Source organism: Peterkaempfera bronchialis, from assembly GCF_003258605.2.
GTDB lineage: Bacteria > Actinomycetota > Actinomycetes > Streptomycetales > Streptomycetaceae > Peterkaempfera > Peterkaempfera bronchialis.
Window position 1 is genome coordinate 3,815,914 of sequence record NZ_CP031264.1, and the last position, 115,343, is coordinate 3,931,256.

At 73.2% G+C, this 115,343-nt stretch carries 94 protein-coding genes and 6 pseudogenes (2 of these 100 only partly in view); 64 read left to right on the top strand and 36 right to left on the bottom strand.

The window, feature by feature from the left end; all coding sequences use genetic code 11:
- Positions 1–203: the 5' portion of a non-ribosomal peptide synthetase gene (locus tag C7M71_RS16930; protein WP_111489536.1), read on the bottom strand. It extends 4,321 nt beyond the left edge of the window; 203 of the gene's 4,524 nt are visible here — the first part of the coding sequence; its start codon is at positions 201–203; its stop codon lies beyond the left edge, outside the window.
- A gap of 158 nt (positions 204–361) precedes the next feature.
- Between C7M71_RS16930 and C7M71_RS16935 the strand changes: the two genes are divergently transcribed.
- Positions 362–877, top strand: a complete 516-nt coding sequence (locus C7M71_RS16935; protein ID WP_175607699.1) for a GNAT family N-acetyltransferase — start codon at positions 362–364, stop codon at positions 875–877.
- 3 nt (positions 878–880) lie between these two features.
- Here the strand turns inward: C7M71_RS16935 and C7M71_RS16940 are convergent, their stop codons facing one another.
- Entirely contained in the window at positions 881–1,453 is a 573-nt protein-coding gene (locus tag C7M71_RS16940; protein ID WP_162824281.1) for a GNAT family N-acetyltransferase, read from the bottom strand.
- Between the two features lie 137 nt (positions 1,454–1,590).
- Complete coding sequence (locus C7M71_RS16945) at positions 1,591–2,526, bottom strand: helix-turn-helix transcriptional regulator (protein ID WP_111489534.1); 936 nt, start codon at positions 2,524–2,526, stop codon at positions 1,591–1,593.
- Between the two features lie 447 nt (positions 2,527–2,973).
- Here C7M71_RS16945 and C7M71_RS16950 point away from each other — a divergent pair, with 447 nt between their 5' ends.
- The 11 genes from C7M71_RS16950 (at position 2,974) to C7M71_RS17005 (ending at position 20,130) form a co-directional block, all read left to right on the top strand.
- Positions 2,974–4,392 (top strand): 3-phosphoshikimate 1-carboxyvinyltransferase, encoded by a 1,419-nt coding sequence (locus C7M71_RS16950; protein WP_229758772.1) that lies wholly within the window; start codon positions 2,974–2,976, stop codon positions 4,390–4,392.
- Positions 4,389–5,660, top strand: coding sequence for an aspartate aminotransferase family protein (locus C7M71_RS16955; protein ID WP_111489532.1), 1,272 nt, complete (start codon positions 4,389–4,391; stop codon positions 5,658–5,660). Before C7M71_RS16950 ends, C7M71_RS16955 begins: the two co-directional genes overlap by 4 nt.
- On the top strand, positions 5,657–6,892 hold the full coding sequence (locus C7M71_RS16960) for a Coenzyme F420 hydrogenase/dehydrogenase, beta subunit C-terminal domain (RefSeq protein ID WP_111489531.1): 1,236 nt from the start codon (positions 5,657–5,659) through the stop codon (positions 6,890–6,892). Before C7M71_RS16955 ends, C7M71_RS16960 begins: the two co-directional genes overlap by 4 nt.
- Positions 6,889–8,007 (top strand): 3-hydroxyacyl-CoA dehydrogenase NAD-binding domain-containing protein, encoded by a 1,119-nt coding sequence (locus tag C7M71_RS16965; RefSeq protein ID WP_111489530.1) that lies wholly within the window; start codon positions 6,889–6,891, stop codon positions 8,005–8,007. Before C7M71_RS16960 ends, C7M71_RS16965 begins: the two co-directional genes overlap by 4 nt.
- The gene (locus C7M71_RS30715; RefSeq protein WP_162824282.1) at positions 8,004–9,986 is read left to right on the top strand and encodes a non-ribosomal peptide synthetase; all 1,983 of its coding nucleotides are present in this window, start codon (positions 8,004–8,006) and stop codon (positions 9,984–9,986) included. The genes C7M71_RS16965 and C7M71_RS30715 overlap by 4 nt, the downstream gene beginning before the upstream one ends.
- On the top strand, positions 9,979–14,721 hold the full coding sequence (locus C7M71_RS16980; protein WP_111489529.1) for a type I polyketide synthase: 4,743 nt from the start codon (positions 9,979–9,981) through the stop codon (positions 14,719–14,721). The genes C7M71_RS30715 and C7M71_RS16980 overlap by 8 nt, the downstream gene beginning before the upstream one ends.
- A 1-nt stretch (position 14,722) precedes the next feature.
- Positions 14,723–15,754 (top strand): MupA/Atu3671 family FMN-dependent luciferase-like monooxygenase, encoded by a 1,032-nt coding sequence (locus tag C7M71_RS16985; RefSeq protein WP_111489528.1) that lies wholly within the window; start codon positions 14,723–14,725, stop codon positions 15,752–15,754.
- Entirely contained in the window at positions 15,751–17,082 is a 1,332-nt protein-coding gene (locus C7M71_RS16990) for a condensation domain-containing protein (RefSeq protein ID WP_111489527.1), read from the top strand. The genes C7M71_RS16985 and C7M71_RS16990 overlap by 4 nt, the downstream gene beginning before the upstream one ends.
- Complete coding sequence (locus C7M71_RS16995; protein ID WP_111489526.1) at positions 17,079–18,044, top strand: acyl carrier protein; 966 nt, start codon at positions 17,079–17,081, stop codon at positions 18,042–18,044. Before C7M71_RS16990 ends, C7M71_RS16995 begins: the two co-directional genes overlap by 4 nt.
- A gap of 8 nt (positions 18,045–18,052) precedes the next feature.
- The gene (locus tag C7M71_RS17000) at positions 18,053–18,580 is read left to right on the top strand and encodes a flavin reductase family protein (RefSeq protein WP_162824283.1); all 528 of its coding nucleotides are present in this window, start codon (positions 18,053–18,055) and stop codon (positions 18,578–18,580) included.
- A gap of 74 nt (positions 18,581–18,654) precedes the next feature.
- A complete protein-coding gene (locus C7M71_RS17005) occupies positions 18,655–20,130 on the top strand; it encodes an MFS transporter (protein ID WP_111489524.1) in 1,476 nt (491 codons plus the stop codon).
- Positions 20,131–20,199: 69 nt separating this feature from the next.
- On the opposite strand, the pseudogene C7M71_RS33235 reads toward C7M71_RS17005, so the two are convergent.
- From C7M71_RS33235 to C7M71_RS17060, 11 genes and pseudogenes are all read right to left on the bottom strand, one after another.
- Positions 20,200–20,379 (bottom strand): annotated as a pseudogene (locus C7M71_RS33235) (phosphopantetheine-binding protein); the annotation flags it as partial.
- Positions 20,376–24,134 (bottom strand): non-ribosomal peptide synthetase, encoded by a 3,759-nt coding sequence (locus C7M71_RS17015; RefSeq protein WP_162824284.1) that lies wholly within the window; start codon positions 24,132–24,134, stop codon positions 20,376–20,378. The pseudogene C7M71_RS33235 and the gene C7M71_RS17015, both read right to left, overlap by 4 nt.
- Positions 24,135–24,201: 67 nt before the next feature.
- Positions 24,202–25,380: an alanine racemase gene (locus C7M71_RS17020; RefSeq protein ID WP_111489521.1), complete on the bottom strand. Its 1,179-nt coding sequence runs from the start codon at positions 25,378–25,380 to the stop codon at positions 24,202–24,204.
- Entirely contained in the window at positions 25,370–28,444 is a 3,075-nt protein-coding gene (locus C7M71_RS17025; protein WP_162824285.1) for an AMP-binding protein, read from the bottom strand. Before C7M71_RS17025 ends, C7M71_RS17020 begins: the two co-directional genes overlap by 11 nt.
- A 5-nt stretch (positions 28,445–28,449) precedes the next feature.
- On the bottom strand, positions 28,450–29,088 hold the full coding sequence (locus tag C7M71_RS17030) for an FMN-binding negative transcriptional regulator (protein ID WP_111489519.1): 639 nt from the start codon (positions 29,086–29,088) through the stop codon (positions 28,450–28,452).
- A gap of 2 nt (positions 29,089–29,090) precedes the next feature.
- Positions 29,091–30,236 carry an acyl-CoA dehydrogenase family protein gene (locus tag C7M71_RS17035; protein WP_111489518.1) on the bottom strand — a complete coding sequence of 382 codons (1,146 nt, stop codon included), beginning with the start codon at positions 30,234–30,236 and terminating at the stop codon, positions 29,091–29,093.
- The gene (locus C7M71_RS17040; protein ID WP_111489517.1) at positions 30,233–31,696 is read right to left on the bottom strand and encodes a class I adenylate-forming enzyme family protein; all 1,464 of its coding nucleotides are present in this window, start codon (positions 31,694–31,696) and stop codon (positions 30,233–30,235) included. Before C7M71_RS17040 ends, C7M71_RS17035 begins: the two co-directional genes overlap by 4 nt.
- Complete coding sequence (locus C7M71_RS17045; protein WP_111489516.1) at positions 31,693–32,205, bottom strand: peroxiredoxin-like family protein; 513 nt, start codon at positions 32,203–32,205, stop codon at positions 31,693–31,695. Before C7M71_RS17045 ends, C7M71_RS17040 begins: the two co-directional genes overlap by 4 nt.
- A 43-nt stretch (positions 32,206–32,248) precedes the next feature.
- Positions 32,249–33,070 (bottom strand): TauD/TfdA family dioxygenase, encoded by an 822-nt coding sequence (locus tag C7M71_RS17050; RefSeq protein WP_111489515.1) that lies wholly within the window; start codon positions 33,068–33,070, stop codon positions 32,249–32,251.
- A gap of 77 nt (positions 33,071–33,147) precedes the next feature.
- Complete coding sequence (locus C7M71_RS17055) at positions 33,148–34,542, bottom strand: asparagine synthase C-terminal domain-containing protein (RefSeq protein WP_111489514.1); 1,395 nt, start codon at positions 34,540–34,542, stop codon at positions 33,148–33,150.
- 26 nt (positions 34,543–34,568) lie between these two features.
- The gene (locus tag C7M71_RS17060) at positions 34,569–35,348 is read right to left on the bottom strand and encodes an enoyl-CoA hydratase/isomerase family protein (protein ID WP_111489513.1); all 780 of its coding nucleotides are present in this window, start codon (positions 35,346–35,348) and stop codon (positions 34,569–34,571) included.
- A gap of 225 nt (positions 35,349–35,573) precedes the next feature.
- On the opposite strand from C7M71_RS17060, the gene argJ reads away from it, so the two are divergent.
- Positions 35,574–36,728 carry a bifunctional glutamate N-acetyltransferase/amino-acid acetyltransferase ArgJ gene (gene argJ / locus C7M71_RS17065; RefSeq protein WP_111489512.1) on the top strand — a complete coding sequence of 385 codons (1,155 nt, stop codon included), beginning with the start codon at positions 35,574–35,576 and terminating at the stop codon, positions 36,726–36,728.
- A 101-nt stretch (positions 36,729–36,829) separates the two neighbouring features.
- Here the strand turns inward: argJ and C7M71_RS17070 are convergent, their stop codons facing one another.
- From C7M71_RS17070 to C7M71_RS17080, 3 genes are all read right to left on the bottom strand, one after another.
- Positions 36,830–37,489, bottom strand: a complete 660-nt coding sequence (locus tag C7M71_RS17070) for a pentapeptide repeat-containing protein (protein ID WP_111489511.1) — start codon at positions 37,487–37,489, stop codon at positions 36,830–36,832.
- A gap of 10 nt (positions 37,490–37,499) precedes the next feature.
- The gene (locus C7M71_RS17075; protein WP_111489510.1) at positions 37,500–37,868 is read right to left on the bottom strand and encodes a hypothetical protein; all 369 of its coding nucleotides are present in this window, start codon (positions 37,866–37,868) and stop codon (positions 37,500–37,502) included.
- A 136-nt stretch (positions 37,869–38,004) separates the two neighbouring features.
- Positions 38,005–38,232, bottom strand: a complete 228-nt coding sequence (locus tag C7M71_RS17080; protein WP_111489509.1) for a dodecin — start codon at positions 38,230–38,232, stop codon at positions 38,005–38,007.
- A gap of 163 nt (positions 38,233–38,395) precedes the next feature.
- Here C7M71_RS17080 and C7M71_RS17085 point away from each other — a divergent pair, with 163 nt between their 5' ends.
- Entirely contained in the window at positions 38,396–39,067 is a 672-nt protein-coding gene (locus tag C7M71_RS17085; RefSeq protein WP_407675910.1) for an NADPH-dependent F420 reductase, read from the top strand.
- Between the two features lie 27 nt (positions 39,068–39,094).
- On the opposite strand, the pseudogene C7M71_RS17090 reads toward C7M71_RS17085, so the two are convergent.
- Positions 39,095–39,813: pseudogene (locus C7M71_RS17090) on the bottom strand (helical backbone metal receptor).
- 342 nt (positions 39,814–40,155) lie between these two features.
- On the opposite strand from C7M71_RS17090, the gene C7M71_RS30720 reads away from it, so the two are divergent.
- Positions 40,156–40,479 carry a hypothetical protein gene (locus C7M71_RS30720; protein WP_162824286.1) on the top strand — a complete coding sequence of 108 codons (324 nt, stop codon included), beginning with the start codon at positions 40,156–40,158 and terminating at the stop codon, positions 40,477–40,479.
- A gap of 73 nt (positions 40,480–40,552) precedes the next feature.
- On the opposite strand, the gene C7M71_RS17100 is transcribed toward C7M71_RS30720, so the two are convergent.
- Positions 40,553–40,867: a hypothetical protein gene (locus C7M71_RS17100; RefSeq protein WP_111493483.1), complete on the bottom strand. Its 315-nt coding sequence runs from the start codon at positions 40,865–40,867 to the stop codon at positions 40,553–40,555.
- A 368-nt stretch (positions 40,868–41,235) separates the two neighbouring features.
- Here C7M71_RS17100 and C7M71_RS17105 point away from each other — a divergent pair, with 368 nt between their 5' ends.
- From C7M71_RS17105 to C7M71_RS17135, 7 genes and pseudogenes are all read left to right on the top strand, one after another.
- A complete protein-coding gene (locus tag C7M71_RS17105) occupies positions 41,236–43,152 on the top strand; it encodes an ATP-binding protein (protein WP_111493485.1) in 1,917 nt (638 codons plus the stop codon).
- On the top strand, positions 43,149–45,575 hold the full coding sequence (locus C7M71_RS17110) for a hypothetical protein (protein ID WP_111493487.1): 2,427 nt from the start codon (positions 43,149–43,151) through the stop codon (positions 45,573–45,575). Before C7M71_RS17105 ends, C7M71_RS17110 begins: the two co-directional genes overlap by 4 nt.
- Positions 45,576–45,721: 146 nt before the next feature.
- Positions 45,722–46,396 (top strand): DedA family protein, encoded by a 675-nt coding sequence (locus tag C7M71_RS17115; RefSeq protein WP_111493489.1) that lies wholly within the window; start codon positions 45,722–45,724, stop codon positions 46,394–46,396.
- Positions 46,397–46,531: 135 nt separating this feature from the next.
- Positions 46,532–48,213, top strand: a pseudogene (locus C7M71_RS17120) (threonine/serine ThrE exporter family protein).
- Positions 48,214–48,224: 11 nt separating this feature from the next.
- Positions 48,225–49,211 carry a hypothetical protein gene (locus C7M71_RS17125; protein WP_175607700.1) on the top strand — a complete coding sequence of 329 codons (987 nt, stop codon included), beginning with the start codon at positions 48,225–48,227 and terminating at the stop codon, positions 49,209–49,211.
- Between the two features lie 256 nt (positions 49,212–49,467).
- A complete protein-coding gene (locus tag C7M71_RS17130; RefSeq protein WP_322975172.1) occupies positions 49,468–50,031 on the top strand; it encodes an NUDIX hydrolase in 564 nt (187 codons plus the stop codon).
- Positions 50,032–50,094: 63 nt separating this feature from the next.
- On the top strand, positions 50,095–50,481 hold the full coding sequence (locus C7M71_RS17135) for a hypothetical protein (protein WP_162824287.1): 387 nt from the start codon (positions 50,095–50,097) through the stop codon (positions 50,479–50,481).
- A gap of 85 nt (positions 50,482–50,566) precedes the next feature.
- Here C7M71_RS17135 and C7M71_RS17140 read toward each other — a convergent pair whose 3' ends face one another.
- A complete protein-coding gene (locus C7M71_RS17140) occupies positions 50,567–51,061 on the bottom strand; it encodes an inorganic diphosphatase (protein WP_111495503.1) in 495 nt (164 codons plus the stop codon).
- A gap of 76 nt (positions 51,062–51,137) precedes the next feature.
- Here C7M71_RS17140 and dacB point away from each other — a divergent pair, with 76 nt between their 5' ends.
- From dacB to C7M71_RS17205, 13 genes and pseudogenes are all read left to right on the top strand, one after another.
- Entirely contained in the window at positions 51,138–52,694 is a 1,557-nt protein-coding gene (dacB, locus tag C7M71_RS17145; protein ID WP_229758774.1) for a D-alanyl-D-alanine carboxypeptidase/D-alanyl-D-alanine endopeptidase, read from the top strand.
- Positions 52,695–52,720: 26 nt separating this feature from the next.
- Positions 52,721–53,896 carry a zinc-dependent metalloprotease gene (locus C7M71_RS17150; protein WP_229758775.1) on the top strand — a complete coding sequence of 392 codons (1,176 nt, stop codon included), beginning with the start codon at positions 52,721–52,723 and terminating at the stop codon, positions 53,894–53,896.
- Between the two features lie 431 nt (positions 53,897–54,327).
- Positions 54,328–55,421, top strand: a pseudogene (tilS, locus tag C7M71_RS17155) (tRNA lysidine(34) synthetase TilS).
- Positions 55,422–55,435: 14 nt separating this feature from the next.
- Entirely contained in the window at positions 55,436–55,990 is a 555-nt protein-coding gene (gene hpt / locus C7M71_RS17160; protein WP_111492419.1) for a hypoxanthine phosphoribosyltransferase, read from the top strand.
- Positions 55,991–56,235: 245 nt separating this feature from the next.
- Positions 56,236–58,263 (top strand): ATP-dependent zinc metalloprotease FtsH, encoded by a 2,028-nt coding sequence (gene ftsH, locus C7M71_RS17165; RefSeq protein ID WP_111492418.1) that lies wholly within the window; start codon positions 56,236–56,238, stop codon positions 58,261–58,263.
- Positions 58,264–58,353: 90 nt separating this feature from the next.
- The gene (folE, locus tag C7M71_RS17170) at positions 58,354–58,959 is read left to right on the top strand and encodes a GTP cyclohydrolase I FolE (RefSeq protein ID WP_111492417.1); all 606 of its coding nucleotides are present in this window, start codon (positions 58,354–58,356) and stop codon (positions 58,957–58,959) included.
- Positions 58,960–59,179: 220 nt separating this feature from the next.
- Complete coding sequence (locus C7M71_RS17175; RefSeq protein ID WP_111492416.1) at positions 59,180–61,024, top strand: phosphatidylglycerol lysyltransferase domain-containing protein; 1,845 nt, start codon at positions 59,180–59,182, stop codon at positions 61,022–61,024.
- Positions 61,025–61,053: 29 nt separating this feature from the next.
- The gene (gene folP, locus C7M71_RS17180) at positions 61,054–61,917 is read left to right on the top strand and encodes a dihydropteroate synthase (protein WP_111492415.1); all 864 of its coding nucleotides are present in this window, start codon (positions 61,054–61,056) and stop codon (positions 61,915–61,917) included.
- Positions 61,914–62,390, top strand: a complete 477-nt coding sequence (locus C7M71_RS17185; RefSeq protein ID WP_111492414.1) for a nuclear transport factor 2 family protein — start codon at positions 61,914–61,916, stop codon at positions 62,388–62,390. The genes folP and C7M71_RS17185 overlap by 4 nt, the downstream gene beginning before the upstream one ends.
- Positions 62,391–62,593: 203 nt before the next feature.
- A complete protein-coding gene (gene folB, locus C7M71_RS17190) occupies positions 62,594–62,953 on the top strand; it encodes a dihydroneopterin aldolase (protein ID WP_111492423.1) in 360 nt (119 codons plus the stop codon).
- A gap of 43 nt (positions 62,954–62,996) precedes the next feature.
- Entirely contained in the window at positions 62,997–63,584 is a 588-nt protein-coding gene (gene folK, locus C7M71_RS17195; protein WP_111492413.1) for a 2-amino-4-hydroxy-6-hydroxymethyldihydropteridine diphosphokinase, read from the top strand.
- A 101-nt stretch (positions 63,585–63,685) separates the two neighbouring features.
- Positions 63,686–64,171, top strand: coding sequence for a DUF3180 domain-containing protein (locus tag C7M71_RS17200; RefSeq protein WP_111492412.1), 486 nt, complete (start codon positions 63,686–63,688; stop codon positions 64,169–64,171).
- A gap of 234 nt (positions 64,172–64,405) precedes the next feature.
- A complete protein-coding gene (locus tag C7M71_RS17205; protein WP_114914405.1) occupies positions 64,406–65,362 on the top strand; it encodes a hypothetical protein in 957 nt (318 codons plus the stop codon).
- Positions 65,363–65,371: 9 nt separating this feature from the next.
- On the opposite strand, the gene C7M71_RS17210 is transcribed toward C7M71_RS17205, so the two are convergent.
- Together C7M71_RS17210 and C7M71_RS17215 are read right to left on the bottom strand one after the other, a co-directional pair.
- Positions 65,372–66,532 carry an NADH-quinone oxidoreductase subunit D gene (locus tag C7M71_RS17210; protein WP_111495505.1) on the bottom strand — a complete coding sequence of 387 codons (1,161 nt, stop codon included), beginning with the start codon at positions 66,530–66,532 and terminating at the stop codon, positions 65,372–65,374.
- On the bottom strand, positions 66,529–67,581 hold the full coding sequence (locus tag C7M71_RS17215) for an SAM-dependent methyltransferase (RefSeq protein ID WP_114914406.1): 1,053 nt from the start codon (positions 67,579–67,581) through the stop codon (positions 66,529–66,531). Before C7M71_RS17215 ends, C7M71_RS17210 begins: the two co-directional genes overlap by 4 nt.
- Before the next feature lie 114 nt (positions 67,582–67,695).
- Between C7M71_RS17215 and C7M71_RS17220 the strand changes: the two genes are divergently transcribed.
- Both C7M71_RS17220 and C7M71_RS17225 read left to right on the top strand, forming a co-directional pair.
- Positions 67,696–68,907, top strand: a complete 1,212-nt coding sequence (locus tag C7M71_RS17220) for a sensor histidine kinase (RefSeq protein WP_111493870.1) — start codon at positions 67,696–67,698, stop codon at positions 68,905–68,907.
- Positions 68,908–68,966: 59 nt separating this feature from the next.
- Positions 68,967–69,659, top strand: coding sequence for a response regulator (locus C7M71_RS17225; protein ID WP_111493868.1), 693 nt, complete (start codon positions 68,967–68,969; stop codon positions 69,657–69,659).
- Positions 69,660–69,687: 28 nt separating this feature from the next.
- On the opposite strand, the gene C7M71_RS17230 is transcribed toward C7M71_RS17225, so the two are convergent.
- Positions 69,688–70,842 (bottom strand): threonine aldolase family protein, encoded by a 1,155-nt coding sequence (locus C7M71_RS17230; RefSeq protein WP_111493866.1) that lies wholly within the window; start codon positions 70,840–70,842, stop codon positions 69,688–69,690.
- A gap of 151 nt (positions 70,843–70,993) precedes the next feature.
- On the opposite strand from C7M71_RS17230, the gene C7M71_RS17235 reads away from it, so the two are divergent.
- From C7M71_RS17235 to C7M71_RS17310, 15 genes and pseudogenes are all read left to right on the top strand, one after another.
- On the top strand, positions 70,994–71,953 hold the full coding sequence (locus C7M71_RS17235) for a Rossmann-like and DUF2520 domain-containing protein (protein WP_407675911.1): 960 nt from the start codon (positions 70,994–70,996) through the stop codon (positions 71,951–71,953).
- Positions 71,950–72,810, top strand: a complete 861-nt coding sequence (panC, locus tag C7M71_RS17240; protein ID WP_111493864.1) for a pantoate--beta-alanine ligase — start codon at positions 71,950–71,952, stop codon at positions 72,808–72,810. The genes C7M71_RS17235 and panC overlap by 4 nt, the downstream gene beginning before the upstream one ends.
- A gap of 56 nt (positions 72,811–72,866) precedes the next feature.
- Positions 72,867–73,283: pseudogene (gene panD, locus C7M71_RS17245) on the top strand (aspartate 1-decarboxylase); the annotation flags it as partial.
- 107 nt (positions 73,284–73,390) lie between these two features.
- A complete protein-coding gene (locus C7M71_RS17250) occupies positions 73,391–75,058 on the top strand; it encodes an L-aspartate oxidase (protein ID WP_114914407.1) in 1,668 nt (555 codons plus the stop codon).
- Between the two features lie 38 nt (positions 75,059–75,096).
- Positions 75,097–76,032, top strand: coding sequence for a carboxylating nicotinate-nucleotide diphosphorylase (gene nadC, locus C7M71_RS17255; protein ID WP_111495328.1), 936 nt, complete (start codon positions 75,097–75,099; stop codon positions 76,030–76,032).
- A 31-nt stretch (positions 76,033–76,063) separates the two neighbouring features.
- The gene (locus C7M71_RS17260; protein WP_111495326.1) at positions 76,064–76,852 is read left to right on the top strand and encodes a type III pantothenate kinase; all 789 of its coding nucleotides are present in this window, start codon (positions 76,064–76,066) and stop codon (positions 76,850–76,852) included.
- A gap of 114 nt (positions 76,853–76,966) precedes the next feature.
- The gene (locus C7M71_RS17265; protein WP_114914408.1) at positions 76,967–77,743 is read left to right on the top strand and encodes a hypothetical protein; all 777 of its coding nucleotides are present in this window, start codon (positions 76,967–76,969) and stop codon (positions 77,741–77,743) included.
- Positions 77,744–78,092: 349 nt separating this feature from the next.
- Positions 78,093–79,904, top strand: a complete 1,812-nt coding sequence (locus C7M71_RS17270; protein WP_111491193.1) for an LPXTG cell wall anchor domain-containing protein — start codon at positions 78,093–78,095, stop codon at positions 79,902–79,904.
- A 76-nt stretch (positions 79,905–79,980) separates the two neighbouring features.
- Positions 79,981–81,504: a bifunctional lysylphosphatidylglycerol synthetase/lysine--tRNA ligase LysX gene (gene lysX, locus C7M71_RS17275; RefSeq protein ID WP_111491194.1), complete on the top strand. Its 1,524-nt coding sequence runs from the start codon at positions 79,981–79,983 to the stop codon at positions 81,502–81,504.
- Positions 81,505–81,509: 5 nt separating this feature from the next.
- Positions 81,510–81,689 carry a hypothetical protein gene (locus tag C7M71_RS17280; protein WP_111491195.1) on the top strand — a complete coding sequence of 60 codons (180 nt, stop codon included), beginning with the start codon at positions 81,510–81,512 and terminating at the stop codon, positions 81,687–81,689.
- A 220-nt stretch (positions 81,690–81,909) separates the two neighbouring features.
- Positions 81,910–82,338 (top strand): BlaI/MecI/CopY family transcriptional regulator, encoded by a 429-nt coding sequence (locus C7M71_RS17285; RefSeq protein WP_111491196.1) that lies wholly within the window; start codon positions 81,910–81,912, stop codon positions 82,336–82,338.
- 10 nt (positions 82,339–82,348) lie between these two features.
- Entirely contained in the window at positions 82,349–82,852 is a 504-nt protein-coding gene (locus C7M71_RS17290) for an amino-acid N-acetyltransferase (RefSeq protein ID WP_111491197.1), read from the top strand.
- Positions 82,853–83,048: 196 nt separating this feature from the next.
- Positions 83,049–83,402: a histone-like nucleoid-structuring protein Lsr2 gene (locus C7M71_RS17295; protein WP_111491198.1), complete on the top strand. Its 354-nt coding sequence runs from the start codon at positions 83,049–83,051 to the stop codon at positions 83,400–83,402.
- A gap of 361 nt (positions 83,403–83,763) precedes the next feature.
- Positions 83,764–86,271: an ATP-dependent Clp protease ATP-binding subunit gene (locus C7M71_RS17305; RefSeq protein WP_111491199.1), complete on the top strand. Its 2,508-nt coding sequence runs from the start codon at positions 83,764–83,766 to the stop codon at positions 86,269–86,271.
- Between the two features lie 108 nt (positions 86,272–86,379).
- Positions 86,380–87,150 (top strand): L,D-transpeptidase family protein, encoded by a 771-nt coding sequence (locus tag C7M71_RS17310; protein ID WP_111491200.1) that lies wholly within the window; start codon positions 86,380–86,382, stop codon positions 87,148–87,150.
- A gap of 57 nt (positions 87,151–87,207) precedes the next feature.
- Here C7M71_RS17310 and C7M71_RS17315 read toward each other — a convergent pair whose 3' ends face one another.
- The 3 genes from C7M71_RS17315 to C7M71_RS17325 form a co-directional block, all read right to left on the bottom strand.
- Positions 87,208–88,776, bottom strand: a complete 1,569-nt coding sequence (locus C7M71_RS17315) for an aldehyde dehydrogenase family protein (RefSeq protein ID WP_229759143.1) — start codon at positions 88,774–88,776, stop codon at positions 87,208–87,210.
- Positions 88,777–88,991: 215 nt separating this feature from the next.
- Positions 88,992–89,831, bottom strand: coding sequence for a M23 family metallopeptidase (locus tag C7M71_RS32655; protein ID WP_111491202.1), 840 nt, complete (start codon positions 89,829–89,831; stop codon positions 88,992–88,994).
- Between the two features lie 387 nt (positions 89,832–90,218).
- Complete coding sequence (locus C7M71_RS17325; protein ID WP_111491203.1) at positions 90,219–90,812, bottom strand: TetR/AcrR family transcriptional regulator; 594 nt, start codon at positions 90,810–90,812, stop codon at positions 90,219–90,221.
- 277 nt (positions 90,813–91,089) lie between these two features.
- On the opposite strand from C7M71_RS17325, the gene C7M71_RS17330 reads away from it, so the two are divergent.
- Positions 91,090–92,613, top strand: a complete 1,524-nt coding sequence (locus tag C7M71_RS17330) for an MDR family MFS transporter (RefSeq protein WP_111491208.1) — start codon at positions 91,090–91,092, stop codon at positions 92,611–92,613.
- Between the two features lie 80 nt (positions 92,614–92,693).
- Here C7M71_RS17330 and C7M71_RS17335 read toward each other — a convergent pair whose 3' ends face one another.
- Positions 92,694–93,602, bottom strand: coding sequence for an HhH-GPD family protein (locus tag C7M71_RS17335; RefSeq protein ID WP_111491204.1), 909 nt, complete (start codon positions 93,600–93,602; stop codon positions 92,694–92,696).
- A 154-nt stretch (positions 93,603–93,756) separates the two neighbouring features.
- Between C7M71_RS17335 and C7M71_RS30725 the strand changes: the two genes are divergently transcribed.
- A complete protein-coding gene (locus C7M71_RS30725; RefSeq protein WP_162824288.1) occupies positions 93,757–94,683 on the top strand; it encodes a hypothetical protein in 927 nt (308 codons plus the stop codon).
- Positions 94,684–94,718: 35 nt separating this feature from the next.
- Here the strand turns inward: C7M71_RS30725 and disA are convergent, their stop codons facing one another.
- Together disA and radA are read right to left on the bottom strand one after the other, a co-directional pair.
- Positions 94,719–95,825 carry a DNA integrity scanning diadenylate cyclase DisA gene (gene disA, locus C7M71_RS17350; protein WP_229758776.1) on the bottom strand — a complete coding sequence of 369 codons (1,107 nt, stop codon included), beginning with the start codon at positions 95,823–95,825 and terminating at the stop codon, positions 94,719–94,721.
- 125 nt (positions 95,826–95,950) lie between these two features.
- Positions 95,951–97,507, bottom strand: a complete 1,557-nt coding sequence (gene radA, locus C7M71_RS17355) for a DNA repair protein RadA (protein WP_111491207.1) — start codon at positions 97,505–97,507, stop codon at positions 95,951–95,953.
- 281 nt (positions 97,508–97,788) lie between these two features.
- Between radA and C7M71_RS32660 the strand changes: the two genes are divergently transcribed.
- Positions 97,789–99,780, top strand: coding sequence for a BACON domain-containing protein (locus tag C7M71_RS32660; protein ID WP_265737663.1), 1,992 nt, complete (start codon positions 97,789–97,791; stop codon positions 99,778–99,780).
- Between the two features lie 16 nt (positions 99,781–99,796).
- On the opposite strand, the gene C7M71_RS17365 is transcribed toward C7M71_RS32660, so the two are convergent.
- Together C7M71_RS17365 and C7M71_RS17370 are read right to left on the bottom strand one after the other, a co-directional pair.
- Positions 99,797–100,309, bottom strand: coding sequence for a DUF402 domain-containing protein (locus C7M71_RS17365; RefSeq protein ID WP_111494978.1), 513 nt, complete (start codon positions 100,307–100,309; stop codon positions 99,797–99,799).
- Positions 100,310–100,439: 130 nt separating this feature from the next.
- On the bottom strand, positions 100,440–101,270 hold the full coding sequence (locus C7M71_RS17370; RefSeq protein WP_407675912.1) for a hypothetical protein: 831 nt from the start codon (positions 101,268–101,270) through the stop codon (positions 100,440–100,442).
- A gap of 172 nt (positions 101,271–101,442) precedes the next feature.
- Between C7M71_RS17370 and C7M71_RS17375 the strand changes: the two genes are divergently transcribed.
- From C7M71_RS17375 to C7M71_RS17395, 4 genes are all read left to right on the top strand, one after another.
- The gene (locus C7M71_RS17375) at positions 101,443–102,396 is read left to right on the top strand and encodes a Ppx/GppA phosphatase family protein (RefSeq protein ID WP_111494976.1); all 954 of its coding nucleotides are present in this window, start codon (positions 101,443–101,445) and stop codon (positions 102,394–102,396) included.
- A 620-nt stretch (positions 102,397–103,016) separates the two neighbouring features.
- Entirely contained in the window at positions 103,017–103,826 is an 810-nt protein-coding gene (locus tag C7M71_RS17385) for a sugar phosphate isomerase/epimerase family protein (protein WP_111492193.1), read from the top strand.
- Positions 103,827–103,864: 38 nt separating this feature from the next.
- Positions 103,865–104,635, top strand: coding sequence for a class I SAM-dependent methyltransferase (locus tag C7M71_RS17390; protein ID WP_111492192.1), 771 nt, complete (start codon positions 103,865–103,867; stop codon positions 104,633–104,635).
- Positions 104,632–105,303 carry a TetR/AcrR family transcriptional regulator gene (locus C7M71_RS17395; protein ID WP_111492191.1) on the top strand — a complete coding sequence of 224 codons (672 nt, stop codon included), beginning with the start codon at positions 104,632–104,634 and terminating at the stop codon, positions 105,301–105,303. The genes C7M71_RS17390 and C7M71_RS17395 overlap by 4 nt, the downstream gene beginning before the upstream one ends.
- On the opposite strand, the gene C7M71_RS17400 is transcribed toward C7M71_RS17395, so the two are convergent.
- The 3 genes and pseudogenes from C7M71_RS17400 to C7M71_RS17410 form a co-directional block, all read right to left on the bottom strand.
- The gene (locus tag C7M71_RS17400; RefSeq protein WP_111492190.1) at positions 105,290–106,153 is read right to left on the bottom strand and encodes a class II fructose-bisphosphate aldolase; all 864 of its coding nucleotides are present in this window, start codon (positions 106,151–106,153) and stop codon (positions 105,290–105,292) included. The two genes, C7M71_RS17395 and C7M71_RS17400, sit on opposite strands and share 14 nt — an antisense overlap.
- A gap of 390 nt (positions 106,154–106,543) precedes the next feature.
- Positions 106,544–107,433: pseudogene (locus C7M71_RS17405) on the bottom strand (1-phosphofructokinase family hexose kinase).
- Positions 107,430–108,317, bottom strand: a complete 888-nt coding sequence (locus C7M71_RS17410) for an SIS domain-containing protein (protein ID WP_111492188.1) — start codon at positions 108,315–108,317, stop codon at positions 107,430–107,432. Before C7M71_RS17410 ends, C7M71_RS17405 begins: the two are co-directional and overlap by 4 nt.
- Positions 108,318–108,411: 94 nt before the next feature.
- Here C7M71_RS17410 and C7M71_RS17415 point away from each other — a divergent pair, with 94 nt between their 5' ends.
- The 3 genes from C7M71_RS17415 (at position 108,412) to C7M71_RS17425 (ending at position 111,695) form a co-directional block, all read left to right on the top strand.
- Complete coding sequence (locus C7M71_RS17415; protein WP_111492187.1) at positions 108,412–109,200, top strand: DeoR/GlpR family DNA-binding transcription regulator; 789 nt, start codon at positions 108,412–108,414, stop codon at positions 109,198–109,200.
- Between the two features lie 90 nt (positions 109,201–109,290).
- Positions 109,291–111,150 carry a dihydroxy-acid dehydratase gene (gene ilvD / locus C7M71_RS17420; protein WP_111492186.1) on the top strand — a complete coding sequence of 620 codons (1,860 nt, stop codon included), beginning with the start codon at positions 109,291–109,293 and terminating at the stop codon, positions 111,148–111,150.
- Positions 111,151–111,176: 26 nt separating this feature from the next.
- Positions 111,177–111,695 (top strand): hypothetical protein, encoded by a 519-nt coding sequence (locus tag C7M71_RS17425; protein WP_175607701.1) that lies wholly within the window; start codon positions 111,177–111,179, stop codon positions 111,693–111,695.
- Here C7M71_RS17425 and C7M71_RS17430 read toward each other — a convergent pair.
- Positions 111,692–112,126, bottom strand: a complete 435-nt coding sequence (locus C7M71_RS17430) for a hypothetical protein (protein WP_111492185.1) — start codon at positions 112,124–112,126, stop codon at positions 111,692–111,694. The two genes, C7M71_RS17425 and C7M71_RS17430, sit on opposite strands and share 4 nt — an antisense overlap.
- 117 nt (positions 112,127–112,243) lie before the next feature.
- On the opposite strand from C7M71_RS17430, the gene C7M71_RS17435 reads away from it, so the two are divergent.
- A complete protein-coding gene (locus C7M71_RS17435) occupies positions 112,244–113,011 on the top strand; it encodes an ABC transporter ATP-binding protein (protein ID WP_111492184.1) in 768 nt (255 codons plus the stop codon).
- Complete coding sequence (locus C7M71_RS17440) at positions 113,008–113,754, top strand: ABC transporter permease (RefSeq protein WP_111492183.1); 747 nt, start codon at positions 113,008–113,010, stop codon at positions 113,752–113,754. The genes C7M71_RS17435 and C7M71_RS17440 overlap by 4 nt, the downstream gene beginning before the upstream one ends.
- 3 nt (positions 113,755–113,757) lie before the next feature.
- On the opposite strand, the gene C7M71_RS32665 is transcribed toward C7M71_RS17440, so the two are convergent.
- On the bottom strand, positions 113,758–115,343 hold the 3' portion of the coding sequence (locus tag C7M71_RS32665) for an extracellular catalytic domain type 1 short-chain-length polyhydroxyalkanoate depolymerase (RefSeq protein WP_111492182.1). The gene runs 58 nt beyond the window's last position; 1,586 of the gene's 1,644 nt are visible here — the last part of the coding sequence; the start codon falls outside the window, past its right edge; it ends in the stop codon at positions 113,758–113,760.

Below are 115,343 nucleotides of genomic sequence, written 5' to 3' on the forward strand. Positions count from 1 at the left end.
CCGTCCTCGGCGCGCTGCGCCTCCTGCCGCAGAAGCGCGATGAGGTCCTCGCGGCAGGCGCGGACCTCCCTGCGCAGTTCCTCGGTGAGGGCTCCGGGCGGGGCTGAATAGCGAAGTGCCCCGTCCTCCAGGTGGAGGACGAGTCCGGCGGCGTGCAGCCTGTCTCGAATATCGGCTGCTGCGGAGAGAGGAGAGCCCGGCATAGATCTTTCTCCCTAAACCGTCGAGGGAACGGTGGAATACTGCTGGCCCGCTGGGTTCCTGTACAGGATCGTTGGCCGTCCGCCTGCGGACATGTCCACTTCCGGTATGGCCGGAGTAGGCCCCCGGGCACCCGGCTGTTGGTGCTAGCATCTCGAACATGTCGGAAATGGAATTCAGGGACCTGGCCGTCCGCCATCCGGTAGCCGATGATCATCCGTCTGTTCTGCGGGTGCTGGACCGCTGGTGGGGAGGGTTCGAGGGCAGTACCGGAAGTGTTCAGCGGGCGCTGCTGCTGCCCCGCCTGTTCTTCCAGCATTTCGCCGACAGCAGTTTCATTGCAGAGCGGGACGGCGAACTGGTCGGATTCCTGGTGGGATTCCTCTCCCAATCGAGGCACGACGAAAGCTATGTGCATTTCGTCGGAGTGTCGCCCGAGGAGCAGCGCGGCGGTCTCGGCCGGTATCTCTACGGTCTCTTCTTCGACTACAGTCGGGGTCACGGGCGCAGTGTGGTGCGGGCCATCACCTCGGCCGCTAATTCGGGCTCCTATGAATTCCACACCCGTATGGGTTTCGACGTGGAGCCCAGCCCTGCGGAATTCGAGGGGCGCCCTGTCCAGCCGGACTACGACGGACCGGGGCTGGACCGGGTCTCCTTCGTCCGCCGGATCTGAGGTCTAGCCGCACAGGTCCGGGTGGACCATGCCGAGGATCGCGGTGTCGTGGCGCACGCCCTTCACGTCCTCGTAGCCGCGCAGCACGCCCTCGGGAGCGAAACCGGCCGACTCCATGGTCCGGCGGCCGACGGCGTTCTCGCTCAGGCAGAGCGCGGCGATCCTCAGCAGGCCCAGTTCCCGGAAGCCCCAGTTGGTGAGCAGGGCGATGGCGCGGCGCGCGACGCCCCGGCCGCGCGCGCCTGCCGCCAGCCAGATGCCCAGTTCGGCCCGCCGCTGCGGCAGGTCGATGTCATGCAGACCGACCCAGCCGAGGATCTCCGGGCCGCTCTCGCGGTCGGTGACGGCCAGGTCGACGGTGCCGGCCGTGGACTGGGTGGCGATCCAGTTCCTGGCGTCCTGCTCGCTGAAGGGGGACGGGAAGGGCGTCCAGCGGGCTACCTCGGGGTCGTCGCCGGACCGGGCCACCGCAGGGGCGTCGGCCATCCGCAGCGGGCGCAACCACACGACGCGGTCGGTGAGTCGGGGTGCGCCCACCAGTATGCGTGGGGGCGGTGCCACGTCGGGGAAGGCCATCTGATTCCCTGTCTTCGGCGGTGCGGCGCACGGGGGCGGCAGCAGGGTCCGTCCTCGTTCATCCAACGGAGTGCGGGGGCCCGTGTCCATGCCCGGCGCCTGTCCGGGAAAGGCCGTTTCCGCGACCGGACAGCCCCTTAGATCAGCGACAGCATGGCGCTTCTGACACCGGCCTCGAAGCGGCTGCGGGCACCGATCTTCTCCAGGATCATGGTTGTCATCCGCCGCAGCGTCCGGGTGGAGATGCCCAGGGCGCGCGCCACCGAGTCGTCGGTGTAGCCGGCGGCCAACATGCGTAGCACCGCCTTCTCCCGGTCCGACAGGTCCACCCCCTCCTCCGCGCTTCCGCTCCGCACCACCGGTCTGCCGTGCAGCCAACAGTGTTCGAAGGCTTGGCGCAGCAGCCAGCAGACCTCGTCGCCCCTGATCTCCAGCGCGGACAGCCCGGCGCCCTTGACCGGGGCGGTCACATAGGCGAGCACCTGGTCGACCAGGATCAGCCGGAACGGCAGGGTCGGCGTCACCCGGACCTGGCAGCCCGACTCCTGGAGCGCTTCCAGGTGCGCCTTGGCGTATGGCACCCTGTCCATGGCCTCCAGATGGATCGACCTCATGGTCACGCCCCGTTCCAGCACCGAGCGGTTGCGGGCCATGCTGGCCTCCAGCGCCTCCTTGGGCAGCGGCGCCCCCGGATGCATGGAGAGGATCTCCGACTGCACGGTCACCGACGCCCCGTGCAGCGCCGCCGAGATGCGCTCCTCGCCGGTCAGCAACTGGATCCGGGTCTCGGTGCTGGACTTCGCCTGGAGCTGCATCATGTTCGCCGCCAGCGCGGAGATCGTCGAACGCCGCTCCTGCACGGCGGAGATCCATCTCGCGGCGCTCTCCTCCTCCACCGCCAGCAGCCAGGCGACCGCGGTCTCGGGCGCGACCGGGGTGAAGCCGCGGGAGTCGGAGGTCGCCCGCAGCAGGCCCGCCTCCAGCAGGGTGTGCAGGGCCAGTTCATAGCCGATCTGGGAGAGGTCGAGTTCGCGACGGGCCTGGTCCGGCGTCCAGTCGGGATTGTTCAGCATGTAGCGGAACAGCTGCTGAGACCGAGCGTAAGCATCGTCTCGCACGTCATGCCCCCAGTGTCCGTGTCCGAGATCCCCATCGCATGCTAATACCCCGTTCGCGATCGTGACCGATGCGATCGCCCGGCGCCCGAATGCCCGACTGCCGTCTGCCGCTTGGCGGTCGGTCGGCGGTCGGCTGGCGGTCGGCGCTACTCACAGCGGGGGTCGGGGGCCGCCGGGTTGTCCGGTTGGGGCCACGTCAGGGGGCGGCCAGCGCATCCCCCTGTGGACCGGCCCCGGATCGTGGCAGCTTGAGCGAGGTCCGGGTCCCCCCGCCGAATCCCTGTGTATGCCGGCGCCGCCGGTCGCCGACTGCCCCGGTGGCCGCCCGCCGGCGCGGAGATGTGCCCGTCACCGAACACCACTGTGCCGGTGGCCCCGCCGCCGCCGGGAAGAGGAGTGCCCGTGCTGGAGATCCAGGAATTCGCCATGCCCGCGACTGCGGCGGCGGACCTCGTGGTAGACGGCGGAAGGGCGCGGCGCGGCAGTGGACGGATCGAGGTCACGGTGCCCGGCGACAAGTCGGTGAGCCACCGCGCGCTGCTCGCGGCCCTGCTGCCCGGCGCCCCCGCCGTGTCGACGGTGCGCAACGCCAACCTCGGCGGGGCGGTACGCGCGCTGCTGCCGGCGATGGCGGCCCTGGGCGTCGAGGTGACGGCGCAGGACCGGACGCTCACCGTGCGGCGCACGGCGACGCCCGTACCCCAGCCGACCCGGTCGCACCCGACCGGCGGCGGGTGGCCGCGCGACATCCCCTACCTACAGACTGAGGGGTCGAGCGCGGCAGCCCGCCTGCTCATCGGGGTGCTCGCCGGCAGCGGGACCACCGCGATCGTCGACGGTGACGATGTGCTGCGCCACCGGCCGATGGACTGGCTGGTGGAGCCGCTGGTCGAACTGGGAGCGCGCCTCAGCTACCTGGGCGCCCCCGGACGGCTGCCGGTCCTGGTCGGCGGCCCAGTGCACCGGCCCGGCACCGTCGAGCTGTGCGTGGGCAGCGCACAGGCGCGCTCCGGCGTGCTGCTGGCCGCCGTGGCCGCCGGACTGCCGGTCACCGTGCGCCACTCCGTCAGATCCCGCGACCACACCGAGCGGATGCTCGCCGCCTTCGGCGCCGGGCTGACGGCGGACGACGGACAGGTGGCGTACGACGGCGGCCCGTACACCGTGCCCCCGGTGATCGAGGTGCCCGCCGACCCCTCGCTCGCGGCCTATCCGGTGGCGGCTCGGCTGCTGTACGGCACCGGCGGGGAGCTGCGGGTGCCGTACGTCTGCCTCAACCCCACCCGGCTCGGCTTCTTCGAGGTGCTGCGCGCGGCCGGTGCGGACATCGACTACCAGGACCGGGGCACCACCTCGGCCGGTGAACCGGTGGGCACGATCGTGGTCGACGGCGGACTGGACTCGGTCCGCGCGGTCCGGGTGGACGATCCGGCGCTGCTGCACGCCCTGATCGACGAGGTACCGCTGCTCGCCGCAGTGGCCGCCACCCTGCCGGGGGACTCGTGGATCGGCTGCGCGGAAGAGCTCCGTTTCAAGGAGACCGACCGGCTGGCCACCACCGCTGGGATGGTCCGGGCGTTCGGGGCCACCGTCGGGACGGTCGGCGACGGGTTGGCCGTGCACGGCGGGACGGTGCTGCGGGCCGGGCGGGTGCCCGCCTTTGAGGACCACCGCATCGCCATGGCCGCCGCGACCCTCGCGATGAGCCTGCCCGGCCGCACCACCGTCTCCGGCGGTGCCTGCCACCGGACGTCGTTCCCCGACTTCGCCGAGGTGCAGCGCGCCGTCGGTGCCAGGGTCTGTGAGGACACCGACCGATGACGCGACTGCAGGCCCCGGTCCCCGAGGCGCGTTCCACCGGGACCGTGCTCGGGCCCGAGTTCGTCAGGGGCGACGGCCCCTGGCTCTTCACCGAGGACGGCACCGCCTGGTTCGACGGGACGTCGGGCAGCGGCGCCGCGACCCTCGGCCACCAGCACACCGCCGTCACCGCCGCCGCGGCGGAGCAGCTGCTGCGGATCACCCACACCGGTTGCAAGCTCGGCTCCGACGCCCGCACCCGGATGGTCACCGCCATCGGGCGGATCAGCCCCTATGACGAGCCGGCCGTGCTGCCCACCGCGACCGGCGCGGAAGCGGTCGAGTCGGCGCTGAAGATCGCCCGGGCCGCCACCGGCCACCGTGCCGTGGTCGCCTTCCGCCACGGCTACCACGGCAAGACCGCCGGGGCCCTGGCGCTGACCTGGCGTGATGAGTTCAAGCCGCACAGCGATCTGCCCGCCCATGCGGTGGTCCGGGCCGACCTGCCCGATCCGCGCAGGCCCTCGGCGGACGACGCACAGACCTTCGCCGCACACCTCTCCGCCGCGCTCGACCGGGCCGACCTGCTCGGCGGGACCGCCGCCGTCGTGCTGGAACCGGTCCAGGTCACCGAGGGCATACTGGAGGTGGCCCCCGTCCTGCTGGACGAGATCGCCCGTCAGGCGCACAGCCGGGGGGCGCTGCTTGTACTGGACGAGATCTACACCGGCCTGGGCCGCGCCGGACGGCTGTTCACCGCCGAGCTGATGGCGGAGCGGCCCGATCTGACGCTGCTGGGCAAGACGCTGGGCAACGGCTTCCCGGTCGGCGCGGTGGTGGGCGAACGGCATGTCGTCGACGCGCTGCCGCCCGGTGTGCAGACCTCCACCTTCTCCGGCCACCCGGTCTCCTGCGCGGCGGCAGCCGCCGTGCTCGACACCGTGCGCAGCGAGGCCCTGCCCGCCAGGGCGCTGGCGCTGGGCGCCAGGATGGCCGCCGACCTGGGGGCGCTGGCGGCCCGCTACCCGTGGATCGCCTCGGTCCGTACCGTCGGCGCTCTCGCCGCCTTCGACTGCGTACGCGACGGCGGGCCGGACCCGGTCCGCGCCCGGGCGGTGACGCGGGCCGCGCTACACGGCCGGCTGCTGCTCTTCGGCGGCGGCCCCGAGGGGGCCAGCGTCAAGATCGTGCCGCCGGCGCTGCTCGACGACGACGCCTACCGATCCCTGGCGGCCGGACTGGCGGATGCCGTGGCCCTGGCCGACTCCGGCAGTGAGGCACTGACATGACCTTCGAACAGCTGCGCAAGGACGTCCTCAGCCCCGACTTGTGCACCGTCTGCGGGGCCTGCCAGCTCGTCTGCCCGCCCGGGGTGATCGGCTTCGACGGGCTGGACCCGGTGCTCACCGCCGAGTCCTGGACCGAGGCGGACTGCGCCGGGTGCGGAGACTGCCTGGCTGTCTGCCCCGGTCTCGACCCGGCCAGCCCCAGCGCCGAGGTACGGCTCTTCGGCCGGTCCCGCACCCCCGAGGAGCGCTGGACCGGCATCTTCACCGAGGTGGTCGCCGGGTATGCGCTCGACCCCGAGGTCTTCGAGGCGTCCGCCAGCGGCGGCAGCATCACCGCACTGCTCCAGACCGCCATGGTGGCGCTCGGCGTGGATGTGGTGCTCTCCATGGGACGCGACCGCGACGAACCGTGGCGGGCGGCCCCGGCCCTGGTACGCGACCCCGCCGGGCTGACCGAGACCGCCCAGTCGACGTACCAGCTGGCCCCCTACCTGGGGGCGCTGCGCGAGGTGATGGAGCGTCAACCGGGCGCCCGGGTCGCGATGACCGGGGTGGCCTGCCATATCCAGGCGCTGCGCAAACTCCAGGCGATGGACACCCCGGCCGGGCGCTGGGCGCGCGACCGGGTGGTGCTCGCCGTCGAACCGGCCTGTTCGTCGAGCACCCGGCCGGAGGGCACGGCGGCGGTGATCCGCGACCGGGCCGAGGTGCCGCTGGAGTCCGTGGTCCGGCTGCGCTACCGCGAGGGCGAGTACCCCGGTGGCATCAGCATCAGGACCGCCGACGGCGCCGACCACCGGGTGGCGTTCTGGCAGGCGGTCAGGGACTTCGCGGGCAACAAGACCCACCGGTGCCTGTCCTGCGGCGACTGGATGTCGGGGCTGGCCGACGTCAGCGTCAGCGACGGCGACCCGAACATCTTCGCGGCGAGCGTCGGCGGCGCGGGGCAGCACAAGCACGGCCGGGTGTTCATCCGTACCGAGGCCGGGGCCAAGGCGGTCGCCGAGGGACAGGCCCGTGGCCTGCTCAGCCACAGCCCGGTGGACATCGTCGGCCTCAACCTCGGGCTGGAGCGCAAGCGCAACCGGCGGGCCTCCTATGAGCGTTCGGGACGACCCACGCCGCTCGGCCCCATCGAGAACTTCCGGGAAGAGCTGGAGATCGTGCCGGACGAGCACTGGATCGCGGCCCCCGCCACTCCCGCCGCGCCTCCCGTGGAGGACGGACGGTGACGGCCGCCCCGGACACGCCCGTGCTGGTCTCCCGGCGCCTGGTCGCCGACGGCGCCCCGCTGCCCGTGCTCCAGGAGGTGCGGTGCGGCCCGCCCGGCCGTGGCGAGCTGCGCATCCGCGCGGCGTGGAGCCTGGTCAGCCCCGGCACCGAGCTGCACTACCTGGACCGCTCTGCGCGCACCGGCGAGCGGTTCCCGCTCGGCTACTGCTCCGCCGGGACCGTGGAGGCGACCGGTCCCGGAACGCCCGGCTTCGCCCCCGGCGACCGGGTGATCGCGATGGGCTGGGGCGAGGCGGTCCACGCCGACGTGGTGACCGTCCCCCACCGCCTGTGCCGCCAGGTTCCCGACCGGCTCGGCCTGGACCACGCCGTCGTGGCCTGCCTGGCCGCCACCGCGGTGCACGCCGTCGACCGGGCGACGCTCTGCGACGGGGACGAGGTGGCCGTCGTGGGCGCTGGCATCGTCGGACAGCTGGCCGCCCAGACCGCCGCCGCACGCGGCCACCCGGTGACCCTCCTGGATGTACGGCAGGACCGGCTGCGCGGGGCGGCGACGCTCGGCCTGGACGTCGCCGAGGCCGGTGCGTTCCTGGCCGGGAGCGGCGGTCGGTCGGCGGGCGGTCGGTCGGCGGGCGGGCGCTGTGTGCTGCTCTGCGGTACCGGCGACGCCGACGAGACGGTGGCCGCCGCCGCCCGCTGGGCGGGCCGCGCCCCCGGTCGGCCGCGCCTGGTCGGCGTGGGCCGGTTCGCCGCCCGGGTCGAGTTCAGCGTCGAACTGGGCAACCTCGACATCCGCTATGCGGCCCGCTGCGGGGCCGGTTACCGCGACCCCTCCTATGCCCGTGGCCTCACGGAGGTCACCGCGCCCGCCGGCGAGGGCACCGTCACCGAGAACCTCCAGCGCGCACTGGCCCTGATCGATGCCGGCGCCATCCGCCCGGCGGCGATGATGCTGCCCCGCTTCCCGCTCGGGCAGGCCGATCGGGCCTATGCGGAGCTCCGCGAGCGCCCACCCCACCCGGCCGTCCTCTTCGCCCACGGCAGCCACCCGCCGGACGCCCCGCACGACCTCCGCCGATCCGGCGGCCGAGCCGAGGAGCCACGCGCACTGTGACCGCCGCCCCCATCCACGACGGCGCCGACACCGGGCACCGGCCGTTTCCCGAGGCGGAGCGGGCCGGGACGCTGGTCCACCGGTTCCTGGAGATCGCCGCCGCCCACCCCGGCCGGGCGGCCGTGGTCACGCCCGACACCCGCTGGACGTACCAGGAGACCGCAGACCGCTCGGCCCGGGTGGCCGCAGGGCTGGCTGCGGCCGGGCTGCGGCCGGGACACCGGGTCGCCCTGCTCTTCTCGCACGGCGCCGAGATGATCGCCGCGCTGCTGGGCGTCCTGCGGGCCGGTCTCTCCTACGTTCCACTGGACGCGGCCTACCCCGAGCAGCGGCTCGCCTATATGGCCTCGGACTCCGGCGCCCGGGCCCTGGTGTGCGGCCGGGCCCATCTGCCGTCTGCCGTGAAGCTTGCCGCCGGGCGCCCTCTGCTCGGGTACGAGGAGCTGGTACGCCATGACGCCGGTGACCCGGCGGTGCGCGCGGCCCCGGCCGGCGAGGCGTATGTGCTGTACACCTCGGGCTCCACCGGCCGCCCCAAGCCCGTCGCGCAGGTGCACCGAAATGTCCTGCACCACACCCGGGTGTGGACCGACGGCCTGGGCATCGGCCCACGGGACCGGCTGACCCTACAGTCCGCGTACAGCTGGGACTCCGCGGTGCAGGACACCTTCGCCGCGCTGCTCAACGGCGCGGCGCTGTACCCGGTCGACCTCAAGGCGCTGGGTGTCAGCAGTCTGCTGGACTGGATGGCCGCAGAGGAGCTGACCGTCTACCACTCCACACTGCCGGTCTTCCGAGCCCTGGCCCGGGCGATGGAGGCGCGCGGCATCCGGCTCCCGGCCATGCGCATGCTCGCCCTCGGCGGGGACACGCTCCACCTTGCCGACCTCGACGCCTACCGCCGGACCTTCGAGCCGCACTGCCGGGTCGCGGGCGCCTACGGCTCCACCGAGTGCTCCTGTGCGCTGCTGCGGGTCGCCGGACCGGACTACCGGCCGCCCACCGGTGTCTTCCCCCTCGGCGGCCCGGTGGCCGGGACCACGGTCACGCTGGAGGGCCCGGACGGCCGTACGGTCGACGGTGCCGGCGAGGGCGAGATCGTGGTCGCCGGCCGCTATCTGGCGCCGGGCGCGACCGCCCCGGGGGAGCCGTACCGCACCGGCGACCTCGCACAGCGGCTGGACGACGGCACGCTGCTGCTGATCGGGCGGCGCGACTTCCAGGTCAAGATCTCCGGCATCCGGGTCGAGACCGGCGAGGTGGAGAGCGCGCTCAAGGAGCTGCCGCAGATCCGCGAGGCGGTCGTCATGCCGTTCACCGACCGGCTCGGCGAACGGCAGCTCGCCGCCCACCTGGTGGCGGAGCCGGGGGCACGGCCGCTCCCCACCGAGCTGCGCGCCGCCCTGCGCGCGGTCCTCCCCGACCACGCCGTGCCCACCGCGTACGTCCTGCTCGACGAGCTGCCGCTGACCGCGAACCACAAGATCGACCGAGCCGCGCTGCCGGACCCGTCACAGGTCGGCCGACCACTGCGGGCGGCCGTCGGTGGGCGGGCCGCCGACCGGCTGGAGCGGCAGGTCACCGACCTCTGGTGCGAGGTGCTGGGGATCGCGGACGCGGGCCCCGACGACAACTTCTTCGACCTGGGGGGCACTTCGCTGCGGGTGGCGGCCGTCCATGAACGGCTCACCCGGGGCCTCGCCCCCGCTCTGCGGATGACCGACCTGTACCGGGCGCCGACCGTGCGCGCCCTGACCCGGCTCATCCGGCAGGCCACTGCCACTGCTGCCACCGCCACCGCCACTGCCACCACCGCCGCCGCCCTGGTCGGCCCGGACTCCGCAGCCGGGGCGGCACGCGGCACCCGCCGCCGCGCGGCGCGCGGCCTCCGGCGCACCCCGGCCCGCACACCCCACACCTCGACACCCCCGCTCCTCGGCGAGGACCGGACCAGCGCCCCGGGAGGGACTTGTGACTGATCGCCCGTACGACGATTCAGCCCTGGAAGGCCGGATCGCCGTCGTCGGCCTGGACTGCCGGCTGCCGGGGGCCCGCACCTACGCGGAGTTCTGGCGCAACCTGCTGGACGGCACCGAGCAGATCACCGACGTGGACGACGAGACGCTGCGCGCCGCCGGGGTCCCGACGGCGGAGTCCGCCAACCCGCACTATGTGCGCCGCGCCTCGGTGGTCGAGGACGCCGACCTTTTCGACGCGTCGTTCTTCTACCTCTCCGCCCGCGAGGCCGAGCGGATGGACCCGCAGCTGCGGGTCTTCCTCCAGTCCTCCTGGGCGGCCCTGGAGGACAGCGGCCATGACTCGGAGCAGTACGACGGTCGGATCGGCGTCTTCGTCGGGTCGATGAGCAGCACCTATCTGCTGAACAACGTGCTCACCGGGGAGAAGGGGTTCAACGGCTCCATCAGCCGGATGCGCCGCGACCAGGCGACCATGATGGGCAACGACCACGACCACCTCGCCACCCGCGTCTCATACCACCTCAACCTCACCGGGCCGAGCATCGCGGTCCAGACCGCCTGCTCGACCTCCCTGGTCGCGGTGCACACCGCCGTGCAGAGCCTGCTGGCCCAGGAGTGCGACGTCGCCCTCGCCGGCGGCGTGGCACTGCGCTTCCCGCAGCAGGCCGGGTACCTCCACGAGCCCGACGGCATGGCGTCGGCCTCCGGCACGGTACGGCCGTTCGACGCCGGGGCCGACGGCACGGTGTTCGGCAACGGCGCGGGTGTCGTGGTGCTCAAGCGGCTTGCCGACGCGCTCGCCGAAGGGGACACCATCTGGGCGGTGATCCGAGGCTCGGCCGTGGGCAACGACGGCGCCGATCGGGTGGGCTACACCGCCCCCGGCATCGCGGGACAGGCTGCCGTCCTCGCCGAGGCGCTGGCCGTGGCCGGTGTGGACCCCGCCGAGGTCGGCTATCTGGAGGCGCATGGCACCGGCACCAGGATGGGCGACCCGATCGAGCTGGCCGCCGCCTCCCAGGTGTACCAGGTCGACGGGGCGCCGCCGCTTGTGCTCGGCTCGGTCAAGGCGAACATCGGCCACCTCAGCTCGGCTGCGGGCGTGGCCGGGCTCATCAAGTGCGTCCTGATGCTGCGCCACCGCGTGCTGGTACCCACCCCGAACTTCACCGAGTGGAACCCGGAGTGCCAGGTCCAGGGCACCCGGTTCCGGATGGGCACCGCGACCGAGCCCTGGCACGGCGGACCCGATCCGCTGCGGTGCGCGGTCACCTCCACCGGCATGGGCGGCACCACCGCGCACGTCGTCCTGGAGGAGGCTCCGGCCCGTGACGCCGCCCGGCGCGCGCCCGCCGCCCCGGTGGTGGTGCTGCCCGTCTCCGCCAAGTCGCCGGCCGCGCTGGAGACCGCCCGGCTCGCGCTCGCCGACCACCTGGAGGCCACCGCCCCCGAGGCGGGGTCCGCATCCGGGGACCCCGGTCTCGACGACGCCGCGTACACCCTCGCCACCGCGCGCCGCACCTTCAACTACCGGGCCGTCGTCACCGCCCCGGACCGGGCGACGGCCGTACGGGCGCTGCGCACCGCCGATCCGCGCCACACCCACCAGGACTCGGGTCAGCCCGCCGACCGTCCGGTGGTGCTGCTCTTCCCCGGCCAGGGCGCCCAGCACCCGGGCATGGGCGAGGGCTGGTACGAGCATCTGCCGGTCTTCCGCGAGACGCTCGACGAGTGCGCGGAACTCCTGCTGCCGCACCTGGGCTTCGACCTGCGGGACGCGCTCCACCCCACGCTGCGCGGCCTGCCCGGCCCGGTCCACGACCTCAACCGCACCCGGGTCACCCAGCCGGCGCTGTTCGCCGTCGAGTACGCCCTGGCCCGCCAGTGGATAGCCTGGGGCGTACGCCCGGCGGCCCTGGCCGGGCACAGCGTCGGGGAGTATGTCGCCGCGACCCTCTCCGGCGTGTTCGGGCTGCCGGACGCCCTGCGGGTGGTGGCCGAGCGCGGCCGACTGGTGGACGAACTGCCGGGCGGCGCCATGGCCTCGGTCATGCTGCCGCCCGAGGAACTGGCCGACCGGCTCGGCGACGGAGTGGCGCTGGCCGCCGTCAACGAGCCCGCCGTCTGCACGGTGGCCGGGACCCGAGAGGCGGTCCGGGAGCTGACCGCCCGGCTCACCGCTGAGGGCGTGGCCCACCGCAAGGTGGTCACCTCGCACGCCTTCCACTCGCCGATGATGGACCCGGCCGTCGAGCCGCTGACCGAACTGCTGCGCGGGGTCGCACTGGGCCGCCCGCACATCCCCTTCCTGTCCAACCGCACCGGCACCTGGATCCGGGACGAGGAGGCCACCGACCCTGCGTACTGGGGCGGCCACCTGCGGGACACCGTCCGCTTCGCCGACGGCCTGGCCACCGTGCTCGCCGAGGGCAGCCATGTCTTCCTCGAAGTCGGCCCCGGCCAGACGCTCGCCACCTTCACTCGCCGCCACCCCGACCGCGAGACCGGCGTACCGGTGGTCACCTCCGCCGCACGCGGGCGGGAGGCCGCTGCGGACCTGACCGCGATGCACGCCGCCCTCGGACGGCTGTGGGCGGCCGGCCTCGCGGTGGACTGGGCGGGCCACTACGCGGACCGGGACTGCGGCCGGGTGCCGCTGCCCACCTACCCCTTCGAGGGGGCCCGCTACTGGGTGGAGCCCGGCTCCGACACCCTGACTGGGGGCGGTTCCGGCCGGGGCGCCGCCGTGCACGCCGGGAAGCTGCCGCTGGACGACTGGCTGTCGGTCCCGGTGTGGCGACCGGCCGTCGGTACCCCCGACACCCCCGCGCGGCCGATCGCCGAGCCCGTGCTGCTCTTCGCCGACCCTGAGGGCACCGCCGCCCGCCTGGCGGCGCACGCCTTCACCGGCGAGGTGGTCACGGTGCTCGCCGGCGGGGCGTACGGCCGCGACGGCGACACCTTCACCGTGCGGCCCGACTCCGAGGAGGACCACGGCAGGCTGGTCGCCGACCTGCTCGCCGAGGAGCGGCTGCCCGCCCGGGTGGTGCACGCGTGGTCCACGGCCGCGCTGCCCGCCGAACGCGGTACCGAGCGGTTCGAGCAGGCTCAGCGGACCGGCCTCTACAGCCTGATCGCCCTGGTCAAGGCGGTGAGCGGGCAGGGCGTGACCCGCCCGCTCCAACTGGACCTGGTCAGCGCGGGCGCGTACGCCGTCACCCCCGCCGAGCCCGCGCCCCACGCCGAACTGGTCACCCTCGGCGTGGCAGCCCGGGTCATCGGCCAGGAGCACGGCAACATCGGCGCGCGCCACTTCGACCTCCCCGCAACGGTCGACGAGCGGTCACTGCGTACCCTCGCCGCCGAACTGGCCACCCGGCGGCACCCGGAGGTGGCCGTCACGCTGCGCGGGGCCACCCGCTGGATCGCCGAGCTGGCCCCGGTACGGGCCGACTGGACCGCCGACGCCGAATCCCGGCTGAAGGACGGCGGGGTGTACCTGATCACCGGCGGACTCGGTGAGATCGGCTCCACCCTCGCGCGCTGGCTGTACCGCGAGTGCGGGGCGCGGCTCGCGCTGCTCACCCGGGAGGCACTGCCCGCGCGGGACGGCTGGGACGCCTGGCTTGCGGACCACCCGGCCGAGGACGAGACCGCACTGAGGATCGCCCGGCTGCGCGCACTGGAGGCGGACGGCGCCACGCTCTTCCTGGTCAACGCCGACGTGGCCGACGAGGCCGCGCTGCGCACCGCGGTCGAGAAGGTCAAGGCCCAGTTCGGCCGACTCGATGGGGTGGTGCACGCGGCCGGCCTGCCGAGCGAGCAGTGGGACCGCGCCATCACGGCGGCCAGCGTCGAGCAGTGCCAGTGGCACTTCGTTCCCAAGGCCCACGGCCAGATCGCCCTGGAGAAGGTCCTCGCCGACCACCCGGTCGACTTCTGCCTGCTGCTCTCCTCGCTGGCCGGTGTGCTGGGCGGCCTGCGGCTGCTCGGCTACGGCGCCGCCAACCACTTCATGGACGCGGCGGCCGAACGCGCCAACCGGGACCTGGACCGCACCGTGTGGATCAGCGCCGCCTGGGACGTCTGGCAGCACCACCAGGACGAGAAGCGGGCCATCTCGGCGATCGGCCGCAGCATGGACGACAAGGCGATCCAGCCAGAGGAGGGCTTGGAGGTCGTCCGCCGGCTGCTGACCCTGCGTGACATCTCCCATGTCGCTGTCTCCACCTGGGACCTCGACCACCGGCTCGACCAGTGGGTGCGCAACGACCGCATCGCCGAGCCGACCGCCACGGCCGGGGCCGCCGAGGACGGCACGGGCAGCGGGGCGGACGGGGACCTCACCGAACAGGTCGCGCGGATGGTGCGGGATGCGCTCGGCCAGCCTGATCTACCGCTAGACGGCGACATCTTCGAGTTCGGCGGCGACTCGCTGCTGATCGTCCGGCTGCTCTCCGACGTACGCGACCAGTTCGCCGCCGAGGTGCCGCTGGCCGACATCCTGGGCGAGCCGACCCCCGTCGCCCTGGCCGCCCTGGTCCAGCAGCGCCTTGACGCCCGGGTGGCCGGCCCGGACGCAGCCGGCGACGAGGTGGACCTACTGGCGGACGAACTGGCCGGGCTGGACCCCGAGGAGGCCGAGAGGCTGCTGGCGCAGGCCGAGGCGGCGCAGGCCGAGGCGGGCCCGACCATGCAGGAGGCGGCTGCGGCCGTCCAGGAACAGGAGCGCTGACGTGGACTTCAGCCTGATCTTCTTCTCCGGCGACGAGAAGAACAAGTACCGATTCGTCCTTGACGCGGCCAGGTACGCCGACGAGCACGGCTTCACCGCGATCTGGACGCCCGAGCGGCACTTCCACCGCTTCGGCGGCCTCTACCCGAACCCCGCCGTGCTCGGCGCCGCGCTTGCCATGGCCACCCAGCGGCTTCGGATCCGGGCCGGCAGCGTCGTGCTGCCGCTGCACAGCCCGATCCGGGTCGCGGAGGAGTGGGCGGTGGTCGACAACCTCTCCAGAGGACGGGCCGGCATCGCCCTGGCGACCGGCTTCAGCCCGCTCGACTTCGCCATCAACCCCGGCGGCTGGCAGGACAGGCGGCAACGCACCTTCGACGCCGTGACCACGCTCCGCGAGCTGTGGGAGGGCGCCCCCGTCTACGTCCAGGACGGCCTGGGCAACCACGTCGAGGTGGAGCTGCACCCCCAGCCGGTGCAGCCGGAACTGCCCATCTGGCTGACCTGCACCAAGAGCCCGGAGACCTTCGAGGCCGCCGGACGGATGGGCTGCAATGTGCTGACCGCGCTCATCGACATGACCAACGAGGAGCTGGAGGAGAAGCTCGCCCTCTACTTCAAGACCCTGGAGGCGCACGGGCACGACCCGGAGAGCGTCACCGTCACACTCATGCTGCACACCTTCATCGGCACCGACCTCGACGAGGTGCGGGAGACTGTCCGACAGCCCTTCAGCGACTACCTGCGCTCCTTCTTCACCGTCATCGACTCGCAGAAGAAGAACACCGCGCCGGGCGCCGGGGTGCGCGACATGTCGCAGAGCGACCAGGACCAGCTGATCGGCTTCGCCTTCGACAAGTACTTCGGGAAGGGCGCCCTGCTCGGCACACCCGACTCCTGCGGAGCGGTCGTCGAGCGGTTCCGGGGCATGGGCGTCACTGAGATCGCCTGCCTGATCGACTTCGGGGTGGACGAGGAACTCGTGGTGCAGAGCCTCAGCCACCTTGACGAGCTGCGCGGGCGGTACGCATGACCGACACCCTGGCCGCCCGCCTGGCGGCCCTCAGCCCGCAGCAGCGCGCCGCGCTGCGCGCCCGCATGCCCCGGCAGGACTCCGGGGGCGACCAGCTGACACCAGGGCAGCTCCGCCTGTGGCAGGCGCACCACGCCGTCGGGGGCCGCCCGGTGGACGTGGTCTGCCAGGCCGTCCGCCTCACCGGAGCCCCGGTCGACCTCGACCTGCTCACCGAGCGGGTGCGCGGCTTCGCGGCGGCCCATGAGGCGCTGCGTACGACGTTTGGGACGACGACCGGCGGGCCGGGCGTGCGGCGTGTCGTGCACCAGCGGCTTGAGCCCGAGCTGGCCCGGCTGCGCTGCGCCACCGAGGCTGAGGCGCACGAGTACGCCCGGGAGCTGGCCCGGCGGCCGTTCGACCTGGCCCATGGCCCGCTGCTGCGGGTGGCGCTGGCCGAGACACCGGCCGCCGACGAGGCATGGCTGCTGCTCGCCGTGCACAACCTAGCCTTTGACGCCTGGTCCTTCGAACTGCTGCTGGACGCGTTGGCGCAGCCCTCGGCCACCGTGGGACCGGCCCGCCCCTTCAGCGCCTTCGCCCGCGACCAGCTGAGCTGGACGGACGGCCCCGAGGGCCGTGCCGCAGCGGCGTACTGGGCGGGGCAGACCGCCGGAGCGCCCGGACCGCTGCCCACCGACCGGCCGCGCGGCGCGGTCACCGAGCGGGTCGGCGGCCGGGTGCACTTCACCCTTCCGGCGCCGGTGGCGGATGCGGTCGCCGGGTCGGCGACGCGCGAGGCGGCCACCGCCTACGTCGGCTGGCTCGCCGTCGCCTGGACGGCCCTCGCCGAGTTCGGCGGGCAGGACGACCTCCTGCTGGGCACCTTCACCTCCGGCCGCAACCGACCGGGCACCGACACGGTCGTCGGCTATCTGCTCAATGTGCTGCCGGTACGGCTGCGCGACAGCGGCGCCGGCACCCACCGGGACCGCGTCCGCGCGGTGCGCGCCGCCACCCGGGCAGGTCTCGCGCACGCCTCCTACCCCGGTGAACGGATCACCTCGGACCGGCAGTTGCCCGGTACGCAGCCGCTGCTGGACGCGGTCTTCGTCTTCGACCACCTCGCGGCCGACGACCGGCGGATCCAGGGTGCCGCCGTGGCCACCGCCGACGTGGACAAGGGCACGGCCCGCTACGACCTGACCCTGGCTGTCTACCCGGGCCCGCACGGCGTCACCGGCTGGCTGGAGTACGACACCGCCCTGTACGACGAGGCGACCGTGCGCCGACTCGCCGACGGGTTCACGGCTGCGGCGCAGGCCGCAGCCCGGGAGGCGGACCAGTGACCACTCCACGTCTCTGTGCGCCCGCCTATGAGCTGGGAGAGCGGGCCGACCCCGTCATCGAGCTGCCGGAGCTTCAGGCCGACCCCGCAGTGGCGGCCGAACTCACCGCAGCCGCAGCCGGTTTCCACACCTACCGCTGGTCCGAGGCCGAGGTCACCGAACTGATGGCCGTGGCCGTGCAGCGCACGCTTGCCGAGGCGGCGGTCCCCGGCACCGAGGTCGACCTGGTGCTGCTGGCCACGGACTCGCTGCCGCACGGCCGCGCCGCCCACCGGGATGTCGCCGAACTGCTGGCGGAGACGGGCCTCACCGGGGCGACGGTAGTCACCCTCGGCCTGATGGACTGCGCCACGGCCATGGTCGCGGTGGGCACCGCCGCCTCCCTGGTCCGCGACGGTACGGCCCGCAACGTCCTGGTCATCTCCGGCGACCTCGCCGACCGGGCGACGGGCGGGGCGAGGGTGGTGGCCGGCGGCGCGGCCGTGGCCAGCGACGCCGCCGCCTCGGTACTGGTCTCGGCGACGGCACCCGGCCTGCCGGTGCTGGCCACGGCCCACCACTCGGCGCCCGAGGTCCACCAGGACACCGGCCCGCAGCAGCAGCTGCTGACCCGGGTCAGGGCGCACCGCGAGCTGTTCGCCAGGCTCACCGAGGCTGCCCGGCGTCCGGACCTGAAGGACGTGCGTGCCGTGCTGCCCAGCAACTTCGCCCGCAATGTGCTCCAGCTCTACCTCGCCGATGTCGGGCTGGGCGGCGACACCCCGGCCCTGGGCAATGTCGGCCGGATCGGGCACTGCCTCGGCAGTGACCCGCTGATCAATCTGGCCGACCGGGTCGCGGAGCCCAAGGCGCCTGTGCCGGAGGAGGGCACGCTGGTCCTGTTCGGCGCGGGCGTCTCCCATCTGGCGGCGGTCCTGCTGGGAGCGGACGCGCTGCCACGGCAGATGGAGGGGTCCCCCTGACCGCCGTCGTGCATGCCGCCGCCGTCGGGCGGACGGCGGTCACCCCGCAGGCGCTGCGTACGGTCGCCCGCTGCCTGCCCGCCTGCGTCACCGTGGTCACCAGCGGGCAGGGCGCCGCACTGCACGGCATGACGGTGAGTTCCTTCACCACGCTGTCGCTCGCCCCGCCCCTGGTCTCCTTCTCCGTGATGGACGGCGCCCGCATCCGGTCGGTGGTCGAGACCTCCGGCGGGTTCACGGTCAATGTGCTCGGTGCCGAACAGGCTGCGCTGGCCCGGTGGTTCGCCAGCTCCGAGCGGCCGACCGGGGCCGCGAGCTTCGCCGGGGTGGAACTGGCGGACGAACCGGTGGCCAGCGGAGCCGTGCTGGCCGGAGCCCTGGCGTACTTCGCCTGCGGCCCGGTCCGCCTGGTCGAGGCGGGGGACCACGTCATCGCCATCGGCACGGTGGAGCGCTGCCGCACCCTGCGGGACGGAATGCCGCTGATCTTCGAAGGGGGCGGATTCCGCCACCTGGGACCCGTACTGGAGGAATGAGCAGCCCCTGACACCCCCCTTCCGCCCGCCCGCCCCGTCCGACTTACCCCCCTTCTTCTTCCACGGGAACCTCCATGACTCAGCACATCGACAGCGGCAGCGGTCTCGATGCCGCCGCCCCCTCCGCAGCCCCGACAGCAGCACCCCCGACAGCAGCGCCCCAGGCAGCGCAGCGGCTGACGCCCCGGGCCAGGCTGGTCCTCGTGGTGCTGTGCGCGGCCCAGTTCATGATCGCGCTCGACTTCTCGGTGCTCAACGTGGCGCTGCCCAAGCTCGGCCATGACCTCGGCATGAGCCCGTCGGCGCTCCAGTGGGCGGTCACCGCCTTTGCGCTGCCCTCGGGTGGGTTCCTGCTGCTCCTGGGCAGGGCCGGTGACCTGTTCGGGCGGCGCAGGCTCTTCCTGAGCGGGCTGGCGATCTTCGGCGCGGCCTCGCTGCTGGCCACCTTCGCCTGGAACCCCGCCGTCTTTCTCGCCGGGCGTGCTCTGCAAGGCGTCGGCGCCGCCGCCATCGTCCCGACGGGGATGTCCATCCTCACCACCACCTTCCCCGAGGGTCCGCAGCGCGACCGGGCGCTGGGCATCAACGGCACCCTGCTCTCCGTCGGCTTCACCGTCGGCACGGTGCTGGGCGGTGTCCTCACCGACATGCTGGGCTGGCGGTCCACGATGGGCCTGCTGGCGCTCTTCTCGCTAGTCGTCCTGCCGTTCGCGCCCGGCCTGATCGAGGAGTCCCGCCAGGCCAGGCGGCCCCGCCTGGACCTGCCCGGGGCCGCCACCGTCACCGCCGGACTGCTGGCCCTGATCTACTCCCTGTCGACGGCCGCCGACCGGGGCTTCGGCGGCGCCGATGTGATCGCCACCCTGGTGGCGGGCGTGCTGCTGCTGGTCGCCTTCGTCGCGGTGGAGGCCAGGACGGCTGAGCCGCTGGTCTCCCTGGCGATGCTGAAGCGCCGCACCGTGGCCTGGGGCAACCTCGGCGGCCTGGTCACCTTCGCGATGATGAGCACCGTCGTCTTCGCCATGACCCTGTACCTCCAGGAGGTGCTGGACCTCTCGCCGCTCCAGACGGGCCTGGTCTTCGGCGTGCAGGGCACGGCGGCGGCGCTGTCGGGCGGGTTCGTGCCGAGGCTGATCGGACGCTTCGGTGCCCATCGCGCCCTGGTCGGCTTCCTGCTGGGCCAGGGACTCTTTGTCGCCGCGCTGCTGGGCATCGGCTCCAGCGACCGCAGCGTCTGGCTGGTCACCCCCGCCATCTCGCTGGCCTGCGTCTGCAACCTGGGCGGCATCATCGCGTACGGCCTGACGGTGACCGGTGGCATTCCGCACGACCAGCAGGGCCTGGCGACCGGTCTGGTCACCTCAAGCCAGCAGGTCGGCATCACCATCGGCATCCCGCTGCTCGGCGTTGTGGCCACCACGACCCAGGACCGCCTCTCCGGCGTGCACACGGTGCTGGCGATCGACGCCGCCGTCACCCTGGTCACGGGCGTCCTGGTGGCCATCGGCCTGCACGGCTCCCGCAACACGACCGGCGCCGCCCGCGACTGACCGGACATCAAACCCGGCGATCCGGGTGATCTCCGCCTCCAGCCGTATGACCGTCAGCGGCGCGGAGAAGAGAGCCTCCATATCGAAATCGATATCGAATATCTCTTCGAGCATGGACAGGATCTGGATCAATGACGCCGAATTGACGCCGGCGCCGATCAGATCCTGGCCATGTTCGGACGGGGACAGCAGATACCCCCGGGACGCCAACTCCTCCAAGACGGCGGCGCGCACACGCGATTCAGTCATCGCCTCATCCCTTCGATCGCCTTTCTCACCCGGTGTGCGTTGCCACCCTCGAACACACCGAAATGCCCGCCCGCCAACAGCACCACCTGCTCCACCCGGCCGATCCGGCCCCAGGCGCCCGGGTCCCGCTCTGCCGGGTCGTCGCCCGCCCGGAGTTCCACGACGGGAAGATCGCAGGGTTCCGGCGCCCAGGCGCGCAGCAGCGCCATGTTCTGCCGATACACATCGAACCTGCTGCCGAGCGTCGGATCGGTGGACAGCTGCTCCACCTCGACGGCCACCCCGCTGGTCTCCAGGATGTCCCTGACGAATCCGTCCGCCGCCGGAGCGGCGGCGTCGTCGCCGCAGCCACGGGAGCCGGCGGAGACCGGGGTGTCGACCACCACCACGCGCGCCACCGGCACGCCGCAGACCCGGGCGGCTTCGAAGGCCAGGGCGCCCCCGAACGACCAGCCGCCGAAGACCAGGGGGACGACGTCACCCAGGGCCTCCGGAGGCAACTCCTGAAGGCAGCTGCGGGCGAGTCCGGTCAGGGTGGACCGTCCGTCGGCGAACCCGGCCGGCGGTCCGTCGAAGCCGACGACATGCACATCGACGTCGGCGGCCAGTTCCCGGATCAGGCCGGAGTAGCAGGAGACGCCGCCTCCCACCGGCGGAAGGAGGACCAGCCGCAGCCGGGGGTCGGCGCAGGGGCGCGGCCTGAACGTCCAGATGCCGGAACTCTCCGCAGGGCGTGCCCGTCGGCAGAGCGACACCAGGCCCGACCACGTCGGATCCGCCATGAAGTCCCCGAACGGCACATGGTAGCCATGCCTGCCGCGCAGCAGGGAGAGCATCCGAATCGCGTCATAGGACCCGCCGCCCGCCTCGAAGAAGGTGCCGTGCCCCGGGGGTTCGCCCAGCGCCTCCTGCCAGCACCTCGCCACCTCGTGACCATGCAGCCCGTGCCGCTGCGGTTCGGTCGCCGCGCCGGTCGCCGCGCCGGTCGCCGCGTCGGTGGGCGCATCGCCGAGCGGGAGCGCCGTCAGCTGCCGGCGGTCCACCTTGCCGTTGCCGGTCAAGGGGATCTCGTCCAGCGCGATGAGGGCTTCCGGAACCATGTACTGCGGCACGGCGTCCCTGAGCGTCGCATACGCCTCCTGCCGCCAGCCGCTCGGTGCGTCCGGAGCGAGGCTGACATAGGCGATGGCCCGTCTGCGGCGACCGTCGCCTCGGACGCAGGCAGCGCAGCGGCGGATGGCGTCCGACTTCTCCAGGAGGTTCTCGATCTCCCCGAGTTCCACGCGGTGCCCGTTCAGCTTGACCTGGGTGTCGGTGCGCCCGAGGAACTCGACGACGCCGTCGGGATGACGACGGCCGCGGTCCCCGGTGCGGTAGATCCAGCCGAGTTCGGGATCGTCGAAGAACGCCGCCGCGGTCTTCGCCGGGTCGTTCAGATAGCCGTCGGCCACTCCTGACCCGGCGATATGGAGCTCGCCGATTTGCCAGTCCGGGCAGACGCGCCGCTCGGCGTCGAGCACGAGCACGTCCTGACCGGCCAGGGCCTTGCCGTAGGGGATGGATCGGCCGCCGCAGTCCGCCTCGCCGACCCGGTGGTGGATGGACCAGATCGAGCCCTCCGTCGCGCCGCCCAGGCTGATGACCTCTGCGGCGGGTGCCATGGCCTTCAGCGCCCCCGGAAGCGTCAAGGGAATCCAGTCGCCGCTCAGCAGAAAGGCCCGAATCGAGGGCGTGGCGGCCCCCTCCTCCGTCAGAAGCGAGGCCAGCGCCGGAGCCGAGTTCCAGATCGTGACGCGGTGCCTCGCGATGGCCTCGGCCCAGACGGCAGGGGCTCTGGCGCTCTGGTCCGAGAGCATCACTACGGATCCGCCGCGAAGCAGGGGACCGAAGATGTCGTAGACGGAGAGGTCGAAGCCGATCGAGGAGACCGAGAGCACGCAGTCCGACGCCTCGATGCCGAGCTGGTCGTTCACCGCGTCGAGGGTGTTGACGATCGCCGCATGCGAGATGACGACCCCCTTGGGCTCCCCGGTCGAACCCGAGGTGAAGATGGCATAGGCGGTGGGATTCCGACCCGGGCCGGACCGCCGTCCACGATGCCCGGACGCCACCGTCGGCAGCGGCAGGGGCGTCGGCAGCGGCACGGGCTCCACCCCGCGCTGTACCCAGCGGCCGTCTGCCGGGGGCTCCCCGCCGGTGATCGCAAACCGGACACCGCCGCGCCGCGCGATTGCGTCAAGGCGTCCGTCCGGCGTGCCATGGTCCAGCGGGATGTAGACGCAGTCGGCGAGCAGGCTCCCGAGTACGGCGATCACCTGTCCCCGGCCCCGGGGCAGGTGGACGGCGACCCGGTCGCCGGACCGCGCACCGGCGTCGAGCAGCAGGCCCGCGACCGTGTGCGCCTGCTCGACCAGCTCGGCGTAGCTCAGGGTGCCGTGTGCGTCGTGCACGGCGGGGGAGTTGGGCGTCCCGGCGGCGGTCCGCAGCACCCGGCCGTGCAGCGTCTCGGCAGCGGCGGCGCTGCGGCGCGGCTTCACCGGCGACGGGCCGGGGGTGCGCTGCGGGACGCGGGTCCAGGTGTCGTCGGACTCGGCGAGTTCCCTGACGAAGGCCGCGTACCGGTCCACGAAGTCGGCCATGAACCCCGCGTCGAATGCGTCGGTCCGCCAGTCGAAACCCAACCGGACACCGCCGTCTGCCTCCATGACCACCTGATGGTCGATCAGCACCTGCGGCACCCGCAGCCGGACCTCGTCCCAGCGCCGCCGGAGCCCGTGCCACGCCTCGCGCAGGCCGTCGACCTCCAGGGCCGTGAAGGCATAGGGATGGGGCAGCCGACGCAGGTCGCCGTTGGGATCGCCGAGCCGCGCGATCTCCGCGCCGCCGAGTGACCCGTGCATCGCCTGGCTGAGACAGCGGCTCTGGACGGTCCGGGCGATGTCGAGCAGGCTCTGCCCGGTCGTCGCCGGGATCTCCAGCGGCATGGTGCTGCCGTGATTGCCGAGGGTGTCAGGGGTCGGGAGCTGGGTACGCCGCGAATGCAGCACCGTGACGGTGTGGGCGACCCCGCCGCCGAGCCGCCCGAGGATGGCGCCGTAGGCCGTGAGATAGACCGCCGAGGGGGTGAGGCCATGGCGGCTCGCCAGCCGGACGACCGCTGCCGCCACGGGGGCGTCGACGGTCACCATGCGGTGGGTCATCTCCGGGCCCGCGTGGCGCCAGTCGGGGCGCAGCGGCAGCTCCGCAGGGTCGGGAAGCGCTGCGGCCCTCGCGCGCCAGAACCGTCGGTCGCGCTCGGAGCGGTCACGCCCGGCACTGCGGGGACATCGGTCCTCGGCGGTTCGGTTTTCGCCGTCGTCCCGGTCGGAGACCAACTCGGCGAGGAACAGGTCGAGTGACGCCGCGTCCATCAGCCAGAGGGCATAGACGAGGTGCAGTCGCGCCCGGCGGTCGGACCGCACCACGACGACCTTGACCTGCTGCCATCCGTCGAATGCGAACTCCTCGGCGGAGAGCGCGCGGCGGACCGCGTCATTGGCCCCCGGAAAGTCGGCGTCGGGGACCCGGCGGATGTCGGCCCGGACCTCCGCCGCCGTGTCGCCGGGCATGGTGGAGAGCGACAGATCGGCGCCCACGCGGGTGCGCAGGATGCCGTTGGCGCGCACCAACCGCCTCAGCCGGTCGCCGATACCGGGAACGCGCGCCGGGCTGAGGTCGCACCCCAGGTAGTAGCGCGCGGGTCCGCGGAGCTCCATGCCGTCCTGGTCCCCGACGAGGTAGGCACGTTGGATCGGGCTCAGTGACGCAAGGGTGTCTCGCATGTCAGAAGACGACCTCTCTGACCTGGTCGCGACTCAGGAATCCGCCGGGACTGAACGTCGGCCCATAGGCACCCATGCCGGAGAAGACCAGCGTGTCGCCGACCGCCACCGCAGGCAGCAGAACGTCCTCGGCGAGCACATCCAGCTGTGAGCAGAGGGGACCGGTCACGGTGGTCCGGCTGGTGACGTCCGGACTGCCTGGATTCACCACCCGGACCGAGGGCTCGCCCCGGCCGGCGCCCGCCACCAGGCGGCTGGCAATGAGCACATGGTTCATCCCGGCGTCGACCAGGACGTATCTCCGGTCGCCGATGGTCTTGGTGTCCAGCACGGTGGTCAGCAGGCTGCCGGCCGGTCCGGCGATGGCCCGGCCGTACTCGCAGACCACGGTGGCCGAGCCGCCGATCCCCGGCCCACCCGGAGTGAGGCCGGCGGCCTTGAGCCCCTCCCAGTCCACGGGAGGATCGGCATCACACCACGGCATGGCGATGCCGCCGCCGATCGCAAGGAACTCGAAGGCCAGCCCGAACCGGGTCGACAGCGCCTGGGCCCGTTCCAGTGCCGCCCTCCGCGCTGCGGCGATGACACCGGCGTCGGAGTACTGCGAGCCCCAGAACATGTGCAGCCCGATGAGCGACAGGGGCGAAGCGGCGAGGATGCGTACGACCTCGGCGAAGACCTCCGTCGACAGACCGAACTGGTTTGGTGACGTCGGAGCGTCGGCGCTCTTGCCCGGGTAGGGCGTGTTCAGCCGGACGACGGCCCGCCCGGCGACCCCGAGTTCGGTCGCCACCTTCGCGAAGAGGCGGGACTGCCCCGGCGACTCGATTGTCACCGCGACCCCCGCCGCCAGCGCGGCAACCGCTTCCTGGTGCGTCTTGGCCGGGCCGGTGAAGAGCACCCTCTCCGGCGGCATTCCGGCGTTCAGCGCGGTCTCCATCTCCGCCAATGAGCAGACGTCGAATCCGTCCACCAGCGTGGACAGAAAGCCCGCGACCCCGACATGCGGATTTGCCTTCAGCGAGTAGTAGATGTCCGCGTCCGGAACCGAAGCCGCGCGTACCCGTCGGACGGCCTCGCGCATGGCCTGCCTGCTGTACACGTACAGCGGTGTGCCACCGGCCCGGTGCACAAGGAGAGCGGCCTCGCGATCGGTGAGCGGGGAGACCTCATTCCGCATTCAAGGTCCTTCCTGCCGAGGACAGCGCCGCGAGAACGTGTGCATGGATCCGGTCGATCACTCCGGTCCCGTCCCCGGCGATTCCCCGCCTGTAGTAGTAGGTCAGCGCCATCTCCGAGCCCGACATGTGCAGTTCGCCCTGCACCTGGTAGCGCAGCGTCCGGCCCAGCGCCCGTGGCTGCCAACTGCCGAGGTCACGGACCCGTAGGCCGCGCTCCTTGGGGTGCTGGTTGAAGAGCACGGTCGTCAGCGGAAAGCAGTCCGATCCGGCCAGCCCGAGTTCCCCGACCCGCTGGTCGAACTCCCATGAGCTTCTTGCAGCTCCCTGGTCCAACTGACGGGCGAACTCCCGCGCGTTGTCCGGCAGTGAGGCCGATCCGCCGCCTCGGACGATGAGTTGGCTCATGAACATGCCCGCGGTCGCGTTCCGTACGCCCTCGCGTATCTGCACGGGCACGACGATCGTCAGCGGGCGCAGTCCGAACGTCCTGGAGACGGCCAGATCGAAGGCGGCCAGCACGACCGAGAAGACCGAGACACCGGCCGCCGCCGCGAGCCGTCGGGCCTCCCTGGACCGTCCGACCCCGAACGGCCGTGACAGCAGCTCCCCGCTGCGGGCGTCGTCGCTGACCGCCTCCGGCAGCTCGATCTGCTCCGCACCGCGCAGCAAGGCCCGCCAGTACTCGGCATCGGGCGTCGGCGTCTCCGAGGTGCGCCGGGTCGCCAGGCAGTAGCTGCGGTAGCCCTGCCGTGGGGGTCCGCTGCCGATCCGCTGCCCCAGCAGCGCCGAGCGGACCTCGCCGGCGATCAGATCCATGCTCAGACCGTCGGCGAACAGGTGGTGTGCGACCAGGAGGACGGAACTCCGGCCGCCGGACCGGACCACCGCCACCCTCAGCGGAGGAGCGGCGGTGGGGTCGATCGGAGGCGACACGGCCCGCGCCCGTGCCTCCTGGACCCGGGCGCGGTACTCGGCATCGGTCTCGCTCCCCGCATCGGACGCCTCGTGGACCGTGATCGGGTACCGCAGGTCGGCGGCGCCCGAGTGGATCAGCTGCGACCAGTCCGCCGAAAGCGAGAGCCTGAGCGCGTCATGGCGCGCGACCAGCCCATCGACCGCCGCCGCCACCTCGGCCGCCGTCACCACCCGCTCGATCCGGATCTCGCGGGAGAGGTTGCACCAGTTGGCGTTGCCGTCCGCCATACAGGTCGCCATATAGGCCACCTGACGGGTCGACAGGGGATAGGCGGCACGTCCGCCGGTGGTGTCCTCCTGGCGGTCGCCGGGGGGCGCGGCCGAGGGCGCGGCGGGCCTGCCGGTCCGCTCGATCGCCAGCGCAAGCGAGGCCACATCGCGGTGTTCGAAGCAGTCCCGGGCCGAGAGGCTCAGCCCGAAGCGCCGGTTGACCCCCAGCACAAACTCCGTCATGTCCAGCGATGAGACGCCCGCGTCGACAAAGGAGGTCGAGGCCGCGACCCCGGCACCGAGACCGAGCAGCCCCAGCAGGACCTCCGCAGTACCGGCGTCCCGGCCCACCGAGGCTGCGTCGACCGTCGGAGAGTCCTCGATGGACGCGGTGAGAGCGACCCGGTCGACCTTTCCGCTGCGCAGCAGCGGCAGCTCCCGGCGCAGGTGCACGGTCGGCCGGGGCAGCCCCAGACGCCGGGCGACACCGCGGATCCGCTCGCGTAACCGCTCCTCGCGGTCCGGCGCGAGTTCCGCCACGGTGGCAAAGGCATGCGGAAGGCCCTGCCTGCCGACGACGATGCACTGATCCACCTCGGGGAGGTCTTCGACCAGATCCGCGAACCGGTGGAATGAGACGCGTCTGCCGGAGACCTTGAGGTCGTTTCCCAGTCGGCCGACGATCACCAGCTCACCGTGGTCCGTCCAGCAGCCGAGGTCGCCGGTCCGCAGCTCGGGAGCCATCGGGTCGACCTGGAACGTTCCCGGCTCCGGCCCGGGACCGCCGGTGAGCATCCCCAGCGCCGGCGCCGATGAGCCGATCACCACCTCGCCATGCCCCTCGCCATCGGCCCGGTCGATCGCCACCGACACGCCGGGGCGGGGCCGCCCGACCGGGATGCCCTGCGACCGGCCGCCGCTCCCGGGGCGTACCCCGCGCCGGTAGAGCTGCGCCAAGGTCCCCTCGGTCATCCCATACAGATTGACGAACTCGGCGTCGGGGGCGATCTCGGCCCACTGCTCGACCACCCGTGAGGAGAGCACCTCACCCGCGAAGAACCCCAGCCGAAGCCGGTCCAGCCGGATGGACTCGGCGCGCAGCACCTCTGCGATCCGCCGCGCGAGGGAGGGGACGAGGAAGGCGATCGTCGCCTTGCTCCCGATGAAGTGCCTCCGCAGTGCACGCAGGTCGAGCTGGGCGTCGACCTCGGGCAGGCAGAGCCTGCCGCCGACCACCAGCACGCTCAGGAGTTCGCGCAGCGAGGGGTCGAAGTTCACCCGGGTGACGGCCGCGCATATGTCCTGGTCGTCAAGGGTGAACTCGCCCACGAACCACGACAGGAAGGCGTGCAGCCCGGTCCGGCTGCCCACGATCGCCTTGGCCGCCCCGGTCGACCCGGACGTCGGGATGAGGTAGCCGGCGTCCTGCTCCGAGTAGCGCCAAGCGGTCCCGGACCTCCTGCCGGCCGAGGTGTCCAGGATGACCCGGCCGGTCGCGGCGTCCAGCACCACCTCATCGGCGGCACCGGCTCCCTGGTAGTGCGCCACCGTGGAGAGGTCGCTGGTCAGGATGGTCGACGGCCGTGCGGCGCGCTCGGCCCAGGCGTACTGGTCGGCCGTCATCCCGGCGTCCACCGGCACCGGGACGGCTCCGCAGCGAAGGGTGGCCAGCAGCCCCACCACATAGGCGGGGCAGAGCGGACCGAGCAGCAGCACATGGGTCCGGGGCGCTCCCCTCGCCACCAGCAGCCGCGCGAGTGCGTCGACCGCCGAGTCGAGCAGGGCGTAGGTCAGCTCATGGCGGCACCATTCGACGGCGGTGCGGTCGGTCGGGTCCAGGTCGAGCAGCAGCCCGAGGGCATCCTGGTCCCGCGTCACGGCGGTCATTCGGCTGGGGCGGTCGGGGGCCGCAGGACCAGCTTCGCCAGCTCCTGGCGGGCGGCGACATCACTGGCATCCAGCGCTGCCGACAGGCTCTCCATACCGCCCTTGCCCTGGTTCAACCGGAAGCACGAGGTGAACCGGAGGTCGCGCAGCCGGAAGCCCACGATATTTTGGAGGTATCCATCGGTCAGGTGCTCCGGTATCTCCCCGAGGGACCAGGTCGATCCCTCGACGGTCCGCCGCTGCAATCGGTCGATCAGCACCTCCACATCCGCGCGGGTCCGGTCGCCGTCGCTGAGTTCAAGTCGGCCGGAGATCTCCACGGCGCAGTACAGCCAGGTCGGAATGCGGCTGCGGGTCCCGAACCACTCCGCGGGGACGTAGGTGTCCGGCCCGAGCACGGTGATCGTGGCCGGCGCCCCTGCACCGAACGCAGCCGCCAGGTCGTTCGCACGGGCGACATGACCGGCGACAAACGGCGTGGTGGTGTGGGTGCCGTCGGTGCCGCGCAGATCGACGGGGAGCGGCGATGTGTACACCGTGCCCGCGAGATATGTCGCGAGCACGCCGAACGATCGCGCCCGCACGAAGTCATACACGGCGGTCAACGGCAGGCTGAAGTGGTCTCTGGTGTACATGCTCAGTCCTTGTCCCTTGACTCCGGGTCCAGCAGCTCCAGGCCGATGCCCTCGCGTGACCCGCGCTGCGGCGGATGGAATGCGATTGCGTTCAGCCCACCGGCGAGTGCGGTGTAGAAGCCGGTACCGGCGAAGGAGCCGCCGCCCGCCGCCCGCAGCAGCCGGCCGCCGAGGGCGCTCACCTCGTCCTCGACCTGGTCTCGTGCCTGTACCGCCAGGTTGAGTTGCTCGCGTACCGGCCTGCGATCGTCGACCGCGCGCGCCGCGTCCACCAGGACGGCCGCCAGTCGGCGGAGCCGCGCCACCGCCGTGGTCCAACCGCGCGAGTCGGCCCGCCGGGCCGGTGCGGTGGCCTCCGCCAGGCAGCGGGCGATGCCCAGGTACGAGGCGCTGATCAGCAGTTGGAACCACGCATAGCAGTCGGAGGCGAAGCGCAGCCCGGTCTCCCCCCGAAGCGGGAAGACATGGTCGCCCCGGACGCGCACGCCCGACAGGCGGACGGCGTGGCTCTGGGCCGCGAGAAAGACCGGGCTCCGCCAGAACGGCTCGCGCTGCACACCGTCCGCACCGGCTTCGACAAACGCCTGGGCATACCCTTCGGGGGAGCCGTCCGGCGCCCGCAGCTCGACCATCAGGGAGAGCATGTCCATGCTGGTGGAGAGGCTGCACGGCCGCTTCAGCCCGGTGACGAGATAGGCATCGGCGTCACGGACCGCCCAGCTCCCGAGGGTTCGCAGATCCCGGCCGGGAGTGGACTCCGCACCACCGGAGGCGATCAGCTTGGACCCCTGCGCGATGTCCTTGAGGACCACCTGGGCATGGGCGACACCGGCCGCCGCGACATTGCCCAGCGCGGCGATCTTGTAGTGGTGCATCGTGGTCGCAATCGCCACCGACGGCGCCATCGCGCCCAGCGCAAGCTGGAAGCGCACGGCGTCCGACGCCGACACTCCGGCTCCTCCGCACTGCGCCGGGATGAGCATCGCCGTGGCGCGGGTGGCCTTCAGAGCGGCGAGCGCGCTCTCGGGGTTCTCCTCGTGCTCGGCGGCCGACTTGATCGCCAGCCTGGCGAAGAGCCCGCTCGCCACACCGTCGAGCCCGGCCCGGACGTCGGCGGCAACCCCACCCTCGATCAGATGACCCGTCATGTGACCGCCGCCTCACCGCTGTCCATGAGCCGCTTCACGGCCGCGTAGTCGATCTTCCCTAGCGGTGTACGCGGGAGCGCCGTCGTGGTCTGGTACCGCTGCGGCAGCTGGTAGGAGAGCAGCCTCCCGCTGAGCTGCCTCTTCACGGTGCCCAGCTCAAATGCGCCGTCCGCGACGACCAGGGCGGCGATCCGCTCGGTGCTCTCGGCGTCCGGGGTGCCGACCACTGCGGCCTCCACCACCCCGGCGCACTCCCGTAGCGCGGCCTCGACCTCCAGCGGTCCGACCTTGTTCCCGGCGACATTGACAAAGCCCGACTGGCGCCCGCGGATGTACCACCCCTCGGCATCCGCCTGGATGACATCACGCGTCCTGAGCCAGCCGTCCTCGAACATCTCCGCGTCGGCGGCGGGATCGCGGTAGTACCCACGGGCGAGCGCAGGCCCCCGGACGTACAGCTCATACAGGGGCTCCTGCCCGGCGCCGCGCACCGGCACGGGCTCCAGGCGCCACTCCACCCCGGCGATGGGCTTGCCGATGGAGCCGTTGCCGGCATACGCCTTGTCAAAGCAGATCACGGCGATCTCCGAGAGGCCGTACACCTGCCGGAGCGGCAACCCGTACCGCTCCAGGAACCGCTGCTGGGTGGCCACCGCCAGGGGCGCGCTCCCCGAGATGGCCAACCGGAGCGTGCGCAGTGCCGTCGGCGGCACCCCCCGTGCCGCAGTGAGCATCTGGTACATCACCGGCAGGCCGCTCATCACCGTGACGCCATGGGTCCGGATGTGCCGAGCCAGCCCCCGCGCCGTCAACTGCCCGCCCCGCGCGAAGACCACCGTGCCACCCGTCAGGAGCGTGGGCAGGGTCAGCACGTCGATGCCGTGGCAGTGCGCCAGCGGCAGCGCGCAGAGCACCACATCGGCGGGGCTCAGGTTTAGCTCACCGCCCCAGAGGCGGACCCTCGCCATGATCGCTGCCTGGCTCATGACGATGCCTTTGGGGACACCCGTCGAACCGGAGGTGCAGTGCACCACGGAGTCGTCGTGCGCATAGCCGGTCAGCGCCCGGCTCCGGTGCAGGCTCGCCTCGCCGACCGGCGACCACGCGAACGCCCCCGGGCGGGCAGGTGGCGCCTGGTCCACGGCCACCCGGCCCAGGTCGAACCTGGCGGCGCTGTGCTCCAGCTCCTGCGCGGAGAGTCGGCTGTCCAGCAGGACCGTCACCGTGCCGAGCCTTGCGGCGGCAAGGTAGAGGGAGAGGAAAGCGAAGGGGTCGTCCACCGCCAGCCCCAGCACATCACCGGGGACCAAGTCCGCCGCCAGCCGGTCGGCCGCGGCGTCGACCGCCCCGAGCAGCGCCTGGTACGACGAGGCGGTCCCGTCGTAGCCGATCACCGCCGACGCGCTCGGCGTGCCCTGAGCGACGGCCCGGAACGCGGCGTACAGCTCGCCGGCGCTCACACCTCACCCCGAGCCGGGTAGTCGTTGTCATTGACCCAGCGGATGGTCTCCACGACCTCGTCCAGGTGCGGCCGTAGGAACGGCATGCTGGTGAGCACAGCCGCGTACAAGGTGCCGTCGGGGCGGACGACGAACACACCGGGCTCACTGAACTCGTTGGGCTGGCCCTCCTTGATGGCCTTGGAGATGTACAGGCCCCACTCACGCATCGACGCGAGGCTGAGCCCATAGCCGAGGGGGACCCGGCTCAGGTCCCACTCCTCCACCGCCCGCCTGGCGCGGCCCTCGTCGTCCCCGCTCACCGCCACCACCGATGTCACACCGACCTCGGCGAACGCATCGACCAGGCCGTCCAGCTCCGTCACATGGGCCCGGCACATCGGGCAGTGGACGCCCCGGTAGAAGACGACCAGGCTGAAGCGATCGGGGCGCTGCTCCGCGAGCACCCAGCGGCCACCGCCGACCAGCGCGACGTCAAGGGACGGCACCGGCTGCCGCGGCTTGAGCATATGAGGCTCCTGTTCGAAGGGGGGCGGAGGTCATCGGAGGTCATCAGAGTGTGATCTGGCCTCGGAAGAGCACCCTGGTACCGCCCTCGCCGATCGCGGTGCGGCCGTGCAGCGTGCGCTGGTTGTCGATGACCATCAGGTCACCCACGCTCCATCGGTGCTGGTACGTGAAGCGCGGCCCGCGCAGATAGGCGTCGAGTTCGGCGAGGAAGCGGTCCGACTCCTCGGCGGCGAGCCCGGGTACCCGTACCTGCCAGCCGCGCGGCACGGTGTCGGCGGGAAAGTCCAGCGCCAGGTTGAGGGACCGCACGCGACCGTAGTCCCGCACCGAGGCGACGGGATACCAGCCCTCGGGGACGTTCGGGAAGTAGCCGCGCTCCTCGACGAGGTATTCCAGCGCCTCGGCACGGTCCAGCGTGTCGCGCAGCCGGGCCGGCATCTCGCCCCAGGCGCTCAGCTGGTCGCAGACGGAGGTCTCGCCGGAGCCGGGCGCATCCGAGAAGTCGTGGGCATACAGGATGATCAGATCGGTGCGTTCGCCGACCAGCAGCCCGTCCGTGTGGAGGGGCAGCATGCCGCGCCCGGTCACGACCTTGCCGTCGTCGTGGGAGGCGTTGAGCCTGAGCAGATCGGCCCGGCCCTCGCCGAACTTGTGGTCGACCGTCCTACCCATGGCGTGGACCAGGCGCTGGAACCGCTGCTCGTCCAGGTCGACCCCCTTGACCAGGACGCATCCGCTCCGAAGGGCGGCGGTGCGGATCTCCCCGCCGAGGTCGGCCAGGTCGGTGCTCTCGGCGCTCCCGGCGAGGGAAATCATGGTGCCCATGCCGGATTCCGTCAGCGGGCTGGAAACCACGGTGGTCATGTGATGGGTACTCCTTGATCGATACGGTCGGCCGGGAGAGCCCGGGAGAGCCGGGTAGGCAGGCGCGTGAGCGGCGGCTACCGCGCGCGGACCCGCCGCACGGCACGCTCGAAGAGCAGCCACGGATCCGTGGGCTCCAACTCCCCTTCGGCGGCCCGGTCCAGAAGCTCGGCGAAGCAGGCCCGGTACAGCAGCTCCCGCCTCGGGGTGCCGGTCTCCTTCTCCAGACGGCTCATCACACCCCGCTGCAAGCCGCCGCCGTGATGGACGGCGATCTTCCTCCGCCAGGCGATCGGCTCGGGGAGCCGGGCCGCCATCGCGGTGCGCAGGTGGTACTTCTCCCGCCCGCCCCGGACCTTGCACTCGGGGGCGGTCTCAAGCGCGGTACGTATCACCGGCCAGGACCAGAAGGGGTGATGGGTCGCCGTGCCGTACGCCAGCGGCATGCGGTTGGACAGTTCACCGGTCAGCCGGGTGCGGTCCACCGAGGCCAGGACCTGGTCGATCAGGTCGTCCCCGTGCTCGAAGGGGCGGTAGAGCCCGGCATTGATCAGATCGCTGCCGTACCCGGTCAGCAGGACCCTGTCGGTCGGAACCGCGCCCAGCCGCTGCACGGAGGTGGCCGTCAGGGTGACCTCCACGACCTCGGGATCGGCGGCGCCCAGCCACCGGACCGCCTCCGGGATGGAGGCGATGATCTCGTCCTCGGACAGATGGACGGGGTGCAGGCCGATGCCCAGCTCCGCGCAGAGTTCGGCCGCGTCGTCCAGTTCGTCACCCCAGGGCGTTCCCACGCTGTAGGGGGTGACCGGTAACCCGCCGGTCGCCGCGAGATAGGTCACGGTGCCGGAGTCGATGCCGCCGGACAGCAGCGTCGCATAGCCGGTACCGTCCGGGGCGGCGGCGTGGATGCGGGCGATCTCTGTGGCCAGCGCTTCGAGTTGGGCTTCCCCTGCGGCCAGCGGATCGGCGCGGTGCGGCATACGGAAGTCGCCCAGCGGATCGTGCTCGTCCGCCGTGTCCGCGAGCCAGCCGCCGCCGCTTCGGCGGATCCGCGAGACGGTGCTGTGGCGCAGCCGCTCCACCGCCCGCAGCAGTGTGCCGCGCTGATGCGCCGGAGCGTCCCCGGCCGCCTCGACGGCCAGCCCGAGGGCGGGCAGCACCAGTGGGGCCAGCAGCAGGTCGGTGAAGTACGCGAACCGGCCCCGTAGCCGGTTGGCCGCGTAGTAGACCGGATCCTCATTGAGAGCCGAGATCCGCACGGTGACCGCGTCCGCATCGATATGCAGCGTCGACCCGGGGGCGTCGGCCGGTCCGTCCGGATGTGCCCGCAGGGTGCGCACATCCAGGACGATGGGCAGGTCGTCGGGCAGGGCGGTCCCCTCGGGACCTCGGTAGTACACCCGCAGGTCGCCCAACTCGGCATGCTGGGCAAGCGAGGCCAGCTCCATGACAGGGGCGTTGCTGACCACGCACCATCTGCTCCGGGGCGCCACGGTCAGCCCTTCCCGATGACGCGCCGCATGCGCTGCTGCGCCTCGCCGACCGAGAACGCGGTGCGGTGGGACCGCTTGCCCTCCTCGCGCACCCGCCGCAGGCCCTCCACATAGGGGCCGTTCACGCGCGGGCGCGTCGACTGCACGGCGGCCGGGGTGTAGGAGGCGATGCGGCGGGCCCGTTCGAGCGCACGGTCCAGCAGCTCCTCGGGAGCGACGACTTCCTGCAGCAACCGGTCGGCGAGCGCCCGTGGGGCCGACCACTCCTCGCAGCTGAAGAGCATGTCCTGCATGACGCTGCGCCCGGCCACGGCTTCGAGCATGTAGCCGCCGAAGTTGCAGGCGATGCCGACCTGGAACTCCGGCATCACCAGCTTGGACGCGCTGCTGCCGATGCGCAGGTCGCAGCAGAGCGCGATCTGTAGGCCGACGCCGATCGCATAGCCGTCGATGGCGGCCACCACGGGCTTGGATATCCCGGCCACGGTGGAGTAGAGGTCGGTGATGTCGTCGATCCACGCGTCCACCTCGTCGCCGCCGTGGAACTCCGACACCTCGTTGAAGTCGCCACCGGCTCCGAAGGAGCGGTTCGCGCCGCCGTACAGCACCAGGCAGGCGACGTCGCCCCTGCCGTCCAGATCCGAGACCAGCTGCGTCAGTTCACGCATACGGGCGCTGCTGAACGGATTCTGCTCGTGCGCCTGCGAGAACTCCACCAGGGCGACTCCCCCCGGCAGCACCTCGCACTTCATGCTCGCCGTCGCGGCACTGATCGCTGGCATGCAGCCCCTCCCGTGGAGATCGGATCGAGTCGAGGTGTCACGAGCCATCGGCGCCCGGTCCGGCAGCCTCAGCATGGCCAGGCGGCGGGTCGCAGGACAAGGCGGCTGGATGTCCGCGAGAGGCCATGGCAGGACCTGGACATGGACCGTCGGATCGTCGGCCCTGATCACTGGGAAGATATGCTGACCAAGGCATCTCTATTCACTCGGTAGAAAGGGTTGGCCATGGAGTTGGCAGCGCCTCGGGGGTACCGCTCGTACACCGCGAACATGGGACTGAAGGACACGGCGCATGACTTCGCGGTGGTGGTGTCCGAGGTGCCGGCCGTGTCCGCGGCAGTGTTCACCCGGTCGCGCTTCGCCGGGCCGAGCGTGGTCCTCAGCCGGGCCGACACCGCCCGGCACGGAAGTCGCGGCATGGTGGTCATCTCCCGCAACGCCAATGTGGCGACCGGCAAGGTCGGTGCGGAGCATGCGGAGGAGGTCCGCAGGCTCGCTGCCGAGAAGGCCGGGGTGCTGCCCGAGGAACTGGTGATCGGCTCGACCGGGGTGATCGGACGCCCCTACCCCATCGAGAGCATCCGGGACGGCATCGCCAGGATGCCGACGCCCCTCCCGAGTGCCGACTTCGAGGCCGCGGCGGCGGCCATCATGACCACCGACACCCGGGCCAAGTCCGTTCAGCTGCGCTGCGGTGATGCCGTCGTCGTGGGCATCGCCAAGGGCGTCGGCATGATCGAGCCCAATATGGCGACGCTGCTGACCTTCTTCTTCACCGACGCCCGGCTCGAAGCGGACCGGCTGGACGCCGTCTTCCGGCGGGTGGTCGACCGGACGTTCAATGCGCTCAGCATCGACACCGACACCTCTACCAGCGACACTGCGGCCGTGTTCGCCAACGGCCTGGCCGGGCCGGTGGACGAGGAGGAGTTCGAGCAGGTGCTGTACCAGGCCGCGCTGTCGCTGGTTCGGAACATCGCCTCCGACGGCGAGGGCGCAAGCAAGCTGCTGGAGGTGGAGGTCACCGGCGCCCGGGACGCGGCCCAGGCCAAGCGGGTGGGCAAGGTGGTGGTGAACTCGCCCCTGGTCAAGACCTCCGTGCACGGCGCCGACCCGAACTGGGGACGGGTGGCGATGGCCATCGGCAAGCTTGAGGACGAGTTCGACATCGACCCGGGTCGGGTGCGGATCCACTACGGCGAGTTGGAGATGTTCCCCGAGGAGCCGGATGACGCGATGCTGGAGCGCGCTCGGAAGTACCTGACCGGGGACGAGGTCGTCATCCGGATCGACCTCGGGATCGCGGACGGCGAGTTCACGGTGTACGGGTGCGACCTGACCGAGGGTTACGTCGAACTCAACTCCGGCTATACGACCTGACGCCTGGGAAGGGAACCGACGTGCGGGTCGCCGTCACCCGCCCCGGGCGGCCCGCCTCGTCGGTGGACGCACGGGCGGGCGCGGCACTGGGACCCGGCCGGTCAGCCGCTGTCCCGTACGGTGATGCCCAGGGTGGCGGCGAGCATGGGTGCCAGCTCAAGCAGTTGCGCGCTGCTGACCGTCGCACCGCGCAGCGCGTCGAACCCGTCCGTGATCCCCAGGGCGGCAGCCCCCCGCAGGTCCACCCGGCTCAGCCGCGCCCGGTCGAACCGCACGCCGTCCAGGGTGGAGCCGGGGAAGGAGACGCTGGTGAGCGTGGCGCCGGCGAAGTCCACATCGCGGAGTACGCAGTCGGTGAAGGACACCTCGCGCAGCACACTGCCGCGCAGATTCACCGAGTCCAGCTTGCAGTTGTGGAACGCCACCCGCCGCAGCTCCGCGTCGAAGACCTCCAGTCCGGCCAGCATGGAGGCGACGACCTCGGCGTCCAGCCAGCCGGTCTGCGCCAGGTCGGTGCCCACCCAGCGGACGGTGTGCAGCCAGACGTCGTTGAACCGCGCCCGCCGCAGCCGCCCCCCGGTGAAGGTCACCGAGGAGAACGCGCACTCGGTGAAGCGGGCGCCGCCGGCCTCCGGCTCGGTGAACTCGGCCTCCTCGAAGAGCGCGGTGTCGTAGTCGCCCTCCCGGGAGAGCGGTCCGCCGACCGGCTTGAGATACGGCGCGTACGGCAGGTCGTCACGGTCGCGGGGAGCAGCAGCCATGCCCGGGACCCTACCGACTGCCGAGGCCGGCGGCAGCCCGGACGGACCGCCGGACGGCCTCCGGGTCGGCGGCGGAGACCGCCAGCCGGGCGAACGGCGAGGAGCGGCGGTTGAGCTCCACACAGACCACCGGGTGGCGCGGCCGGACGACCGTGAAATCCTCGCCGACGGAGTGCCGCCGGGCGCCGACGCAGATCAGCGCGGGAATCCAGGTGCCCCGGCCGGCCAGCCCGCGCAGAGCGCGCCACCAGTCGCGTTCGACCGTCACGTCCCGCACCGCCGCGAGGGGCACCCGCACCTCGCTGCGGCGTGCTGCGACCCGCTCCCACCACGCCAGGTGGACGACGAGTTCGCCGCTCTCCACGACCAGCTGCGCCATCGCTCCTCCTCCAACTCCCGGAAGCGGGCCCCCGGGTGCACCGTACCGGGCGGACGGCCCGCGACCGGTGAGGCCCGCGACTGTGGGGGAGGAGCGCGCCGCGCCCTGCGGCGGCGCGGATGTGATGATACGTCAGCTAGGACGCCACGGATTCGCCGTCCTCCAGTCGGAAACCGACCTTGACGCCGACCTGGTAGTGCTCGATCCGGCCGTCCTCGATGTGCCCGCGGACCTGCACCACCTCGAACCAGTCCAGGTGGCGCAGCGTCTCGGAGGCGCGGCTGATCGCATTGCGGACGGCGGCGTCGACCCCGTCCTTGGAGGAGCCGACGATCTCGGTCACCCGGTAGGTGTGGTTGGACATGGCGGTCTCCCAGGCTCGTGGGGTGCGGCCCGTCCACCGTGCACCAGCGCGCCGGGGTCCGCGAGGCCGGTGGGCCGGTCGGGCGGTGGCGGACGGTGGCGGACGGTCTGAGGGCGGTGGCGGGCGGGCGGCGGGTTTCGGTTCCGTCCGATGGGGCACCGGGATGCCGCCAGGGTGCCGAGCGGCGAGAGGAGCGCACATGCGCATCGGGATCATCGGGGCCGGGCATATCGGTGCGACGCTGGCCCGGCAGTTCGCCCGGATCGGGCATGAGGTGGTGATCAGCAACTCCCGGGGGCCGCAGACCCTCCAGGCGCTCGTCCAGAACCTGGGCGGCGGCGTCCGGGCGGTCACCCCGGCCGAGGCGGTGGCATTCGGCGAGGTGGTCGTGGTGTCGGTGCCGTACGGCCGCTACCGGGAGCTGCCCGCCGAGGGGTTCGACGGCAAGGTCGTGATCGACACCTGCAACTACTACCCGGAGCGGGACGGGCACGACCCGGACCTCGACTCCGGCGCCACCACCTCCAGCGAGAAGATCCGCGACCAGCTGGGCGGCGCCGACGTGGTCAAGGCGTTCAACGCCATCCACTGGGAGAACATCCGCGACCGAGGCCGCCCCAAGGGCGATCCCGAGCGGCTGGCCATCCCGATCTCGGGCGGGGACGAGGACGCCAAGGCCGTGGTGGCGGGCCTGATCCGGGACATCGGCTTCGACCCGCTGGACGCCGGCTACCTCGGCCGGGGCGGCTCCAAGCACCAGCCCGGGACCAGGCTCTACGGCGCCGAGCTGAACGCCGAGGAGGCGAGCGCCCTGCTGCACACCCACGCGGGCTGACCGCGTACGAGCGCAGACCGGCCCCGGTCAGGGCCGCAGCCCGGCCCGGGCCAGCCCGTCCGCCAGCAGGCCGGGTGCCTCGGCCAGGGAGGGCCCGTACCAGGTGAGGTGGCGCCCGCTGAGCAGCGCCGCCGGTACCCCGGGGAACGCCTCGGGGCCGTCGTCGGCGGTGAAGCGGTACGGCTCGTCGGGCAGCACCACCAGGTCGGGGCGGGCGGCCAGCAGTTCGGCGAGCGGGATGCGCGGATAGCGCTCCGGGTGGTCCGCGTAGAGCTGCCGTACGCCGAGGCGGCGGAGCAGGTCGCCGGCGAAGGTGTCCCGGCCAGCACCATCCAGGGGCGCCGCCACACCGGGACCACCGCGCGGGGCCGTACGGCCGGGGTGCCGAGCGCCCGCCAGGCGGCCTCGGCCTCGTCCAGCCAGGGCGGGCGGGGGAGTCCGCAGGCGGTGGTGAGCAGCCGGTCCAGGGAGGTCAGTGCCTGGTCCAGGTCGCGGACCACGGTGACCCAGACCGGGACCCCGGCCGTGCGCAGCGCGTCCAGGTCCACGGCCCGGTTCTCCTCCTCGTTGGCGATCACCAGGTCGGGGGCGAGTGCGGCGATCCGGCCGGGGTCGGGGTTCTTGGTGCCGCCGATCCGCTCCACTGCCAGCTCCGCCGGGTGGGTGCACCAGTCGGTCGCGCCGACCAGCAGCTCCGGTGCGGTGGCGGCGACCGCCTCGGTGAGCGACGGGACCAGCGACACCACTCGGCGCACCGGCCGTGCGGGTACCGGCAGGCCCAGGTCGTCGAGATGGGCGCGCGGCGCCCGCGAAGCGTCCATCCGGCCACCGTACGCCCCGCCGCACGCCCCACTGCACGCCCTCTGGCGGGCCTGCCGTGCGCGCCCGGCCGGGCGGCGAGCCGGGCGACGAGCCGGGCGACGAGCCGGGCCGGTGCGCATTCGCCCGTTCGCGTGCCCGGCCGAGGATCGCTCCCTTCCCCTGGGGACTCTTCTGTACGCTGCACGCTCAGTACGGAATGCGGAGGAGGGCGCGGGCGACCGCGCGGACCCGGCCGTGCCGTACGACAGAAGCAAGGGAGCACGACCATGGCCGCCGTCACCGCCGAGACCTCCACCTGCCGACTCTGCCCGCCGGGCGGAGGCACGGTGGTGGCCTGGTACCCCGGTGACGCGCCCGCCGCCAAGGCGTCCGCCCGCGCCCATCGGGAGGCGCAGGAGACCGGGCTGCCGCACCATGACCACTACGACCCGGTACTGGACGCCTTTGTCGTCGTCCGCCACGAGGCCCCGGCTGGTGGCGCGACGGCTGGTGGCGCGACGGCTGGTGGCGCGACGGCTGGTGGCGCAACGGCCGGCGGCGCAACGGCCGTGCCCGAGATCCCCGGCCAGGCGGCTGCCGCCGCCGGATAGGCCACCTGGGCCAGTGCGGGCGCGGGGGCGGACCGGATCACCCGGTCCGCCCCCGCGCCCGCTGGGGCACCGCCTACCGGAGGCGGGGGTAGTGGAGGTGGGCGGCGAGGTTGCCGTTGCCCTGGACGGCGGCGACCTTGCCGGAGCGGCCGGTCGCGGCCGAGGTGTTGTTCTGATTGGAGCCTGCGGAGCCGGTGGCGGTCTGCTGCGAGCCGCTGGCGTTGCCGTGGACCCGGCCGACCAGGTTGCCCGAGCCGGTGCTGCTCACGACGCTGCCGTTGGAGGTTCGCCTGGCGTCGGTGGCATTGCTGGCCTGGGCGGTGCCGGCGCCGGCGAGGACGAGGGCGCCGAGGACGGCGAGGGCTGCGAGTGCGCGAAAGCGGGACACGCGGTCTCCCTGTGCTGGTGGCGGTGGTGCCGGCGGTGTGCCGGTGTGGCGGAGCGGGGTGGCCTCCCCGGGGATCCGCCGCTGCTGGCGTCGCTCCGCCAGCTTTCACCAGGACATCGACACGTTTCCAGCCCTATGGCGTCAATTCGCTCGATAGCGTCACAAGGAACTCCCGGACCGGCAACGAGTGAGACGATCCCGAGGTCACGCCAACAGGCCCGAAAACCCCCGAACGGCCGCGTCTCCGGGCGTTCCGAGGCCATCGCGCACCGCGCCGCGCCGCCGTCAACCCGTGGTTGACCGAGTCCCCCTGCGTCACTCCCGAATCCGCTGGTCACCTGCTTGTCGTACTGGCACACTGTGACCTCATGTCACAGGGCCTGCGTGCCACTGAGGTTGACCTCGGCGGCCTCGTCACCGTGCTTGCCTCGCACCTCTACTCCACCCCGCTGGTCGCCCTGCGCGAACTCGTGCAGAACGGCCATGACTCCCTCACCCGCCGCCGCCTGGAGGACCCCTCCGGGCAGAACGGCGGCCGGATCACCGTGCGCGGCGACCGCTCCCGGGGCACCGTCTCCGTCGAGGACGGCGGCGCCGGGCTCACCGAACCCGAGATCCACGCCTACCTCGCCACCGTGGGCACCGGCTACACCAGGCTGCTGCGCGAGGTCACCGGCAGCGACGAACTGATCGGCGCCTTCGGCCTGGGCTTTCTCTCCGCCTTCGCGGTGGCCGACGAGGTCACCGTCACCACCACCTCGCACCGCGAGCCGACGGCCGGCCACCGCTATCGCAGCGTCGGCGGCGAGCAGTACAGCGTGGAGCCGGTCCCGGCTCGCGCCCCCGGCACCCTGGTGGAGCTGCGCCTGAAGGCCGAGCACGCCCATATCGCCGACGAGGCGGTGCTGCGCGATGTGCTGACCCGCTACTGCGTGCTGCTGCCCGTTCCCGTCCACCTCGGCGACGACCCGCAGCCGCTCAACGCCGTGCCCGTCCCCTGGCGGCAGGACCCGGCCCAGGACCAGGCGCAGGACCCGGCGCGGGCTCAGGCTTCGGCCGATCCGCACGCCGCCCGGATGGAGTTCGCCGCCCGCTTCGGCCGCCGCTTCGAACCCCTCGCCGCCTTCCCCGTCACCCCGCGCGAGGGATCGGACGCCACCGGTCTGCTCTGGGTCCAGGACAGCGCCACCTACGGCACCAGCGACAACCGCGACCTGGCCGTCTATCTGCGCGGCATGCTGCTCTCCGAGGACGCCCGCGACCTGCTGCCCCGCTGGGCCGGCTTCATCGGCGGCGTCATCGAGTCCACCCGCCTCACCCCGACCGCCAGCCGTGAGGACCTCCAGCGCGACGACCACTACCGCGCCGTCCAGGAAGCCCTCGCCGACGCCGTGGTCGACGGCCTGTACGAGACCGCCCGGCTGCATCCCGGGGCCTGGCGCCGCATCCTGGCCCGGCACGGCCAGGAACTGCTGGGCGCCGCCCTCTGCGACGACCGCCTCTTCACCCTGCTCGCCGACGATGTGCCCGTCCCCACCTCGCAGGGCGACCTCACGGCAGGCGCGCTGCGCGCCGCCGGTGGTGGCACCCTGCATATCGCGCTGGGCACCTCCGGCGGGTTCGAGGAGATGCTCTACCGCGCGATGCAGGTCCCGATCGCGCGCGGCGACCGCTACGCCGTACTGCCGTTCCTGCGCCGCTACGGGCAACTGCGCGGCTGCCGGGTGGTGGAGCTGGGCAGCGAGGACGGCAACCGGGCGCTCTTCCGCGACGCCGACCGGCCGCTCGCCGCCGACGAGGCCGCCTGGTTGGCGGCTGCCCTTGCCGACGACGGCGAGCAGCTGACCCCGGCCCGCTTCGCCCCCGCCGAACTGCCGCTGGTGCTGGTCCCCGACCGGGAGGCCGAGCTGAAGCAGCGGATCGAGGACGACCAGGCCGACGCCCGCATCCCCGGCGCCGCGCTCCGCCTCGCCCGCGCCTTCACCGCCCGTACCGACGGCAGCGTCCGGGCCCGGCTCTACCTCAACCTGGACAGCCCCGCCGTCCGGCGGCTGCTCGGGGCCTACCGCGCGGCCCACCCGGGCACCGCCACCGCCGCCGGGCTGCTCCGCTCCATGAAGGTCATCATGAGCGCGGCCGGCGGGGAGAGCCGTGGCGACCTCACCGCCGCACTGGCCGGGCTCGGCGCCGCCGTCGCCGCGCTCACCGCCGACACCGGCACCACAGCGAACACCACCACAGCGAACACCGACACCAGCACCGACCGGGGGGAAGCCACCGCGTGAGCAGCACCGACATCTGGGCCTGGGTCCGCGACACCCACGGCGAACTGGCCGAGGCCGGGCACCACCGGCTCGCCCAGGCCGTGATCGACCTGCCCGGCCACGCCACCGACGGCCGCAACGCGCAGCTGGACGCCACCTACCCGGAGGCACTGGCGGCGGCCCGCGCCCTCGGCCTGCCCTGGGTGGAGCTCTATCTGCGGCACTGGCGGCTCCAGAACCTCCTCAACAAGCGCCAGCAGGGCGAGGCCGCCCTCACCGAGGCCGTCTCGCTGCTGGAGTACGCCCACCGCGAGGAGACCGCCGGCTGCCCGCAGTCCGTCTGCACCGTGCAGGACTTCGCCATCTGCCACGCCCGCATCGACGGGCCCGGCTATGTCGCCGAGCGGATCGCCGTGCTCGACGAGACCCTGGAGCGCATCGAGCCCGCCCGCGCCTGCTTCGACTGCCTCACCCGGGAGTACTCCGACGCCCTGGAGGACGACGACCGCGCCGACGAGGCCCTGGCCTACCTGGACGCCGCCGCCGCCCGGATGCGCGCCGCCGGGCAGCAGCCGTCGCTCAGCTTCGGCCTGGCGCGGGTCGGGTCGCTCCATCTGCTCGGCCGCTACGAGGACGCCCTGACCGCGACGGACGAGGCGGAGAAGGCACATCTCACCCGTGGCCTGGAGCTGGACGACGACGACCGCCGCTCCCTCGGCCTCTGCCGCGCCCGCTCGCTGGCGGCCCTCGGCCGGGCGGCGGAGGCCGTGGCGCAGCTGCCCTCCGCCGAGGACGCCGACGAGTACGCCGACCTGCGCGCCCGCTGGGCGGAGACCGCCGAGACGCTGGCCGGGCTCGGAGCGCTGCCCAACGACGCCGAGCTGGGTACCCGGCTCGCCCGCTGGGCCGGGTACCTGGACTCGGTCGGTTCCCACCGCCCCTGCCTGGACCTGCTGCTCATCGCCGGCCGACTCGCCACCGCCCGGGGCGCGCGCACCGTGGCACGGGCGCTCGCCGACAGCGCCGAGCGCAAGGTCACCGCGCTGCGCCGGACCGACGGGGTCGCCGAGCAGGTCGCCGAGGTGCGCGCCGCCGCCGACGCGCTGCCGGCGCCCGAGCTGCCCGTCCCCGCCGCCGAACTGCTGCCGTGGCTGGCCGAGCGCAGCGAGCGACTGCACGCCGAACACGCCGAGCACGCCGAGCACGCCGAGCACGCCGAACACGCCGAGGACGGTGACGCGGCCCACCCCCACCAGGACCTGGAGGCCGACACCGACCTGGTCGCCGAGGCCGCCGAGCAGTGCCCCGACTCCACCGACCTGGTGCTCTCGCTGGCGAGCCTGCTGGGCGCGCTGGGGCTGGCCCGCGCCGCCGCCGACCTGATGTGGCGCCGTCTGGAGAGCGACCCGGCCGACGCCTACCTGCCCAACGTCCTGGCCTCCGCCCTGATCGAGGCGCGCGACGGCGACGGCGTACGGCGGCTCGCCGACCGGCTGGCCGTGGACCGGCCCGGCGACGCGCACTGGACCCGGGCCCGCTGGGCCGAGGCGGAGGGTCGCTGGGCCGAGGTGGCGGAGGAGTGCGCGGCGATCATCGCGCTCCACCCGGACCGCATCAACACCCGGCGGCTCTGGGCGAAGGCCGCCGCTGAGCTGGGCGACCACGCCGGGGTGCAGCGGCTCTTCGAGGAGATCCTGGTCCACGCCCTGCCGGACGGGGAGGCCGCCGGGCCGGAGGAGGCGCACCGGACCGTCCAGCCGCCCGACCTGTGGGGCCTGATCGTCGCCGCCACCGCCAACCGGGACTGGGCCGCCGTGCGGGGAGCCGCCGCGCGGCTCGGCATGGAGTTCGAGGCCGAGGAGGGGCCGATCGACGAGGAGTGGCAGGTGATCAGCGTCCGGGTCACCGCGGCGAACGGCTCGCACCTCGACCTCCCGGCGATCCGCACCGGGCCCGCCACCGCCCGCATCCTGCCGGTCACCGGCGACGACGTGCCGGTCAACCACGGTGACACCGTGGTCTTCGAGCCCAGCCTGCTGGAGCCCCAGCCGCAGTCGGAGGAGGAGCTGGAGCACTGGAGCCCGCTCTTCGGCATGGTCACCCTGCTCGACCCCGCCGGGTTCACCACCTACTGGATCGACGGTGCCTCGCCGGGCCAGGAGGCATGGGCCGCACTGCGGGACGAGCTGCGGGCGCAGGGGTACGGCATCTGGGCCTACAGCGGCGACCTGTACCGGGTCACCGACCCCGGCGGCGGGGAGTCGCTGCCGGGTCTGTACGCGGCCGTGGGCATCCCGCCGCTGGCCTCGGCGGCCGACGCCGACGCGCTGCTCACCCGGCTCACCGCCGCCTGGGAGCACCCGCTGGCCTGGCCGGACCTCGCCGAGGCGGCGGGCACCGACACCGCCCCGCACCGCGACACCGTGGAGCGGTACGGGCTCTGACAGCACGGGCTCTGGCAGCACGGGCTCTGGCAGCACGGGCTCTGGCGGGGGTCCACGGGCGGACGCGACTTGGTCATTGCTTTACTCTTGCATGACCAAACCTTGGCGTCCGCCCGGGACGCCCCCGTACCAGGAGCGGCCGCCCCGTGACGACCCTCGCCCTCGGCCCGCAGTGGCTCGACCCCGAGCACCTGATCTCCACCTTCGGCCTGATCGGCATCCTGGCGGTGGTCTTCGCCGAGTCCGGCCTGCTCATCGGCTTCTTCCTGCCGGGTGACTCGCTGCTCTTCACCGCCGGCCTGCTGGTCGCCCACGGCCAGTACCTCGACCAGCCGCTCTGGCTGGTCTGCACCCTGATCACCGCCGCCGCCGTGGCCGGTGACCAGGTCGGGTACCTCTTCGGCCGCAAGGTCGGCCCGGCCCTCTTCCGCCGCCCCGACTCCCGGCTCTTCAAGCAGGAGAACGTGGAGAAGGCGCATGGCTTCTTCGAGCGGCACGGCGGCCGGTCGATCGTGCTGGCCCGCTTCGTCCCGGTGATCCGCACCTTCACCCCGGTCGTCGCCGGGGTCAGCCGCATGAGCTACCGCACCTTCACCGTGTACAACATCGTCGGCGGGGTGCTCTGGGGCAGCGGGGTGACCCTGCTCGGCCATGTCCTCGGCCGGATCGCCTTCGTCCGGGACCACATCGAGCTGATCCTGGTCGGCATTGTGCTGCTCTCCGTGGTACCGGTCGCCGTGGAACTGCTGCGGGCCCGCCGCGCCGCCCGGGCCGAGCCTGCCGGAAATACCGATCAGGGGCATGTGCATTCCCGCCGGTGATCAGGCAAAGTGGGGGAAAGGATCACACCCGGTGAGCGCGCGGTCGGCCGGACCCGCCCAACGGGGCGGCAAGGAGCGGGCAGGTGCCGGAGGCGGCGGACCGGACGGGCCGGGGGAGGACCCGACCGACGGGCAGTGAACAGGAGGCGGTCGGCGAACAGCGGCTCGTCGGCGACGACGCGCTCGCCGAGGAGTTCGCCGAGGAGTTCGCCGGGGAGCAGAGCGAGAGGGACGCGCAGCGCCGCACCGAACGGCCGCGCGCCCCCAAGGCGCCCCCCACCGCCGGACTGCTCGGCATCGACGAACCCACCCTCTCCTCCGGCGACGACTGGCGCACCGTCGGCTACACCCCGCCATCCGGCATATCCGTGCAGTCGCTCCAGGTCGGCGCCCCCGGCGCCGCACCCTGGCCGGACCGGATGCGCACCCTGCTGCGCACCCCCATGTCCGAGCGGCCCGCCTTCGAGCGCACCGAGCGCGAGGGTCGCCCCGAGACCGGCAGCCGCAACGTCCCCCGCATCCTCGACCTCGCGCTCCGCATCGGCGAACTGCTGCTCGCCAGCGGTGAGAGCGCCGAGGACGTCGAGGCCGCCATGCTCGGCGTCACCCACGCCTACGGCCTGGACCGGTGCGAGCCCCAGGTCACCTTCATCATGATCTCCATCTCCTACCAGCCCTCGCTGGTGGACGCCCCCGTCACCGCCGACCGCACCGTACGCCGCCGCGCCTCCGACTACACCCGGCTGGCCGCCGTCTACCGCCTGGTCGCCGACATCACCGCCGAGCGGGCCGGTGTCAATGACGCCTACCGCCGACTCGCCGAGATCCGCCGCAACCGCCACCCCTACCCCGGCTGGCTGCTCTCGCTCTGCGCCGGCCTCCTGGCCGGTGCGGCCTGCTTCCTGGTCGGCGGGCAGCTGGACGCCAAGGCATGGCTGGTCTTCGCCACCGCCTTCATCGCCGCCGTCCTCGGCGACCGGCTCGCCTGGCTGGTCGCCGGGCGCGGGCTGCCGGAGTTCTACCAGTTCGTCCTGGCCGCCATGCCCGCCGCCGGTACCGGCGTCATCCTCGCCCTGGCCGGACCGGGCGTCGGCCTGCGCGGCTCGGTGGTGATCACCGGTGGGCTCTTTGCGCTGCTCCCCGGCCGAGCCCTGGTCTCCGCCGTACAGGACGGCCTCACCGGCTTCTACATCACCGCCGCCGCCCGGCTGCTGGAAGTCCTCTACCTGGTCGCCGGCATCATCGTCGGCGTCCTGCTGGTGCTCTATGTCGGCGTCCGCTTCGGCGCCCAGCTGCGGCCCGAGCAGAGCCTGCTCCAGCACAGCTATCCGGCGCTCCAACTCGCCGCCGCGATGCTGCTCACCCTCGCCTTCGCGGTGATGCTCCAGAGCCACCGCCGCACCCTGCTGCTGGTCACCCTCAACGGCGGCATCGGCTGGGCCGTGTACGGCGCCCTCACCGTCGACATCGGCGTCTCCCCGGTGATCGCCACCGGGATCGCCGCCGGCATCGTCGGCCTCTTCGGCCAGCTCGCCTCCCGCTACCGGTACGCCTCCGCGCTGCCCTATGTCACCGCCGCGCTCGGCCCGCTGCTGCCCGGCTCCGCCATCTACCTCGGCATGCTCTCGGTGGCCCAGGGCCACGCCGACGGGGGACTGGTCGCGGTCAGCCGCGCCGCCGCGCTCGCGCTGGCCCTCGCCGTCGGCGTGAACCTCGGCGGCGAGGTCGCCCGGCTCTTCATGCGGCTGCCGGTCGGCGTCGGCGCCGGCACCGCCGCAGGCCAGCGGCCGGCCGCCAAGCGGACCCGGGGATTCTGAGGCGGCCGGGGGTGGTGTGGGAGGGCCTGGTGCACGCCTACCGGCACCACATCCTGGAACAGGGCAAGCAGCCGCTGTTCCTGCTGCTGGTGGGGTTCATCGGGTCCTTCCTCTGCATCCGCTTCAGCGTCCGCATGATCCGGCGCGGGGTGCGCTGGTGGCCCGGCAACATCACCCCCGGCGGCCTGCACATCCACCACGCCGTCTTCGGGCTGGGCTTCCTGCTGGCCGGTGGCTTCGGGGCGTTCGCCAGCGGCGGTGCGAGGCTGGGACTCTTCGGGCTGCTCTTCGGCATCGGGTGCGGGCTGGTGCTCGACGAGTTCGCGCTGATCCTGCACCTGGAGGACGTCTACTGGAGCGAGCAGGGCCGCAAGTCGGTGGACGCCGTCATCATCGGCATCCTGGTCACCGGGCTGCTGCTCACCGGGTACCTCCCGCTGGGCGTCGTCCCCGGTGAGTCCACCCGCTGGGGCGTGCTCGCGGTGCTCTCCGTCAATGCGCTGTTCTCCCTGGTCACGCTCTTTAAGGGCAAGGTCTGGACCGGGCTGCTGGGCATCATGGTCCCCGGCCTCTCCTGGGTGGGCGCCGCCCGGCTGGCCCGCCCGTACAGCCCCTGGGCGCGGTGGCGCTACCGGCGGCGGCCCCGCCGGATGGCCAGGGCCGTACGGCGTGAGCAGCGGCTGCACCGCAGGGCCGACCGGGCCCGTACCTGGCTCTTCGACCTGATCGCCGGCGCCCCGGACAAGGTGGCGCCGCACCACACCGCCACCCGGCGGGTCGCCGAGCGGATGGCCGCCCGGATGACCGCCCACCTCGACGCCCATGAGGCCGGCCGCCTGGCCCGGGTCGCCGCCCGCCGCTCCGACCGCACCCCAGGCCACCGGCCCCCGCACCCCGTGACCGCCGCCCGCCGCGACCTCTCCGCCGCCCGCCGCCGCACCATCACCGCCGGCCGCCCCCGCCCCTGCCTCCACCGCCACCGCCCTGGCACCCGCTGACCCCGGTCCGCCCGCGCCGATCCCACCCGCCGCCGCCCCCCACGCGCCGTCGGCTACCTCAGCCACCGCCCCGGCACCCGCTGACCCCACCTTCTCCTTGCCGCTGCCCCCGCATTGGCACCCGCCGACCCCGCCCGCCGCAGGCCAGCCGCCGCCCGGCGCGGGCCTCGGCGGAGACCGCTACGCTGCCGCTCCCGGGAGATGCCGCACGGCCGGGGCCCGTACCACCGACCCGGTCCGATGACTTCGACGGGTGATGCCCGTGCCCATCACGCCCGCGCACATCCGCGCCACCATCGACGCCTACGCCGGTCTCCACCCGAAGGAGAAGCCCGGCCTGGAGTTCGCCCTGAGGCTTCTGGACGAGGGGGCCGACCTGACCGACCGCACCGAGTACCGAGGCCACGCCACCGCCACCGCCGTGCTGATCGGCCCCACCGGGAAGGTGCTGTTCATCCACCACCGGGCACTGTCCCGCTGGCTGATGCCCGGCGGACACGTCGAACCCCAGGACGGCACCCTGCTCACCGCCGCCCTGCGGGAACTCGCCGAGGAGACCGGCATCCGCCCCGAGAGCGTCGTACCGCTCGGCAGCAGCCCGCTTCAGATCGAGGTGCACGCCATCCCCGCCGATGAGGCCAAGGGCGAGCGCGGCCACCGGCACATCGACTTCCGCTATCTGTTCCGCACCGCCGCCGAGGTCGCCGCACTCCAGGCCGAGGAGGTCACCGGCGCCGCCTGGCGCCATGTCCGGGCCCTCGGCCACCGGCGCCTGCGCCGCCGGATGGCCGAAGGCGTGCGGCGTGCGGGCAGCGGGTGAACGGTTCCGGCTGCGGGTGCGTAGAGGAGGGTGTCAGGACCGCCCGCCCTCAGGGAGGAACCCATGCACACCGCTCAGGCACCACGTGAGTCCACCGACCAGCGCCCCCGGCCCGGGGAGGCGAGGCGGGCGGCGAGCCGGGTGATCGGGGCATGGGCGGCGGACTGCTGCCCCGGGGCCAGCGACGAGGAGCTGGAGCGGCTGGCCCGGGAGGTGGTGCGGGCGGTGCGGCGGGCCGTGACGCCCCGGGTGGTGCCGCCGGGGCACCCCGGACTGACCTCCAAGCCCGGAGCGGACGCCGAGGCGGCCCGGCGGATCGCCGCCCGGCTGGAGGCGGAGCTGCGGCCGACGCCGCCTCCGCCGTACCAGTCGGCCGCCCGTGCCGCCGCCCCCGCCCCCGCCGCAGCCCCGCTGCGCAGACCACTGCTCCAGCCGCGCCCGTACCGCTGAGCCCGTACCGCTGAACGGCAGGACACAGCGAGGGCCGGGACCGGGAGGGTTCCTCCCCGGGTCTCGGCCCTCTTCGCGTCGGGGCTCAGTGGGAGTGCCCAGACTCCTTCAGACGCTTGACCGAGTTCTCGATCTCGGCCTCGGCCTCGGAGCGGCCGACCCAGTGGGCGCCCTCGACGGACTTGCCCGGCTCCAGGTCCTTGTAGACCTCGAAGAAGTGCTGGATCTCCAGCCGGTCGAACTCCGACACGTGGTGGATGTCCCGCAGGTGCTCCCAGCGCGGGTCGGACGCCGGGACGCAGAGCAGCTTGTCGTCGCCGCCGGCCTCGTCGGTCATGTGGAACATGCCGATGGCGCGGCACTTGATCAGGCAGCCCGGGAAGGTCGGCTCCTCCAGGATGACCAGTGCGTCGAGCGGGTCACCGTCCTCGCCGAGGGTGCCCTCGACGAAGCCGTAGTCGGCCGGGTAGCGGGTCGAGGTGAAGAGCATCCGGTCGAGGCGGAGACGGCCTGTCTCATGGTCCACCTCGTACTTGTTCCGCGAGCCCTTCGGGATCTCGATGGTGACGTCGAACTCCAACGGGTCCTCCAAGATTCGGCACTGTCAGAATCAAGTGTCTCCTACGGTACGGAGTGCTCGGGAAAGGGGCCGGTGGGTGGACAGGGCGGGGCAGTGGACCGATCGGGTGTTCGGGGCGGGGCGGTCGGCGGGGAGGACGGCGCTGCGCTGGGCCGGGGTCGGCGTCGACCGGCTGGTGGCCACGTCACCCGCCCGTACCGCGCTGGTGGCCGGCGCCGTGGGGCTGGCCCTGGCGGCGGGCTCCGTCGCGCTGGCCGGGCCGTGGGAGGGCGGCCAGCGGGCCGCCGAGCGACGCGCCGCCGCCGGGTCCCGGCCGAGCTCGGCGCCGCAGCCCAGCCCGACCCCGCAGCGCCGCCCGGCGGCGGCGGTCCTCAAGGCCGCCGGTGCCACCGGTCCTGCCGGTGCCGCCGGTTCCGCCGGGGCCGTGGCGCCGGTGCCCACCCGTACGGGGCTGCACGCCGCCCTCGCCGAGGCCATGGCCGACCCCGTGCTGGGCTCCGTCACCGCGTCGATCGCCGACGCGGCCACCGGCCGGCTGCTCTACGGCTCGGGTGAGACGGTGCCCGCCACCCCCGCCTCCACCACCAAGATCGGCACCTCCATAGCCGCCCTCACCCTGCTCGGCGGAGACCACCGCATCACCACCCGGGCGGTTAGGGGCGAGGACGCCGACGAGGTCGTCCTGGTCGGCGGCGGCGACCCCACCCTCACCGTGCTGCCGCGCGCCAAGGGGTCCGACCCGGACACCGCCCCCGCCTCGCTGCGCGATCTGGCCGACCGCACCGCCGCCGCCCTCAAGGCCGCCGGGACCACCTCCATACGCCTCGGCTACGACACCTCCGCCTACGACGGCCCCGTCCGCCACCCGTACCACGACGGCGAGAACATCGCCCCGGTCAGCGCCCTGATGGCCGACGAGGGCCGGATCGACCCGCGCGGCACCAGCGTCGCCGTCCGCTACGAAGACCCCGCCGACCAGGCCGCCGAGGCATTCGCCCAGCTGCTGCGCGGCCGGGGCCTCACCGTCACCGCCGTCCGCCCCCGGACCGCCCCCGCCCAGGCCGCCGAGCTGGCCCGGGTGCAGTCGCCCACCCTGGCCCGGCTGGTCGAGCGACTGCTCACCGACTCCGACAACGACCTCGCCGAGGCCGTCGCCCGCCAGGTCGCCGTCGCCGCCGCCACCCCGGTCAGCTTCGAGGGCGCCGCAGCCGCCGTACGGGAGACCCTGGCCCGCGCCGGGGTGCCGCTCGGCGCCACCGTGCTGCACGACGGCAGCGGCCTGAGCCGCGACAACGCCATCCCGCCCGCCGTCCTCACCGAACTGCTCGCCCTCGCCGCCTCCGCCGACCACCCCGAGCTGCGCCCGGTCCTCAGCGGCCTGCCCATCGCCGGATTCACCGGCACCCTCCAGGACCGCTACGCCAGCGGCACCGGGGCGGACGCCGCCGCCGGACTGGTCCGCGCCAAGACCGGCACCCTGAACGGCGTCAACACCCTCGCCGGGCTCGTCGTGGACCGCGACGGGCGGCTGCTCGCCTTCGCGCTGATGGCCCGGGGCGGCGCCGACGCCCTCACGGTGCGCGCCGCCCTCGACCGGATCGCCGTGCGCGTCGCCGCATGCGGCTGCCGGTAGCGGTCGTCAGCACGTACGGTGAAAGCATGACGAGCGCGCGTACTGACATGGTCGACTGGAACCTCGCAGTCGCGACGGCGACCCGGCTGGTGCGGCCCGGTCCGGAGATCACCCGGGAGGGGGCCCGCGAGGTCGTGGCGGAGCTGCGCCGCCATGCGCGGGACGCCGAGGCCCACGTCCGGGCGTTCACCGGGCTCTCCTCGCCCGGCGCCGGAACGCCGGTGCTGATCGTGGACCGGCCCGGCTGGGTCAAGGCCAATGTGGCCGGCTTCCGGACCGTGATCCAGCCGCTGGTGAGCAAGCTCCAGGCACGGCGCGAGGGCGTCCCCGGCGCTGCGGTGCTGGGCGCCGTCGGCGAGAAGGTCACCGGGGTGGAGGTGGGCGCCCTGCTGGCGTTCCTCTCCTCCAAGGTGCTGGGCCAGTACGAGACCTTCGCCCCCGCCGAGGCCCCCGACAGCCCGGCGGCGCTCTTCGACGGACCCGGGCAGCGGCCCGCCGCCGCCACTGCGGGCCGGCTGCTGCTGGTCGCCCCCAACATCGTGCACGTGGAGCGGGAGCTCGACGTCGACCCGCATGACTTCCGGCTCTGGGTCTGCCTGCACGAGGAGACCCACCGCACCCAGTTCGCGGCCGTGCCCTGGCTGCGCGACCACGTCGAGTCGGAGATCCAGGCGTTCCTCGCCGAGACCGATGTCGACCCCGCCACCCTGCTGGAGCGGTTCGCCGAGGCCGCCCGCGGCCTGGCCGGCGGCCTGCCCATCCCGGGCCTCGGCGGTGACCACGGCGACCATGCGCAGCACGGTGCCCCCGGCGGTCCCACCGGCATCCTGGACGTGGTCCAGACCCCGGCCCAGCGGGAGATCCTGGCCCGGCTGACCGCCGTGATGTCGCTGCTGGAGGGCCACGCGGACTTTGTGATGGACGGGGTGGGACCGGAGGTCGTCCCCTCGGTGGCCGAGATCCGGGAGAAGTTCCAGCAGCGCCGGGCCAAGGGCGCCGGCCGCCTCGACCTGCTGCTGCGCCGCCTGCTGGGCCTGGACGCCAAGCTGAGGCAGTACCAGGACGGCGCCGCCTTCGTCCGGGAGGTCGTCGAGCGGGTCGGCATGGAGGGCTTCAACCGGGTCTGGACCTCCCCCAACACCCTGCCCACCCGGGACGAGATCCACGACCCCGCCGCCTGGGTCTCCCGGGTGCACAAGTGACGGCGGTGCAGACATGACGGCGCCACACACATGACGGCGGTGCCCATACGACGGCGGTACGGATGTGACGGCGGGTGCGGAAGTGGCGCCGCCGCACCTCCGTGACGGCTGTGCACGGATGACGGTTGCGCAGACCTGACGCGATAGGACCGCGCGAGTCCACCCGGGTGAACGGATCTGCCCGGTGGACCGTTTCTCCATTCACCCGTCCGTGGGACCGTTGTCGTACCGGTGGCGCGGGCACCCCGGCAGACGCTGCACTTCTGCGACGATCTGTGCCAGGCGGGGCATACCCGGCACAATCCCATCGACACGCCGGAAGCGAAGCCTGGCCCGCCGCAGCCACCCGTGGAAGGACACGCCCCCACCCCGGCCCGCGACCGGGACGCGGCGGAGGGCGCGGCCGACCCGTCCCGAAGGAGGAGCCCGCCGTGGGTCCGCATCCCGCCGTCGCAGCGATACGCCTGGCCGTCCGCCGCACCCTCGCCGACCTCGCCGCCCACGCGGCGCCCGGCGGCACCTTCGCCGCCCCGCCCCCACCCCGCCCCGCCAGGTCTCCGCCGATCCCACCCGGCTGCCCCGCGCCCAGGCCCCGGCCGACGCCCCCCTGGTGCTCGTCGCGTGCAGCGGCGGCGCCGACTCCATGGCCCTGGCCGTCGCCACCGCCTTCGAAGCCCCCAAGCTCGGCCTGCGGGCCGGCGCCGTCACCGTCGACCACGGCCTCCAGCCCGGCTCCACCACCCGCGCCCAGGAGGTCGCCGACCGGCTGCGCGGCCTCGGTCTGGACCCCGTCGAGGCCGCCGCCGTCGCCGTCGGCCGCCTCGGCGGCCCGGAGAACGCCGCCCGCACCGCCCGCTACGCCGCCCTGGACGAGGCCGCCGCCCGCCATGACGCCATCGCCGTGCTGCTCGGCCACACCCGCGACGACCAGGCCGAGACGGTGCTGCTCGGCCTCGCCCGCGGCTCCGGGGCCCGCTCCCTCGCCGGGATGCCCGCCGCCGCCGGCCGCTACCGCCGCCCGCTGCTGGAGGTCGACCGGGCCGCCACCCGCCAGGCATGCGCCGCGCAGGGCGTCACCGTCTGGGACGACCCGCACAACACCGACCCCGCCTTCACCCGCTCCCGGGTCCGCCACGAGGTGCTGCCGGTGCTGGAGAAGCACCTCGGCGGCGGCGTCGTGGAGGCGCTGGCCCGTACCGCCCGGCTCTTCCGCGACGACGCCGACGCCCTGGACGCCTGGGCCGACCGGGTCGAGCGGGAGGTGCGCGACCCGGACGACCCGGAGGGCGCTCTGGACACCGGCAGGCTCGCCGCGCTGCCGCCCGCCGTGCGCCGCCGGGTGCTGCGCCGCGCCGCCGTCCTGGCCGGAAGTCCGCCCGGTGATCTCTTCGCCCGGCATGTGGAGGCGATCGAGCAGCTGGTCACCGGCTGGCGCGGTCAGGGACCGCTCCACCTGCCCGGGGGCGTCGAGGCCCGTCGCCGGTGTGGCAGGCTGTTCTTCCGGACCCAGACCCCGAACGCTTGAGGAAGTACCGCGCGGTGGACGACAAGGACATGGGCACCGATCTCGCCAAGGTGCTGATCACCAAGGAAGAGATCGACGCCAAGCTCGCCGAGCTTGCCGGCCGGATCGACCAGGACTACGCGGGCCGGGACCTGCTGATCGTGGGCGTCCTCAAGGGCGCCGTGATGGTGATGGCGGATCTCGCCCGGGCCCTGCACACCCCGGTGACCATGGACTGGATGGCGGTCTCGTCGTACGGCATGGGGACCCGGTCCTCCGGCGTGGTGCGCATCCTCAAGGACCTCGACACCGACATCGCGGGCCGCGATGTGCTGATCGTCGAGGACATCATCGACTCCGGTCTCACCCTCTCCTGGCTGATCGGCAACCTCGGCTCCCGGGGGCCGGCCTCGCTGGAGGTCTGCACCCTGCTGCGCAAGCCCGACGCCGCCAAGGTCGAGATCGACGTCAAGTACGTCGGTTTCGACATCCCCAACGAGTTCGTGGTCGGCTATGGCCTGGACTACGCGGAGAAGTACCGCAATCTTCCGTTCGTCGGTACCCTCGCACCCCACGTCTACGGCGGCTGAGACCGCTCGCGGCAGAGCGGGGGGCGGCGCGGGAACAGAGCGCCGCTTCCCGCCGTTCAACTTCCAGCGGTCCGCATTCGTCACTGAAGAGGGTGGCTGCGGTACCGTCCAATAAACCGCTCTTCGTACCACGGAGCGGGACCGCTAGAGGTCGAAAGCACACATCCGGGATGCGCCGGCGGACGACAGAAGCCGCCCGGCGCCGTCGAATGGCAGGAGGGACGGGGCGGCAACGCCCCGCATGGATGGACGTCAAACGATACTTCCGTGCGCCGATCATGTGGATCGTGCTGGCCGTCCTTGCCGTCATCGTGCTGATGCAGGTCGTCTCGTCGTCGAACGGCTACAAGACGGTGGACACCGGCGAGGTGGTCGCGGCCATCGATGCCGGGCAGGTGAAGCAGGCGCAGATCACGACCGGTGACGAGAACACGGTCAAGATCCAGCTCAAGGACAACCAGAAGATCGACGGCAGCAACCGCGTCAAGGCGTCGTACATCGGCAACCAGGGCGTGGCCATCGCCGACAAGCTTCAGGCCGCCCAGGAGGGCAAGAAGCTCCCCGACGGCTACACCGTCTCCCCGACCAAGCAGAACGCGTTCCTCAGCATCCTGCTGTCGATGCTGCCCATCGTCTTCATCGTGATCGTCTTCCTGTTCCTGATGAATCAGATGCAGGGCGGCGGCTCCCGGGTGATGAACTTCGGCAAGTCCAAGGCCAAGCTGATCACCAAGGACACCCCCAAGACCACCTTCGCCGATGTGGCGGGCGCGGACGAGGCGGTCGAGGAGCTCCACGAGATCAAGGAGTTCCTCCAGGAGCCGGCCAAGTTCCAGGCCGTGGGCGCCAAGATCCCCAAGGGCGTGCTGCTGTACGGCCCGCCCGGCACCGGCAAGACCCTGCTGGCCCGCGCCGTGGCCGGCGAGGCCGGGGTGCCGTTCTACTCGATCTCCGGCTCCGACTTCGTGGAGATGTTCGTCGGTGTCGGCGCCTCGCGCGTCCGCGACCTCTTCGAGCAGGCCAAGGCGAACGCCCCGGCCATCGTCTTCGTGGACGAGATCGACGCGGTCGGCCGGCACCGTGGCGCCGGCCTCGGCGGCGGCCACGACGAGCGCGAGCAGACCCTCAACCAGCTGCTGGTCGAGATGGACGGCTTCGACGTCAAGGGCGGCGTGATCCTCATCGCGGCCACCAACCGCCCCGACATCCTGGACCCGGCGCTGCTCCGCCCGGGCCGCTTCGACCGGCAGATCGCCGTGGAGCGCCCCGACCTCCAGGGCCGCCTGGAGATCCTCAAGGTGCACCAGAAGGGGAAGCCGATCGCACCGGACGTCGACCTGATGGCCGTCGCCCGCCGCACCCCCGGCTTCACCGGCGCCGACCTCTCCAATGTGCTCAACGAGGCCGCGCTGCTGACCGCCCGCTCCGACAAGAAGCTGGTGGACAACTTCACCCTGGACGAGGCGATCGACCGCGTCGTGGCCGGACCGCAGAAGCGGACCCGGATCATGAGCGACAAGGAGAAGAAGATCACCGCGTACCACGAGGGCGGCCACGCCCTGGTGGCGGCGGCCTCGCCCAACAGCGACCCGGTGCACAAGATCACCATCCTGTCGCGCGGCCGGGCCCTGGGCTACACCATGGTCCTGCCGGACGAGGACAAGTACTCCACCACCCGCAACGAGATGCTCGACCAGCTCGCCTACATGCTGGGCGGCCGGGCGGCGGAGGAGCTGGTCTTCCACGACCCGACCACCGGCGCGGCCAACGACATCGAGAAGGCCACCGCCACCGCGCGGGCCATGGTCACCCAGTACGGCATGACCGAGCGGCTCGGGGCCATCAAGTTCGGCTCCGACAACGCGGAGCCGTTCCTCGGACGTGAGATGGGTCACCAGCGCGACTACTCGGAAGAGGTCGCCGCGCTGGTCGACGAAGAGGTCAAGAAGCTCATCGAGACCGCGCACAACGAGGCGTGGGAGATCCTGGTCGAGAACCGCGACGTGCTCGACAACCTCGTTCTGGCCCTCCTGGAGAAGGAGACGCTGAACAAGGAGCAGATCGCCGAGATCTTCAAGCCGATCGTCAAGCGCCCGCCGCGCCCGGCCTGGACCGGTTCGACCCGCCGGACCCCGTCCACCCGGCCGCCGGTGCAGTCGCCCAAGGAGCTGGCCCTCACCAACGGCAGCCAGACCGCGACCCCCACGGTGGACACCACCCCGGTCGACACGGTCAAGCTGCCGCCCCTGGAGGAGCCCCCCTCCGGGAGCTGACCTCGGTCTACCTCGGGCCTGGAAGAAGTGCCGCTCCCCCAGCGCTTTACGCTGGGGGAGCGGCATTTCCATCACAGAAGCGAGGACCGCATGACCGACCCGGTGACGCTCGACGGTGAGGCGACCGTCGGGGTGTTCGACCAGAAGCGGGCCGAGGACGCGGTCCGTGAACTACTGATAGCGATCGGCGAGGACCCGGACCGCGAGGGCCTGCGGGAGACCCCGGCCCGGGTGGCGCGCGCCTACCAGGAGATCTTCTCCGGGCTCTGGCAGCAGCCGGAGGACGTGCTCACCACCACCTTCGACCTGGGCCATGACGAGATGGTGCTGGTCAAGGACATCGAGGTCTACTCGACCTGCGAGCACCACCTGGTGCCGTTCCGGGGCGTCGCCCACGTCGGCTACATCCCGTCCACCAGCGGCAAGATCACCGGGCTGTCCAAGCTCGCCCGCCTGGTCGACGTCTACGCCCGCCGCCCGCAGGTCCAGGAGCGGCTGACCACCCAGGTCGCCGACGCCCTGATGCGCATCCTGGAGCCGCGCGGCGTCATCGTGGTCTTCGAGTGCGAGCACATGTGCATGTCGATGCGCGGCATCCGCAAGCCCGGAGCCAAGACCCTCACCTCGGCCGTCCGGGGCCAGCTGCGCGACCCCGCCACCCGGGCCGAGGCGATGAGCCTGATCATAGGGCGGTAGGAGAGCGGCACCCCGGCCCGGCACCGTCCCCCGACGGCGCCGGGCCAAGGTGTGTCCGGCGGAACCGCCCCAAGGGGCCGTGCGTCCCACGGCACAGAACGTCAGTGCGGCACCCCCCGGACCACGGGACGGTGCAAAGGGGGAGTAGTCATGAGGAACCATCACCTCTCATACCTGAGATCTACGGAAGAGCCGGAATCCGCACCTACGCTGAATAACCATGAGCGCACCCGTGTCCACTGAGCCGCCTCCCGAGCCGGGCCGCCGCTCCGGGCTCCAGACGCTGCGCGACCAGGCCGCCGCCGCGCCACGGTCCTGGGCACCGTCCGCCGTCGGGTCAGCCGCGTTGCTGGTCGGCCTCTTCGACATCGCCGGGGCGGTCTTCCCACGGTTCCGGCACAGCCGGATGCATGCGCTCGCCGGCATGCTGCCGGGCGGGGTGACCACGCTGGCCACCGCCGGGTCGCTGATGATCGGCATCCTGCTGGTGCTGCTGGCGCACGCCCTGCGTCGTCGCAAGCGCCGGGCCTGGCAGGCCGTGGTGGCGCTGCTGCCGGTCAGCGCCGCGCTGCACCTGATGCGCTGGCACGCCGTCGGACCGGCCGTGGTCTCCCTGGTGCTGCTGGTGGCGATGCTGGTCCACCGAGGCGAGTTCTACGCCCGGGCCGACCCGCGCACCCGCTGGCGCGCGCTGTGGAACTTCCTGGGCATGGGCACCGCCAGTGTGCTGCTCGGCATGGTCATCGTGAGCGTCCACCCGCGCACCGAGATCGGCAACCCCGGGCTCAGCGAACGGGTGCAGCAGGTGCTGTACGGCCTCTTCGGCTTCGACGGCCCGATCCGCTACACCTATGACCGCACCTCCGACCTGGTCGGCTACTCCCTCGCCGCACTGGGCCTGCTCACCGCCCTCACCACCACGTACCTGGCGCTGCGCCCCTCCGAGCCGGTGGCCGTGCTCAGCCCGGAGAACGAGGAGAAGGTACGGGCGCTGCTCGACCGGCACGGCGAGCGCGACTCGCTCGGCTACTTCGCGCTGCGCCGCGACAAGAGCGTGCTCTTCTCGCCCAGCGGCAAGGCCGCCATCTCCTACCGGGTGGTCTCCGGGGTGATGCTGGCCTCGGGCGACCCGGTCGGCGACGTGGAGGCCTGGCCCGGCGCGATCAAGCTCTTCATGGCGGAGGCCCGGGCCCACGCCTGGGTGCCCGCGGTGATGGGATGCAGCGAGGTCGGCGGCGAGGTGTGGACCCGCGAGGCCGGACTGGACGCGCTGGAGCTCGGCGACGAGGCGATCGTGCGCACCGACGCCTTCTCACTCTCCGGCCGGGCGATGCGCAACGTCCGGCAGATGGTCAAGCGCATCGAGCGGAACGGCTACTCCTGCAAGGTCCGCCGGGTCTCCGAGCTCTCCCCGGAGGAGCGGCAGCGGGTCACCGTGGCCGCCGCCCGCTGGCGCGGTACCGACACCGAGCGCGGCTTCTCCATGGCGCTGGGCCGCTTCGGCGACCCCACCGACGACGCCTGCCTGGTGGTCACCGCGCACCGGGCGGCCGACCCCGACCAGCCCGCCGACGACCCGCTGCTGGGCGACCTCAAGGCGGTGCTGCACTTCGTCCCCTGGGGCGACGACGGCATCTCGCTGGAGCTGATGCGCCGGGACCGGGCGGCCGACCCGGGCCTCAATGAACTGCTGATCGTGGCCGCCCTGCAAGCCGCCCCGGGCCTGGGGATCACGCGGGTGTCGCTGAACTTCGCGATGTTCCGCTCGGCGCTGGCCCGGGGCGAGCGGCTGGGCGCCGGGCCGGTGCTGCGCGCCTGGCGCGGGCTGCTGGTCTTCCTCTCCCGCTGGTTCCAGATCGAGTCGCTGTACAAGTTCAACGCCAAGTTCCAGCCGGAGTGGGAGCCGCGCTTCCTGGTCTATCCGACCGCCCGCGACCTGCCCCGGATCGGCTTCGCGGCGATGCAGGCGGAGGCGTTCATCACCCTGGGCCGGCCGCGCTTCGGCCGCCGCAAGCTGCGCGAGGGCACTGCGGCGGAGGCGCAGCGGACCCAGCTGGCCGCCTGACCGGGCGCGGCGGGGCAGATAATGGCCCCATGAGCACTCCCGCCGCCCCGGCACTGCCCGGCCTGACCCCGCTGGACCGCTGCGCCGTGATGGGTGTCGTCAATGTCACCCCGGACTCCTTCTCCGACGGCGGACGGTGGCTGGATCCCGCCGCCGCAGTGGCGCACGGGCTCAACCTGGTGGCACAGGGTGCCGACCTGGTCGACGTCGGCGGCGAGTCCACCCGGCCGGGCGCGGTCCGGGTCACCGAGGAGGAGGAGCTGCGCCGGGTGATCCCGGTGATCCGCGAGCTGGCCGCAGCCGGTGCCGTGATCAGCGTCGACACCATGCGGGCGGCCGTGGCCGAGCAGGCGGTGGCGGCGGGCGCCGCGATCGTCAACGACGTCTCCGGCGGCCTGGCCGACGCCCGGATGGCCCGGGTCGCCGCGGAGACCGGTGTGCCGTTCGTGGTGATGCACTGGCGCGGGCACTCGACCGACATGAACCGGCTCGCCGTCTATGACGATGTGGTGGGCGAGGTGGTGAAGGAGCTTCAGCGCCGGATGGAGGCCGTGGTGGCGGCGGGGGTGCGGCCCGAGCAGGTGATCATCGACCCCGGGCTGGGGTTCGCCAAGGACGCCGCGCACGACTGGGCGCTGCTGGGCGGTCTGGACGCGGTCCTCTCGCTGGGGCGGCCGGTCCTGGTCGCGGCCTCCCGCAAGCGGTTCCTGGGCGCGCTGCTGGCCGACCCGGCCACCGGTGAGCCCCGCCCGGCGCGGCAGCGGGACGACGCCACCGCCGCCGTGTCGGCGCTCTCCGCGCAGGCCGGCGCCTGGGCGGTGCGGGTGCACGACGTCCGGGCCACCGCCGACGCCGTCCGGGTGGTCGCCGCCTGGCAGCAGGCCGCGGAGTGACCGCGCCCGGCCGGGACGCGGAGGCGGCGGACCGGGAGGCGGTACTGGCCGCCAACACCGCGCTGTACGAGTCGCTGGAGCGCGGCGACGCCGATGCGCTCACCGAGGTCTGGCTCTCCGGGGCGGACGCCGACGACGCCGGCGGGGTGGTCTGCGTGCACCCCGGGTGGCCGATGCTGCGCGGCCGGGCCCGGGTGCTGCGCTCCTACATGCTGATCATGGCCAACACCGAGTACATCCAGTTCTTCCTCACCGATGTGGAGGTGGAACTGGTCGGGGATGTGGCACTTGTCACCTGTACGGAGAACATCCTCTCCAGCGGCGAGGCCGAGCAGGAGGGCGAGCTGGGTCCGCTGGTCGGCGGGAAGGTCATCGCCAGCAACCTCTTCCGGCGCACCGCCGACGGCTGGCGGCTCTGGTCGCACCATGGTTCACCGGTCCTGACCAGCGGTGACGAGGAGGACGAGGACTGAGCGGCCCGGGTGGGGAATGTGCGCCCGGGCACCGGATGTTCACCAGCAGCGAGGGGTCGGCGAGGCGTGAGGCCCGCCGCCGCTGGGTAGGACGGCTCCGGCCGCCGTAGGCGCCCCGTGGGCCCTGTCCGAGCCCGACGGTAGATTCGGTACCGGCGGGCAACGGGGCCTGCCGGTGTTCTGTCTCTGGAGTGATTCGATTGCTGGACCGTGTCGCACTGCGCGGCCTGCGTGCCCGCGGCCACCACGGCGTCTTCGAGCGGGAGCGCGAAGAGGGGCAGACCTTCGTCGTGGACGTCGTGCTCCACATGGACACCCGTCCGGCGGCCGAGAGCGACGATCTGACCCGTACGGCGCACTACGGGATCGTCGCGGAGGAGGTCACCGCCATCGTCTCCGGCGACCCGGTGGACCTGATCGAGACCCTGGCGCAGCGCATCGCCGACCAGTGCCTGAAGCACGACCCGGTGCAGGAGGTGGAGGTGACCGTGCACAAGCCGGACGCCCCGATCACCGTGCCGTTCGACGACGTGACCATCACCATCCACCGGAGCCGCGTGTGACGTGCTGCGCCGCCCGCCTTCGGGACGAAGCGAGGTAATCCAGATGAGCAGCGACCCGACGACCTCGCCGGTACCGCTCGACGTCGAGCACACCGTCGACTCCGCGGACAGTACCCTGCACAACCCTCAGCGGGCCGTGATCGCCCTGGGCAGCAACCTGGGCAACCGCCTGGAGACGTTGCAGGGCGCGGTGGACGCCCTGGAGGACACCCCGGGTGTCCGGGTGACGGCCGTCTCGCCGGTCTACGAGACCGAGGCGGTGGGCGGCCCGGCGGGCCAGCCCAGCTACTTCAACGCCGTGGTCGTGCTGCGCACCACGCTGGGCCCCGGCTCGTTGCTGGAGCGGGCCAATGCGGTGGAGGACGCCTTCAGCCGCACCCGCGAGGTCCGCTGGGGCCCGCGCACGCTGGACGTCGACATCGTCGCCTACGACGGGGTGGTCTCCGACACCGCAGAGCTGACCCTGCCGCACCCGCGCGCCCATGAGCGGGCCTTTGTGCTGGCCCCGTGGAACGACGCCGAGCCCGAGGCGGAGCTGCCCGGCCGGGGTCCGGTGGCGGCGCTGCTCAAGGAGGTCGACACGGAGGGTGTGCGGCGCCGCGACGACCTGGACCTGAGGCTTCCGGAGTAGCGTGCCGTCCGCCCGGAACAGGCGGCGGGGAGCTGGACGTTCTGCCTCAGTACGGTGATCAGTGCCCCGCCGCCTGTCCCTCCCGGAAGGACGCCTCCCGCGTGAAGCCGCTTCGCCCTGCCCTGCTGGTCGGTATCGCCGTGGTCTCCGGAGTGCTCTCCTGGGCGGGCGCCAAGCTCTGGGACTCCCTCGGTGACCTGCCGGGCGTGCCCGCCGCCGCCCCGGTGGTGCTCGCCGTGGTCGCGGTGGTGCTGCTGGCCGCCGCGGTCTCGATCCGGGCCCGGCTGCGGGCCCAGCGGGACCGCGAGCCGGACGCCAAGGGCGTGGACCCGCTGAGCGCGGCCCGCGCCGTGGTCCTGGGCCAGGCCAGTGCCCTGGTCGCCGCGCTGGCGGTGGGCGTCTACGGCGGCGCCGGGGTCTTCCTGCTCTCCCAGCTCGACCAGCCGGCCCGCAAGGCCCAGGCGGTCACAGCCGGCTTCACCGTACTGGCGGGCATCGCCGTGATCGCCGCAGCGCTCTGGTTGCAGCACATCTGCCGCCTCCCCGAGGACCACGACGACGACCCCACCGCCCCAGCCGCCCGCTGACCCCGGCGGGCCGGCCCGGCTGCCTGCTGTCCCCGGCGGCCCGGCGCGGGCCAGGGGATGCGCCGGGTCGGTGATCACGTGGATGCGTACGGTAGCCGATTGTCCCCGTCGCGATACGATCCGGCCCGGCGGCTGACATGGCCGGGAAGGGCACGCTAGTTTTTGGCCATGCCACGCGGACGTCATCGTCAATCGTCGACCCTGAGCAGGCTCCTTCCTCCGCTCGCCGTCGGGGTGCTTGCCTGCGCCGCCGGGGCGGCCGTGCTGCTGAGCGACGATCCGGCGGTGCTCCGGGTGGTCGGCGTGGCCGCCATCGCCGCCGCGCTCGCCGGGGCGGTGCTGCTGCGCAGGCGGGACCAGGCGGGCGAGCGGGCGATGGATGCCGCCGCCATCGCGCGGCAGCGCGTCGAGGAGCGCCACGAGGAGCAGATCGCCGAGCTGGAGTACGCCGTGGAGGTGGCCGAGGAGCGGGTCTCCCGGCTGGGCCGCCGACTGGCCGTGGAGAAGTCCCGGCTCGCCCGTGCGGAGACCGAGAACGCCCGGCTGCTGCGGGAGCGCGCCGTGCTGGCCGCCGAGCAGGCCGTGAAGGAGGCCGAGGCCGCGCGCCGCCGTGCCGCCGCGCAGAGTGCCGGCCGCCACCCGGTGACGCCGACCGCGTTCGTCCGGGCCGCCGCCGTGCTGCGGACCCTGGAGCGCCGCGCCGCCGTGCAGCAGGCCCAGCGGGTCGCCGCGCAGGTGGAGGCCGAGAACCGGCGCCGCCGCGACGCCGCCGCAGGCCGTACCGCCGCAACGCTGTTCGCGGCCCCGGCCGCAGCAGCCTCCGCCCGGGCCGCAGCCGCCACCCCCGAGCACATGCCCAGCAGCCCGGCGACAGCGATCGTGCCCGTGGAGCGGCAGCGCCCCCGGCCCGTGGTGGCCGCCCGTACCGCCGGGTTCAGCTTCTTCGGCCGTACCGGCGAGGCCCCGGCCGTCGGCGACATCAGCGATGTGGTCGGTGACGAGGCCGTCGCCGCGCAGGCCCGCTACACGGGCACGGGCACGGGCACCGGCACCGGGCAGGAGCAGCCCGCCGCCCCGGCGGAGGACGGCGTGCGGGAAGCGCCGCAGCGGGCCGCTGCCGAGGTGGTGGACCTGACCGAGCACGACGCCACCGAGCGGCTGGATCTGCGCGCGCTGCGCGCCGTCCAGTAGCAGCAGCGCCTACTTGTCGATGTCGCCCACGACGAAGAACATCGACCCGAGGATCGCCACCATGTCGGCGACCAGCGTGCCCGGCAGCAGTTCGGTGAGCGCCTGGATGTTGTTGTACGAGGCGGACCGCAGCTTGAGCCGCCACGGCGTCTTGTCGCCGCGCGAGACCAGGTAGTAGCCGTTGACGCCGAGCGGGTTCTCGGTCCAGGTGTAGGTGTGGCCCTCGGGGGCCTTGAGCACCTTGGGCAGCCGCTGGTTCACGGGCCCCGGGGGCAGTCCGGCGAGCCGGTCCAGGCAGGCGTCGGCCAGGTCGAGGGAGTTGTGGGTCTGCTCCAGCAGGCACTCGAAGCGGGCCAGGCAGTCGCCCTCCTCCCGGACGGCCACCCGCAGCACGTCGCCCAGCTCCCCGTACGCCAGGTACGGCTCGTCGCGCCGCAGGTCGAAGTCGACCCCGGAGGCGCGGGCGATCGGCCCGCTCACCCCGTACGCGTGCACCAGCTCGGGCGCCAGCACGCCGACACCGGCCGTGCGGCCCCGGAAGATCTCATTGCCCAGCACCAGGTCGTCGATGCGGTGCATCTGCGAGCGCACCTGGGCGACCGCCGCCCGGACCCGGCCGAGCCAACCGGCCGGCAGGTCCTCCTTGAGGCCGCCGACCCGGTTGAACATGTAGTGCATGCGCCCGCCGGACGCCTCCTCCATGACGTGCTGGAGCGTCTCGCGGCTCTCGAAGGCGTAGAAGACGGGGGTGATGCCGCCCAGCTCCAGCGGGTACGAGCCGAGGAACATCAGGTGGTTGAGCACCCGGTTCAGCTCGGCCAGCAGGGTCCGCGCCCAGACCGCGCGCTCGGGCACCTCCATGCCGAGCATCCGCTCCACCGACAGCACCACGCCCAGCTCGTTGGCGAACGCCGACAGCCAGTCGTGCCGGTTGGCGAGCATGATGATCTGCCGGTAGTCGCGGGCCTCGAAGAGCTTCTCCGCGCCCCGGTGCATATAGCCGATCACCGGCTCGGCGGCCACGATCCGCTCACCGTCCAGCACCAGCTTCAGCCGCAGCACCCCGTGCGTGGACGGGTGCTGCGGGCCGATGTTGAGCACCATGTCGCTGGTGCCGAACTCGGTGACGTTCTCCGCACCGGAGCCGATGCCGACCGTGGTCTCCCTCATGACCGGCAAGTCTGCCACTCCCGGGCTCTCCGCAGGCTGCCCGGTACCGGCATGCGGACCGTCTGCACCAGCCAGCCGAAGCCGCCCAGCCCCGCCGGGTCGGTGAGTTCCGCGCCCTCCCCGGCCCCGGACAGCGCCCGCAGGTACCCGGCGGGGTCGGTGGAGGCCAGCGCCAGCGGCGGCCGGGCCCCGCCGACGCCCAGCGCCCGCAGTGCCTCCCGCTGGGTCGTCCACAGGCTGTGGACGACGCCCGCGCCCGTACCCGCGCCCGTACCGGCGGCGGCGCAGGCGTCCAGTGCCACATGGGCGGTCACATCGCAGCGGCCGTCCGGTACGGGACACACCTCGCGGCCATCGCGGAACCCGGCCAGCGTCCCGAACGGCGGCCGGTCCCACGCCCCATGCGCATAGTCCACCGCCACCGCGGCGCCGCGCTCCAGCGAGGCCACCGCCGAGGCCCACGCCGCGTCACGGGGGCCGCCCAGCTCCACCCGGTGGCCCGGCTCCGCCGCATCCGGCCACCACCGCGCCGCCCAGGCGGCGTCAGGACCGGCCGGCGGCCCGGCCAGCCGCTCGGCCCCGGTCGCCGGGTCCACCTCCACGAGGCGCAGCACCCCGTCGCCGTCCACCTCGGCGATGTCCAGGGGCACGTTGTCCAGCCACTCATTGGCGAAGAGCAGCCCCGAGACGCCCTGCGGCAGCGCCGTGGACCACGCCACCTCCGCCGGCAGCCCGGCCGGCCGGTCCGCCACCTCCACCCCGTGCGGCCGCAGCCGCGCCGCCAGCGCGGGGCGGTCCCGCCGCACCGCCGCCAGTACCCCGCGCAGCAGCTCGCCCCGGCCCGCCCCGACGTCCACCAGGGCCACCTCGGCCGGTCGGCCCAGCTCCTCGTCCACCTCCGCCAGCAGCCGGGCCACCGCCTCCGCGAACCGCGCCGAGGCGTGCACCGACGTCCGGAAGTGCCCGGCCGGCCCCTCCGGACGGCGGTAGAAGCCGCCCTCGCCGTACAGCGCCCGCTGCGTGGCCTCCCGCCAACCCGTCCAGCTCATGCCCCGGACGCTACCCTGCCCCACCCCGGCCCCCGCGTCTCCATCCTGGGGAGTAGGGCGGATCGCCCTGGCGGTGGACCAAACCCCCTCCCGGGGCTGCCTAGGCTGGGAAGCGTGCAGCACCTCTACTCCTGGCTCCGCAGGCACCCCGCGCTGGTCGACAGCGCATGGGCGCTGCTGCTGCTGGGCTCCAGCGTGCTGTTCGGGGAGAGCGACGACGGCGGGTCCAGCTACCTCGGGCGTCCCTGGGCGCTGATCGTGCTGCCGCTGGCCCTGCTGATGGCCGTACGCCGCCGCTATCCGGACGCCGCGCTGCTCGGCGGGGTCGCCATCGGGCTGACGCAGGTGGCCGCCGCCTGGGTGCCCGGCTTCTCCGACATCGCGCTGCTGGTGCTGGCGTACACGGCCGCCGCCTTCGGCTCCCGCTGGGCCTCCCGGACGGCGTTGGCGGTCGGCCTGGTGGCGGGGCCGCTCGCCCTGTGGCGGTTCGGCCAGAGCGACCCCAATGTCCACCAGCCCGGCCAGACGCTGCTGGTCAGCATGCTGCTCTCGGCGCCGTTTGTGCTCTGCTGGGCGCTGGGCCGGCTCACCCGCATCCGCCGCGCCTACTACGGGGAGCTGGAGGACCGCGCCGCCCGGCTGGAGCGCGAGCGCGACGCCCGGGCCAAGGTGGCCGTCGCCGCCGAGCGCGCCCGGATCGCCCGCGAACTGCACGATGTGGTGGCGCACAACGTCTCGGTGATGGTGGTCCAGGCCGATGGCGCGGCCTATGTCCTGGACGCCTCGCCCGAGCAGGCCAAGGAGGCGCTGGCCACCATCGCCTCCACCGGGCGCCAGGCGCTGGACGAGATGCGGAGGCTGCTGGGGGTGCTGCGGTCGGCGGACCCGGGCGAGGGCGAGTATGTGCCGCAGCCCGGTGTGGAGCAGTTGCCGGATCTGCTGGAGCAGGTCCGGGGGGCGGGCCTGCCGGTGGACTTCACCCTGGAGGGCAGCCCGCGCCCGCTGCCGCGCGGGGTGGAGCTCACCGCGTACCGCATCGTCCAGGAGGCGCTCACCAATGTGCGCAAGCACGGCGGCCCGGACGCCCGCGCCGACGTCCACATCCGCTTCGGCGACGGGACCGTGGACGTGCTGGTCCAGGACGACGGCCGGGGCTCCGCAGCCGAGCTGTACGAGCGGGGCGGCGCCGACGGGCAGGGCCACGGCCTGATCGGCATGCGGGAGCGGGTCGGCATGGTGGGCGGCAGGCTGGACGCGGGGCCACGCCCCGGGGGCGGCTTCCGGATTCGCGCCGTCCTGCCGCTCAAGACCGTGACCGCCGCCTGACCGCGCACCCCCACCCACGACCCCCCCACCGAGCACAACCCCGAGGAGAGCCGCCGCCCATGACCATCCGTGTGATGCTCGTCGACGACCAGGAACTGCTCCGTACCGGCTTCCGCATGGTGCTGCAGTCGCAGGGCGACATCCGGATCGCCGCCGAGGCGGGCGACGGCTTCCAGGCCCTGGAGGTGCTGGAGGGCGGCGCCGAGGTGGATGTGATCCTGATGGATGTGCGGATGCCCCGGATGGACGGGGTCGAGGCCACCAGCCGGATCTGCCTGGACCCCGGCGGCCACCCACGGCCGAACGCGCCCCGGGTGCTGATACTGACCACCTTCGACCTGGACGAGTACGCCTTCGCCGCGCTCAAGGCCGGGGCCAGCGGCTTTCTGCTCAAGGACGTACCGCCGCCCGAACTGGTCGCCGCGATCCGCTCCGTGCACGGTGGCGACGCGGTGGTGGCCCCGACCACCACCCGCCGCATGATCGACCGCTTCGCCGATGTGCTGCCCGGCCCGCACAGCCCCGCCGACGCCCCCGCCCTGGCCCGGCTCACCGAGCGGGAGCGGGAGGTCTTCCTGCTGGTCGCGCAGGGCCTGTCCAACGGGGAGATCGCCGCCCGGCTGACCCTCTCCGAGGCCACGGTGAAGACCCATGTCGGCCGCATCCTCGCCAAGCTGGGGCTGCGCGACCGGGTGCAGGCCGTGGTACTCGCCTATGAGACCGGTCTGGTCCGGGCCGGCGGCCCCGTCTGACGCGGGGCCGCCACCGGGCGGTCCGGGGTCACCGGGGCAGCCGCTCCAGCAGCTCCGCCGCAGCCTCGGCGACCTCCTCGGGCGACCACTCCAGCGCGCTCGCCGCCACCGTCACCTCGGTCATCGACAGCCCCGGCAGCAGCGACTCCCGCCAGCCGCCGAAGAGCGCCCGCCCGGTCTCCTCCGCCAGCTGCGTCCCGGCCGCGTTCAGCGCCTCGGCCGAGTGCGGCAGCCACAGCTGGAACTGGTGGGTGTGCGGCGGCTCCGGGTGCACCCTGGCCCCGGGCGCCTCGGAGAACGCCTTGGACAGTGCCGCCGCGACCACCTTGGCGTGCGCGACGTACTCCGGCAGCCGGGGCAGTTCCCGCTCCAGCCCCAGCAGCGCGGCCAGCACCGCCGGCCACTGCTGGAACAGCTGGCCGCCGTAGCGGTGGCGCCAGGCCCGGCACTGCGCGGCGACCTCGGTCGAGCAGGCGACCGCCGCACCCGACAGGCCGCCCAGCGACTTGTAGAACGACACATAGACCGAGTCCGCGAGCCCGGCCACCTCGGCCAGCGTCCGCCCGAAGTGGCCGGGGGACTCCCACAGCCGCGCCCCGTCGAAGTGGACCACCGCCTCCCGCTCGCGCGCCGCGTCCACCGCCCCGCACAGCCCCTCCCAGGACGGCAGCACAAAGCCGGCGTCCCGCAGCGGCAGCTCCAGCATCAGCGTCCCGAACGGCTCGTCCAGCCCCCGCACCTCCGCCGCCGTCGGCAGCCGTGGCGCGGTCGTCGGCCAGATGCTGCGCAGCCCGCTCAGCGCCGAGTACGCCTGCCGCTCATGCACCTCCGGGTGGGCCAGCGGGTGCATCGCCACCGTGCGGCTGCCGGTGCGCTCCGCCCAGCAGCGCAGGACCACCTGCTGCGCCATGGTGCCGGTGGGGAAGAAGACCGCGTCCTCGAAGCCCAGCAGCTCCGCCGTGCGCTGCTCCAGCCGGGCCACCGGCCCGTCGCCGTAGACGTCCGGCAGACCGTCCAGGCCGTCCAGACCGTCCAGACCGTCAACGCCGTCCGGGCCGAACAGCTCGCCGCCCGCGCCCGCCAGCTCCGCCAGCCGCTCCCGCATGGTCTGCGGCCGTCCCTGCGACAACACCTTGGCGCAGCCGCGCAGCAGCGCGGCCCGCCTCTTCCGCTCCTCGTCCATGGCGGGATCATGCCTCACCCGGGGAGCCGGGCGGGCCGTGTGCGCCCCGCCACAGGTGGGCGGGGTGGCCGTGAGGCGGTACTTCCGTACCATGGCGGGGTACGTCCGGTACCCGAAGAGGACTGGAACGGATGAAGGTCGGATCAGAGCCGTGAACCAACCCGACGACGGGGTGAACCCCGCAGGGCTGCCCGATTTCGAGTTCGGCGACCCCACCGACCCCGGCAACCGGCCCGCCCGGCTGGCCGTGGGCGTGGTCGGCACCGGGCGGGTGGGCCCGGCGCTCGGTGCCGCGCTGCAACTCGCCGGCCACCGGGTGGTGGCCGCCTCCGGGGTCTCCGCCGCCTCCCGGCGCCGCGCCGAGAACCTGCTGCCCGGCGTCCGCCTGGTGACGCCCCCTCAGGTGCTGGCCGCCGCCGACCTGGTGCTGCTCACCGTCCCCGATGACGCGCTGGCCGACCTGGCGGCGGGCCTGGCCGCCACCGGCGCGGTGCGGCCCGGGCAGATCCTGGTGCACACCTCGGGCGCCCACGGGGTCGCCGTACTGGAGCCCGTCCTCCGGGTCGGCGCCCTGCCGCTGGCCCTGCACCCGGCGATGACCTTCACCGGCACCTCGGTGGACGTGGCCCGGCTGGCCGGCTGCCCGTTCGGAGTGACCGCCCCGGAGGAGCTGCGGCCGGTGGCCGAGGCGCTGGTGGTGGAGATGGGCGGCGAGCCCGAGTGGGTGCCGGAGGAGGTCCGGCCGCTCTACCACACGGCGCTCGCCCATGGCGCCAACCACCTGGTCACCCTGGTCGCCCAGGCCCAGGAGCTGCTGCGCGCCGCCGGGGTCGCCGAGCCCGGCCGGATGCTGGGCCCGCTGCTCGGCGCCGCCCTGGACAACGCCCTGCGCAGCGGCGACGGAGCGCTCACCGGCCCGGTGGCGCGCGGCGACGCGGGCACCGTACGGCAGCACCTTGACCAGCTGCGCCGGGTCTCGCCGCAGGCGCTGGAGGCGTACCGGGCGATGGCGCGGGCCACCGCCGACCGCGCGCTGGCCACCGGGATGCTCCGCGCGGACGCGGCGGAGGCGCTGCTCGGGGTGCTGGCCGACGACCGGAAGGACGCATGATGGCGGAGCTGCTGCACACCGGCCGGGAGCTGCGGAAGCGGCTGGCGGCGAGTGACGGCGAGCGCGGCGTGGTGATGACCATGGGCGCCCTGCACCGGGGGCATGCCGCGCTGATCCGGGCCGCCCGGGAGCGGGTCGGCGCCGCCGGGACCGTGGTGGTCACCGTCTTCGTCAACCCGTTGCAGTTCGGCCCCGGCGAGGACCTGGACCGCTATCCGCGCACCCTGGACGCCGATGTGGAGCTCGCCGAGGCGGCGGGCGCCGACATCGTCTTCGCCCCCGCCGTCGAGGAGGTCTACCCGGGCGGCGAGCCGCAGGTGCGGATCGCGGCCGGTCCGATGGGGGAGCGGTACGAGGGCGCCTCCCGGCCCGGCCACTTCGACGGGGTGTGCACGGTGGTGGCCAAGCTGCTGCACCTCATCCGGCCCGATCTGGCCTGGTTCGGCGAGAAGGACGCCCAGCAACTGGCGGTGATCCGCCGGATGGCCGTCGACCTCAACTTCCCGGTGGAGATCGTCGGGGTGCCCACCGTCCGGGAGAGCGACCAGGTCGCGCTCTCCAGCCGCAACCGCTATCTGTCGGCCGTGGAGCGGATCTCCGCCCGCGAGCTGTCGCGGGCGCTGCTCACCGGCGCTGCGGCGGCGCCCGGAGGACCGGCCGCCGTCCGGCGGGCGGCCCGCGCGGTGCTGGACGCCGCCGCCGAGGCGGCACCCCCGGTGGTGCTGGACTACCTCGCGCTGATCGACCCCGCCGACTTCACCGAGGCGGCCGACGACCACACCGGGGAGGCCGTCCTGGCGGTCGCGGCCCGGGTGGGCGCCACCCGCCTGATCGACAACGTACGGATCCACTTCTAGAGCCACCCACGTCCAGAGCCACCCACGGCATGCACTCATCACTGGAGGCGTGACCCATGCTCCGCACCATGCTGAAGTCAAAGATCCACCGTGCCACGGTGACCCAGGCCGACCTGCACTACGTCGGCTCGGTCACCGTCGACCAGGATCTGCTGGACGCCGCCGACCTGCTGCCCGGCGAGCTGGTCCACATCGTCGACATCGACAACGGCGCCCGGCTGGAGACGTACACCATCGCCGGTCCGCGCGGCAGCGGGGTGATCGGGATCAACGGCGCCGCCGCGCGGCTGGTGCACCCCGGCGACCTGGTGATCCTCATCGGGTACGGGCAGATGCAGGACGCCGAGGCCCGCACCCACCGGCCCCGGGTCGTCTTCGTGGACGCGCAGAACCGCATCACGGGGACGGGCGGCGACCCCGCCGAGGCCGTCCCCGGCACCGGCACCGTACGCGGGGACACCCTCCGCACCGCCCCCGTTCACCTCCCGGCCCCCGGAAACCCCTCCGAGCCGGAGGCGTACGGTGACGTGGAACACGGCGCGGCCCGTACCGCCGCCCACTGACACGGAGCCGATCACCCATGCCTGCCACCCACCGACTGACCGCCCCGGCCCCCGGCTGGACCGCCACGACCGATGTGATCGTGGTCGGCTCCGGCGTGGCCGGCCTCACCGCGGCGCTCCGTGCCCGCGCCGCCGTCGGCCGGGTGATGGTGGTCACCAAGGCGATGCTCGACGACGGCTCGACCCGCTGGGCGCAGGGCGGGATCGCCGCCGCCCTCGGCGAGGGCGACACCCCCGAGCAGCACCTGGCCGACACCCTGGTCGCCGGCGCCGGAGTGTGCGACGAGGACGCCGTACGGGTCCTGGTCACCGAGGGCCCGGACGCGGTCCGCCGCCTGATCGCCACCGGCGCCGCCTTCGACACCGCCGTCGACGGCGAGATCCTGCTGACCCGTGAGGGCGGCCACCACCGCCGCCGGATCGCGCACGCGGGCGGGGACGCCACCGGCGCCGAGATATCCCGCGCCCTGGTCGCCGCCGTCCGCTCCGACCCCGCCATCGAGGTGGTCGAACACGCCCTGGTGCTGGACCTGCTCACCGACGCCGACGGCCACGCCGCCGGGATCACCCTGCATGTCATGGGCGAGGGGCAGCGCGACGGCGTGGGCGCGATCCTCGCCCGCGCGGTGGTGCTGGCCACCGGCGGCATGGGCCAGGTCTTCTCCGCCACCACCAACCCGGCCGTCTCCACCGGCGACGGCGTGGCGCTGGCGCTGCGCGCCGGGGCCGAGGTGGCGGACCTGGAGTTTGTGCAGTTCCACCCCACCGTGCTCTGGCTGGGCCCGGACGCCCACGGCCAGCAGCCGCTGGTCTCCGAGGCGGTCCGCGGCGAGGGCGCCCACCTGGTGGACGCGGACGGCGTCCGCTTCATGGTGGGGCAGCACGAGCTGGCCGAACTGGCGCCGCGCGACATCGTCGCCAAGGGCATCATGCGCCGGATGCGGGAGACCGGCGCCGCCCACATGTACCTGGACGGGCGGCACTTCGGTGCCGAGATGTGGGAGCAGCGCTTCCCCACCATCCTGGCCTCCTGCCGCTCGCATGGCATCGACCCGGTCACCGAGCTGATCCCGGTCGCCCCCGCCGCCCACCACGCCTCCGGCGGCGTCCGCACCGACCTGCGCGGCCGCACCACCGTGCCGGGGCTGTACGCCTGCGGCGAGGTGGCCTGCACCGGGGTGCACGGCGCCAACCGGCTGGCCTCCAACTCGCTGCTGGAGGGCCTGGTCTTCGCCGAGCGGATCACCGCCGACCTGGCCGCCCGGCAGGCGGCCGGCGACCTGCCCGAGCGGACCCCCGCCGCCTCCGGCACCCGGGCCGTACCGCTGCCGGCCCCCGAGGCCCGCGCGGAGGTCCAGCGGCTGATGACGGCCGGCGCGGGCGTGCTGCGCTCCGCCGCCTCCATGCGCGCCGCCGCCGACGGCCTGGCGGCGCTGGCCGCCCAGGCCCGCGACCACCTCGCCGAGGAGAAGCCCGCCGACCCCCGGGTGGAGACCTGGGAGGCGGCCAACCTCCACCTGGTCGCCACCGCCCTGGTGGGCGCCGCCGCACTGCGCGAGGAGACCCGGGGCTGCCACTGGCGGGAGGACTTCCCCGACCGGGACGACCTCCGCTGGCGCCGCCACCTCACCACCACCCTGGATGCCGCAACCGGCGCCCCCGTCACCGCCCTTGAGGAGCAGTGAGCACCGTGTCCCACGACCACCACTACGAAGAGCTGCCCATGGCCGGAGGCTGCGGCGAGGGCTGCGCCTGCGGTGAGGGCGAGGAGTACGAGAGCGGGCTGGACCCGGCGCTCGCCGAACTGCTCACCGAGGCCGGCCTGGACCCGGTCGAGGTGGAGGACATCGCCACCCTGGCGCTGGCCGAGGACCTGGCCGGCGGCGAGGACGTCACCTCCGCCGCCACCGTGCCGGCCGACGCCGAGGCCACCGGTGACTTCACCGCCCGCGCGGCCGGCATCGTGGCCGGGCTGCGGGTCGCCGAGGCCGTGATCTCGCTGGTGTGCGAGGACGAGTTCGAGGTCGAGCGGCACGCCGAGGACGGCGACCGGGTGGAGGCCGGCGAGGTGCTGCTCACCGTACGCGGCCGCACCCGGGCCCTGCTCACCGCCGAGCGCAGCGCGCTCAACCTGCTCTGCCACCTCTCCGGCGTCGCCACCGCCACCCGGGCCTGGGTCGACGCGGTCGAGGGGACCGGCGCGGAGGTCCGCGACACCCGCAAGACCACCCCGGGCCTGCGCGCCCTGGAGAAGTACGCGGTGCGCTGCGGCGGCGGCGTCAACCACCGGATGGCGCTCAGCGACGCCGCCCTGGTCAAGGACAACCACGTGGTGGCGGCCGGTGGCGTCGCCGAGGCGTTCCGCGCCGTCCGGGAGGCGTACCCGGAGCTGCCGGTGCAGGTGGAGGTGGACACCCTGGACCAGCTCCCGCCGGTGCTGGAGGCCGGGGCCGACCTGATCCTGCTGGACAACTTCACCGTCGACCAGCTGAAGGAGGCCGTCGCCCTGGTGGCCGGCCGCGCCCGGCTGGAGGCGTCCGGCGGGCTGACCCTGACCGACGCCCGCGAGGTGGCGCAGACCGGCGTGGACTACCTCGCCGTCGGTGCGCTCACCCACTCGTCGCCGATCCTGGACATCGGCCTGGACCTGCGCGCCTGACCCGCCCGCCCGACCTATCAGGACGGACCCCATGCTGCTCACCATCGATGTCGGCAACACCCACACCGTGCTCGGCCTCTTCGACGGCGAGGACATCGTCGAGCACTGGCGGGTCTCCACCGATCCCCGGCGCACCGCCGACGAGATGGCGGTGCTGATGCAGGGGCTGATGGGTGCTCACCCGGTGCTCGGCGAGGACGCGGTGGACGGTCTGGCGATCTGCTCGACCGTGCCGTCCGTGCTGCACGAGCTGCGGGAGGTGACCCGCCGCTACTACGGCGACGTCCCCTCCGTCCTCGTCGAGCCCGGGGTGAAGACCGGGGTGCACGTCCTGATGGACCACCCCAAGGAGGTGGGCGCCGACCGGATCGTCAACGCACTGGCCGCCAACCACCTCTACGGCGGCCCCTGCATCGTGGTGGACTTCGGCACCGCCACCACCTTCGACGCGGTCAACCAGCGCGGCGACTACGTCGGCGGCGCCATCGCCCCCGGCATCGAGATCTCCGTGGACGCGCTGGGGGTGCGCGGCGCCCAGCTGCGCAAGATCGAGCTGGCCCGGCCGCGCAGCGTGATCGGCAAGAACACCGTGGAGGCCATGCAGGCGGGCATCCTCTACGGGTTCGCCGGGCAGGTGGACGGGGTGGTGGCCCGGATGGCGGCCGAGCTGTCCGACGACCCGGACGATGTGCAGGTGATCGCCACCGGCGGGCTGGCCCCGCTGGTGCTGGGCGAAGCCGCCTCGATCGACGAGCACGAGCCCTGGCTCACCCTGATCGGCCTGCGGCTGATCTATGAGCGGAACTCGCCCACGACCTGATCGTCCGTCAGTACCGACGGCGGGTGGCCGGTCGTATCACCTCACCATCCGCCAATCGGGACACGGCCCGCGTCATTGCCCAGTAATCGGGCATATCCGACGTACTGTCACATCATGCCTACGCCACACGGATCGCGCGGCGGCATGGCCTTCAGCGCCGATGAACTGCGGGTGCTGCGCCGTGCCCTCGCCCAGGTCCTGCACCCCGCCGTGCCACCGCGTACCGGCGGTGTCGGGACGCCCTGGGACGCCGATGTGTGGACCGAGGACGTCCAGGACGCCCTCCGCCTCGCCGAGTCCATCGACGAGGCCGTGCACGAGGGCGGGCGGCTGCGCGCCTTCCTCCTCGCCGACCTCGCCCGCTACCGCGACGCCCTGCCGGGCAGCGCCCCCGGATACCTGGAGCGCCTGGAGGAGGCCGTGGCCGACGGCTACCTCCCCGGCCCCGAGGACCTCCGCGCGCTGCGCCGGCTGGCCGGGCAGCCGTGCGGCCAGGCCGAGCGGTCCCGCCGCTCCCGGCTGGCCGGCCGGTGCCACGAGGTGGCCGAGGCCGCCGTACGGGAGCGCCTGGCCGCCGCCGCGGCGCCGCCCCGGCACCTCACCGCCGTCCCGACGAGCCGCGTCACGCCGAGCCGAGCCACCCCGAGCCGCGTCACGCCGAGCCATGCCCCGACGAGCCCCGCCCCGACGAGCCACGGAGGACCGATCCCGATGAGCACCGCCGAGCCCCGCCGCCCCGACCCCGCCGCCGAGGAGAAGGCCGAGCGGGCACGGCCGGCGCAGTCCGGGTCCCGTCGCGTCCCCACCCCCGCCGACCTGTTCGCCCGCCGCCCGCGCCCGGCCGCCCCGGACGAGCACGAGGACACCGAGCTCGCCACCGGCACCGGCTGACCGCCAGCCCCCGCCGCCGGCCGCCCCTGTGCGCGGCCGGCCCGGCACGCCTCACCGTCCGCCGCCTGCGCCCGGCCGGCCCGGCACGCCTCACCGTCCGTCGTTCAGCCGCCCTACCGCCCGCCCGCCGTCCCATCGCCCCCGCCCTGCCCCCACCACCGCCTGTCCGTCATCCCGTCGACCGCCCCTCTTCGCCCGCCGCCCGGCAGGCGGCGGGACGAGCGTGTGCAACAGTTGTGCTACAGCTTCACCGGGGCGCCCCATTCGCACCCTTGTGCGTCCACCGGTCGCGGCGGGTGCTGGTTGTATCCGAGGTCCGATCTCCTTACCTCCGCAGCACGGAGACCTCATGGGACACCAGCGCACACGGCGGGCCGCCAGGTCCGCCCTCTCGGCCGTGGCGACGGCGACGCTCCTCTCCGCAGGCGTTCTCGGCGCCGGGCCCGCCCAGGCGGCCGCCCCGGAGGACTACCTCTACATCGACGCACCCGACTCCGCCATCGTCCTGCCGCGCACCGAGGCGCCGGGCCCCGGCGACACCTTCAAGACCCTCCAGCTGGGCGTGGTGAGCGAGGGCGACGGCCCGCTCCGCAATGTGCGGCTGACCATCGACGCCCAGGCCCTGGCGGGCAAGGCCGAGTTCCAGCTGCCCAAGGGGTGCGACTTCACCGACGCCGCGCGGACGCGTATCACCTGCACCGCGGCCCGGGCCGACGGCGAAGCCGAGTTCAAGATCGGCATCCGCGCCGTCCAGGGCGTCCCGACCGGGACGAACGGCACCATCCGCTACACCGCCGCCGCCGACCGGGCGGTGCAGGAGCCCGGAGCGGTCACCACCAAGGTCACCGTGGGCTCCGGGCCGGACCTCGCCGTCCAGCAGTTCCCCGGCGCCCGGACCAAGGTGGCCCCGGGCGGCTCCGTCGCCGTACCCGCCGTGGTCTCCAACATCGGTGACCGGGACGCCAAGGGCCTGGTCCTGGCCGTCGAGGTGCAGAGCGGCTTCCGGCTGGGCGGCAACCACCGCAACTGCCGCTACGGGGCCACCACGGGCGGCGGCGTCACCGCCGGCTTCACCTCGGTGGTCTGCCGCTTCGACACCACCACGCTCCCCGTCGGTGCCACCTACCGGCTCACCGAACCGCTCACCGTCAAGGCCGACAAGGACGCCGGCAGCGGGCTCTTCGCCTTTGCCTTCGACGTGGCGGGCGGCGAGATCGACTCCATTCCGGTGGCCGGCGGCACCCTGGGTACCGGCCCGGAGCTGACCCTGGCGGCAGTGCCGGGCCTGCGTACGGCGGCCAAGGACATCGACTTCGGCAACAACGCCGCCCTCACGATCCTGGAGACCGGTCTGCGCGCGGACATGGCCGCCGCGCCCGCCTCCGCCACCGGCACGGTCGGCAAGCCGCTCGACCTCACGCTCAGCGTGCGCAATGTCGGCACCGCCGCCGTGCAGCCGGTGAGCACCGGCGGCTTCGGCCTGCCCGGCAGGGTCCCGGACACCGCCTCCGGGATGGCCTTGGTGTCCCTGCCGCTCGGGGTCACCGTGCAGCGGGCGCCCAAGTACTGCACCAGCATGCCCGACCTGTCCATGGGCGCCCGGTCCGAGCTGCTCCAGAAGTTCGCCCCCCGGTCGAGTGGCGACCTGAAGTCGGCGCTGACCCGTGCGGCGGGTGCCCCGTCGGGGTACTTCTGCTGGATCGCGGGCAAGCTCCCGGCCGGTGCGTCGGTCCCGCTGACCTTCACGATCAAGCCGGTCAAGGCGCTCGACCGGGCCGAAGGCTGGTACACCGTGCTGGGCTTCTCGCAGGACGACCGCGAGGAGAACGACGACGCGCCGATCCGGATCACCGCCAAGGCCGCCGCCGGCTCCACGGGCGGCTCCACCGGCTCCACGGGCTCCACGGGCTCGACCGGCTCCACGGGCGGTTCTGCCGGCGGCTCCACCGGCTCCACGGGCGGCTCCACCGGGTCCGCGACCGGCGGCAACGACCCCGCTCCGCAGACCACCGGCGGCGACTCCGCCGGCGCCGCCACCACGGGCGGCGGCGACCTGGCCGCCACCGGCTCCTCCGGCACCGGCCTGCTGGCGGGCGTCGGCGCCGCCGCCGTGGCGCTCGGCGCGGGTGTGTTCCTCGCCGTGCGGCGCCGCCGGGCCTGACGGCCGCTCCAGAGGTGCGGCGCGGCAGCGGATATCCCGTCGCGTCGCACCCTGGGGCCGCCGATACCCTGGTGAGGTGACAGAGCAGACCTCCGCCCCCGCAGCACCGGACGACCTCCCCGAGCAGATGCGGGTCAGGCGCGAGAAGCTGGACCGGCTCCGCGCAGCCGGCGTCGACCCGTACCCGGTCGGCTTCCCGCGCACGACCACCATCGCGGACCTGCGGGCCCAGTACCCCGACCTCGCCCCCGACACCGCCACCGGTGCCCGGGTGGGCGTGACCGGCCGGGTGGTGCTGAGCCGCACCGGCGGCAAACTCTGCTTCGCCACCCTCCGCGACGGCAGCGGGGACCTCCAGGTGATGCTCTCGCTGGACAGGCTGGGCGAGGAGCGCCTCGCCGAGTGGAAGCGCGACATCGACCTCGGCGACCACGTCGGCATCGAGGGCGAGGTGATCACCTCCCGGCGCGGCGAGCTGTCGGTGATGGCGGACCGCTGGGAGCTGACCGCCAAGTGCCTGCGCCCGCTGCCGGACAAGCACAAGGGCCTCACCGACCCGGAGGCCCGGGTCCGCCAGCGCTATGTGGACCTGATCGTGAACCCCGAGGCGCGGGAGATGCTGTACCTGCGCTCCAAGGTGGTCCGCTCGATCCGCCGCACCTACGAGGAGCGCGGCTACACCGAGGTCGAGACCCCGATGCTGCAACCGATCCACGGCGGCGCCAACGCCCGGCCGTTCATCACGCACATCAACGCCTACGACATCGACCTCTATCTGCGGATCGCCACCGAGCTGTATCTCAAGCGGCTGGTGGTCGGCGGCGCCGAGAAGGTCTTCGAGATCAACCGGAACTTCCGCAACGAGGGCGCCGACGCGACCCACAACCCGGAGTTCACCGCGCTGGAGTCCTACGAGGCGTACGGCGACTACGACACCCAGGCGGAGCTCACCCGCGGGATCATCCTCAACGCCGCCCGCGACGCGCTGGGCACCACCGTGGTCCGCGGCGTCGACGCGCACGGCACCGAGCATGAGATCGACCTGGCCGAGCCGTGGAGCGAGGTGACCGTCTACGGCGGCATCTCCGACCGCCTCGGCGAGGAGGTCACCCCGGAGACCTCCGTCGAGCAGCTGCGCAAGCTGGCCGACACGGCGGGCGTGCCCTACGAGCAGAAGTGGGGCCACGGCCAGATCGTGCTGGAGATGGTCGAGCGGCTGCTGGAGGAGAACGCGGTCACCCCGACCTTCATCAAGGACTACCCGGTCGAGGTCTCCCCGCTCACCCGGCAGCACCGCAGCGCCCCCGGCGTCGCCGAGAAGTGGGACCTGGTGATCTTCGGTACCGAGATCGCCACCGCCTACTCCGAGCTGGTCGACCCGGTCGAGCAGCGCGCCCGGCTCACCGCCCAGTCGCTGCTGGCGGCCGGCGGCGACGTCGAGGCCATGCAGCTGGACGAGGACTTCCTGCGCGCCCTGGAGTACGCCATGCCGCCCACCGGTGGCATGGGCCTGGGCGTGGACCGCCTCATCATGCTGCTCACCGGAAAGAACATCCGGGAGACCGTCCTCTTCCCCCTGGTCAAGCCCGAAGGAGCGTGACAGCAGTGGACTATGTCAGCGCGATCGTGCCCCCGCTGGTGATGGCGGTCGGCTTCACGTTCGTCATCCGGGCGATCATCCGCAGCCAGGGCGGCGCGCAGAAGGCCAAGGAGGACGCCTACGCGGACGCCCTGGCCACCGAGACCGCCGCAGCACCGGCCAACCCCGCCGAGCCGACCCGCTAGCCCTCCTGCCGGGCCCTCCTGCCGGACCCGCCTGCCGGGCCCGCCTGCCGGGCCCGCCCGCCGAAGCCGCCACCGCCCCCGGTGGCGGCTTCGGCGTCTCCGCGCCCTTGGCGCCACGCCGGATTTGCCGTCTAAGGTGAATTTGTCCGCTCTGCTTCCTACTGTGGGGCCACTCCGTGTCGCGGGGTGCTGCCGGACTCGGCCGAGGGAGGTGCTCCGGATGGTGCGGCAACTCGGCGAGCTCGAGAACGAGGTCATGACCCGGGTGTGGCAGTGGAACCGCCCGGTCACCGTCCGCGAGGTGCTGGCGGATCTGCACCGGGAACGGGAGATCGCGTACACCACCGTGATGACGGTGATGGACAAGCTCTTCCAGAAGGGATGGCTGCGCCGGGAACGCGAGGGACGCGCCTACCGATATGAACCGGTCTCTTCGCGTGAGGCGTACACCGCCGCGTTGATGAACGACGCCTGGGCGACGAGTGACAACCCCGCAGCGGCACTGGTGCACTTCTTCGGGATGATGTCGCCCGAGCAGCAGGATGCCTTGCGCGACGCATTGCGGGTGGCCGCGCCGCACGATCCGGTACCGGCCGACCAGGAACAGGAAGTGGGGGAGACCGCTTCGGCGGACGACGCGGCACGATAGCGTCTTCTCCATGGAGGTCACGATCCGCCGGGCGCGGACAAGCGACGTGCGGGCCGTACGGCGACTCATCGACGGCTATGCGCGTGAGCGGATTCTGCTCGACAAGCCGACTGTCACACTCTTCGAGGACGTGCAGGAGTTCTGGGTCGCCGAGCGGGACTCGGACGGCGAGGTGGTGGCGTGCGGCGCCCTGCATGTGATGTGGGAGGACCTGGCCGAGGTGCGTACCCTCGCCGTTGATCCGGCCTGCCTGGGCCGGGGCGTCGGGCACCTGCTGCTGGACAAGCTGCTTCAGACCGCCCGCTGGCTGGGTGTGCGTCGCATTTTCTGCCTGACGTTCGAGGTGGACTTCTTCGCCAAACACGGCTTCGTGGAGATCGGTGAGACGCCGGTCGGCGGCGATGTCTACGAAGAGCTGCTGCGTTCGTACGACGAGGGCGTGGCCGAGTTCCTGGATCTCGAACGCGTGAAGCCGAACACACTCGGCAACTCGCGGATGCTCTTGCTTCTGTGATGGCCGGTTCTGTGATGGCCGGTTCTGTGATGCCGGTTCTGTGATGGCGGGATGTGAAGGAACTGCGCCCACTCCGCTCCGGCCGCCCCCCGGTGCCACTCTGCACGGACTGCGCCGTCCGCAGGGTTTGTGTTTTCCGGGGAAAGGCGGTTTCCTTTCCCCAAGGCAATCCGTCGTTTAGTGGAAAGGGAAGCCCGTGGCGCAGAAGGTGCAGGTTCTTCTTGTCGACGATCTCGACGGCGGCGAGGCGGACGAGACGGTCACGTTCGCCCTCGACGGTGTTGCTTACGAGATCGATCTCAAGAGCGAGAACGCCGACAAGCTGCGCGAGCTCCTCGCGCCGTTCGTCGACAAGGGCCGCAAGCAGAGCGGCCGGCTGAGCAGCGCCCGAGGCGGCCGTGGCCGCGCGGCGACCGCTGCCCGCCCGGCGGCCGGCAGCCAGGACACCGCGAAGATCCGGGCCTGGGCGAAGGACAACGGCTTCACGGTCAATGACCGGGGCCGCGTACCCAGCACCGTTCGCAAGGCGTATGAGGACGCGCACGCCTGACCGAGCCGCCGGACGGGGCGCGGGGGCTTCCTCCGTGCCCCGGCGGGCGCGAATCCGGGATGCAACGGCCGTCACAGCGGGTATGACAGTGATGACGACGGGATGGTCCGCCAGGCCGCGTCGGACCGCGTGTCGAGGGTCGCGTTCGCCATGGGCGTAGCGGTATCAGGTGGATCCGGCTGGCCTGCGGGAACATCGTCTCGCAGCATCGGGTTGGGACTGTTGTCGGCTGTCGCGGGGGAACGCATCGCGATGGGCGTCGACAGTTGAAGTGAGCTGTCCCGCTGCGCGGGACTAGCATGCGGAAGGACAGGGAGGGGACCGACCCCTAACTGCCCGACCGCTCTGAGGAGCGATAACGATGTTCGAGAGGTTCACCGACCGCGCGCGGCGGGTTGTCGTCCTGGCTCAGGAAGAGGCCAGGATGCTCAACCACAACTACATCGGTACTGAGCACATCCTCCTGGGCCTGATCCACGAGGGTGAGGGTGTCGCTGCGAAGGCCCTGGAGAGCCTCGGGATTTCGCTCGAGGCGGTCCGCCAGCAGGTGGAGGAGATCATCGGCCAGGGCCAGCAGGCCCCTTCCGGCCACATCCCCTTCACCCCCCGTGCCAAGAAGGTGCTTGAGCTCTCCCTGAGGGAGGCCCTGCAGCTCGGCCACAACTACATCGGCACCGAGCACATCCTGCTCGGCCTGATCCGGGAGGGCGAGGGCGTCGCCGCCCAGGTCCTGGTGAAGCTCGGCGCCGACCTCAACCGGGTGCGGCAGCAGGTCATCCAGCTGCTCTCCGGCTACCAGGGCAAGGAGACCGCCACCGCCGGCGGCCCGGCCGAGGGCACCCCCTCGACCTCCCTGGTCCTCGACCAGTTCGGCCGGAACCTCACGCAGGCCGCACGCGAGGCCAAGCTCGACCCGGTCATCGGGCGCGAGAAGGAGATCGAGCGGGTCATGCAGGTGCTGTCCCGCCGCACCAAGAACAACCCGGTGCTCATCGGTGAGCCCGGCGTCGGCAAGACCGCCGTGGTCGAGGGCCTGGCCCAGGCCATCGTCAAGGGTGAGGTCCCGGAGACGCTGAAGGACAAGCAGCTCTACACCCTCGACCTGGGCGCGCTGGTCGCCGGCTCCCGCTACCGCGGTGACTTCGAGGAGCGCCTGAAGAAGGTGCTCAAGGAGATCCGCACCCGCGGCGACATCATCCTCTTCATCGACGAGCTGCACACCCTGGTCGGCGCCGGCGCCGCCGAGGGTGCCATCGACGCCGCCTCCATCCTCAAGCCGATGCTGGCCCGCGGTGAGCTCCAGACGATCGGTGCCACCACGCTCGACGAGTACCGGAAGCACCTGGAGAAGGACGCCGCGCTGGAGCGCCGCTTCCAGCCGATCCAGGTCGCCGAGCCGTCGCTGCCGCACACCATCGAGATCCTCAAGGGTCTGCGCGACCGGTACGAGGCGCACCACCGCGTCTCCATCACCGACGCCGCCCTGGTCGCCGCCGCCACCCTGGCCGACCGCTACATCTCGGACCGCTTCCTGCCCGACAAGGCGATCGACCTCATCGACGAGGCCGGCTCGCGGATGCGCATCCGCCGCATGACCGCGCCGCCGGACCTGCGCGAGTTCGACGAGAAGATCGCCGATGTGCGCCGGGAGAAGGAGTCCGCGATCGACGCGCAGGACTTCGAGAAGGCCGCCTCGCTCCGCGACAAGGAGAAGCAGCTCCTCCAGGCCAAGGCCAAGCGGGAGAAGGAGTGGAAGGCCGGCGACATGGACGTCGTCGCCGAGGTGGACGAGGACCTGATCGCCGAGGTCCTGGCCACCGCCACCGGCATCCCGGTCTTCAAGCTCACCGAGGAGGAGTCCTCCCGGCTGCTGCGCATGGAGGACGAGCTCCACAAGCGGGTCATCGGCCAGAAGGACGCCATCAAGGCGCTCTCCCAGGCCATCCGCCGCACCCGGGCCGGCCTCAAGGACCCCAAGCGCCCCGGCGGCTCGTTCATCTTCGCCGGCCCGTCCGGCGTCGGTAAGACCGAGCTGTCCAAGACGCTCGCCGAGTTCCTCTTCGGCGACGAGGACGCGCTGATCCAGCTCGACATGTCGGAGTTCTCCGAGAAGCACACCGTCTCGCGGCTCTTCGGCTCGCCCCCCGGCTACGTCGGGTACGAGGAGGGCGGCCAGCTGACCGAGAAGGTCCGCCGCAAGCCGTTCTCGGTGGTCCTCTTCGACGAGGTCGAGAAGGCCCACCCGGACATCTTCAACTCGCTGCTCCAGATCCTGGAGGACGGTCGCCTGACCGACTCCCAGGGCCGGGTCGTGGACTTCAAGAACACGGTCATCATCATGACCACCAACCTCGGCACCCGGGACATCTCCAAGGGGTTCAACCTGGGCTTCGCCGCCCAGGGCGACATCCAGACCGGGTACGACCGGATGAAGGCCAAGGTCGGCGAGGAGCTCAAGCAGCACTTCCGGCCCGAGTTCCTCAACCGCGTGGACGACATCGTGGTCTTCCACCAGCTGTCCGAGGAAGACATCATCCAGATCGTCGACCTCATGGTCGCCAAGGTGGACGAGCGGCTCAAGGACCGGGACATGGCCATCGAGCTGTCCACCGAGGCCAAGAAGCTGCTCGCCAAGCGGGGCTACGACCCGATCCTGGGCGCCCGCCCGCTGCGCCGCACCATCCAGCGTGAGATCGAGGACGTGCTCTCCGAGAAGATCCTCTTCGGTGAGCTGCGCCCCGGCCACATCGTGGTGGTCGACATCGAGGGTGAGGGCAAGGACGCCAAGTTCACCTTCCGAGGCGAGGAGAAGGTGCCCGTCGCCGACGCCCCGCCGGTCACCGCGGCCGGCCCGGACCTCACCAAGTAGCGCATCGCTGCGGCAGAGCCGCCCCGGACACCGTCCGGGGCGGCTCTGCCATGCCCGGGGTGTAGGTTGGAGCGGGCCGCCGATCCACCGGCCCACGGGGAGGGAACCATGACGGGGGAACCCACGACGGGGAAGTACCCGAGCCCGCTCGGCCGCCGCGCCCCGCTGCTCATCGCCGGAGGGCTCGCGCTTGCCGCCCTGGCCTCCGGCTGCGGCGGCTCCGGCAATGCGGCCCCCGCAGCGGCCCGTACCGGCACCGCCTCCCCGCAGGCCGCCGCCGACGCCCAGCCCGGCCGGATCACCGGCCTCAGCGCCCGGTGGCTCGGCAGGATCCCGGCCGACGCCCGGCAGGCCGTGGTGGTGTACGGGGACGCGGCCGACTCCCCCAGCGGCACGGTGACGCTCTACCAGAAGCACGGCTCCGCCTGGACCGCCGACGCGACCTGGGCCTCCCACAACGGCCGCCTCGGCTGGACCCCCTCCCACCACGAGGACGACAAGCGCAGCCCGGTCGGGGTCTTCACCCTCACCGACGCGGGCGGCCTGCTGCCCGACCCCGGGTCCAAGCTGCCCTACCACCAGACCGCCCTCTTCACCCCGCCCTCGGTCTGGGGGCCCTCGCACCGGCATGACTTCGACTATGTGATCGCCATCGACTACAACCGGGTGCGCGGCTCCTCACCGCTCGACCCCCGGCGACCCCAGGGCGAGCGGGCCGGTGGCAGCATCTGGCTCCACTTGGACCCCGGCAGCGGCTCCTCGGCCTGCGTCACCCTGCCCAAGGCGGCCATGCAGCACCTGCTGCGCACCCTCGACCCGGCCCGGCACCCGGTTGTGGTGATGGGTGACCGCGCGACCCTGGCCGGCAAGGACGCCTGACGCCGCCACCACGTCACCGGGCGGACCCGTGGACCCGGCCGGGGAACGGGCGGGCGTTCAGCGTGGCGGGTAGAGGGAGTAGCCGGGGAAGTTGCCGTAGAGCTTCTCGTCGGCGCCCTCGGGGCCGTGGGTGACGGCTTGGACGAGCAGGTCGCCGCCGACGAAGGCGCCCTTCCAGGAGGCGCCGAGGCCGCCGAAGACCTCCGCGCGGTCGCCACGGCTGCGGGGCTTGTTGACGCCGATCTTGAAGGCGAGGATGTCGGGGGCGATCCGGGCGGCGAAGGCGGCGTCGTCGGTGGCCAGGCTGGCGACCAGCGAGCCATTGCCCGCGTTCATCGCGGCCAGCAGTTCGGACTCGGTGTCGACCAGGACGATGGAGTCCAGCGGCCCGAAGGGCTCGGCGTGGTGCAGCGACCAGTTGGCCGGGGGCTCCAGGACGCAGGCAGGTGCGGCGTATGCGGAGGTGTCCTGGCCGGGCAGGAAGGCGCCGTCGGCGGTGGACCCGCGATGCAGCGGCACGCCCCGGCCCTGGACCGCCTCGTCGAACTGGGCGGCCAGCTCCTGGGCCTTGGCGGCGTGGATGACCGGGCCGAAGTCCAGCTCCGGCAGCGGGTCGCCGGGGTCGGCGACGGCCAGCGGGTGACCGAAGCGGATGTTCTGCACGACGGCCAGGTAGGTCTCCAGGAAGGCGGGGAAGAGCGACCGCTGGACGACATAGCGGGGGTAGGCGGTGCACCGCTGCTTGGCGTACTCGAACCCCTTGCGCAGATGCGCGGCCAGCACGTCCCACTGGGAGAAGTCCCAGATGCCCCAGGTGTTCAGCCCCTCCTGCTCCAGGAAGTGGCGGCGGCCCAGGTCCGCCAGCGAGGTGGCGGCCTTGCGTCCGTTGGCCCGGCCGCCGACGAAGGCGAGGGCGCCGAGCCCGGGGGAGCGGATCAGCACGTCGCCGATGCTGGACCCCCGGCCGGAGAGCAGGGTGACCGGGAGCCCCGCGCGGCGCATCAGCGCATGGGCGAGGGTGAGGCAGTGGAACCCGCCCTGGGAGGGGGTCTTGGCGACCACCGCGTTGCCGGCCAGCACCTGGACCAGCTCGGCGTGGACCTGCACGCTCATCGGGTAGTTCCAGCTGGCGATGTTGGAGACCGGGCCGGGCAGCGGGCGGCGCTCCCCCGGGGTGCCCACGGCGAGCTGCCGCTCGATCTCCGCCAGGTACCAGCGCACGCCGTCCAGCGCGCGGTCGACATCGGCGCAGGCGAGCCGCCAGGGCTTGCCGATCTCCCAGACCAGCAGCAGCGCCAGCAGGTCGCGGTGGTCGGCGAGCGCGTCCACGGCGGTGGCCACCCGGGCTTGGCGCTCGTCCAGCGGGACGCGTCCCCAGGCGGCGTGTTCGGTGATGGCGAAGGCCACGGCGGACTCGGCCGCGTCGATCCCGACCCGGGGCGGCCCTGGGATCGGGCTGCCGTCCACGGGCGTGGTGTGCTCGCCGGGCTCGCCCTCGGTGGACCACTCGCCGCCCACCAGGTTGAGCAGCCGGTCGGCGGCGAACGCCTCGGGGGCGGCCTGCACACAGCGGTCGTAGGTGGTGGACCAGGACGTTCCGGGCTTGAGCGACAGTGCCACGTGCAGCTCCTCCGGTCGGGGGTGCCATGGGCCGCCGGGTGCGGCGCAGGGCCTTGGCTCCAGTGTGTGACGGGAAGCCGCTGATCGCAGGAGGCGGCAGCCGGACCACGCCCGGACGTGCCCGTACACCCCCGGACATGCCCGCAGCACCGCCGTCCGGAGCGGACGGCGGTGCCGGGGGCTGTGCGGGGGTCCGGGCGGACCCGGTCAGGCGGGGCGGGTCAGAAGGAGACGCCCTTGCCCTTCAGGAAGGTGACCGGGTTGATGACCGCGCCGTAGGCGTTGACGGTCCGGATCTCGAAGTGGAGGTGCGGGCCGGTGGAGTTGCCGGTGTTGCCGGAGCGGCCGATCTGCTGGCCGGCGGACACCGACTGGCCGGCGCTGACGCTCAGCGACGACATGTGGGCGTACAGGGCGTAGTGGCCGTCGGAGAGCCGCAGCGTCACCGAGTTGCCGTAGGCCCCGGCCCAGCCGGCCGAGACGACGGTGGCCTTGCCGACCGAGTACAGCGGGGTGCCGACGGAGACGGCGAAGTCGGTACCGGTGTGGTAGCCGGCCGCGTAGCCGCTGTTCGGCACGCCGAAGGACTGGCTGAGCCGGGTGCCGGAGGGCACCGGGGAGGAGTAGCCGGCGGAGACCTGGGTACCCAGCTGCCCTCGCTCGGAGGAGCGGGAGGCGGCCTTGGCGTCCGAGGCGGCCTTGGCGCGGGCGGCCGCGTTGGCGGCGGCGATCTTGTGGGTCTGGTGGGCGGCGTGCGCGTCGGTGGCGGCCTTGGCGCGGGCCGCGGCGTTGGCGACCGCGATCTTGTGCGCCTGGTGGGCGGCGTGCGACGTGGTGGCGGCGGCCTTGGCACGGGCGGCCTCGTTGGCCACATGGATCACATGGGCCTGGTGCGCGGTGTGCGCGACATGGGCGACGTGCACCTGGTGGGCGCTGAGCGCCGTGGGGGCCTGGGTGCTGTCGGCGGCGAAGGCGGTGCCGCTCAGGGCGGCGGTCGCGACGGTGACGCCGGCTATGGCGGCGGCCAGGCGGGTGGGACGTATACGGGAGTTGCGCTTCACGCTGGGTGTCCTCTATCGGTTCGACGGCCCGGTTGCCGCAGGAGCACGGTGAGGTGCCGGTGCGCGGGCCGGGGCCCCGACTTTCAGCGGGGGCTTCAGCGGAACGGCGAGCGGGTCGAAATAAGGAGGTTTCAACCTGCTTGCCGTCGGGCAGAACCAGTCGTAACAGAGCCCTTGCGGAGGTCCCAAGCCCCCGCTGTACTACGCATGTCCGTATACGGAGTGTGTGGTCAGCGGGGATTTGTCTGTTTTTGGCGCGCTGAGCTGGCGGCGCGCAAGCCGCTTCCCGCTACGAATGCCGATAGTGACCGCGATATCCGCTGTGACCGGGCTCACGGATTCGGGCCCGGTCCGGCGGGTAAAACGACCTCTTTCCGGATGTGCCGGTCAGCCCGACGGGCAGCCGGTCCTGATGTGGTCGGCGATCTCCAGCGCCACCTCCAGCGCCGCCGCCTGCCGCTCCGCCGCGTCCGGGCAGTTCGGTTCCCCCGGGTCCTCCTGGAGCAGGAAGAGCCCCGCATTGATCGCGAAGATCGACATCGCGGCGCGGACCCGGTCCTGGAAGGTGCTCTCGGGGCCCTCGATCAGCCGGACCATGGCGATCATCCGCTGCTTGAAGAGGGCGCCGGCATTGAGCTCGCGCACGGCCGGCTGGTTCTCGTGGAAGAAGCGGACCAGCGGGACGCTCTCCGACATCGAGGCGGCGAAGCGGCGCACCACCTCGTCGCGCATCTCGGGCGACCAGGGCCGGTCCTGCGCCCAGGCGATGACCTCGTCGATCGGCGCCGACATGGACTCCACGATGCCTCGGACGATGTCGTCCTTGGTCTTGAAGTGGTAGTACAGAGCAGCCTTGGTCACGCCCAGCCGGTCGGCGATCTCGCGCAGCGAGGTCTTCTCGTAGCCTTGCTCGGAGAACAGCTCAAGGGCGACGTCCAGGATGCGTGCCCGGGTGTCGCCGCGAGGCGCGTGGATGCTCATCGCTTTCGTCGTACCCCTTGTCCGTGTGCGGTCGGCGCGGTGCCGACCGGGGTGTCCGGAGTCAAGTCTTCCGCCTGTGGCCAGCGGCGGGGAAATCAACTTGACGGCCGGCTGGTAAGGAGCCTAGCTTGCGAGAGCAGAAATCCACTAGCCGGTCGTCAAGTAAGCTGCCTCGGGGTAGCGCTTCGAGCGGCAGCCCGCAACGGGGAGAGACACCGTGTCGCAGAAGCAACCAGCCGAGCCGGAGGCCCGGACACCGCGCGAGATCCGCGTCATCATGGTCGGCCTGGTGATCACCATGCTGCTCGCGATGCTCGACAATCTGATCGTCGGCACCGCGATGCCCACCATCGTCGGAGACCTGGGCGGCGCCCAGCACCTCTCCTGGGTGGTCACCTCCTACACCCTGGCCACCGCCGCCTCCACCCCGATCTGGGGCAAGCTCGGCGACCTCTACGGCCGCAAGGGCACCTTCATCACCTCCATCGTGGTCTTCCTGGTGGGCTCCGCGCTCTCCGGGCTCTCCCAGACCATGGGGCAGCTGATCGGCTTCCGGGCCATCCAGGGCCTGGGCGCCGGCGGCCTGATGGTCGGCGTGATGGCGATCATGGGTGCGCTGGTGCCGCCCCGTGAGCGCGGCAAGTACCAGGGCATGTTCGCCGCCGTGATGGCGATAGCCATGATCGGCGGCCCGCTGGTCGGCGGCTTCATCACCGACCACCTCAACTGGCACTGGACCTTCTACATCAACCTGCCGCTGGGCGCCCTCGCCCTGCTGGTGGTCACCGCCACCCTGCACCTGCCCAAGGTCCGCTCCACCGCCCGGATCGACTACCTGGGCGCGGTGCTGCTCACCGTGGGCATCACCTCCCTGGTGCTCATCACCACCTGGGGCGGCCAGCAGTACGACTGGACCTCCGGCCAGATCCTGGGCCTCGGCGCGCTGGCGCTGCTCTCCCTCGTCGGCTTTGTGTGGGCCGAGCGCCACGCCGAGGAGCCCATGCTGCCGCTGGGGCTCTTCAGCAACCGCAACTTCACCCTGGTCTCGGTGATCGGCTTCCTGGTCGGCTTCACCATGTTCGGCTCGGTCACCTTCCTGCCGCTCTACCAGCAGAGCGTGCAGGGCGCCTCCGCCACCAACTCCGGGCTGCTGCTGATGCCGATGATGCTCGGCATGCTGGTGGTCTCGCTGGTCGTCGGCCAGGCCGTCACCCGCACCGGCCGCTACCGCATCTTCCCGATCCTCGGCACCGGGGTGATGGCCGGCGGCGCGCTGCTGCTCTCCACCCTCTCCACCGACACCAGCCGCTTCACCTCCGGCGTCTACATGGTGGTGCTCGGCGCCGGTATGGGCTTCCTGATGCAGATCACCATGCTGGTCGCGCAGAACAGCGTGGAGCTGAAGGACATGGGTGTGGCCAGCTCCACCGCCACCCTGTTCCGCACCATCGGCGGCTCCTTCGGTGTCGCGCTCTTCGGCGCCCTCTTCACCAACCGGGTCACCGGCACCATGAAGGACATGCTGGGCGCGAGCGGCGGCAAGGCCACCGAGCAGACCACCCAGATCACCCCGACCGTGCTGCGGACCCTCCCCGCCCCCTTCCAGAACGCCTACCACCACGCCATCTCCAACGGCATCCACTCGGTGTTCCTGTGGGGTGCGGTGGTCAGCGTCGTCGGCATCGCCGCCGCCGTCTTCCTCAAGGAGGTGCCGCTGCGCGGCGCCGGGAGCGCGGTCGGCGGCGCCGACGAGGCGGACTCCGGCGAGGGTACGGAGACCGCGCTGGCCGGCGCGCACTGACCGACCGGAAACGGCACGGCAGCGACGGAGGGGCCGGGCACCCATGGGTGCCCGGCCCCTGCCGTCGCTCTGCCTGCGGCTCAGCCCGCCGCCGGCGCCCCCGGCAGCCGGTAGACGCCCTGCGCCACCGGCTCCACCAGCCCGTCGGCGACCAGCCCGTCCAGCGCCCGGGCCCGCTGCACCGGCTCATGCCACACCGCGTCCAGCTCCGCCTGGGACACCTCGCCATGTGCTTCCCGCAGCACCGCGAGCAGCTTGCCGCGCACCTGCCGGTCGGTCCCCGCATAGGTCTGGCCGCGCCGTGGCGGACCTTCGTATGGCGGGCTGCCGGCCAACCGCCAGGCGCACATCGCCGCCACCGGGCAGCCGCCGCAGCGCGGCGTCCGGGCCGTGCAGACCAGCGCGCCCAGCTCCATCACCGCCACCGCCCAGGTCGCTGCCGTCTCGTCGGCCTCCGGCAGCAGCGCGGTCGCGGTACGGCGCTCCGCGGCCGTGGTCGCCGTCGGCGGATACTCCACCGCGTCCACCACCCGGGCGAACACCCGCCGCACATTGGTGTCCAGCACCGCATGGCGGCGGCGGAAGGCGAACGAGGCGACAGCGGCGGCGGTGTACTCCCCGACCCCCGGCAGCGCGAGCAGCTCGGCATGGTCGTCGGGCACCTCGCCGCCATGCCGCTCGGTGATGGCGGTGGCGGCGGCGTGCAGCCGCAGCGCCCGGCGCGGATAGCCCAGGCGTCCCCACATCCGCACCGCCTCACCGGGGGCGTCGGCGGCCAGCGCGGCGGGCGTGGGCCAGCGTTCCAGCCAGGCCGTGTACGCGGGGAGCACCCGCTTCACCGGGGTCTGCTGGAGCATGAACTCACTGACCATCACCGCCCATGGAGTGGCCTCGGGGGCACGCCAGGGCAGGTCGCGAGCGTGGGCTGCGTACCACTCCAGGACGGTGGAGTGCAGCAGCGGGATCGGCACGGCGGTTTCTACGGACATCTCCCTCCGATCCTCCCATGAGCCGCCGTTCGGTCGGCGCCCGGTCGGAGCAACAGGCTGATGATCTGAAAGAAGGGGGCCGGTCGAGGTGTTGATGCGGTGAGGGGCGGTTGATCTCTCGTAGAGTTTGCGCGTGCCCTCTATGCGCCATCCCGTGGGACCGCTGCCCGCGTCCATCTACTGGCGGCGGCGGTTTGTCGTGCTCGTCGCGCTGCTCGCAGTCGCGGCCCTGATCGTGTGGCTGACCGTGCGCGGGGGCGGCGGCAACGAGGCGCAGGGCAAACATCCCGCGCCCGTCCAGTCGATCACGCCCGGCAGCAGCCCCAGCGGCTCGGCGATCACCACCCGGCCCGGGGGCGGCTCAGGGGGCGGCTCCGGGAGTTCCGGCAAGCCCGGCACCGGGAGCAGCGAGTCCCCCGGCGCCGAGGGCGGCACCTCCGACTCCGGCGGGGGCAGCACCGAAGGCACCACCGGAGGTACCGGAGGTACTGGAGGCAGCGATGTCAGCCTCTCCGGCGGCTCCAGCGGTTCCGGCAGTTCCGGCGGTTCCGGCGGCTCTGCTGGATCGGCCGGCTCCACCGGCTCCACCGGTTCCACGTCCAACGGCGGCAGCGGGTCCACCTCCGGCGGCAGCGGCACCGTCCAGATCGACACCGCAGCGGTACGGGCCCTGCCGATCTGCCCCACCTCCAAGGTCTCCCTGGAACTCACCAGCGTGCAGAACGCCTACCAGCCCAAGGACCGCCCCCGGTTCGAGCTGACCGTTCGCAACTCCGGCCCCGCCTGCCGTGCCGACCTCGGCCGGATGGCGTCGCTGATCACCGTCAGCGAGGCCAGCGCCGGGCGGGTGTGGTCCTCCGGCGACTGCCCCACCGACCGCAGCTCCACCTGGGTCGGCATCCCCGCAGGCGGTGCCGTCACCGAGACCTTTGTCTGGGACCGCAGCCGCAGCATCCCCGAGTGCCCCACCCCCGCGCCCGGCGGCACTGCGGGCGACGGCGTCTACCTGGTCCAGGCCAGCCTCAGCGGCGTCTCCGGCACCCCCGTCACCGCCCGCGCCTCCTTCCGCCTGGAGAGCTGAACCGGCCCCCTCGGCGGGTGCCGGGGCGGGGCGGGTCAGACGTAGCGCTCCAGGATGGAGGACTCGGCGAGGCGGGAGAGGCCCTCGCGGACCGAACGGGCGCGGGCTTCGCCGACGCCGTCCACCGCCTGGAGGTCGTCGACGCTGGCGGCGAGCAGCTTCTGAAGGCCGCCGAAGTGCTCGACCAGGCGCTCGATGACGGTGTTGGGCAGGCGCGGGACCTTGGCCAGCAGCCGGTAGCCACGGGGGGAGACGGCCGAGTCCAGGGCCTCGGGGGTGCCCGGGTGGCCCAGGGCCTTGGCGACGGCCTGGACGTCCAGCAGCTCGGTCTGGCTGAGGGCGTCCAGATCGGCGAGGACGTCATGGACGGTGCGGCCCTTCTTGGCGGCGCGCTCCGGGAAGTAGTCGCGGGCCACCAGCTCCCGCTCCGGCTCGACACCGGCGATCAGCTCGTCCAGTTGGAGGGAGAGCAGCCGGCCGTCGGTGCCGAGCTCGACCACATAGCCGGCGATCTCGGTGGCGATCCGGCGGACCATCTCCAGCCGCTGGGCGACGGCGGTGACGTCGCGGACGGTGACCAGGTCCTCGATCTCCAGGGCGGAGAGGGTGCCGGCCACCTCGTCCAGGCGCAGCTTGTAGCGCTCCAGGGTGGCCAGTGCCTGGTTGGCCCGGGAGAGGATCGCGGCGGAGTCCTCCAGGACGCGGCGCTGCCCGTTGACATAGAGGGCGATCAGCCGCATGGAGTGGCTGACCGAGACGACGGGGTAGCCGGTCTGCTTGTTGACCCGCTCGGCGGTGCGGTGCCGGGTGCCGGTCTCGTCGGTGGGGATGGAGGAGTCGGGCACCAGATGGACACCGGCCCGCACGATCTTGGTGATGTCCTTGTCGAGCACCACCGCGCCGTCCAGCTTGCAGAGCTCTCGCAGCCGGGTGGCGGAGAACTCGACATCCAGCACGAAGCCGCCGGTGCAGATCGGCTCGACGGCCTTGTCGAAACCGAGCACGATCAGGCCGCCGGTGTTGCCGCGCAGCACCCTCTCCAGGCCGTCCCGCAAGGCGGTGCCGGGGGCGACGGCACTCAGGGAGGCACGCAGCAGGGCCTCCTCGCGGGGGGACTTCTCCGCCCGGTCGTTGGCTGCCACTGGACTCCCTCGGTCGGCCGGCGGTGCGGTCTGCCGACGTTCTGCCATGGTGCGATCAGGGCAAAGTTTACCGTCGGGCGGCCCGCGAGGGTGGCGGGTCGGGGCAGGGCGGGTCAAGAAGCGGTTCAGAAGGGCTCCGGGACCTCCTTCGGCTCCACCGGATCCCAGCCCTGCATCACGTCCGCGCCGGGCGCCGGGAGGTCCGCCGCAGCGCGCGCACGCGGGCGTCGGCCGGGCCGATCCCCCTCGCCGGACGGCCGGTCGCCGGAGGCTCCGGAAGCTCCGGAGGAGCCGGAGGAGCGGCGGCGGCCGGGGATGGCGGCCAGCGCCTCGCCGATGTCGGCCACCTCGACCACCCGCATCCCCGGCGGCACCTTGCCCGGGTCCTGCGGGACCAGGGCGTGGGTGAACCCCAGCCGGTGGGCCTCGGCGAGGCGGCGCTGCACCCCGTTGACCCGGCGCACCTCGCCGGCCAGCCCGACCTCGCCGATGGCGACCAGGTTGCTGGGCAGCGGGGTGTTGGCGGCGGAGCTGGCCACCGACAGGGCGATGGCCAGGTCGGCGGCCGGTTCGGTGAGCCGCACCCCGCCGACGGTGGCGGTGTAGATGTCCTGCTTGCCGAGCCGTACGCTGCCGTGCCGCTCCACCACGGCGAGCACCATGGCGATCCGGGGCGAGTCGAGCCCGGAGGTGGTGCGGCGCGGGGAGGGGATCTGCGAGTCCACCATCAGCGCCTGCACCTCGGCCACCAGTGGGCGGCGACCCTCCAGGGTGACGGTGAGACAGGTGCCGGGCACCGGCTGGCTGCGGCGGGTGAGGAAGAGCCCGGAGGGGTCGGGCAGCCCGGCGATGCCCTCGTCGTGCAGCTCGAAGCAGCCGACCTCGTCGGTGGCGCCATAGCGGTTCTTGATGCCCCGGATCAGCCGGAGCCGGGCGTGCCGGTCGCCCTCGAAGTGCAGCACCACGTCCACCAGGTGCTCCAGCAGCCGGGGGCCGGCGATGGAGCCGTCCTTGGTGACATGGCCGACCAGCAGGGTGGCCATGCCGCGGTCCTTGGAGGCGCGGATCAGGGCCCCGGCGACCTCGCGGACCTGCGCCATGCCGCCGGGCGCCCCGTCCAGCTCGGCGGAGGCGATGGTCTGCACCGAGTCCAGCACCAGCAGGGAGGGGTTCACCTGGTCGATGTGGCCGAGCACGGCCCCCAGGTCGGTCTCGGCGGCCAGGTAGAGGTGGTCGGAGAGGGCGCCGATGCGGTCGGCGCGCAGCCGTACCTGCCCTGCCGACTCCTCGCCGGTCACATAGAGGGTGCGGTGCTGCGCGGAGGCGGCCTTGGCGGCGACGTCCAGCAGCAGGGTGGACTTGCCGACACCCGGCTCCCCGGCCAGCAGCACCACGGCGCCGGGGACCAGCCCGCCGCCGAGGACCCGGTCCAGCTCGTCCACGCCGGTGCGGCGGGCGGTGGCGACCTGTCCGTCCACCTGGGCGATGGGGCGGGCGGGCGCGCTGACCGGCCCGGCGGCGGTGGTGCGGATGGGCACGGCGCCGTACTCCTCCACGGTGCCCCAGGCGTTGCACTCGGGGCAGCGGCCCACCCACTTGGGGAGCTGGTTGCCGCACTCGGTGCAGCGGTAGGCGGGGCGTGCCTTCGCGGAGGACTTGCCGGAGGAGGTTCGGGCTGCCATGCGGTGAACGGTACAAGGCCCCACCGACAGCGCCGACCGGCGCGGGGCGGGGGCGGTGTGGAGGGGCGCTGCGCTTGCGGTGGCGGGGGTGGTGTGGAGGGGCGCGGCGCGTGCGGGGGCGGGGCGGTGTGGAGGGGCGCGGCGCTTGCGGTGGCGGGGCGGCGGGTGTGGGGCGGTGCGGGGGCCCGGTGTCACCCGTGACGGTGGACGCGTTACCCGAAAGAAGGATGCCCGCCGCAACCCGGCCGACCCGGCCGGGCGGTGCCCCTAACGTCGGCAGGATGACGACCAGTGCCGACACCCAGATGCCCGCGGCGGCCGGATCAGGGCCGCGCGGGGTGGAGCGTCCCGAGGAGGCGTACACGCGGCAGGTGGACGGTCTCTTCACCTACTGCCTCTCCGTGCTGTGCGACCACGACGCCGCGCTGGCCGCCGTGCGGTCGGTGCACGAGATGGCGGTGCGGCACCACGACCGGCTGCGCGACCCCGGACTGCTGCGGGCCTGGCTCTACTCGCTGGCCCGGTACGCCTGCCTGCTCCGCCTGGAGGACGCCGCCGAGCGGCCCGGCCACGAGCCCGGCGGGGCATCCGGCGGGGAGCCGGGCCCGGGTGTCGGCCAGGCCCAGGGCGGCCCCCCGCCGCTCACGGCCGCGCAGCAGCAGGAGCGCCGCGCCCGGCTTGCCGTGCTGGCCTGGCCGGAGGCGGCCGGTACCACCCCGCAGCAGCGGGAGGCGCTTGAGCTGGCGGTCCGTCACGGGCTGGCGTCGGGTGAGGTGGCGGCCGTGCTGGGGCTGGCCCCGGAGGACGCCTCCGTACTGCTCCGCCAGGCCGCCTGCGAGGTGGAGCGCACCCGGATGGCGCTGCTGGTGCTGGCTGCGGCCGACTGTCCGGAGCTGGACCGGCTGGGCAGCGGCCGGACCGGCCCGGAGGACGGCGGCATGCTGCTGGGCCCCGCGCTCCGCCGCGAACTGGTGCACCACGTGGACGACTGCCCCACCTGCCGGGGCACCGCCGAGGGCGCTGCGGCCGGCGGCCCCTGGCCGGGGACGGAGGTGCTGCGCGCGGGCGGCCCGGCGGGTTTGGCGCTGCCGCTGGTACCGGCGCCCGCCGCAGCGCTGGCCGGGACGGCGGGCGCGGCCTTCCTGGCCGGGGCCTCGGCGGGCCGCCGGGCGCGCGGCGGGCGGCGCGTGCGGGCGTACGGGGCGTCGGGCGGGCTGGTACGCGGCCGTGCGCACCCCCCGGCGGAGCCGACCGCCGGTCCCCGGTTCGACCGGCAGGGCTTCCCCCGGCACCGGGCGGACTCGCCGGACCTGGCGGTGATGCTCCGCAACCGGGCGGTGACCACGACGGTGCTCGCTGCGGTGCTGGCCGCGCCGGTGGCCGCGCTCTGGGTGGCGCACCGGGGCGGCGACGGCGCGGGCGGCCCTGCGGCGGTCTCGGCGGTACGGGTGGACACCCCCAGCGGGGCCTACGGGTACGGCGGCGGGTCCGGCCCGGCCGGTGGATACGGCGGCGGGCATGGCGGCCAGTACGGCGCGGCGGGTGGCACAGCCGTGGGCGCGCTGCGGCCGGAGAGCGCCGCCGGGCGGGACACGGCCCGGATGTTCGGCCCTATGTCGAGCAGGAGCGGCACGACCCCGCTGGCCGCCGGTGAGACGTCGCCACCGGCGGTGCCGTCCCCGGCGGCGGCGGTGGGACTGCCGATCCCGGTCGCCGCCGCGTCGCCGGGGGCGGCGGTGCCGTCCGCGCCGGTAACGGAGTCCCCGTCGGCGGGCCGGCTGGAGGTCTCCGCCAGCGAGTACGGCAGCCGCACCGTGGTCACCCTCACCAACTCGGGTGGCAGTTCGGTCTTCTGGCGGGCCGTCAGTGATGCGGCCTGGCTGCGGCTCAGCCGGGATTCGGGGGCGCTGGAGCCCGGGCAGCGGATCACCGTCATCGTCACGGTGGACGCCGACCGGGTGCCGCACGGCCACTGGACCGCCCATATCGCGCTCCAGCCGTCGGAGACCGTGGTCACCCTGGAGGGCCACGGCCGACGCCATGGCGGGCACGGCGGGCCGCACCCGTCCCCCTCCGGGCCGCCCCGGTCGGACGGCCCCGGTTCCAGCCAGGGTCCGGGGCCGCAGCCGTCGCAGTCGCCGCCGTCGGGTGGGCCGACCGGTGGGCCGGGGCCGTCGTCCCCGCCGCCGCCGTCGCCCTCGCCGTCCTCTCCGGAGCCGTCCCAGCAGCCCTCCGGGACGGTGTCGCCCGGACCGTCGAGCAACACCGGCTGAGGGCCGGTCGGCTCGGTCAGCCTCCGAGCAGCCCGGTGAAGCCGTCGTGGGAGAGCTGCTCCAGCTCGTCCAGGGCTTCGCGGGCCCGGGCCGCGGCGGCGGGGTCGCGCTGCTCGATGCCGCTGGCCTGGAACTCGTCCTCGTCGAGCCGCAGCACGGTGGAGCGGTCGGCGGAGAGCCACAGGTCGAGGTCGAGGTCCTGGACGACCAGGGCGCCGTCCCGTACCGAGGCCGGCCGGGTGACGTCGCAGTACCAGCCCTTCAGGGCGCCGTCCCCGGTGCGGACCTCCTTGACGGAGTACCAGCGGTCCCGCCAGTAGTGCTCGGTGAAGACGTCCCCCTGCTCGAACCGGACGAAGCCGAAGTCCCGGACCGGCGGCCCCGACCAGGGCGCCCTTACGGTGATCCTGGTCCCGTCGTCGCTGGTCACCACCGCCGCGTAGCGCACATCGGGGCGGGGGTGCTTGACGAGCCGCACCGTCACCTCGCTGCCCGGGGTCAGCGTTCCGGTGCTCTCCGTGTCGTGCATGGGCCCTCGTCTCCGGTCGGTCGGCGTGCGGGTCGGCGTGCCGGTCGACGTCAGCCTCGGCCATCGGAGGGCGCCGCCGCCAATGGATGTGCCGGGCCGGGCCGGTGCCGCGCCAGTGCCGGGCCGGTGCCTACCGGGGAGGGTCCGCCGGGTGCGGGGCCAGTCCACGGTCGCCTCCGGCGGCGATCCGCTGTGCGCACAGCTCGGCCAGCACCGCGTACCCGGCCGGGCCCATCAGCTCGGTGAGTTCCGGGCGGTAGCCGACATAGACCGGCTCCGACCCGCCGTGCGCCTCCGGGCTGCCGGTGCACCACCAGTGCAGGTCATGGCCGCCCGGCCCCCAGCCACGGCGGTCGTACTCGCCGATGGAGACCACCAGCACCCGGGTGTCGTCCGGGCGGTCCACCCACTCGTAGGTGCGGCGGATCGGCAGCTGCCAGCAGACGTCCGGCTTGGTCTCCAGCGGCTCGCGGTCCTCCTTGAGGGCCAGGGTGTGCAGCGCGCAGCCCGCGCCGCCGGGGAAGCCCGGCCGGTTGAGGAAGACGCAGGCGCCGTCGACCCGGCGGGTCTGCCGGTCGCCGTCCTCGTCGAGCTGGGTGATGCCGCCGTCCAGCAGCACCGAGCCGTCCGGGCCGGTGCCCAGGTGGTGGTACTGCCAGGTCTCGGGGGTCAGCCGCGCGGCGTGCCCGGCGACCCGCTGCTCGTCGTCCTCGTCCGACCAGTGGGCGCCCAGCGTGCAGCAGCCGTCGGACTCGCCCCGGCCGGGTCGGATGCCATGGCAGCCACGGCCGAAGATGCAGGCCCAGCGGGAGGTGAGCCAGGTCAGGTCGCAGCGGAAGACCTGGTCCTCGTCGGCCGGGTCGGGGAACTCCACCCAGACCCGGGGGAAGTCCAGGGGAACCTCGCGGCGGCGCGCGGCCGACTGCGGGCCGTGCGCGGTGTCCGTCTCTGCTGCTGCCACGGGCCCAGCCTATGCCCTGGCCGGAGTGCGGATCGTCCGATAAAGGTGGTTTTGTCGTGGTTCTGCGTGCGCCGCCGGGAGCGTGCGCCGTCGGAGCCTGCTTGCGGCGATGCCGGGAAGGGCGGGGGGAAGCCCGTGGAGCCGCGCGGTGGTGCGGGTAGCGTGGAGCGCTATGCGACTCGGCGTACTCGACGTAGGTTCCAACACCGTGCACTTCCTCGTGGTGGATGCCCACCCGGGTGCGCGACCGCTGCCCGCCTTCTCCACCAAGGAGGAGCTGCGGCTCGCCGAACTGCTGGACGCCGACGGCGCCATCACCGAGGACGGGGTGCATCGGCTGGTCGCGACGGTGGCCGCCGCGATGCGGGTGGCCGAGGACATGGGTGTCGAGGACGTGCTGCCGTTCGCCACCTCCGCCGTACGGGAGGCGGCCAACGGCGAGGCGGTGCTGCGGCGCGTCCAGCAGGAGACCGGGGTGGCGCTGCGGGTGCTCTCCGGGCAGGACGAGGCGCGGCTGACCTTTCTCGCCGCCCGCCGCTGGTTCGGCTGGTCCTCCGGCCGCCTGCTGGTGCTGGACATCGGCGGCGGCTCCCTGGAGATCGCCTGCGGTGTGGACGAGCAGCCCGACGTCGCGGTGTCGCTGCCGCTGGGCGCCGGCCGGCTCACCTCCACCCTGCTGCCGGGCGACCCGCCGGAGCCCGAGGACGTACGGCAGGTACGGCGCCGCATCCGCGCGGAGATCGCCCGGGTCGTCGGTGACGTCTCCCGGCTCGGCCCGGCCGACCACACCGTGGCCACCTCCAAGACCTTCAAGCAGCTCGCCCGGGTGACCGGCGCCGCCCGCTCCGAGGCAGGGCCCTTTGTGCCGCGCCGGCTCACCAAGGCCGGGCTGGAGGAGTGGGTACCGAAGATCGCCGCCATGGCGGTGGCGGAACGGGCCCGGATACCCGGGGTGTCGGAGGGCCGGGCCAGGCAGCTGCTGGCGGGCGCGCTGGTCGCCGACGCCACGATGGACCTCTTCGGGCTGACCGAGGTCGACATCTGCCCATGGGCGCTGCGCGAGGGCGTCATCCTGCGCCGCCTGGACATGATGACCGAGGCGGGCACCGGCTCCGGCGACGCTTGAAGAGACGCGCCGCTGTGGCCGGCACCGGAGGTCGGGCGGCGGTACCGGGGGCCGGAGCCGGACGGCGGAGCAGGGCGGGCCCTGCGACGGCTCGGACGGGGCGGCGGTGCCCGCGTGCGGTGACGCGGTGACCAGGGCCGTCCCGGGCGCGGTCACGTGTACGCGCGGAGCCGCATAGTCTGTCTCCCGTGGCGGATCCAGCGGACCAGGACGAGACGCGGGCGAGCCGCGCCGACCGGGACGGACCCGAACCGGAGGCCGAGCGCGAGGGGGAGGCCCGGCGTGCCGCCGGGGGAGCGGAGACGGCCAAGGCGGCGCGGGCTGCCAGGGCTGCGGCCAAGCGGGCCGAGGGCCGGGCCAGGGCCCAGGCGACCGGCGAGGCGGCCCGCCGGGTGGTGGCCAAGCGGGCGGCTGCCACCCGGGAGGCGGCGGGTGCCGCGCTGGAGGCGGCCCGGGCGCGTCGGGCGGCCGGCCGGGAGGGCGCTGACGTCAAGGGGGGCGGGGGCAGCGCGGGTGGTGGGGCGCGTGGTGCTGGTGGTGCCGGGCGTGCTGGTGGTGGTGCCGGGCGTGCTGGTGGTGCCGGTGGTGCCGGTGGTGCGGGGCGTGCTGGTGGGGGCCGGGTGAAGCGGGCTGCCGGGAAGACCAAGGTCGCCCTGTCCACCGCGTCCGTGTACCCGGAGAACACCGCCACCGCCTTCGAGATCGCCGCGCGGCTCGGCTACGACGGCGTCGAGGTCATGGTGTGGACCGACCCGGTCAGCCAGGACATCGAGGCGCTGCGCCGCCTCTCCGACCACCACGGCGTCCCGATCCTGGCCGTGCACGCCCCCTGCCTGCTCATCACCCAGCGGGTCTGGTCCACCGACCCGTGGACCAAGCTGGAGCGCGCCCGCGCCGCCGCCGAGAAGCTCGGCGCCGACACCGTCGTGGTGCACCCGCCGTTCCGCTGGCAGCGGCAGTACGCCCGGGAGTTCGTGCAGGGCGTATGGCGGATGGCCGGGGAGACCGACGTCCGCTTCGCGGTCGAGAACATGTACCCGTGGCGCTACCGCGACCGCGAGGTCCTGGCGTACGCGCCCGGCTGGGACCCCACCGACGAGGACTACCGGCACTTCACCGTCGACCTCTCCCACGCCGCCACCTCCCGGGTGGACGCCCTGGCCATGGTGGACCGGATGGGCGGCCGGCTCGCCCATGTACACCTCGCGGACGGCAGCGGGTCCGCCAAGGACGAGCACCTCATCCCCGGCCGGGGCAGCCAGCCCTGCGGTGCGGTCCTGGAACGGCTGGCCCGCAGCGGCTTCGACGGCCATGTGGTGCTGGAGGTCAACACCCGCCGCGCCGCCGGACCCGCCGAGCGGGAGGCCGATCTGGCCGAGGCGCTGGCCTTCACCAGGCTCCACCTGGCCTCGGCGGCGAACGTAGGCTGAAGCGCATCCGGTACCGGCCCGGGAAGGGGACTCCACGCATGGCCACCATCGACAAGTCCGACCTCGCCTCCTCCTTCCACAGCGTCGCGGCCGAGTACGACACCGCCCGGCCCTCCTACCCCGACGCCCTCTTCGACGCGATCGAGGAGCTGACCGGGCGCCCGCTGGCCGGCGCCGATGTACTCGACGTCGGCGCGGGCACCGGGATCTCCACCCGGGCCCTGCTCGCCCGCGGCGCCCGCGTCACCGCCGTCGAACCCACCCCCGGCATGGCCGAGCGGCTGCACGCCCTCGCCCCGGACCTGCCGCTGGTACGCGGCGACGGCAACGCCCTGCCCTTCCGGGACTCCTGCGCCGACCTGGTCGGCTACGCCCAGGCGTTCCACTGGACCGACCCGGCGCGCTCGGTACCCGAGGCGGTGCGGGTGCTGCGGCCGGGCGGCGCGCTGGCGCTGTGGTGGAACGTCAAGGACCCCGAGGTGCCGTGGGTGCGCGAGCAGTCCGCCCGGATGGCCGCCGCCTGCAAGCAGTACCACGACTACCGGGCGCCCATGGACGGGCCGGGGAACCTCGCCCGCTTCGACCTGCGGGTCGCCACCGCGACGCTGCGCTGGCAGCGACGGATATCGGTCGAGACGGCGCTGCTGGACCAGCTCTCCCGCTCCTATGTCGCGGTGCTCTCGCCGGCTGAGCGGGAGCAGGTGCTGGCCGCCGAGCGGGAGGCGCTGCTGGCGCGGTTCCCCGACGGCGTCGTCGTGGAGCCGTTCGGTCTGCACCTCACCGTCGGTGTCTCCGAGGGGCGCCCATGAGCGGGGAGGACGCGCCGCCGCGCCGCCGTGGCAGACCGGCCGGGTCGCGGGCCGGGGCGCCGCAGACCCGGGAGGTGATCCTGGCCGCCGCCCGGGCGGAGTTCGCCGCCCAGGGGTACGCCAAGGCGTCGATCCGGGGCATCGCCAGGGCTGCGGGGGTGGACCCGGCGCTGGTCCATCACCACTTCGGGAGCAAGGAGAAGCTCTTCGGCGCGGCGCTGGAACTCACTTTTGCGCCTGCGCTGGTGCTGCCGGACCTTCTGGCGGAGGGGGCGGCTGGTGCTGGTGCTGGTGCTGGTGCTGGTGCCGGGGCTGGGGCTGGGGCTGGGGCTGAGGGGGTGGGGGAGCGGCTGCTGCGGTCGTTTCTGGGGCTGTGGGAGGCGCCGGAGGTACGGGAGCGGCTGATCGCGGTGCTTCGGTCGGCGCTGACCGAGGAGCAGGCGGCGGCGATGCTGCGCGACTTCCTGGCGCGTGAGCTGCTCACCCGGATCGCCTCCCGGCTGGACGTACCCGACCCGCAGCTCCGTGCCGAGCTGGCCGCCTCCCAGATGGTCGGGCTGGCCATCGTCCGCTATGTGGTCCAGGTCGAGCCGCTGGCCTCGGCCGATCCGGAGGAGCTGGTCGCTCTGGTGGCGCCGACGTTGCAGCGGTATCTCACCGGGCGGTGAGGGGTGCGAGGGTGCCGAGCAGGGCCGTGACGGCGGCGGCCATGGCGCTGCGGCCTGCGGCCAGATAGCGGCGGGGGTCGACGGCGGCCGGGTCGGCGGCGAGGTGGGCGCGGACGGCGCCGGTCATGGCGATGTTCAGGGCCGTACCGATGTTGACCTTGGCGATGCCGGTGGCGACGGCTCGGCGGAGTTCCGGGTCGGGCAGGCCGGAGGAGCCGTGCAGCACCAGGGGCACCGTCAGGGTGTCGTGCAGCCGGGCCAGTAGTTCGTGGTCGAGGCGGGCGGTGCGGGACGTCATCGCGTGGGTGGTGCCGACGGCGACGGCCAGGGCGTCGACGCCGGTGGCGGCGACGAAGGCGCGGGCCTCGTCGGGGTCGGTGCGGGCGCCGGGGGCGTGGGCGTCCAGTGGGCCGGTTCCGTCCTTGCCGCCGACCTGGCCGAGTTCGGCTTCCAGCCAGAGGCCGTGGCGGTGGGCCCAGGTGGCGGCGGTGCGGGTGGCGGTGACGTTCTCCTCGTACGGCAGGTGGGCGGCGTCGAACATCACCGAGGTGAAGCCGCAGTCGGCGGCGAGGTGCAGCAGATCGGTGCTGCGGACGTGGTCCAGGTGCAGGGCTACGGGGACGGTGGCGTGGGCGGCTGCTTCGGCGGCGGCGCGGGCGAGGGGGGCGGGGCGGCCGTGGTGGAACCTCACGGCGTTCTCGCTGATCTGGAGGACGACCGGTGCGGCGGCGGCTTCGGCGCCTTCGATGACGGCTTCGGCGTGTTCCAGGGTGATGACGTTGAACGCGGCGACGGCGTGGTGGGCGGCGGCGGCCTGGGTGACCAGGGGGCCGGTGGCGGTGAGGGGCATGGGTGCTCCGGGGTGTGGTTTGTCGCGGGTCGGGGTGACCGGAACAGATCTCTTTTCTGCTTCGGCGCAGGCGACTGCTTTGTCGGGGTGCTGCGTGGGGGTTGGGGTTGTGTGGGCTGGTGCGGGTGTCGGCCGGTCCGGGGTGGGGGGTCCCGGGCGTCCGGTGCTCGCCGGTGTCCCCCTGCGCTCGTTCCTCGCTTCGGGGAAAACCGGCTGCATCCTCCATGGGCCCCTCCTCGCCGAAGGCGGGCAAGGAGGGAGCCCGGGACCCCCCACCCCTCCCCGTCCGCCACCCTCCGCCCGGTGGGGGGAGGGTGGCGGCGGGCGGCCGCTGTTCTGCGGATGTTGCTCTCTGGTCGGCCGGCGCCTCGCGGAAGCCCGGGTGGGGGGTCAGGGGGTGGTGAAGTGGTGGTAGGCGGTGGGGTCGAAGGTGCCGGCGTGGGGGTCAGTACGGTGGCGGCGGAGAGGGCGGCGGCGTTGGCGAGGAGGTCGGGCCAGGGGGTGGCGTCGGCGAGGCCGGCGGCGAGGGCTGCGACGACGGAGTCGCCTGCGCCGGCGGGGTTGCCGGAGAGGGTTAGGGGTGGGTGGGCCCGCCAGGTGCCGGTGGGGGTGGTGGCCAGTAGGCCGTCGGGGCCGAGGGAGGCGACCACGGACTGGGCGCCGGCGGTGCGGAGGCGGGCGGCGGCCTGGGCGGGGTCCGAGAGGCCGGTGGCGGCGCGGAGTTCGGCGGCGTTGGGTTTGACGGCGGTGGGGCGGCTGGGGAGTGCGGCGGTGAGGGCCGGGCCGGAGGTGTCGAGGACCACCGGTACGGCGTGGGCGTGGGCGAGTCGGATCAGGTCGGCGTAGGCGTCGTCGGGTGTGCCCGGTGGCAGGCTGCCGGCGAGGATCAGCGCCTGGGCGCCGGGCAGCAGGTCTGTGAGCCGGGTCCGCAGGGCGGCCCATTCGGCTGGGTGGAGCGTCGGGCCGGGTTCGTTGAGCAGGGTGGTGTCGGTGGTGTCGGCGACCGCGATGGTGCGGCGGGTCTCGCCGCTGATCGGCACCCGGGCGTAGGGGATGCCGGAGTGGCGGAGGTCGTCCTCGACCGCTGCCCCGGTGGCGCCGCCGAGCGGGACGAGGGCGAGGACGGGTCGGCCGAGGGCGTGCAGTACCCGGGCCGCGTTGACGCCCTTGCCGCCTGCCTGCTGGGCGACGTCGGTCACCCGGTGTTCGGCGTGCGGGCGGAAGCCGGGCACGGTGTAGGTGATGTCCAGTGCCGGGTTGGGGGTCAGGGTGAGGATCATCGGGGTGCGGTGAGGACCACGGACCGGGTGAGGTGGCGCGGGTGGTCCGGGTCGAGGCCGCGTGCGGTGGCGCGGGCGGCGGCGAGGCGCTGGACCCGGACCAGGTCGGCGAGCGGGTCGAGGCGGCTCTGCTCCCAGTGGGCGCCGGTGGCCCGGACCTGGTCCGCGAGGCCGTCTGGGGCGGCGCCGAAGATCCAGGTGGCGGTGGTGGCGCCGCTGATGCTGATGGGGCCGTGGCGGTACTCCATGGCCGGGTAGGACTCGGTCCAGGAGAGCGAGGCTTCCTTCATCTTGAGTGCTGCCTCATGGGCGAGGCCGACCGTCCAGCCGCGGCCGAGGAAGGTGAACTGGGTGCGGTCCAGGAGGTCGGCGGGCAGCGGCTCGGCGAGGGCGGTCTCCGCGTCCTGGACGGCGGCGTCGGTGTGCAGGCCGAGGTGGGCGCGGAGCAGGGTGAGCGCGGTGGTGGCGAAGCGGGTCTGGACCACCGAGCGTTCATCGGCGAAGTCCAGCACCACGGCGGCGTCGGCGGCGGCCATCACGGGGGTGTCGGGGTCGGCGGTGAGGGCGGTGGTGCGGGTGGTGCCGCGGAGCCGGGTGAGCAGGTCCAGTACCTCGGTGGTGGTGCCGGAGCGGGTGAGGGCCACGATCCGGTCGTAGCGGCGGGCCGAGGGGAACTCGGAGGCGGCGAAGGCGTCGGTCTCGCCCTGCCCGGACTCCTCGCGCAGCGCGGCGTAGGACTGCGCCATGTAGAGGGAGGTGCCGCAGCCCACGACGGCGACCCGCTCGCCGGCTGCCGGGAGTGCTTCGGGCTGGGTGGCGGCCAGCTCGGCGGCGCGGCGCCAGCACTCCGGTTGGCTGGCTGTCTCGGTTGTGAGGTGGCTCATGGGTGCTCCCTTGTTTTTTTGTGCACGATAGCCGGGAGTTTCGAGCAACTTCAAGCATATGAGACCCTTGGCGAGGTCGGAGTTGGGAGTGGTTGTGTCCAGGGATGCCCGGTGGAGTGCGCTGCTGGAGCTGCTTGCGCGGCACGGCCGGGTGGAGGTCGAGGACGCGGCGGCTGCCCTGGAGGTGTCGGCCGCGACCATCCGCCGCGACCTGGACCAGCTCGCCGAGCAGCAGATGGTCACCCGCACCCGGGGTGGCGCGGTGGCGCACGGTGTCTCGTATGAGCTGCCGCTGCGGTACAAGACGGCGCGGCACGCCTCGGAGAAGCAGCGGATCGGCCGGGCGGTGGCCGATCTGGTGGCGGTCGGCGAGGTGGTGGGGCTGACCGGGGGGACCACCGTCACGGAGGTGGCCCGGGCCCTGGCGGCGCGGGCGGACATCTCCGGGGACACCGGTCGGGGGCCGGCCCTGACGGTGGTGACCAATGCCCTGAACATCGCCAATGAGCTGGTGATCCGGCCGCAGGTGAAGACGGTTGTCACCGGTGGGGTGGTCCGACCGCAGTCCTATGAGCTGACCGGGCCCTTGGCGAGCGGGGTGCTGGCGGAGGTCGCCCTGGATGTGGCGGTGCTGGGCGTCAATGCGATCGACCTTGAGCAGGGGGCGTACGTCCACCATGAGGGCGAGGCCGGGATCAACCGGCTGCTCGCCGAGCGGGCGCGGCGGGTGGTGGTGGCCGCCGACTCCTCGAAGATCGGCCAACGGGCCTTCGCCCGGGTCTGCCCGCTCGGCCTGATCGATGTGCTGGTCACCGACCGGGGGATCGCGGACGGGGCGGTGGCCCGGCTCGGCGAGGCCGGGGTCTCGGTGGTGGCTGTCTGACATGCGGACGAAGTGTCCAGATGGCGGCCGGAGGGGCGTACGCTCGACGGAGTAGTGCAGTGCTGTCAGGCTTGATGGGAGTGGAGCAAGGTGCCCGAGCTGAGGTCGCGTACGGTCACCCACGGCCGCAACATGGCGGGCGCCCGCGCCCTTCTCCGGGCGGCCGGTGTAGCCCGGGAGGACTTCGGCAAGCCGATCGTGGCGGTCGCCAACAGCTTCACCGAGTTCGTGCCCGGCCACACCCATCTCCAGCCGGTGGGGCGGATCGTCTCCGAGGCGGTCAAGGCGGCGGGCGGCATCCCCCGGGAGTTCAACACCATCGCGGTGGACGACGGCATCGCCATGGGCCACGGCGGCATGCTCTACTCGCTGCCGTCCCGCGACCTGATCGCGGACTCCGTGGAGTACATGGTCAACGCGCACTGCGCGGACGCCCTGATCTGCATCTCCAACTGCGACAAGATCACCCCGGGCATGCTGATGGCCGCGCTGCGGCTCAACATCCCCACTGTCTTCGTCTCCGGCGGCCCCATGGAGGCCGGCAAGGCGGTGCTGGTGGACGGCACCGTCCGCAAGCTCGACCTGATCAACGCCATCGCCGACGCGGTCAATGAGTCGGTCTCGGACGAGGACATCCTCCGCATCGAGGAGAACGCCTGCCCGACCTGCGGCTCCTGCTCGGGCATGTTCACCGCCAACTCGATGAACTGCCTCACCGAGGCGATGGGCCTCTCGCTCCCCGGCAACGGCTCGGTGCTGGCCACCCACACCGCCCGCCGGGCGCTGTACGAGAACGCCGGCCGCACCGTGGTCGAGATCACCGAGCGGTACTACGGGCAGGACGACGAGACCGTGCTGCCGCGCGCCATCGCCACCCGGGCCGCGTTCGACAACGCCATGGCGCTGGACATCGCCATGGGCGGCTCCACCAACACCATCCTCCACCTGCTCGCCGCCGCCCAGGAGGCCGAGCTGGACTACGGGCTGGACGACATCGACGCCGTGTCGCGGCGGGTGCCGTGCCTGGCCAAGGTGGCGCCCAATGTCGCCCCCGGCGGCACGTACTACATGGAGGACGTGCACCGGGCGGGCGGCATCCCCGCGATCCTGGGTGAGCTCTACCGGGCCGGGCTGCTGGAGGAGGATGTGCACTCGGTGCACAGCCCGTCGCTGGCGGACTGGCTGAAGACCTGGGACGTGCGCGGCGGCTCGCCGTCCGACGAGGCCGTGGAGCTGTGGCACGCCGCCCCCGGGTGCGTCCGCTCCGCCGAGGCGTTCTCGCAGTCCGAGCGGTGGGAGACGCTGGACACCGATGCGGCCGGCGGCTGCATCCGCGACATCGAGCACGCCTACTCCAAGGACGGCGGCCTCGCCGTGCTCCGGGGCAACCTGGCGGTCGACGGCTGCGTGGTGAAGACGGCGGGCGTCGACGAGTCGATCCTGGTCTTCCAGGGCCCGGCCGTGGTGGTGGACTCGCAGGAGGCCGCCGTGGAGGCCATCCTCAGCAAGCGGATCAAGGAGGGCGACGTGGTGGTCATCCGCTACGAGGGCCCCAAGGGCGGTCCGGGCATGCAGGAGATGCTCTACCCGACGTCCTTCCTCAAGGGCCGTGGCCTGGGCAAGGCATGTGCGCTGGTCACCGACGGCCGCTTCTCCGGCGGTACCTCGGGCCTCTCCATCGGGCACGCCTCCCCGGAGGCGGCGTCCGGCGGCACCATCGCGCTGGTGCGGGACGGCGACCTGATCTCGATCGACATCCCCGGCCGGTCGATCCGGCTGGAGGTCTCCGACGAGGAGCTGGCGGAGCGCCGGGCGGCGCTGGAGGCCGAGGGCGGCTACCGGCCCAAGGACCGGCAGCGGGCGGTCTCGGCGGCGCTGCGCGCATACGCGGCGATGGCGACCTCCGCCGACAAGGGCGCGGTGCGGGACCTGAGCAGGCTGGAGGGCTGACCTCCGGGCGGGGGATAATCGGTGCCGTGACCGACGACCGAGCCCCCGCCACCCCGTCCGACGAGCCCCGGCCGGAGCCGGTGCGGTTCTTCGGCACGTCCTGGGTCGCGCACGGCTCCGGCTACCTGGTGCGGCGGGTCGCGGTGGCGGCCGGTGCGCTGCTCGCCGTGGCGGCAGGGGTGCTGGTGATGTGGCTAGCGGTCTCCGGCGTGATGATCTCGGGCGCCGGAGCCTTCGTCAATGTGCTGCTGGTGGCGGCCGTACTGGTCTGCTCATGCCTGGCGGCGGCGCGTACCTGGCGCATCCTCACGGCGGGCCGGGAGACGCTGGACGGCTGGATGGCCGACGACCGGGCGCTGGGCCCGATCAGGATCGTGGGCTGGGTGGGCACGCTGGCGGCGTACTTCGTACGCTCCCTGGCCGAGGCCCCCGGCGAGGCGGCGGCCCGCGCCCGCCACCGGGCGGCGCTGGCCGCGTACGAGCGCCGCAGGTCGGCGCGGAGCGGCCGCCCGGGGGCGGCGAAGCGCAGGGGCCGCAGGGGTTAGTCGCGGTTCCGCGAACGGGTCACCGAGCCGACCACGCCGACCACCAGCGCCAGCAGGGCGGCACGCCAGATGCCGTCCCAGACGCTGGCGAAGACGGACTCGGTGGACAGCAGGGTGCGCGCGACCACGTCCAGCACCAGCAGCATCCCGGCCGGGACGGCCGCGACCCGCCATGGGTGCCGGGCGGCCCAGCGGCGCAGTCGGTGGTCCCCGCCGCTGCGGCCGAGCACCGAGCCGACGCCGCCGATCAGGAAGAAGAGGAAGAGGGCGAGGCTGACCGGTCCCGCGAGGATGCTCAGGGACCAGTGGCCGGTGACCACGTCGATGCCGAGGGCGGCGGCGCCGCCCAGGGTGCCGACGGCCGCAGCGGTGCGCCAGGGCCCGAGAGTCGCCGATGCGACGGCGAGCTGCCGGGTCTCACTCCGTGTCATGTCTCCGTGTGCCATACCTCTCACGGTGCGCTCGGCGACGCGCCCGCGCCATAGGGGACAACCCTGATTCTTCCCGCATCCCTTGACCGGGCAGCCCTGGCGGTAGATATTCAACGCATGATGAATAACTTGGCGGTACGGGCCCAGGGCCTCACCGCCGTACGCGGCGGCCGTACCGTCCTGGACGGCCTCGACTTCACCGTCCTCCGGTCCACGGTCACCGGGCTGCTCGGGCCCTCCGGATGCGGCAAGTCCACGCTGATGCGCACCCTGGTCGGCGTGCAGGCCGGGGTCACCGGCACCGCCGAGGTCCTCGGCCTGCCCGCCGGCCACCCCGAACTGCGCCACCGGGTCGGCTATGTCACCCAGGCGCCGTCCGTCTACACCGACCTCTCCGTCCGGGAGAACCTCGCCTACTACGCCGAGGTGCTCGCCCCCGGCCGCGCCCACCGCCGGTCCCGCGCCGAGGCCGTCGACCGCGCCCTGGCCGAGGTCGACCTGGCCGACCACGCCGACGCGCTGGCCGGCAACCTCTCCGGCGGCCAGCGCAGCCGGGTCTCGCTGGCCGTCGCCCTGCTCGGCACCGGCACCGGGCAGCGCCCCGAACTGCTGGTGCTGGACGAACCCACCGTCGGCCTCGACCCGGTGCTCCGCCGCGACCTGTGGAGCCTCTTCCACCGGCTCGCCGACGAGGGCACCGCCGTCCTGGTCTCCAGCCATGTCATGGACGAGGCCGAGCGCTGCCGGCGCCTGCTGCTGCTCCGCGACGGCCGGCTGCTCGCCGACGACACCCCCGACGCACTGCTCACCCGTACCGGCGCCGCCGATGTCGAGGACGCCTTCCTGCGTCTGGTGGAGACCCACGCCGAGGAGGTCCGGTCATGACCGCCTTCAGCCCGGCCCGCACCGCCGCCACCGCCCGCCGGGTGCTGCGGCAGCTGCGCCACGACCCGCGCACCATCGCGCTGCTGCTCATCGTCCCGTGCCTGCTGCTGGCCCTGCTCTCCTGGGTCTTCCAGGACTCCCCGCAGGTCTTCGACCGGATCGGCGCCCCGCTGCTGGGGTTCTTCCCCTTCACGGTGATGTTCCTGGTCACCTCGGTCGCCACGCTGCGTGAACGCTCCTCCGGCACCCTGGAGCGGCTGCTCTCCATGCCGCTCGGCAAGCTCGACCTGCTGCTGGGCTACGCCCTGGCCTTCGGCGCGCTCGCCGTGGTCCAGGCCGGGATCGCCACCGGCCTGGCCGTCGGACTGCTCGGCCTGGACATTGCCGGCTCGGTCTGGGCGCTGCTGCTGGTCGCCGTCCTCAACGCCGTGCTGGGCACCTCGATCGGCCTCTTCACCAGCGCCTTCGCCCGGACCGAGTTCCAGGCGGTGCAGTTCCTGCCGGCCGTGATCCTGCCGCAGCTGCTGCTCTGCGGCCTCTTTGCGCCACGCGGGCGGATGCCGTCGGTCCTCGGCGCGGTCTCCGACGTCCTGCCGCTCTCCTACGCGGTGGACGCCATGGCGCAGGTCGCCGCCCGGACGAGCCTGGGCGGCGACTTCGCCCGCGATGTCGCTGTCATCGCCGGCTGTATCGTCGCCGCCCTGGCCCTCGGTGCCGCTACGCTGCGCCGGCGCACTCCATAGCGGTCAGCGGTACTCCACCGTCAGCGTCGCCTTGGCGCCGTGCTGGAGGAAGACATACGCCAGGGCGGTCTGCGGCCGCTCGAACGCCAGCCGCAGCTGGGTGGTGCCGGTGCGGTCGATCGCGGCCAGCCCGGCGGCGGAGAAGGCGGACGAGGTCTGCGTACCGGACGAGAACGCCCCGACCTCCGCCACCCCGGCAGCGGTCGGCGCGGCGGCCCAGTCGGCGGCCTCGGTCGAGCAGGTGGTGCCGAAGCAGCCGCTGCGCACATCCACCAGCAGCCGGTTGCCGGCCGGGCTGGTCCACGGGTTGCCGACGCTGCTGCCGTACGCCACGGTCAGCCGGGCGCCGGTGACGGTGGCGCCGGCCGGGATGCGGGAGGTGTCGAAGGAGAGCAGGGTCCGGTTGTACTGGCCGTCGGCGCCCCGGCCGACGGCCAGGCCCATGGTGCTCTCCAGCGGGCCGACCGAGGCGCTGCCGCCGTCGGCGGTCGCCTTGACATAGCCGTCACGGGCGTCGTCGTTGGCGAGGGTGAGCGTGGTGGTGCTGCCGTCGGTGGGGGTGGCGGTGGGCGTCGGGGTGGGGGTGAGCGTCGGGGTGGCGGTCGGGGTGGGCGTGGGCGTCGGCGTGGGGGTGCCGGTGGAGCCGTCCAGGCCCCAGAAGTGGCCGATCCAGTAGGAGGCGCAGATGTGCACATTCAGGATGTACGCCCCGGCGGTGCCGCACTGGGTGGCGCCGCTGCCCGGGTCCACCGGCTGACCGTGGCCCATGCCGGTGATGGTGTACGTCTCCACCCGGGGGCTGCCCGAGGCGTCCGTGTACACCCGGTGCGGGTAGCCGGCCACCGTGTCGCTGATGTCGGCGGTCTGGTCGACGCCATTGGCGTCGGTCCACTGCTTCATCAGCTCACCGAGGTTGGTGGTCTTCACGGTGTAGTCGGCGTCGCCCTGCCAGAGCGACACCTTCGGCCGGGCCCCGGTCCACGACGGGTAGGCGGAGCGCACCAGGTCGCCCCACTGCTTGGGGGTCTGGTTCTTGCCCAGGGTCATGCAGTCCACCGACGCCTCGTTCACCGAGGAGGCGCAGCGGTACGGCAGACCGGCCACCACACCGCCGCCCGCGAAGACGTCCGGGTAGTCGGCCAGCAGCGCCGCCGTCATCGCCCCGCCCGCGGAGAGCCCGGTGACATAGACCCGGCCCGCGTCGGTGCCGTAGTCCGCCTTCATCCGGTCGACCATCTGACGGATCGACAGCGCCTCGCCCTGGTCGCGGGAGAAGTCACCGGCCTGGAACCAGTTGAAGCAGGAGGTGGAGTTGTTGGACGACTGCTGCTGCGGCAGCACCAGCGAGAAGCCCCACTGGTCGGCCCACTTGGTCCAGCCGGTCTCGTCGTCGTACGCGGCGGCCGACTGGGCACAGCCGTGCAGCGCCAGCACCAGCGGCCGACCGGAGGGCAGGCCGTCCGGTACATAGCGGTACATCTGGAGGTTCCCCGGATTGGACCCGAACCCGGTGACCTGCACCAGCGACGCGGCATGCGCGGCGGTCGCGCCACCCGGGCCCAGGCCCAGCACGGCGGCGACCACGGCGA

What these genes read in the sequence shown, in the direction of transcription:
- C7M71_RS17225 (WP_111493868.1), top strand. Translation starts at nt 68,967, where the DNA reads ATGACCATCCGTGTGATGCTCGTCGACGACCAGGAACTGCTCCGTACC.
- C7M71_RS17365 (WP_111494978.1), bottom strand. Translation starts at nt 100,309, where the DNA reads ATGCACGACACGGAGAGCACCGGAACGCTGACCCCGGGCAGCGAGGTG.
- C7M71_RS17175 (WP_111492416.1), top strand. Translation starts at nt 59,180, where the DNA reads ATGAGCGCACCCGTGTCCACTGAGCCGCCTCCCGAGCCGGGCCGCCGC.
- C7M71_RS17150 (WP_229758775.1), top strand. Translation starts at nt 52,721, where the DNA reads ATGACGAGCGCGCGTACTGACATGGTCGACTGGAACCTCGCAGTCGCG.
- C7M71_RS16960 (WP_111489531.1), top strand. Translation starts at nt 5,657, where the DNA reads ATGACCTTCGAACAGCTGCGCAAGGACGTCCTCAGCCCCGACTTGTGC.
- C7M71_RS17070 (WP_111489511.1), bottom strand. Translation starts at nt 37,489, where the DNA reads ATGGCTGCTGCTCCCCGCGACCGTGACGACCTGCCGTACGCGCCGTAT.
- C7M71_RS17085 (WP_407675910.1), top strand. Translation starts at nt 38,396, where the DNA reads ATGCCGCCAGGGTGCCGAGCGGCGAGAGGAGCGCACATGCGCATCGGG.
- C7M71_RS17135 (WP_162824287.1), top strand. Translation starts at nt 50,095, where the DNA reads ATGCACACCGCTCAGGCACCACGTGAGTCCACCGACCAGCGCCCCCGG.
- C7M71_RS30720 (WP_162824286.1), top strand. Translation starts at nt 40,156, where the DNA reads ATGGCCGCCGTCACCGCCGAGACCTCCACCTGCCGACTCTGCCCGCCG.
- C7M71_RS16990 (WP_111489527.1), top strand. Translation starts at nt 15,751, where the DNA reads ATGACCGACACCCTGGCCGCCCGCCTGGCGGCCCTCAGCCCGCAGCAG.
- C7M71_RS17430 (WP_111492185.1), bottom strand. Translation starts at nt 112,126, where the DNA reads ATGACACGGAGTGAGACCCGGCAGCTCGCCGTCGCATCGGCGACTCTC.
- C7M71_RS17060 (WP_111489513.1), bottom strand. Translation starts at nt 35,348, where the DNA reads ATGCCAGCGATCAGTGCCGCGACGGCGAGCATGAAGTGCGAGGTGCTG.
- C7M71_RS17015 (WP_162824284.1), bottom strand. Translation starts at nt 24,134, where the DNA reads ATGGAGCTCCGCGGACCCGCGCGCTACTACCTGGGGTGCGACCTCAGC.
- C7M71_RS17260 (WP_111495326.1), top strand. Translation starts at nt 76,064, where the DNA reads ATGCTGCTCACCATCGATGTCGGCAACACCCACACCGTGCTCGGCCTC.
- C7M71_RS16955 (WP_111489532.1), top strand. Translation starts at nt 4,389, where the DNA reads ATGACGCGACTGCAGGCCCCGGTCCCCGAGGCGCGTTCCACCGGGACC.
- C7M71_RS17030 (WP_111489519.1), bottom strand. Translation starts at nt 29,088, where the DNA reads ATGTACACCAGAGACCACTTCAGCCTGCCGTTGACCGCCGTGTATGAC.
- C7M71_RS17335 (WP_111491204.1), bottom strand. Translation starts at nt 93,602, where the DNA reads ATGTCCGTAGAAACCGCCGTGCCGATCCCGCTGCTGCACTCCACCGTC.
- C7M71_RS17230 (WP_111493866.1), bottom strand. Translation starts at nt 70,842, where the DNA reads ATGGACGAGGAGCGGAAGAGGCGGGCCGCGCTGCTGCGCGGCTGCGCC.
- argJ (WP_111489512.1), top strand. Translation starts at nt 35,574, where the DNA reads ATGGAGTTGGCAGCGCCTCGGGGGTACCGCTCGTACACCGCGAACATG.
- C7M71_RS17075 (WP_111489510.1), bottom strand. Translation starts at nt 37,868, where the DNA reads ATGGCGCAGCTGGTCGTGGAGAGCGGCGAACTCGTCGTCCACCTGGCG.
- C7M71_RS17035 (WP_111489518.1), bottom strand. Translation starts at nt 30,236, where the DNA reads ATGACGGGTCATCTGATCGAGGGTGGGGTTGCCGCCGACGTCCGGGCC.
- C7M71_RS17290 (WP_111491197.1), top strand. Translation starts at nt 82,349, where the DNA reads ATGGAGGTCACGATCCGCCGGGCGCGGACAAGCGACGTGCGGGCCGTA.
- C7M71_RS17395 (WP_111492191.1), top strand. Translation starts at nt 104,632, where the DNA reads ATGAGCGGGGAGGACGCGCCGCCGCGCCGCCGTGGCAGACCGGCCGGG.
- C7M71_RS17215 (WP_114914406.1), bottom strand. Translation starts at nt 67,581, where the DNA reads ATGAGCTGGACGGGTTGGCGGGAGGCCACGCAGCGGGCGCTGTACGGC.
- C7M71_RS17440 (WP_111492183.1), top strand. Translation starts at nt 113,008, where the DNA reads ATGACCGCCTTCAGCCCGGCCCGCACCGCCGCCACCGCCCGCCGGGTG.
- panC (WP_111493864.1), top strand. Translation starts at nt 71,950, where the DNA reads ATGATGGCGGAGCTGCTGCACACCGGCCGGGAGCTGCGGAAGCGGCTG.
- C7M71_RS17410 (WP_111492188.1), bottom strand. Translation starts at nt 108,317, where the DNA reads ATGAGCCACCTCACAACCGAGACAGCCAGCCAACCGGAGTGCTGGCGC.
- C7M71_RS17435 (WP_111492184.1), top strand. Translation starts at nt 112,244, where the DNA reads ATGATGAATAACTTGGCGGTACGGGCCCAGGGCCTCACCGCCGTACGC.
- C7M71_RS17005 (WP_111489524.1), top strand. Translation starts at nt 18,655, where the DNA reads ATGACTCAGCACATCGACAGCGGCAGCGGTCTCGATGCCGCCGCCCCC.
- C7M71_RS17310 (WP_111491200.1), top strand. Translation starts at nt 86,380, where the DNA reads ATGACGGGGGAACCCACGACGGGGAAGTACCCGAGCCCGCTCGGCCGC.
- C7M71_RS17325 (WP_111491203.1), bottom strand. Translation starts at nt 90,812, where the DNA reads ATGAGCATCCACGCGCCTCGCGGCGACACCCGGGCACGCATCCTGGAC.
- C7M71_RS17330 (WP_111491208.1), top strand. Translation starts at nt 91,090, where the DNA reads ATGGTCGGCCTGGTGATCACCATGCTGCTCGCGATGCTCGACAATCTG.
- folE (WP_111492417.1), top strand. Translation starts at nt 58,354, where the DNA reads ATGACCGACCCGGTGACGCTCGACGGTGAGGCGACCGTCGGGGTGTTC.
- C7M71_RS16940 (WP_162824281.1), bottom strand. Translation starts at nt 1,453, where the DNA reads ATGGCCTTCCCCGACGTGGCACCGCCCCCACGCATACTGGTGGGCGCA.
- C7M71_RS17210 (WP_111495505.1), bottom strand. Translation starts at nt 66,532, where the DNA reads ATGAGGGAGACCACGGTCGGCATCGGCTCCGGTGCGGAGAACGTCACC.
- C7M71_RS17285 (WP_111491196.1), top strand. Translation starts at nt 81,910, where the DNA reads ATGGTGCGGCAACTCGGCGAGCTCGAGAACGAGGTCATGACCCGGGTG.
- C7M71_RS17305 (WP_111491199.1), top strand. Translation starts at nt 83,764, where the DNA reads ATGTTCGAGAGGTTCACCGACCGCGCGCGGCGGGTTGTCGTCCTGGCT.
- C7M71_RS17250 (WP_114914407.1), top strand. Translation starts at nt 73,391, where the DNA reads ATGCCTGCCACCCACCGACTGACCGCCCCGGCCCCCGGCTGGACCGCC.
- C7M71_RS17130 (WP_322975172.1), top strand. Translation starts at nt 49,468, where the DNA reads ATGCCCGTGCCCATCACGCCCGCGCACATCCGCGCCACCATCGACGCC.
- nadC (WP_111495328.1), top strand. Translation starts at nt 75,097, where the DNA reads ATGGCCGGAGGCTGCGGCGAGGGCTGCGCCTGCGGTGAGGGCGAGGAG.
- folK (WP_111492413.1), top strand. Translation starts at nt 62,997, where the DNA reads ATGAGCAGCGACCCGACGACCTCGCCGGTACCGCTCGACGTCGAGCAC.
- C7M71_RS17400 (WP_111492190.1), bottom strand. Translation starts at nt 106,153, where the DNA reads ATGCCCCTCACCGCCACCGGCCCCCTGGTCACCCAGGCCGCCGCCGCC.
- C7M71_RS17020 (WP_111489521.1), bottom strand. Translation starts at nt 25,380, where the DNA reads ATGCGGAATGAGGTCTCCCCGCTCACCGATCGCGAGGCCGCTCTCCTT.
- C7M71_RS17105 (WP_111493485.1), top strand. Translation starts at nt 41,236, where the DNA reads ATGTCACAGGGCCTGCGTGCCACTGAGGTTGACCTCGGCGGCCTCGTC.
- C7M71_RS17390 (WP_111492192.1), top strand. Translation starts at nt 103,865, where the DNA reads ATGGCCACCATCGACAAGTCCGACCTCGCCTCCTCCTTCCACAGCGTC.
- C7M71_RS17375 (WP_111494976.1), top strand. Translation starts at nt 101,443, where the DNA reads ATGCGACTCGGCGTACTCGACGTAGGTTCCAACACCGTGCACTTCCTC.
- C7M71_RS32660 (WP_265737663.1), top strand. Translation starts at nt 97,789, where the DNA reads ATGACGACCAGTGCCGACACCCAGATGCCCGCGGCGGCCGGATCAGGG.
- ftsH (WP_111492418.1), top strand. Translation starts at nt 56,236, where the DNA reads ATGGACGTCAAACGATACTTCCGTGCGCCGATCATGTGGATCGTGCTG.
- C7M71_RS16935 (WP_175607699.1), top strand. Translation starts at nt 362, where the DNA reads ATGTCGGAAATGGAATTCAGGGACCTGGCCGTCCGCCATCCGGTAGCC.
- C7M71_RS16945 (WP_111489534.1), bottom strand. Translation starts at nt 2,526, where the DNA reads ATGCTGAACAATCCCGACTGGACGCCGGACCAGGCCCGTCGCGAACTC.
- radA (WP_111491207.1), bottom strand. Translation starts at nt 97,507, where the DNA reads ATGGCAGCCCGAACCTCCTCCGGCAAGTCCTCCGCGAAGGCACGCCCC.
- folP (WP_111492415.1), top strand. Translation starts at nt 61,054, where the DNA reads ATGAGCACTCCCGCCGCCCCGGCACTGCCCGGCCTGACCCCGCTGGAC.
- C7M71_RS17080 (WP_111489509.1), bottom strand. Translation starts at nt 38,232, where the DNA reads ATGTCCAACCACACCTACCGGGTGACCGAGATCGTCGGCTCCTCCAAG.
- C7M71_RS17050 (WP_111489515.1), bottom strand. Translation starts at nt 33,070, where the DNA reads ATGACCACCGTGGTTTCCAGCCCGCTGACGGAATCCGGCATGGGCACC.
- C7M71_RS17045 (WP_111489516.1), bottom strand. Translation starts at nt 32,205, where the DNA reads ATGCTCAAGCCGCGGCAGCCGGTGCCGTCCCTTGACGTCGCGCTGGTC.
- C7M71_RS17265 (WP_114914408.1), top strand. Translation starts at nt 76,967, where the DNA reads ATGCCTACGCCACACGGATCGCGCGGCGGCATGGCCTTCAGCGCCGAT.
- C7M71_RS17270 (WP_111491193.1), top strand. Translation starts at nt 78,093, where the DNA reads ATGGGACACCAGCGCACACGGCGGGCCGCCAGGTCCGCCCTCTCGGCC.